Source organism: Nocardia speluncae NBRC 108251 (genome assembly GCF_001613245.1).
Lineage (GTDB): Bacteria > Actinomycetota > Actinomycetes > Mycobacteriales > Mycobacteriaceae > Nocardia > Nocardia speluncae.
The window spans coordinates 57,672-173,014 of record NZ_BDBZ01000012.1 but is presented as its reverse complement, the minus strand read 5'-3'; the positions used below and the strand labels follow the sequence as shown (position 1 = coordinate 173,014).

109 protein-coding genes (2 of these 109 cut by a window edge) are annotated in these 115,343 nt (G+C 67.5%); 46 read left to right on the top strand and 63 right to left on the bottom strand.

All coding sequences use genetic code 11. The features are described 5' to 3' along the window. The 7 genes from NS6_RS14040 to NS6_RS36225 all read right to left on the bottom strand — a co-directional run. On the bottom strand, positions 1-628 hold the 5' portion of the coding sequence (locus NS6_RS14040) for an enoyl-CoA hydratase (protein WP_068041520.1). It extends 149 nt beyond the left edge of the window; only the first 628 of its 777 coding nucleotides appear in the window; it begins with the start codon at positions 626-628; its stop codon lies beyond the left edge, outside the window. Positions 629-731: 103 nt separating this feature from the next. Then, positions 732-1,523 carry an ESX secretion-associated protein EspG gene (locus NS6_RS14035; protein ID WP_168443522.1) on the bottom strand — a complete coding sequence of 264 codons (792 nt, stop codon included), beginning with the start codon at positions 1,521-1,523 and terminating at the stop codon, positions 732-734. Beyond that, the gene (locus tag NS6_RS14030; protein ID WP_068041513.1) at positions 1,520-2,323 is read right to left on the bottom strand and encodes an ESX secretion-associated protein EspG; all 804 of its coding nucleotides are present in this window, start codon (positions 2,321-2,323) and stop codon (positions 1,520-1,522) included. Before NS6_RS14030 ends, NS6_RS14035 begins: the two co-directional genes overlap by 4 nt. Further along, entirely contained in the window at positions 2,320-4,809 is a 2,490-nt protein-coding gene (locus NS6_RS14025) for a hypothetical protein (RefSeq protein WP_068041511.1), read from the bottom strand. Before NS6_RS14025 ends, NS6_RS14030 begins: the two co-directional genes overlap by 4 nt. A gap of 91 nt (positions 4,810-4,900) precedes the next feature. Then, a complete protein-coding gene (locus NS6_RS14020; protein WP_084471035.1) occupies positions 4,901-5,380 on the bottom strand; it encodes a YbaB/EbfC family nucleoid-associated protein in 480 nt (159 codons plus the stop codon). Between the two features lie 135 nt (positions 5,381-5,515). Beyond that, positions 5,516-5,836 carry a hypothetical protein gene (locus NS6_RS14015; protein WP_068041508.1) on the bottom strand — a complete coding sequence of 107 codons (321 nt, stop codon included), beginning with the start codon at positions 5,834-5,836 and terminating at the stop codon, positions 5,516-5,518. Between the two features lie 28 nt (positions 5,837-5,864). Next, positions 5,865-9,920, bottom strand: coding sequence for a WXG100-like domain-containing protein (locus tag NS6_RS36225; RefSeq protein ID WP_068041505.1), 4,056 nt, complete (start codon positions 9,918-9,920; stop codon positions 5,865-5,867). A 372-nt stretch (positions 9,921-10,292) separates the two neighbouring features. Here NS6_RS36225 and NS6_RS14005 point away from each other — a divergent pair, with 372 nt between their 5' ends. Then, complete coding sequence (locus tag NS6_RS14005; protein ID WP_068041675.1) at positions 10,293-10,979, top strand: hypothetical protein; 687 nt, start codon at positions 10,293-10,295, stop codon at positions 10,977-10,979. 55 nt (positions 10,980-11,034) lie between these two features. On the opposite strand, the gene mmsB is transcribed toward NS6_RS14005, so the two are convergent. From mmsB to NS6_RS34715, 5 genes are all read right to left on the bottom strand, one after another. Continuing rightward, complete coding sequence (gene mmsB / locus NS6_RS14000; protein WP_068041502.1) at positions 11,035-11,931, bottom strand: 3-hydroxyisobutyrate dehydrogenase; 897 nt, start codon at positions 11,929-11,931, stop codon at positions 11,035-11,037. Further along, on the bottom strand, positions 11,931-13,016 hold the full coding sequence (locus NS6_RS13995; protein ID WP_068041498.1) for an enoyl-CoA hydratase/isomerase family protein: 1,086 nt from the start codon (positions 13,014-13,016) through the stop codon (positions 11,931-11,933). The genes mmsB and NS6_RS13995 overlap by 1 nt, the downstream gene beginning before the upstream one ends. After that, positions 13,013-14,164 (bottom strand): acyl-CoA dehydrogenase family protein, encoded by a 1,152-nt coding sequence (locus NS6_RS13990; protein ID WP_068041495.1) that lies wholly within the window; start codon positions 14,162-14,164, stop codon positions 13,013-13,015. Before NS6_RS13990 ends, NS6_RS13995 begins: the two co-directional genes overlap by 4 nt. 2 nt (positions 14,165-14,166) lie before the next feature. Beyond that, positions 14,167-15,666: a CoA-acylating methylmalonate-semialdehyde dehydrogenase gene (locus tag NS6_RS13985; RefSeq protein ID WP_068041492.1), complete on the bottom strand. Its 1,500-nt coding sequence runs from the start codon at positions 15,664-15,666 to the stop codon at positions 14,167-14,169. 230 nt (positions 15,667-15,896) lie between these two features. Beyond that, entirely contained in the window at positions 15,897-16,844 is a 948-nt protein-coding gene (locus NS6_RS34715) for a DUF2157 domain-containing protein (RefSeq protein WP_371859340.1), read from the bottom strand. A gap of 785 nt (positions 16,845-17,629) precedes the next feature. Here NS6_RS34715 and NS6_RS13975 point away from each other — a divergent pair. Beyond that, complete coding sequence (locus NS6_RS13975; RefSeq protein WP_068041487.1) at positions 17,630-18,694, top strand: amidohydrolase family protein; 1,065 nt, start codon at positions 17,630-17,632, stop codon at positions 18,692-18,694. A 94-nt stretch (positions 18,695-18,788) separates the two neighbouring features. Here the strand turns inward: NS6_RS13975 and NS6_RS13970 are convergent, their stop codons facing one another. Further along, positions 18,789-19,553, bottom strand: a complete 765-nt coding sequence (locus tag NS6_RS13970; protein WP_068041483.1) for an SWIM zinc finger family protein — start codon at positions 19,551-19,553, stop codon at positions 18,789-18,791. Continuing rightward, positions 19,553-22,357 (bottom strand): DEAD/DEAH box helicase, encoded by a 2,805-nt coding sequence (locus tag NS6_RS13965; RefSeq protein WP_068041480.1) that lies wholly within the window; start codon positions 22,355-22,357, stop codon positions 19,553-19,555. Before NS6_RS13965 ends, NS6_RS13970 begins: the two co-directional genes overlap by 1 nt. Positions 22,358-22,641: 284 nt before the next feature. Here NS6_RS13965 and NS6_RS13960 point away from each other — a divergent pair, with 284 nt between their 5' ends. Both NS6_RS13960 and NS6_RS13955 read left to right on the top strand, forming a co-directional pair. Further along, entirely contained in the window at positions 22,642-23,004 is a 363-nt protein-coding gene (locus NS6_RS13960; protein WP_068041478.1) for a hypothetical protein, read from the top strand. A 51-nt stretch (positions 23,005-23,055) separates the two neighbouring features. Next, positions 23,056-23,763: an HNH endonuclease family protein gene (locus NS6_RS13955; RefSeq protein ID WP_068041475.1), complete on the top strand. Its 708-nt coding sequence runs from the start codon at positions 23,056-23,058 to the stop codon at positions 23,761-23,763. Between the two features lie 10 nt (positions 23,764-23,773). Here NS6_RS13955 and NS6_RS13950 read toward each other — a convergent pair whose 3' ends face one another. The 4 genes from NS6_RS13950 to pdhA all read right to left on the bottom strand — a co-directional run bounded on the left by NS6_RS13950 (position 23,774) and on the right by pdhA (position 28,389). Continuing rightward, on the bottom strand, positions 23,774-24,589 hold the full coding sequence (locus tag NS6_RS13950) for a sulfurtransferase (RefSeq protein WP_068041472.1): 816 nt from the start codon (positions 24,587-24,589) through the stop codon (positions 23,774-23,776). A gap of 105 nt (positions 24,590-24,694) precedes the next feature. Then, entirely contained in the window at positions 24,695-26,251 is a 1,557-nt protein-coding gene (locus NS6_RS13945) for a dihydrolipoamide acetyltransferase family protein (RefSeq protein ID WP_068041673.1), read from the bottom strand. A 39-nt stretch (positions 26,252-26,290) separates the two neighbouring features. Beyond that, positions 26,291-27,265, bottom strand: a complete 975-nt coding sequence (locus NS6_RS13940) for an alpha-ketoacid dehydrogenase subunit beta (RefSeq protein WP_068041469.1) — start codon at positions 27,263-27,265, stop codon at positions 26,291-26,293. Further along, entirely contained in the window at positions 27,262-28,389 is a 1,128-nt protein-coding gene (pdhA, locus tag NS6_RS13935; RefSeq protein ID WP_068041466.1) for a pyruvate dehydrogenase (acetyl-transferring) E1 component subunit alpha, read from the bottom strand. Before pdhA ends, NS6_RS13940 begins: the two co-directional genes overlap by 4 nt. Before the next feature lie 144 nt (positions 28,390-28,533). Here pdhA and NS6_RS13930 point away from each other — a divergent pair, with 144 nt between their 5' ends. Together NS6_RS13930 and NS6_RS13925 are read left to right on the top strand one after the other, a co-directional pair. Next, a complete protein-coding gene (locus NS6_RS13930; protein WP_068041464.1) occupies positions 28,534-29,028 on the top strand; it encodes an Lrp/AsnC family transcriptional regulator in 495 nt (164 codons plus the stop codon). Positions 29,029-29,100: 72 nt separating this feature from the next. Beyond that, positions 29,101-29,940, top strand: a complete 840-nt coding sequence (locus tag NS6_RS13925) for an SDR family oxidoreductase (RefSeq protein WP_068041461.1) — start codon at positions 29,101-29,103, stop codon at positions 29,938-29,940. Between the two features lie 240 nt (positions 29,941-30,180). Here the strand turns inward: NS6_RS13925 and NS6_RS13920 are convergent, their stop codons facing one another. The 7 genes from NS6_RS13920 to NS6_RS13890 form a co-directional block, all read right to left on the bottom strand. Continuing rightward, positions 30,181-30,627: an acyl-CoA thioesterase gene (locus tag NS6_RS13920; protein ID WP_068041668.1), complete on the bottom strand. Its 447-nt coding sequence runs from the start codon at positions 30,625-30,627 to the stop codon at positions 30,181-30,183. 42 nt (positions 30,628-30,669) lie between these two features. Continuing rightward, complete coding sequence (locus NS6_RS13915) at positions 30,670-31,620, bottom strand: AraC family transcriptional regulator (RefSeq protein ID WP_068041457.1); 951 nt, start codon at positions 31,618-31,620, stop codon at positions 30,670-30,672. Positions 31,621-31,863: 243 nt separating this feature from the next. Further along, on the bottom strand, positions 31,864-33,003 hold the full coding sequence (locus NS6_RS13910; RefSeq protein ID WP_068041664.1) for a DUF5925 domain-containing protein: 1,140 nt from the start codon (positions 33,001-33,003) through the stop codon (positions 31,864-31,866). 163 nt (positions 33,004-33,166) lie between these two features. Then, entirely contained in the window at positions 33,167-33,616 is a 450-nt protein-coding gene (locus tag NS6_RS13905) for a nitroreductase family deazaflavin-dependent oxidoreductase (protein WP_068041454.1), read from the bottom strand. A gap of 89 nt (positions 33,617-33,705) precedes the next feature. Next, positions 33,706-35,124, bottom strand: a complete 1,419-nt coding sequence (locus NS6_RS13900; protein ID WP_068041451.1) for an NAD(P)(+) transhydrogenase (Re/Si-specific) subunit beta — start codon at positions 35,122-35,124, stop codon at positions 33,706-33,708. Positions 35,125-35,127: 3 nt separating this feature from the next. Beyond that, positions 35,128-35,448, bottom strand: a complete 321-nt coding sequence (locus NS6_RS13895) for an NAD(P) transhydrogenase subunit alpha part 2 (protein ID WP_033244390.1) — start codon at positions 35,446-35,448, stop codon at positions 35,128-35,130. Further along, complete coding sequence (locus NS6_RS13890; protein WP_068041448.1) at positions 35,448-36,581, bottom strand: Re/Si-specific NAD(P)(+) transhydrogenase subunit alpha; 1,134 nt, start codon at positions 36,579-36,581, stop codon at positions 35,448-35,450. The genes NS6_RS13895 and NS6_RS13890 overlap by 1 nt, the downstream gene beginning before the upstream one ends. Before the next feature lie 275 nt (positions 36,582-36,856). Between NS6_RS13890 and NS6_RS13885 the strand changes: the two genes are divergently transcribed. From NS6_RS13885 to NS6_RS13875, 3 genes are read left to right on the top strand one after another with little or no spacing between them, the layout of a single operon-like run. Then, entirely contained in the window at positions 36,857-37,315 is a 459-nt protein-coding gene (locus NS6_RS13885) for an HIT family protein (protein ID WP_068041445.1), read from the top strand. 50 nt (positions 37,316-37,365) lie between these two features. Further along, positions 37,366-38,202 (top strand): maleylpyruvate isomerase family mycothiol-dependent enzyme, encoded by an 837-nt coding sequence (locus NS6_RS13880; RefSeq protein ID WP_068041443.1) that lies wholly within the window; start codon positions 37,366-37,368, stop codon positions 38,200-38,202. Between the two features lies 1 nt (position 38,203). Continuing rightward, entirely contained in the window at positions 38,204-38,845 is a 642-nt protein-coding gene (locus NS6_RS13875; RefSeq protein ID WP_068041441.1) for a Type 1 glutamine amidotransferase-like domain-containing protein, read from the top strand. Between the two features lie 138 nt (positions 38,846-38,983). Here the strand turns inward: NS6_RS13875 and NS6_RS13870 are convergent, their stop codons facing one another. Continuing rightward, positions 38,984-39,457 (bottom strand): GtrA family protein, encoded by a 474-nt coding sequence (locus NS6_RS13870; RefSeq protein ID WP_068041438.1) that lies wholly within the window; start codon positions 39,455-39,457, stop codon positions 38,984-38,986. A 227-nt stretch (positions 39,458-39,684) separates the two neighbouring features. Between NS6_RS13870 and NS6_RS13865 the strand changes: the two genes are divergently transcribed. The 3 genes from NS6_RS13865 to NS6_RS13855 all read left to right on the top strand — a co-directional run bounded on the left by NS6_RS13865 (position 39,685) and on the right by NS6_RS13855 (position 42,718). After that, positions 39,685-40,713 (top strand): NAD(P)/FAD-dependent oxidoreductase, encoded by a 1,029-nt coding sequence (locus NS6_RS13865; RefSeq protein ID WP_084471044.1) that lies wholly within the window; start codon positions 39,685-39,687, stop codon positions 40,711-40,713. Between the two features lie 248 nt (positions 40,714-40,961). Continuing rightward, positions 40,962-42,320, top strand: coding sequence for an FAD-binding oxidoreductase (locus NS6_RS13860; protein ID WP_068041435.1), 1,359 nt, complete (start codon positions 40,962-40,964; stop codon positions 42,318-42,320). A 92-nt stretch (positions 42,321-42,412) separates the two neighbouring features. Then, positions 42,413-42,718, top strand: coding sequence for a GNAT family N-acetyltransferase (locus NS6_RS13855; protein WP_068041657.1), 306 nt, complete (start codon positions 42,413-42,415; stop codon positions 42,716-42,718). A 38-nt stretch (positions 42,719-42,756) separates the two neighbouring features. Here NS6_RS13855 and cutA read toward each other — a convergent pair whose 3' ends face one another. Continuing rightward, the gene (gene cutA / locus NS6_RS13850) at positions 42,757-43,080 is read right to left on the bottom strand and encodes a divalent-cation tolerance protein CutA (RefSeq protein WP_068041654.1); all 324 of its coding nucleotides are present in this window, start codon (positions 43,078-43,080) and stop codon (positions 42,757-42,759) included. Between the two features lie 640 nt (positions 43,081-43,720). After that, positions 43,721-44,539, bottom strand: a complete 819-nt coding sequence (locus tag NS6_RS13845) for a sigma factor-like helix-turn-helix DNA-binding protein (protein ID WP_068041432.1) — start codon at positions 44,537-44,539, stop codon at positions 43,721-43,723. A gap of 190 nt (positions 44,540-44,729) precedes the next feature. On the opposite strand from NS6_RS13845, the gene NS6_RS34705 reads away from it, so the two are divergent. Next, the gene (locus NS6_RS34705; protein WP_157112751.1) at positions 44,730-44,996 is read left to right on the top strand and encodes a hypothetical protein; all 267 of its coding nucleotides are present in this window, start codon (positions 44,730-44,732) and stop codon (positions 44,994-44,996) included. A gap of 492 nt (positions 44,997-45,488) precedes the next feature. Here the strand turns inward: NS6_RS34705 and NS6_RS13835 are convergent, their stop codons facing one another. Beyond that, the gene (locus NS6_RS13835) at positions 45,489-45,890 is read right to left on the bottom strand and encodes a VOC family protein (RefSeq protein WP_068041426.1); all 402 of its coding nucleotides are present in this window, start codon (positions 45,888-45,890) and stop codon (positions 45,489-45,491) included. 89 nt (positions 45,891-45,979) lie between these two features. Here NS6_RS13835 and NS6_RS13830 point away from each other — a divergent pair, with 89 nt between their 5' ends. Next, a complete protein-coding gene (locus tag NS6_RS13830) occupies positions 45,980-46,570 on the top strand; it encodes a TetR/AcrR family transcriptional regulator (protein ID WP_068041422.1) in 591 nt (196 codons plus the stop codon). Positions 46,571-46,743: 173 nt separating this feature from the next. On the opposite strand, the gene NS6_RS13825 is transcribed toward NS6_RS13830, so the two are convergent. The 4 genes from NS6_RS13825 to NS6_RS13810 all read right to left on the bottom strand — a co-directional run bounded on the left by NS6_RS13825 (position 46,744) and on the right by NS6_RS13810 (position 49,915). Continuing rightward, positions 46,744-47,133: an Imm7 family immunity protein gene (locus NS6_RS13825; RefSeq protein WP_068041651.1), complete on the bottom strand. Its 390-nt coding sequence runs from the start codon at positions 47,131-47,133 to the stop codon at positions 46,744-46,746. Positions 47,134-47,389: 256 nt separating this feature from the next. Continuing rightward, positions 47,390-48,550: an acyl-CoA dehydrogenase gene (locus NS6_RS13820; protein ID WP_068041419.1), complete on the bottom strand. Its 1,161-nt coding sequence runs from the start codon at positions 48,548-48,550 to the stop codon at positions 47,390-47,392. Positions 48,551-48,664: 114 nt separating this feature from the next. Then, positions 48,665-49,369, bottom strand: a complete 705-nt coding sequence (locus NS6_RS13815) for a TetR family transcriptional regulator (RefSeq protein ID WP_068041417.1) — start codon at positions 49,367-49,369, stop codon at positions 48,665-48,667. A 120-nt stretch (positions 49,370-49,489) separates the two neighbouring features. Beyond that, a complete protein-coding gene (locus NS6_RS13810; protein ID WP_068041414.1) occupies positions 49,490-49,915 on the bottom strand; it encodes a MerR family transcriptional regulator in 426 nt (141 codons plus the stop codon). Between the two features lie 48 nt (positions 49,916-49,963). Between NS6_RS13810 and NS6_RS13805 the strand changes: the two genes are divergently transcribed. Then, positions 49,964-50,845, top strand: coding sequence for an SDR family oxidoreductase (locus NS6_RS13805; RefSeq protein ID WP_068041412.1), 882 nt, complete (start codon positions 49,964-49,966; stop codon positions 50,843-50,845). A gap of 139 nt (positions 50,846-50,984) precedes the next feature. Here NS6_RS13805 and purE read toward each other — a convergent pair whose 3' ends face one another. Next, positions 50,985-51,512 carry a 5-(carboxyamino)imidazole ribonucleotide mutase gene (gene purE / locus NS6_RS13800; protein WP_245669326.1) on the bottom strand — a complete coding sequence of 176 codons (528 nt, stop codon included), beginning with the start codon at positions 51,510-51,512 and terminating at the stop codon, positions 50,985-50,987. Next, positions 51,505-52,677: a 5-(carboxyamino)imidazole ribonucleotide synthase gene (locus NS6_RS13795; RefSeq protein WP_084471031.1), complete on the bottom strand. Its 1,173-nt coding sequence runs from the start codon at positions 52,675-52,677 to the stop codon at positions 51,505-51,507. Before NS6_RS13795 ends, purE begins: the two co-directional genes overlap by 8 nt. Before the next feature lie 87 nt (positions 52,678-52,764). Between NS6_RS13795 and NS6_RS13790 the strand changes: the two genes are divergently transcribed. Continuing rightward, positions 52,765-53,316, top strand: a complete 552-nt coding sequence (locus tag NS6_RS13790) for a GtrA family protein (RefSeq protein WP_068041406.1) — start codon at positions 52,765-52,767, stop codon at positions 53,314-53,316. Between the two features lie 63 nt (positions 53,317-53,379). Here NS6_RS13790 and NS6_RS13785 read toward each other — a convergent pair whose 3' ends face one another. The 5 genes from NS6_RS13785 to NS6_RS13765 all read right to left on the bottom strand — a co-directional run bounded on the left by NS6_RS13785 (position 53,380) and on the right by NS6_RS13765 (position 57,098). Then, positions 53,380-54,690: a sensor histidine kinase gene (locus NS6_RS13785; protein ID WP_068041403.1), complete on the bottom strand. Its 1,311-nt coding sequence runs from the start codon at positions 54,688-54,690 to the stop codon at positions 53,380-53,382. Position 54,691: 1 nt separating this feature from the next. Beyond that, complete coding sequence (locus tag NS6_RS13780) at positions 54,692-55,369, bottom strand: response regulator transcription factor (RefSeq protein WP_068041400.1); 678 nt, start codon at positions 55,367-55,369, stop codon at positions 54,692-54,694. A gap of 40 nt (positions 55,370-55,409) precedes the next feature. Continuing rightward, on the bottom strand, positions 55,410-55,922 hold the full coding sequence (locus NS6_RS13775) for a PH domain-containing protein (RefSeq protein WP_068041398.1): 513 nt from the start codon (positions 55,920-55,922) through the stop codon (positions 55,410-55,412). Between the two features lie 66 nt (positions 55,923-55,988). After that, a complete protein-coding gene (locus NS6_RS13770; protein ID WP_245669325.1) occupies positions 55,989-56,786 on the bottom strand; it encodes a biotin--[acetyl-CoA-carboxylase] ligase in 798 nt (265 codons plus the stop codon). 129 nt (positions 56,787-56,915) lie between these two features. Continuing rightward, positions 56,916-57,098 (bottom strand): hypothetical protein, encoded by a 183-nt coding sequence (locus tag NS6_RS13765; RefSeq protein ID WP_068041392.1) that lies wholly within the window; start codon positions 57,096-57,098, stop codon positions 56,916-56,918. Between the two features lie 351 nt (positions 57,099-57,449). Between NS6_RS13765 and NS6_RS13760 the strand changes: the two genes are divergently transcribed. From NS6_RS13760 to NS6_RS13750, 3 genes are all read left to right on the top strand, one after another. Further along, on the top strand, positions 57,450-59,090 hold the full coding sequence (locus NS6_RS13760; RefSeq protein ID WP_068041389.1) for an acyl-CoA carboxylase subunit beta: 1,641 nt from the start codon (positions 57,450-57,452) through the stop codon (positions 59,088-59,090). 111 nt (positions 59,091-59,201) lie between these two features. Beyond that, a complete protein-coding gene (locus tag NS6_RS13755; RefSeq protein ID WP_068041386.1) occupies positions 59,202-59,528 on the top strand; it encodes an acyl-CoA carboxylase subunit epsilon in 327 nt (108 codons plus the stop codon). A 25-nt stretch (positions 59,529-59,553) separates the two neighbouring features. Further along, positions 59,554-60,201, top strand: coding sequence for a Maf family protein (locus tag NS6_RS13750; RefSeq protein WP_068041645.1), 648 nt, complete (start codon positions 59,554-59,556; stop codon positions 60,199-60,201). Here NS6_RS13750 and NS6_RS35840 read toward each other — a convergent pair. Then, positions 60,127-61,095 carry a helix-turn-helix transcriptional regulator gene (locus NS6_RS35840; RefSeq protein WP_245669324.1) on the bottom strand — a complete coding sequence of 323 codons (969 nt, stop codon included), beginning with the start codon at positions 61,093-61,095 and terminating at the stop codon, positions 60,127-60,129. The genes NS6_RS13750 and NS6_RS35840 overlap by 75 nt on opposite strands. A 168-nt stretch (positions 61,096-61,263) precedes the next feature. Here NS6_RS35840 and NS6_RS13740 point away from each other — a divergent pair, with 168 nt between their 5' ends. From NS6_RS13740 to NS6_RS13730, 3 genes are all read left to right on the top strand, one after another. Beyond that, on the top strand, positions 61,264-62,124 hold the full coding sequence (locus NS6_RS13740; protein WP_068041384.1) for a sulfurtransferase: 861 nt from the start codon (positions 61,264-61,266) through the stop codon (positions 62,122-62,124). 415 nt (positions 62,125-62,539) lie between these two features. Further along, positions 62,540-64,327 carry an acetyl/propionyl/methylcrotonyl-CoA carboxylase subunit alpha gene (locus tag NS6_RS13735; RefSeq protein ID WP_068041641.1) on the top strand — a complete coding sequence of 596 codons (1,788 nt, stop codon included), beginning with the start codon at positions 62,540-62,542 and terminating at the stop codon, positions 64,325-64,327. Positions 64,328-64,472: 145 nt separating this feature from the next. Next, complete coding sequence (locus tag NS6_RS13730) at positions 64,473-65,417, top strand: patatin-like phospholipase family protein (protein ID WP_068041638.1); 945 nt, start codon at positions 64,473-64,475, stop codon at positions 65,415-65,417. Between the two features lie 70 nt (positions 65,418-65,487). Here NS6_RS13730 and amaB read toward each other — a convergent pair whose 3' ends face one another. Then, a complete protein-coding gene (gene amaB, locus NS6_RS13725; protein WP_084471030.1) occupies positions 65,488-67,023 on the bottom strand; it encodes an L-piperidine-6-carboxylate dehydrogenase in 1,536 nt (511 codons plus the stop codon). A gap of 113 nt (positions 67,024-67,136) precedes the next feature. Between amaB and NS6_RS13720 the strand changes: the two genes are divergently transcribed. Both NS6_RS13720 and lat read left to right on the top strand, forming a co-directional pair. Beyond that, positions 67,137-67,589: an Lrp/AsnC family transcriptional regulator gene (locus tag NS6_RS13720; RefSeq protein ID WP_033244363.1), complete on the top strand. Its 453-nt coding sequence runs from the start codon at positions 67,137-67,139 to the stop codon at positions 67,587-67,589. Positions 67,590-67,675: 86 nt separating this feature from the next. Next, positions 67,676-69,028, top strand: a complete 1,353-nt coding sequence (gene lat, locus NS6_RS13715; protein ID WP_068041381.1) for an L-lysine 6-transaminase — start codon at positions 67,676-67,678, stop codon at positions 69,026-69,028. 45 nt (positions 69,029-69,073) lie between these two features. Here the strand turns inward: lat and NS6_RS13710 are convergent, their stop codons facing one another. Continuing rightward, positions 69,074-69,433 (bottom strand): hypothetical protein, encoded by a 360-nt coding sequence (locus tag NS6_RS13710; protein WP_068041371.1) that lies wholly within the window; start codon positions 69,431-69,433, stop codon positions 69,074-69,076. A gap of 526 nt (positions 69,434-69,959) precedes the next feature. On the opposite strand from NS6_RS13710, the gene NS6_RS13705 reads away from it, so the two are divergent. The 5 genes from NS6_RS13705 (at position 69,960) to NS6_RS13685 (ending at position 78,461) form a co-directional block, all read left to right on the top strand. Continuing rightward, entirely contained in the window at positions 69,960-71,780 is a 1,821-nt protein-coding gene (locus tag NS6_RS13705) for a serine/threonine-protein kinase (protein ID WP_068041368.1), read from the top strand. 486 nt (positions 71,781-72,266) lie between these two features. Beyond that, entirely contained in the window at positions 72,267-72,506 is a 240-nt protein-coding gene (gene vapB, locus NS6_RS13700) for a type II toxin-antitoxin system VapB family antitoxin (RefSeq protein WP_068041365.1), read from the top strand. Between the two features lie 52 nt (positions 72,507-72,558). Next, complete coding sequence (locus NS6_RS13695; protein ID WP_157112749.1) at positions 72,559-77,307, top strand: ATP-dependent helicase; 4,749 nt, start codon at positions 72,559-72,561, stop codon at positions 77,305-77,307. A 66-nt stretch (positions 77,308-77,373) separates the two neighbouring features. Beyond that, positions 77,374-78,153 carry a DNA-formamidopyrimidine glycosylase family protein gene (locus tag NS6_RS13690; protein ID WP_068041361.1) on the top strand — a complete coding sequence of 260 codons (780 nt, stop codon included), beginning with the start codon at positions 77,374-77,376 and terminating at the stop codon, positions 78,151-78,153. 113 nt (positions 78,154-78,266) lie between these two features. After that, entirely contained in the window at positions 78,267-78,461 is a 195-nt protein-coding gene (locus NS6_RS13685; protein WP_068041357.1) for a hypothetical protein, read from the top strand. Between the two features lie 55 nt (positions 78,462-78,516). On the opposite strand, the gene NS6_RS13680 is transcribed toward NS6_RS13685, so the two are convergent. Then, the gene (locus NS6_RS13680; protein ID WP_068041351.1) at positions 78,517-80,250 is read right to left on the bottom strand and encodes a glycerol-3-phosphate dehydrogenase/oxidase; all 1,734 of its coding nucleotides are present in this window, start codon (positions 80,248-80,250) and stop codon (positions 78,517-78,519) included. 138 nt (positions 80,251-80,388) lie between these two features. Here NS6_RS13680 and glpK point away from each other — a divergent pair, with 138 nt between their 5' ends. Continuing rightward, positions 80,389-81,885, top strand: a complete 1,497-nt coding sequence (glpK, locus tag NS6_RS13675) for a glycerol kinase GlpK (protein WP_068041341.1) — start codon at positions 80,389-80,391, stop codon at positions 81,883-81,885. Here glpK and NS6_RS13670 read toward each other — a convergent pair. The 4 genes from NS6_RS13670 to NS6_RS13655 all read right to left on the bottom strand — a co-directional run bounded on the left by NS6_RS13670 (position 81,867) and on the right by NS6_RS13655 (position 87,279). Next, on the bottom strand, positions 81,867-83,081 hold the full coding sequence (locus tag NS6_RS13670) for an aminotransferase-like domain-containing protein (RefSeq protein ID WP_068041339.1): 1,215 nt from the start codon (positions 83,079-83,081) through the stop codon (positions 81,867-81,869). The two genes, glpK and NS6_RS13670, sit on opposite strands and share 19 nt — an antisense overlap. Before the next feature lie 81 nt (positions 83,082-83,162). Further along, complete coding sequence (locus NS6_RS13665) at positions 83,163-84,284, bottom strand: DUF8176 domain-containing protein (RefSeq protein ID WP_068041337.1); 1,122 nt, start codon at positions 84,282-84,284, stop codon at positions 83,163-83,165. Between the two features lie 73 nt (positions 84,285-84,357). Next, positions 84,358-85,389, bottom strand: a complete 1,032-nt coding sequence (locus tag NS6_RS13660; protein ID WP_245669322.1) for a hypothetical protein — start codon at positions 85,387-85,389, stop codon at positions 84,358-84,360. A 486-nt stretch (positions 85,390-85,875) separates the two neighbouring features. After that, positions 85,876-87,279 carry an NAD(P)H-quinone dehydrogenase gene (locus tag NS6_RS13655; RefSeq protein WP_068041335.1) on the bottom strand — a complete coding sequence of 468 codons (1,404 nt, stop codon included), beginning with the start codon at positions 87,277-87,279 and terminating at the stop codon, positions 85,876-85,878. A 211-nt stretch (positions 87,280-87,490) separates the two neighbouring features. Here NS6_RS13655 and NS6_RS13650 point away from each other — a divergent pair, with 211 nt between their 5' ends. Continuing rightward, positions 87,491-87,970: a gamma-glutamylcyclotransferase family protein gene (locus tag NS6_RS13650; protein WP_068041332.1), complete on the top strand. Its 480-nt coding sequence runs from the start codon at positions 87,491-87,493 to the stop codon at positions 87,968-87,970. A gap of 118 nt (positions 87,971-88,088) precedes the next feature. Here NS6_RS13650 and NS6_RS13645 read toward each other — a convergent pair whose 3' ends face one another. Both NS6_RS13645 and NS6_RS13640 read right to left on the bottom strand, forming a co-directional pair. Further along, the gene (locus NS6_RS13645; protein WP_174552595.1) at positions 88,089-89,246 is read right to left on the bottom strand and encodes a M20 family metallopeptidase; all 1,158 of its coding nucleotides are present in this window, start codon (positions 89,244-89,246) and stop codon (positions 88,089-88,091) included. Positions 89,247-89,519: 273 nt separating this feature from the next. Beyond that, on the bottom strand, positions 89,520-90,224 hold the full coding sequence (locus NS6_RS13640; RefSeq protein ID WP_068041328.1) for an enoyl-CoA hydratase-related protein: 705 nt from the start codon (positions 90,222-90,224) through the stop codon (positions 89,520-89,522). 108 nt (positions 90,225-90,332) lie between these two features. Here NS6_RS13640 and NS6_RS13635 point away from each other — a divergent pair, with 108 nt between their 5' ends. Next, on the top strand, positions 90,333-91,112 hold the full coding sequence (locus NS6_RS13635; protein WP_068041630.1) for a purine-nucleoside phosphorylase: 780 nt from the start codon (positions 90,333-90,335) through the stop codon (positions 91,110-91,112). Continuing rightward, positions 91,112-92,611 (top strand): phospho-sugar mutase, encoded by a 1,500-nt coding sequence (locus NS6_RS13630; protein ID WP_068041326.1) that lies wholly within the window; start codon positions 91,112-91,114, stop codon positions 92,609-92,611. The genes NS6_RS13635 and NS6_RS13630 overlap by 1 nt, the downstream gene beginning before the upstream one ends. Before the next feature lie 6 nt (positions 92,612-92,617). Here NS6_RS13630 and upp read toward each other — a convergent pair whose 3' ends face one another. Then, positions 92,618-93,241, bottom strand: a complete 624-nt coding sequence (gene upp / locus NS6_RS13625) for a uracil phosphoribosyltransferase (protein ID WP_068041323.1) — start codon at positions 93,239-93,241, stop codon at positions 92,618-92,620. A gap of 151 nt (positions 93,242-93,392) precedes the next feature. Between upp and NS6_RS13620 the strand changes: the two genes are divergently transcribed. The 7 genes from NS6_RS13620 (at position 93,393) to NS6_RS13590 (ending at position 98,207) form a co-directional block, all read left to right on the top strand. Next, positions 93,393-93,707: a DUF2563 family protein gene (locus NS6_RS13620; protein ID WP_068041626.1), complete on the top strand. Its 315-nt coding sequence runs from the start codon at positions 93,393-93,395 to the stop codon at positions 93,705-93,707. 3 nt (positions 93,708-93,710) lie between these two features. Further along, positions 93,711-94,805 carry a C40 family peptidase gene (locus tag NS6_RS13615; RefSeq protein WP_068041321.1) on the top strand — a complete coding sequence of 365 codons (1,095 nt, stop codon included), beginning with the start codon at positions 93,711-93,713 and terminating at the stop codon, positions 94,803-94,805. A 56-nt stretch (positions 94,806-94,861) separates the two neighbouring features. After that, complete coding sequence (locus NS6_RS13610; RefSeq protein ID WP_068041315.1) at positions 94,862-95,212, top strand: hypothetical protein; 351 nt, start codon at positions 94,862-94,864, stop codon at positions 95,210-95,212. Positions 95,213-95,282: 70 nt separating this feature from the next. After that, entirely contained in the window at positions 95,283-95,621 is a 339-nt protein-coding gene (locus NS6_RS13605) for a YbaB/EbfC family nucleoid-associated protein (RefSeq protein ID WP_068041311.1), read from the top strand. Between the two features lie 174 nt (positions 95,622-95,795). Further along, positions 95,796-97,055: a SatS C-terminal domain-containing protein gene (locus NS6_RS13600; RefSeq protein WP_068041310.1), complete on the top strand. Its 1,260-nt coding sequence runs from the start codon at positions 95,796-95,798 to the stop codon at positions 97,053-97,055. 199 nt (positions 97,056-97,254) lie between these two features. After that, the gene (locus NS6_RS13595; RefSeq protein WP_068041623.1) at positions 97,255-97,452 is read left to right on the top strand and encodes a type II toxin-antitoxin system VapB family antitoxin; all 198 of its coding nucleotides are present in this window, start codon (positions 97,255-97,257) and stop codon (positions 97,450-97,452) included. Positions 97,453-97,523: 71 nt separating this feature from the next. Beyond that, entirely contained in the window at positions 97,524-98,207 is a 684-nt protein-coding gene (locus NS6_RS13590) for a JAB domain-containing protein (RefSeq protein WP_084471029.1), read from the top strand. Between the two features lie 245 nt (positions 98,208-98,452). Here the strand turns inward: NS6_RS13590 and NS6_RS13585 are convergent, their stop codons facing one another. The 8 genes from NS6_RS13585 to NS6_RS13550 all read right to left on the bottom strand — a co-directional run bounded on the left by NS6_RS13585 (position 98,453) and on the right by NS6_RS13550 (position 105,449). Further along, positions 98,453-99,361 carry a metal ABC transporter permease gene (locus NS6_RS13585; protein ID WP_068041613.1) on the bottom strand — a complete coding sequence of 303 codons (909 nt, stop codon included), beginning with the start codon at positions 99,359-99,361 and terminating at the stop codon, positions 98,453-98,455. Positions 99,362-99,366: 5 nt separating this feature from the next. Beyond that, positions 99,367-100,101: a metal ABC transporter ATP-binding protein gene (locus tag NS6_RS13580; protein WP_068041309.1), complete on the bottom strand. Its 735-nt coding sequence runs from the start codon at positions 100,099-100,101 to the stop codon at positions 99,367-99,369. Then, entirely contained in the window at positions 100,098-101,015 is a 918-nt protein-coding gene (locus NS6_RS13575; protein WP_168443523.1) for a metal ABC transporter substrate-binding protein, read from the bottom strand. Before NS6_RS13575 ends, NS6_RS13580 begins: the two co-directional genes overlap by 4 nt. Positions 101,016-101,149: 134 nt before the next feature. Further along, positions 101,150-101,923 (bottom strand): succinate dehydrogenase iron-sulfur subunit, encoded by a 774-nt coding sequence (locus NS6_RS13570; RefSeq protein ID WP_068041305.1) that lies wholly within the window; start codon positions 101,921-101,923, stop codon positions 101,150-101,152. After that, a complete protein-coding gene (gene sdhA, locus NS6_RS13565) occupies positions 101,923-103,722 on the bottom strand; it encodes a succinate dehydrogenase flavoprotein subunit (protein ID WP_068041304.1) in 1,800 nt (599 codons plus the stop codon). Before sdhA ends, NS6_RS13570 begins: the two co-directional genes overlap by 1 nt. A 16-nt stretch (positions 103,723-103,738) precedes the next feature. Further along, the gene (locus NS6_RS13560) at positions 103,739-104,170 is read right to left on the bottom strand and encodes a succinate dehydrogenase hydrophobic membrane anchor subunit (RefSeq protein ID WP_068041292.1); all 432 of its coding nucleotides are present in this window, start codon (positions 104,168-104,170) and stop codon (positions 103,739-103,741) included. Between the two features lie 3 nt (positions 104,171-104,173). Then, positions 104,174-104,572 carry a succinate dehydrogenase, cytochrome b556 subunit gene (gene sdhC / locus NS6_RS13555; protein WP_084471028.1) on the bottom strand — a complete coding sequence of 133 codons (399 nt, stop codon included), beginning with the start codon at positions 104,570-104,572 and terminating at the stop codon, positions 104,174-104,176. Positions 104,573-105,188: 616 nt separating this feature from the next. After that, positions 105,189-105,449, bottom strand: a complete 261-nt coding sequence (locus NS6_RS13550; protein WP_068041284.1) for a GreA/GreB family elongation factor — start codon at positions 105,447-105,449, stop codon at positions 105,189-105,191. A 146-nt stretch (positions 105,450-105,595) separates the two neighbouring features. Here NS6_RS13550 and NS6_RS13545 point away from each other — a divergent pair, with 146 nt between their 5' ends. The 5 genes from NS6_RS13545 (at position 105,596) to NS6_RS13525 (ending at position 111,213) form a co-directional block, all read left to right on the top strand. Continuing rightward, complete coding sequence (locus tag NS6_RS13545; RefSeq protein ID WP_068041280.1) at positions 105,596-105,991, top strand: cytidine deaminase; 396 nt, start codon at positions 105,596-105,598, stop codon at positions 105,989-105,991. Between the two features lie 55 nt (positions 105,992-106,046). Then, complete coding sequence (locus NS6_RS13540; RefSeq protein ID WP_068041276.1) at positions 106,047-107,048, top strand: LLM class flavin-dependent oxidoreductase; 1,002 nt, start codon at positions 106,047-106,049, stop codon at positions 107,046-107,048. A 131-nt stretch (positions 107,049-107,179) separates the two neighbouring features. Continuing rightward, positions 107,180-108,478, top strand: a complete 1,299-nt coding sequence (locus NS6_RS13535) for a thymidine phosphorylase (RefSeq protein ID WP_068041273.1) — start codon at positions 107,180-107,182, stop codon at positions 108,476-108,478. A 223-nt stretch (positions 108,479-108,701) separates the two neighbouring features. Next, the gene (locus NS6_RS13530) at positions 108,702-109,799 is read left to right on the top strand and encodes an adenosine deaminase (RefSeq protein ID WP_068041270.1); all 1,098 of its coding nucleotides are present in this window, start codon (positions 108,702-108,704) and stop codon (positions 109,797-109,799) included. A 112-nt stretch (positions 109,800-109,911) separates the two neighbouring features. Continuing rightward, positions 109,912-111,213 (top strand): D-alanyl-D-alanine carboxypeptidase family protein, encoded by a 1,302-nt coding sequence (locus tag NS6_RS13525; protein WP_084471027.1) that lies wholly within the window; start codon positions 109,912-109,914, stop codon positions 111,211-111,213. A gap of 78 nt (positions 111,214-111,291) precedes the next feature. Here the strand turns inward: NS6_RS13525 and yhjD are convergent, their stop codons facing one another. The 3 genes from yhjD to NS6_RS13510 are packed head-to-tail and all read right to left on the bottom strand — an operon-like array spanning position 111,292 to position 114,440. Further along, a complete protein-coding gene (yhjD, locus tag NS6_RS13520) occupies positions 111,292-112,335 on the bottom strand; it encodes an inner membrane protein YhjD (protein ID WP_174552593.1) in 1,044 nt (347 codons plus the stop codon). A gap of 44 nt (positions 112,336-112,379) precedes the next feature. Next, on the bottom strand, positions 112,380-113,414 hold the full coding sequence (gene trpS / locus NS6_RS13515; RefSeq protein ID WP_068041268.1) for a tryptophan--tRNA ligase: 1,035 nt from the start codon (positions 113,412-113,414) through the stop codon (positions 112,380-112,382). 21 nt (positions 113,415-113,435) lie between these two features. Then, on the bottom strand, positions 113,436-114,440 hold the full coding sequence (locus tag NS6_RS13510) for an oxygenase MpaB family protein (RefSeq protein WP_245669319.1): 1,005 nt from the start codon (positions 114,438-114,440) through the stop codon (positions 113,436-113,438). An 84-nt stretch (positions 114,441-114,524) separates the two neighbouring features. Here NS6_RS13510 and NS6_RS13505 point away from each other — a divergent pair, with 84 nt between their 5' ends. Further along, complete coding sequence (locus NS6_RS13505; protein ID WP_068041265.1) at positions 114,525-115,166, top strand: TetR/AcrR family transcriptional regulator; 642 nt, start codon at positions 114,525-114,527, stop codon at positions 115,164-115,166. A 122-nt stretch (positions 115,167-115,288) separates the two neighbouring features. Here NS6_RS13505 and NS6_RS13500 read toward each other — a convergent pair whose 3' ends face one another. Then, on the bottom strand, positions 115,289-115,343 hold the final stretch of the coding sequence (locus NS6_RS13500; RefSeq protein WP_068041260.1) for a barstar family protein. Its footprint extends 431 nt past the window's final position; 55 of the gene's 486 nt are visible here — the last part of the coding sequence; the start codon falls outside the window, past its right edge; the stop codon is at positions 115,289-115,291.

The following is a 115,343-nucleotide window of genomic DNA, read 5'->3' as shown; positions in this document are numbered from 1 at the left end:
CCTTGGCGATCATCGCCACCGGCAGCGACATCGAAGCGATGGTGGAAGCGACCTCGAGCGCGGTATCGAGCAGTTCCGCGGCGGGCACGATCCGCGAGACCAAGCCCGCGCGTTCGGCCTCTTCGACATCCATATTGCGCCCGGTGAGCACCAGGTCCATGGCCTTGGCCTTACCGATCGCGCGGGTGAGCCGCTGCGAACCACCGATACCCGGGATTACGCCCAGCTTGATCTCCGGCTGCCCGAACTTGGCGGTATCGGCGGCGATCAGAAGATCGCAGATCATGGCCAGTTCACAGCCGCCGCCCAGCGCGTATCCACCTACGGCGGCGATGGTCGGCTTGCGGAATTGGGCCAGCCGCTCCCACCGGGCGAAGTAGTCGTCCAGGAACATGTCCATATAGGACTTGGGCTGCATCTCCTTGATATCCGCGCCGGCGGCGAAGGCGCGGTCCGATCCGGTGATCACCACCGCACCGATCTCGTCGTCGCGTTCGAGTTCGTCGAGGGCCGCGACCACATCGTCGAGGACCTGCGCGTTCAGTGCGTTCAGCGCCTTGGGCCGGTTCAGCGTGATGAGGCCGACCTTGTCCTTACGCTCCAGCAGAATCGTCTCGAAGTCGGTCACAGCACATCCTCTTCGTCGAAACGGTTACGAATATCGGTGACGATACCGTTCGGGTCCGCTCGGTCGCGGTGGCAGTCCCGGCCCGGCACGTCCCGGCTGTCGGTCATTCGCCGCTGTCCAGCCGGTGCACGATGTCGCCGATCCAGCCGTCGATCCAGCCGGTCAACTGCCGGTAATCCAGTCCGGTGACGGTCGGCTGCGCCCCTTCCGAGCGGATCAGGTACCGCCCGTCGCCCGGCAGGTCCCGCCAGAGCGCGGAGGTCTGAGCGATACCCGGCAGCCGGAAATGTAGCCGGCTCTGCAGCACCCGCAGGTACCCGGTGCCGGTCGCAGGAGTATCGAAGAACGCCCTGCTGTCCGCCACAGTGGTACCGATGCCCGGCTCCGAGCCGGGCCCCAGTGTGAACCCGGGCCGGGTGCCCGCGCCGGCGGCCGGTAACAGCCCGGCCACAGCGGCGGCCAATTCCGCGACAGGACATTCGATGACGTCGAATCCTCTACTGTGCTCGGTGGTTTCACCGATGCGCTGCCGGAGCACGTACCCCCGCGAGCTCTGCCGGACCGCGTGCACATAGGTGCACGCGTGCGGCACGTGCGGGGCGCGTTCGTCCCAGCCGCGGGCCACCACGATCACGTCCGGTCGCGCGATCGCGCCGGCCATCTCCGCGAACGCGGGGTCCGCGCGGGCCTCCAGTGCCCGGCGCGCATGTTCCCGGGCGGCGGCGTAGGCGTCCGCCGAGCGGATCCGGCTCGTGAACGTGAACGGTTTGGGGAGCTTCCCGCGGCGGAAATCATCGCAGAGGACCTTGAATTCGATATCGGTGAACAGCCAGCGGCGCGCGGCCACCGGTGCCCGGGCGAAGATATCGTGCGGACAGCTCGGCGTGCCTGTCACTCGTGCTCCCGGTTCCATTCCAACCGCGACATCACGAATGCGACCTGCTCGCCGACCCACTTCACCATCTCGCCGGTACCCGAGCCCGCGGCCACCGGCGCCGGGTGATCCATGGGGACCACATAGCGGCCGTCGGCCGGCAGGTCACGCCACAACACGCCCATATCGATCCGGCCGCGCGGACCGAATTTCGAGCGCCCCTGATACACCCGGACATATCCGCTGCGGGTGGCCGGGGTGTCGAAGAAGGCCCTGGCTCGATAGGTGTCGTCGTCCTCGGGGTCGTTGTTGTCCGACACCATCGAACCGCTCGGCACACAACCGGTCGCTCCCGCGCACTCCGACGAACTCTGTGGGACCGGGATATCCGGCAACCGACCGGATTCCGCAAAAGGCAGGCCGGCGAGCACCGCATCGCCCAGGGAATCGGGATGGCACGTGATGGCGTCGAATCCCCCACTGTGCGCCAGCGTCTCCCCGGGCCGTTGCGAGATCAGGTAGCCGCGGGCGCCGCGGCGCACCGCGAGCAGGCGGGTCCGGTCGGCCGGATTCTCGAAATCGCCGTCGGTCCAGGCCTGTGCGACCACGTAGACATCCGGCTTGTCCAGCGCTTTGCCGAGTTCGTCCAGGTCCGCATCGGCCACCAGCAACCGACCGCGGATATCCGACTTCGCCATCTCGTAGTCGTCCTCCGGCCGGATCCGGCTGGTGAATGTGAAGGGACGGGGAAGGCGCGGTTGGCCGTGCTTCTCACACAGCACCTTGAATTCCAGGTCGGTCAGCTCCCAGCTGCGGTTCACGGCTCGATCACCGGTTTCACCCGATCGGGGACATCCCAAGCCTCATCCAGGTTCTCCCGGCCCTGTAGATATTTCGCCGGCTTGTAATCGTTGTTCTGACCGCCGGCACTACCGGCGCCCGCCCCGGGCGCTCCGCCCATCGGTGCACCGCCCATCGGATGCGACGAACCCGCCGGTGACTGGTAGCCGCCGGCGGTGTCCATCCCCGGCCCCGCCAGTGCCGCCCGCGGGAACAGTTGCGAGCTCTGCGGCTCCGGGTAGGGCGCCGGCGGCGGCGTGACGGAACCCGCCGGCACGCCGGCACCCGCGCCACCACCGCCCAGCGCACCGGCCAACTGATCCAGTTGCGCGCGCGCCGGATCCAGCATGCCCTGCACATGCTGTTGCAGCTGAGCCGGATCGAGCATGCGAGCGAGCTCTTCCATCCCGGGAAGTCCATTGCCGAACTGGGTGAATGCCTGGATGCCCTGGGTGAGCAGAGTGGACAGGATACCCAGCGGGTCCTGGCCGGCGGCGCTGGATCCGCCGGTGCCGGTGCTCGAATCACCGGAGTCGCGGCTGCTGCCCGCACCGCCCTCACCCGTCACCGATTCGAGCAAGTCACCGGCCGAAGAATCCTTGCCGAACAGCGTTTTCGCCGAACCGTACGGCGAATTCTCGTCGTACAGCGACGACAGCGGCGTGTTCTTCAGCTCTTCCGGCATTTCGCCGAGCGGTATACCGGTGAGTTCGGACAGGGCATCGGCCAGACTCGGGTCGCCCGAACCGTCCGACGCCGTGATCTTGCGATTTTTCAGCGATTCCGGCAGCTGGGACTCCGGAATGCCGGTGAGTTTGCTGAGAATATCGGCGGCGGTGGGGTTCTTCGGCATCTTGCCGCCCCCGGACGACCCGTAACCACTCTGCCCGGGACCGAGGCTGCTGCCGTTACCACCGAGACCTGATCCTGAAGAATCGCCCATGAAATCCTCGGCCGAGGGAATTTCGGGTATCGAGGGAATCTGCGATCCGGTGCCCCCGTCGCCGCGAGAACCGCCCCCACCGGATTTCCCGGAGGCCCCCGTCGGGCTCGAGGGGCCTGCGGGCAAATTGGGGATCGACGACGGACCCGAACCGGAACCGCCCGGCCCCGGCCCAGCACGTGATCCCCCCAGCCCGGACGAACCGGCCCCACCGGAACCGGATCCCACACCACCACCGGCCGGACCGCCGGAACCGGAGCTGCCGCCCGGCCCGCTATCGGACCCCGCTCCGGCGCCGGCCCCCGAGCCGCTTTCGTCCTGCGCGTTCTGCGCGTCTTCGTAACCTTGCTCGTAGCCGTCGTCGTACCCGTCCTGGTAGTCGCTGCCGGTATCGCTGCCGTCGCCGCTCCCACCGCCCGATTCGGTCTGGGTGTCCGTACCGGAACCATCGCCACTACCGGACCCGGTGTCCGTGCCCGAACCGGAACCATCGCCACTACCGGACCCAGTATCCGTGCCCGAACCCGAATCTCCGCCCTTGCCGCTGCCTGCGTCCTTGGTGACCGGGCCGTCCAGCAGCGGCATACTCTCCGCCGTGTTCTTCATACCCGTGAGGTAGGTCTTCTCGAGGGCGTCACGATAGTTGTCGGTGAGGTCATCGCACCCGGATTTCGAGTCCATATCCGGCGGCATGACCTGCTTGGTGTAGTGCAGCCAGTTCGCCGTGTACTCGAGCAGTTTGCCGACCTGGAGGATCGAGGTGAACAGCGGGCCCATGTTCTCCTGATACGACGTGACCGCATCGGCCGCGCCCTGGGCACCCGACCCGACCCAGGACCGATTCAGCGCCGCAATATCATCGACGAACACGGACAGTTTCGTATCGAGGTCGTTGCCGAAGGACTTCCAGGTAGCCGAGGCGTCCATCACCGGCTGGGCCTGAATGGCCTGCCCGAGGTCGTACATCTCCTTGAAGGTCACCGAGTCCTTGGCTTCGACCGTCACCACGGAACCCGGATCCTTGTTCGGGAAATCCTTTATCGTGGAGGGAAATTCGGTGGTATCGATATCATCCCAGATACGCCCCCACGAAGGGGAGCCGTCTCCCAGATCGGTTCCGTCGGTACTGGGCTTGTAGGACTGGGGCTCATCCGGAAAAGTCAGCTCGCCGAGGCTCTTGAAGGTATCCGAGGAATCCGTTTCCGCGTTCTCGAACGCCTTACCGGCGGCGACGAACAGATCACCTATCTCCCGCACGATCTCGGCATGCTCGTTGAGGACGGTACTGAGCCGAGTCGCCTTCTTACTGAACACCGTGGCCAGCTCACGACCGGAGTTGAGGGTGCCGAACGGGGCCAGATCGTTGATACCCACCTGCCCGACCGCATCCGCCATCCCCAGCAGATCGTCGTAGAGATCGGTGGCGGCCTTCGCGCTTTTCAACGCATCGCCCGGTACGAACTGCAGTGTCCCGCCGGTCACCTGATTCGTGAGACCTGTGATGAGTCCCGGATCGAGGGGCATAGAGTTCACCTTTGTCTATCGGAAGTGCAGCCTCGCCCGTACCCGCTGTGCATCGCGCGGCGCCCCGGGCCCCGTCCTCGCGCGGGAAACATCAGTCCCGGTCCGCAACCACCGACCGGGGGCCCGAGGCATCCGCTTCATCCGGCCGGTTTCCCGGCCAGTCGGGTGAATCCGGCGCGACCGTCGGGGTCGCGGGCGGTTGTGGAATCAGGCCACCGAGATCCGGCGCCCCCTCGACCATCTCGGACAGTTTCGGCATCGCGTTGCGGTGCGCCAGCAGCGGGTCCATCAGCTCACGCGCCTTCTGCTGCACCTGGGCCGCCGCATCCTGCACGGCCTCGGTGAGTGCCGCGGCGATCTCGTCCATGGTCAAGTCCAGGACGTCGTCGGCGAACTTGGTGTCGATGAGCACACCGTCGGCATTCACCGTCACCTCGATCCGCTTCTCCTCGGCGAGAACCGTGGCGGTGAGCAGCGAACGCTTCCTCTGAACTTCGGCGATACCACGCATCTGATGGCTCAGGCCGGACAGCATCGTCGCCATATCCTCTTGCAGGCGTTCGTTCACCACGGCGCTACCTCAGTCCCTTCCGGTCCGGGAGGCGACACTCCACATCGGAGTGCATCCCTGCGGATTACACCGCACCACGTTGAATTCCCGGTGGCGTGCACGCGAATTCGGCGCGCTTCCCGAGCTTGCAGGTACTCAGAACTGGCTGTCCATCTCGTTCAGCTGATCGACCGCATCGCGCTGTCCGGCGGCGAAAGCACCGAACGTGCCACCGATCCCGTCGACACCGTCCAGCAGGTTCGGCTTCGACGTGCCGTAGCCGTCGTTGTCCTTACCGTTGATGAACTTCTCGCCCATCGAATCGTCACCCCACGGCTGGTTGGTCGAGTCGTTCTCGATCCCGCCCAGCCGGTCACGGAGCCGTTTCCCGACGCCCAGCACCGAATCCGACAGGTCCTGGGTCAGATCCGCGGCATGGGCCAATGCCACCGGATCCACCTCTACGCGATCCGCCATGATCTCCTCCTCGCCGGCTCGCGCCGGATCATTTCAACGTGAACGGCACATCGACCGGGGAACTCCCCGGGTCCGCGCCGCCGAACACTTCTCCGGGTGCGATCACTGTGCCGTCCGGCACCACCGCTGCGGACAGGATCACCGCCCCCTCACCCACCACCACGCCTTCGCCGACCCGGGCGCCCGGATGCACCGTCGAACCGTGTTCGAGCACGGACCGGGCACCGATGACGGCGTCGTTCTCCACCGAGGCGCCCGAATGAACGACGGCGCCGGCACCGATCCGGACACCGGCACCCACGACCGCACCGGCCTCCACCTGCGCGCCGGGCCCGATCGTCGCCCCGGGGTCGACCTTCGCCTCCGGGTGGACAACCGGCGGCTCCGGTGGGTCGCCGGGCGGCTGCTCGCCCGGATCCACACCCGGCGGTACCGCATTTCCGGGCAGCCAGCCGTCGCCCGCGACATCCGGTGCCCGGAACTCGGGGATCGGATAGGGCACCTTCATCGGCCAGCGCTGCGGTCGCGGTTTACCGCGCACATCCTTGCCCTCACCGATGAAATGGTGGTCCCGATTCTCGTTGAACCAGGCCCGGGCGGCCTGGTAGTGCTCCACCGAATCTCGCTGTAATCCCAGTACCTGCCACATCTCCGGTGGCCGGGTGCGGTCGCCGGCTCCCCGCTGATCGGCCGGGACGCTGTTCCACTGCTGCTGGAGCGTGTGATCGATCTGCTGCTGCAAATTTTCCATCGCGGTCTGCCGCTGCTCCCGCTCCCATTGCCGCTCCTGTTCATAGCGCAGGTGCGCCGGCGGCATCCGGTCACGCTGGTCCTGCCGTATCCCATCCAGCTCACCCTGTAACCGATCCGCTTGCGCCTGTATCTCCGGGCGCTCCCCGGCCGGGGCATGGTCCGCAGTTTCCCGCAGCAGGCCGAGCTGCGATTGCAGCCACTGTTCCCGCTGCCGCTGTTGCCGCAACCGCTCGGTGTGCTCCTGCTGCTGTTCCAGGCCTTCCCGCCGGCGATTCAGCTCTTCGCGCTCCCGATCCAGATGCGCCTGTGCCTCTTCCCGGCCCGGCGCTGTCGTGTGCTGATCACGCAGGGATTGCAGCAAGTCCACCTGCTGTTCCTGTCGCTGCACCTGCTGTCGCGCAATGTTTTCCAGACCCTCCTGCCGCTGTAATTCTCGTTCCCCCGGCGAGTGCCGATCCTGGTGCTGGTGCAACGACTGCAACTCCTCCAGCTGTCGCCGGCGCTGGGCCTGCGCCTGCAACTCTGCTTCGTGCTGCTGCATTCGCACCACCTGTTCACGCAGCCACCGCTGGTGTGCGATCTGCTCGTCCCGATCGCCTCGCTGCAACCGGTGGGGTTGGGCAACCGGCTCCGGTTCGGGACGCGGTGAGGGAGCCCGAGTACCGTCCTGCGCGCCTACCGGATCCGGTGGTGGGGGCGCCGGGCGATCCGGCGGCGGCGGACCCTGCCCGATCTGCGGCACCGGCGGACGCCGCAACGGCGAACGCTCGGGAACCGGCGGCGCAGGCCGATCCGGCGGCGCAGGCGGACCCTGCACGATCTGTTGACCCGGTGGCGGACGCAACGGCGAACGCTCCGGAACCGGCGGCACATTCGGCGGCGGGGACGGAGCGGGCCCGTCCGGCGGAGGCGGACCCTGCACGGCCTGTTGACCCGGTGGCGGACGCAACGGCGAACGCTCCGGAACCGGCGGCACATTCGGCGGCGGGGACGGAGCGGGCCCGTCCGGCGGCGGAAGCCCAGGGGGCGCCGGCGGAGGTGAACCCTGCCCGTACTCCGGCCCCGGCGGCGGGCGCAAGGTGGAACGCTCCGGGACCGGCGGCGCTTCCTGCCCCACCGGCGGACGGCCCAGCGGTTGTGGCGGTGTTTGTTGCCGCGCGGCCGCAATCGACTCGTCGCTCGTTGTCAGGAGCCCGAGCGGCCCTGCCCCACCCCGCTGCACGGGCTGGGAGGAATTCGGCAGCAGTTGCTGGTGCGACTGATGCGGGGCAGATGACGAAGTGCCGGCCGCCTGTTGCGAAACCCCCGGCGGCGCCGTGAGCTGCTGGCCCGGCAGATTCTGCTGTGATACGGGGGCGGGTTGGGCGGGCACATTGCTGTTCACCCCGAGCCCGTGAGCCCCCGGTACGACACTGGTGGACGAATCGTTTCCGTCCTCACTCAAAGGCGATACCGGGCGCTCGATGAAGCTGCCCGCATCCGAGTCCGCCAACGGTGACACCGGACGCTCGATAGAACTCCCCACGTCGGAATCGGGCCACCGGAACACCGGGGCCTCGCGGTTACCGCCCGAATCCCAGGATCTTTCTACCGCAGGCCCGACAGAGTTCCCCCTCTCGGTATCCCATGCCCGACCGGTCGGATCAGGGTAGACCTCGCCGAACCCGTCGTGCCGCGTCGTGGCGGGCCCGAACCCTGCGTCGAACATCGGTGACCGGTTCGTGTCGCCCGTGAAGCCGGCTCCGAAGTTGTTTCCCCCGGAATTCGATGTTTCACCCGCAGATTGGAACCAGGCGCTCTGCGGCATGGTGTTCGACCAGCCCGGCGCCGAGTGTTGATATCCAGAGCCCGAAGCGGCCGCACCGAAATTCTGGCCGATCTCACCACCGTTCTGGACACCGCTCCCGCCTCGACCACCGGTGCCGATCGTCTCGTCACCGGTGGTCGTGGAGCCGGTGGCGACCGCCGCGGTGTTGCCGGTCCCCATGTTGTCGACAATCGCGGCTGTCTCGTTGCCGGCGACCGTCGTGTCGGTGTTCGGCGCTGCCTCAGTGTTCGGCGCTGCCTCGGTATTGGGCGCGGCCACGGTATTGGGCGCAGTCGTGGTGTTGACATTGGACGCAGTCGTGATGTCGGCATTGGGCGCAATATCGGTGTTGGGCGCTGCGGTGATGTTGGTATCGGGTGTGTTACCTCTGGTTGTGTTCCCGGAACTGTTGTCGGAGCCACCCGCGAACAACCCCGCCTCCGACCTCGGGAAGAGCCAAGCATTGCCACGCAGCCAGGAGTCTTTCCGGAAAGCCGACATATTGGTGAAGCCGTCGGTCGTTTTCGGCACATAACTGTTGAACGCCGAAGCGCCGCGGGCCCCACCCACCAGCGCACCTTGCGCAAAGTTCCCGACCCACCCCGGCCCGTTGCTGAACGCCGAGAAATCACCTCCGGCGGCCAACGCGGTGGCCAGGTTGCCGAAAACCGCGCCGAACCCATCGGCCATGGCACCGATGAACATGCCGTTGGCCGTCCGCCCGGCGACGTTGTTGAGTTGTTTGCCCGCCACCTTCTCGATGCCTTCGCCCAGGTAGCGGCCGAATTCCCGAGCCGGGACGGCTCCGGCGGCACCGCCGAGGGCCGAGAGGCCGAACTCCTGCCCGTTGAACGAGCGTCGTTTGCCGTCGGCGATCTGTCCGGCTTGGATACTGCCGTTGATCGCCATCGGGACGATGGCGCCCTCCGCGGCCCGCGCGCCGTACACTCCCCAGCCTTTCGCAGTGGGCCAGCCGGGGTTACCTTTCGCCAGCTCTTTCCAGAAGTGGCGTTTCGTGTTCGGTGCTCCCGCCCGCCGGGCGATGTTCTGGATGGTCTTCTGGACGAAATCCTGGATGATCTTGAGGTAGGACCGGGTCGAGGCGATCGCCGCGGCCTCGACCGCGGGGGCCGTCGGCGGAAACAACCAGGCCCAGGCGATTTCGAGGGCAAGCCAGCAGAGAGTGACAATGATGGTGAGCTTCATCGCCTGCAACTCGGTGCCCATATCGAAGGCCGAACCGTATTGGGCTTGCATCGAGATGGCCAGCTGCTCCAGCGATTGGTCACCGCTGCGCAGCATGTCGTAGCGCGCACCCATCTCGGTGCGGGCGTCTCCCTCGGGATATGCCTCCGTGGTGGCCTGCTCGGCGGCGTCGATTTTTGCGAGCAGATCGAGGAGCTCCTCGCTCGCCTCCTGCCATGCCGCGGCGACTTCCCAGGCCTTGTCCTCGTCCCCGTCCGGCCACTGTGCACCCGCGATCCAGCCGAGCCAGCGGAGCTCCGGAGGAAGGTACAAACTCATAGCGGCGCAGCTCCGACGGCTCGGGATCACGGACCGGGGTCGGGTGGGACCGGATAGATTCTGGCGTGCTTCATTGAATTCCCGGTGGCGCCCAGGCAAATTCGGCCCGAACCGCGGCCTCGATCATGCGGTACTCCAGTGAACTGGTAGACCTGGCAGCTGAATTCGATCGGTCCACGACGCAACCGGCCGGCCATGCGAGGGCTCGGTCGGATACTCCTCGTCGGAACGGTTACGAATATCGGTGACGATACCGCGGTCACTCATAGGCCTCGGCCTTGTCACCATCGGGCTGTTCACCCGCGGCAATCCCGCCGAACCGGCGGTACGGTTGGTCCGATCACGATGGTGTCGGAAGGTGGAAAATTGGATATGGATCCCTCACGCTGCATTGTTCTGGTGCCGGTCTTCGACCACATCGAGCGCGCCTGCGAAAAAGCGCTGCAGCAGCTGGAACGGCGCGGCTATCGTGTGCGGCGCTCCTTCGGCGCCGCCGCGATCGACCAGGCACGCAGCCAGCTGGCCACCGAGGCGCTGACCGAGGGGTTCGACGAGTTGATGTGGATCGATGCGGATACCGGGTTCGAACCGGACGCAGTGGAACGGTTGCGCGCTCATAATCTGCCCTTGGTGGGTGGCGTATGCGTCAAGAAAAATGCCCGCGCGCTGGCCTGTGATGTCTTGCCCGGCACCGAGCGATTCGTACTCGGCGAGGGGGGCGGTCTCACCGAAGTCCGCTATGTCGGAACAGGTTTCCTGCACACCAGGCGCGAAGTGTACGAAAAGATCACCGCGCACGAGGATTTGCCGCTGTGCAATGTCCGTTTCGGCACACCCGTCGTCCCATTTTTTCTTCCGATGCTGCTACCGGAAGACGACGGTAACCATTGGTACCTCGGTGAGGACTACGCCTTCATCGAACGCGCGCGGCGCAGCGGATTCCAGGTGCTCGTCGATACCAGCTTCCGCCTGGAACATATCGGCTCCTATGGCTACACCTGGGAGGATGCCGGGAACGACAAGGACCGCTACGGGAGTTACATCTTCAAGTTCCAGTAGACGCCGATGGTGCCCGTCCCCAGGCCGGCGGACGGGCTCGCCGTATCCGCTTCTGTTACGTCGCCCACCCAGAGCTGCGCTTGCGCACCTCGGTGACGATCGCCGAGAAATCCCGGCCGTCCGAGGTTTCGTTGAACTCACGGTAGATCTCCGCAGCCAGTTCACCGATACGGCCCTCCACACCGTTGGCGCGCAACGCATCCACGGCCAGGCCGAGATCCTTGTTCATCAGTGCGGTCGCGAACCCTGGTCGGTAGTCGTTGTTCGCCGGGCTGGTCGGCACCGGCCCCGGCACCGGGCAGTAGGTGGTGAGCGCCCAGCTCTGTCCCGATGCCGTGGACACCACATCGAAGAACGACTGGTGGCTGAGCCCCAGCTTCTCCCCCAGCACCAGCGCCTCGGACAGTCCGATCATGGAAATCCCGAGCAGCATGTTGTTGCAGATCTTTGCGGCCTGCCCGACGCCTGCGCCGCCGCAGTGCACGACCTTGGCGCCCATCACCTCCAGCATCGGCAGCGCTTCGGCGAAATCGGTGTCCGCCCCGCCGACCATGAAGGTGAGCGTGCCGGCGGCCGCACCTGAAACACCGCCGGAGACCGGCGCATCCAGTGCCCGGTGCCCGGCCGCGGTCGCCGCCTCCGCGGCCGCTTTGGCATCGGCGACATCGATGGTCGAGCAGTCCACGAACAAGGTGTCCGGTCGCGCCACCGGCAGCAGTTCGGCGTACACGTCGCGCACCAGTTTGCCGTTGGTGAGCATCGTAATCACGATATCGCGGCCGGTGGCGGCGGCGACGCCGGTCTCCACCAGGGCCACACCGTCTTTACCGGCCTGTTCCTGCGCCGCGGCAGACGGGTCGTACGCGTGCACTTCGTATCCGGCCTTCACCAGGTTCGCCGCCATGGGTCCACCCATATGGCCGAGGCCGAGGAAACCGATCGTCTTGCTCATTACATTTCCTCCGGAGTCGTCAGACCCAGTTCCCGTTCGCCCAGTTCGGCGAAGTACGTGTCCACCCGGGCGGTGGTGACATCGGTCAGGGTTGCGGGCGACCATTGCGGGTTGCGGTCTTTGTCGACCACCTGCGCGCGAATCCCCTCGACCAGATCGTGCGAGGCCAGCGAGGCGATCGAAACGCGGTACTCCTCGTTCAGTACCGTCTCCAGGTTCGTGGCGGTGCGGGCGGATCGCAGCGACCGCAAGGTGACCTGCAGCGCGACCGGTGATTTTCCGAGTATCGCCGTGGCGGCCGCATTCGCCTCGGTATCGGCGTGTTCCTGCAGATGGGCGACGATCTCGGCGACCGTCTCCGCGCCGTAGCAGGAGTCGATCCAGTCGCGCTGCGCGAACAGCGCCGATTCCGGTGCCGCAGCGGCGTATTTGGCGATTGCGATATCGGCGGTTTCGGTCTGCAGGGTGGTGAGCAGCGCCGGAATCTGTTCGGCAGGAACGTAGTAGTCCGCGAAACCGGTGGCGATCGCATCACCCGCCTTCATCCGCGCCGTGGTGAGCGCGATATGAGTGCCCAGTTCGCCCGGCGCCCGCGACAGCAGATAGGTACCGCCGACATCGGGAATGAACCCGATCCCGACCTCCGGCATTCCGATCGTCGACTTCTCGGTGACGATCCGGTGACTGCCGTGCGCGGACAACCCGACCCCACCGCCCATCACGATCCCGTCCATCACCGCGACATACGGTTTCGGGTAGCGGCCGATGAGCGCGTTGAGAATGTACTCGTCGCGCCAGAACTTCCCGGTGGCCGAATCCGCCGCCGACCCCACGTGCCCGGCCGCCTGCTGTTCCTTGGCATCGTGATGGATGGCGACGATATCGCCACCCGCGCACAGCCCCCGTTCACCGGCGCCGGTGAGGGCGACGGTGCGCACCGAATCGTCGGTGGCCCAGGCCCGTAGCTGTTCGGTGATGGTGCGCGTCATGGCATGGTTCAGCGCATTGATGGCCTTGGGCCGGTTCAGGGTGATGAGTCCCAGGCCGGCACGCTGTTCGACCAGGACTTCGGGTTCGTCGCTCATTCAGTTCCTTCCGCGGACGCCGTCATGGACCGGGCCACGACCAGGCGCATGATCTCGTTGGTGCCCTCCAGGATCTGGTGCACCCGCAGGTCCCGGACGATTTTCTCCAGACCGTATTCGGCCAGGTAACCGTAACCGCCGTGCAGTTGCAGCGCGGCGTTGGCGACCTCGAACCCGGAGTCGGTGGCGAATCGTTTGGCCATGGCACACAGTTCGACCTTGTCCGGCGCATCCGCGTCCAGGGCCGCCGCGGCCCGCCACAGCAGGGACCGGGCAGCTTCCAATTTGGTCCGCATATCGGCCAGTTCGAACTGCAGTGCCTGATTGTTCAGCAGCGGTGCACCGAACGCGGTGCGCTGGGCCAGGTAGGGCACGGTTTTGTCGAGCGCGACCTGCGCCCCGCCCATCGAGCACGCCGCAATATTCAGCCGGCCGCCGTTGAGCCCGTTCATGGCGATCCGGAAACCGTCGCCCTCGGCGCCGAGCCGGTTGGCCGCCGGGACCCGAGCGTCGGTCAGGATCACCTGCCGGGTGGGCTGGGCGTTCCAGCCCATCTTCTTCTCGTTCGGGCCGACCTCCAGGCCGGGGGTATCGGCCGGGATCACGAGGGTCGAGATACCGCGCGCACCGGTGTCCTGGGTACGGACCATCATCACGTACACGTCGTTGCTGCCCGCACCCGAGATGAACTGTTTGGTGCCGTTGACGATGTAGTCGTCGCCGTCGCGCACCGCGCGGGTGGTGATGGCCGCGGCATCCGAACCCGCCCCCGGTTCGGTGAGCGCATAGCTGGCCAGCAGATCCATCGCGGTGAGTCCGGGCAGCCAGCGGCGGCGCTGCTCGTCGTCACCGTAGGCGTCGATCATCCAGGCCGCCATGTTGTGGATGGAGATGTAGGCGGCCACGGCCGGGCAGCCGGTGGCGAGTTCTTCGAAGATCCGTACCGCGTCCAGCCGGCGCAGCCCGGACCCGCCGAACTCCTCGCGCACATAGATTCCGCCCAGCCCGACCGCGCCCGATTTCCGCAGGACGTCCACCGGGAAATGCTTTTCCTGGTCCCATTCCACGGCATGCGGGGCGAGGTATTCGTCGGCGAACTCCCGGGCGGTATCGCGGATGGCGCGCTCGTCGGCGTCGAGAGTGAACATGTTCATTCCATCGTCGGGATAACGAAGCTGTTGCTCTCCTTGAGCCCGGCCGGCCAGCGCTGCGTCACCGTCTTGGTCTTGGTATAGAAACGGATGGAATCGGGGCCGTGCTGGTTCAGATCGCCGAAACCGGAGCGCTTCCAGCCACCGAATGTGTAGTAGGCGATCGGCACGGGGATCGGGACATTGATGCCCACCATGCCCACCTGCACCTTGGCCGCGAAGTCGCGGGCGGTATCGCCGTCGCGGGTGAAGATGGCGACGCCGTTGCCGTATTCGTGGTCGTTGGCCAGCGCCAGGGCTTCCGCGTAGTCGCCCGCGCGCACCACCGTGAGTACCGGGCCGAAGATCTCGTCGGTATAGATCGACATCTCCTTACCGACCCGGTCGAACAGGGTCGCGCCGACGAAGTATCCGTTCTCGGCGCCCTCTACGGTGAGCCCGCGGCCGTCGACCACCAGTTCGGCACCCTCGTCGATACCCTGCTGGATGTACTTCTTCACCCGGTCCACGCCGTCGAGACCCACCAGCGGCCCGTAATCGGCGCCGGGATCGTCGGACTTGCCGATATTGAGTTTGTGCACCCGCTCGGTGAGCTTCTCGACCAGCCGGTTCGCGGTTTCCTCGCCCACGGGGACGGCCACCGAGATCGCCATGCAGCGCTCACCGGCCGAACCGTAACCCGCACCGATCAACTGGTCGGCGACATCGTCGAGGTCGGCGTCCGGCATGACGACGGCGTGGTTCTTCGCGCCGCCGAAGCATTGGGCGCGTTTGCCGTTGGCGGTGGCGGTTTCGTAGATGTACTGCGCGATCGGGGTGGAGCCGACGAAGCCGACGGCCTTGATCCGGGGGTCGTGCAGGATGGTGTCGACAGCTTCCTTGTCGCCGTTGACCACGTTGAACACCCCCGGAGGCAGACCGGCCTCGAGGAACAGTTCGGCAAGCCGCAGCGGGACCGAGGGGTCGCGTTCGGAGGGTTTGAGCACGAAGGCGTTACCGCAGGCCAGCGCCGGCCCGGCCTTCCACAGCGGAATCATCGCCGGGAAGTTGAACGGAGTGATCCCGGCGACCACACCCAGCGGCTGGCGCATCGAGTACACATCGATCCCGGTGCCCGCGCTCTCGGTGTATTCCCCCTTGAGCAGATGCGGGATACCGACCGCGAATTCGATGACCTCGAGCCCGCGCTGGATATCGCCCTTCGCGTCGGGGATGGTCTTGCCGTGTTCACTGGACAGCAGCGCGGCGAGGGAATCCATCTCGTCGTTGACCAGGGTCAGGAATTTCATCAGGATCCGGGCCCGGCGCTGCGGGTTCATCGCGGCCCAGGCCGGCTGCGCGGCTTCGGCATTCGCGATGGCCTGCTCGACCTCGGATTTGCTCGCCAGCGGCACCCGGGCCTGCACCTCGCCGAGGTTGGGATCGTAGACATCGCCGAACCGGCCGGACGCGCCGGAGACCTGCTGCCCGCCGATGAAATGTGTGAGTTCTCGAACCATGCGATTCCTGCCTCGTGTCGGGGTGGCGGGCGCGGCGCTGCGGCCGTCCGTCACACGAAGATCATTCTTGCGGGCGTCCAATAGTTGGACATCCAAGCAAAACGATACACCCGGCCCCGCCGACAAACCAGACTTCCCCGCAAGATATCCACCAACTGCGCAAACACCCCGCTCCGCCATCCGATCGGTGTGGTTGCGCACAGCCTATCCGCGGCCCGCACCCGGTGGAACTACCTCTCGACGGACTTCTTCGCCGACCTGGTCAAGAGATAACTACCGATCCCCAGCACCACCGCGCCGACCACCAGAATCGCCCCGGACGCCCCCGCAGATTCCCCCGTCCAGTCCACGACCGCCTCCACCGCCGCCAACGTCAGCGCGGCCGCACCGCCGAGACTCAGCACCCAGGAGCGATCGGAGGCATAGATCGCGAAACACACCACCGCAACCACCGCCGTGAGCACATACGCCGGCCACATCCGATCGACCGGGTCAACAGCCTGAGCCCCGGCCACCGCCAGCACCACCCCGGCCGCATAACCGGCCCAGCGCTCGAGAACGGCACCGAACCGGGTCGCGCCGAGCCAGCCGAAACCGAGGACGAGCAACCCCGGACCGGTCAGGTCGCCGACTCCGAGAACTTCGTCCAGCAGCCCCGACACCGCAGCCGCGCTGAAACCCGCACACAGCAGCAACCCGAGCAACGAGGGCAACGCGGCGTACCCCGCGATCGCGGCCACCAGCCCCGCCACAGCGGCGTATACCCAGGTGAGATCGGTGGTGTCGTTCCCATCGTCCAAAATCGCCGCGGCCGCAGCCGCGATACTCACCGCCGCCAGCGCGAAGAACACCGCCGCCAGCCGCGTACGAGCGGTATGGCCGGCAGGCGCGGACCGGCTCCACGCGGGCCGGAAAAGCGCCGACCACCCGCCCGCGGTGGCCACACCGGCCACCGTCAAACCCACCGCCACCAGGACGAACAGAACGAAACGGCCGAGCTTCGCCATATCGTCCCAAGATTCGGCGAGGACCAGAACGAGACCGCTCAGCAGCAACCCGGCCCCGGCGTATGCCGCGATCTCGGCGAGCAACCGCGCCGGTGTGGGCCGCGGCTCCGGCTTCGCCAGCGCCGTCACCACCGCACCCAACTGGGTCTCGTCCAGCACACCCCGGCGCACCAGATCAACCAGGGACTGCGGGACCGGCGCAGATACCGGCACCGCGGACGTCGCCGCGCGGGCATCCGCGGTTCGGTCATCGCTGCCGTTATCGTCGGCTGTCGTTCCGCTGTCCGTTCCGGACTTCGATCGACCACGACCGGAATCGGTGCCACCACCGGTTACGGTCGGCGGATTCTTGCGCCGAGCGCCGACCAGAGACCGGAGACGACCGAAACCGGAGGTGCGCACGCCGCCGCGCGACTCGTTACCACCGCCGAGGGCGAGTTCCGCCCCACCGGGCTCGGCGAGAGCCTTGTCGTCGGTGGATCTGCCCGATGAATCATCATCGCGAGTCTCGATCCGGCGCGATTCTCCGCGGGTTCCCGACTCATCGCCGGCGGAGGCAGCCGGTCGCTCGCCGACGCCGGATCCAAGCCCGGACCTGCCTACGGCGGGCCCGGTAGATGAGGAGCCGTGCCCGGTTCCGGCCGGCGATCTGCCGCCGTGGGGCCCGGCCTCGAATTCCGCATCCGAGCGACCGGTGCGAGGGGTGCCGCCGGCACGTTTGCCCGGTGCCCCCGGATCATGCGCGATCGGCGGCTCCGGGACAGCAGGGCGCGACTCACCCTGGGAACGCTGCTGCGACGCTTCCGGCGCCGAATCCTGTTCGGCCACAGCACCCAGTATGCCGCCCCGGACCCCGAGTTTCGCGGCGCGAGATCAAACCCGCCCACCGGCGCTGGTCACGCGCTACGCTCGGGCCCGCGAACCGACGACCATCGCAGGAAGGTGCCGGCAGCGCTATGGACATCGGCGATATCCGGATCATCGACGCACATATCCACCAGTGGGACCCGTTCGGCAATCCGCGCGAGTTCAGTCGTACGGCCAAGCTGCTGCGCACCCTTCCGCTGCCCCTCGGGCTCGCCGTGCGGCTGGCGCCGCGGCGGGACCGGGAGTTCATCGGAGAACCGTCGGCGTATCTGGGCCCGTATCTACCTGCCGACTACCGCGCCGACGCGGGGGCGCTACCCGTCGAATCAGTGGTGCATATCGAGGTCGAGTGGGCCGGGCCGAAGGCCGAGGAAACCCGCTGGGTCACCGCCTTGCCGTTCGGTGTGGACACCCCGGCACTCGCCGCGGTCAGCGGTGGCGGCTCCCCGGCCGACCCGGGTTTCACCGAACTCCTCGAAGCGCACCTGTCGGCGTCGCCGCTGGTGCACGGTATACGCAGTATGGTCGCGCACCATCCGGATACCGGAATCCGAAGTTTCGCCGGCGGGCCGAACGCGCTGCGCAGCCGGGCGTTCCTCGACGGTTTCGCCGCCCTCGTCGAACGCGATCTGGCCTTCGATGCCTGGGTGTACTCGCATCAGATCCCCGAGGTGACCGCCCTCGCCCAGCGCTACCCGGAAGCGACGATCATCCTCAATCACCTGGGCACGCCCGCCGGAATCTTCGGCCCGGTCGGTAAACACACCGGCCGAGATGCCGAAGCGCGCGCCGTAATACTCGAACGCTGGCGCACCGATATCGCCGACCTGGCCGAATCCCCCAATGTGGTGGCGAAGGTCAGCGGCCTGATGATGCCGATTCTCGGGCATCCCGTACCGCGCGCCGGCAACCCTACGCCGGTACCCGAACTCATCGACCGGATCGGCCCGCTGCTGCGGCACGCCGCCGGCACCTTCGGGGCCGACCGCCTCATCTGGGGATCCAACTTCCCCGTAGACCGGCCGATCACCTCGATCACCCACAGTGCGGAAGCGGTCGCGACCGTCCTGGCCGAACACCTGGGTGATTCCGCACCACTGGAGAAGGTGTTCCGCGCGAACGCACAGCGAATCTACCGGCTGGACCGAGCGTGATGCCCGGCGCGCGCAATACGCATCGTCCGTAGTCGATCGGGCTGCGCGATGATCGTGACCGGCGTGGGCCCGCCCATCGGATACCGGCGCGGCACTACCTCTCGGTCATCGACGAGTACATCGTGACCAGGGCCCGATTCGCTGCGGCGGCGGTGGTTTCGTCGGCGCAGAGCATGCGCAGCGCGCGCCGCAGCAGCGCCGGATCCAGCTCGTCCAGCGCGGGCTCGCCGCGTGGTAGGGGTAGCTCGGGTAGTTCGAGTGCGTTGCCGTAGGGGTCGATGGTTTCGTCCATCTGGTCGGTGGCCGTTTCGACTCCGCCGATCAACCGCTCGATACTCAACCCGCGCACGGCGAGCAGATCGCGGGGATGTTCGTCCAGCCGTTCGGCCAGCAGGCAGACGACCGCGATCGCATGCTTGCACGGCCAGCCCGGATCCGGGCAGCTACAGCCGAAATCGATATCGGCGGCGGTTTCCGGTACCAGGTGCGGGGCGAGTTCGCGGGGCAGATCCCCGGACACGATCCGTGCCAGCATCCCCGGCGCGGACCGGATCACCTCCACCACCAGTTCCACTTCCTCCGGCCGCAGGCGACGGATCTCGCAGGTAGTGGTGAACGGACGCGGTTGACTGCCCTGTACCTCGGCGGTGACGAGCCCCGGTTCGATGCGATAACTCACCACCTGCCCCGCCCGCGCGTAGGTGCGCCCACGGGCGAGCCGGCCGGGGTCGGCAAGCCGTTCCATCACCTCGAGCAGCGCCTTGCCCCAGAAGTTGCGGGCAAACCCGCCACGGCGGTTACGGGTCGACGCCCCGCCGGATACCGGCCGGCGTTTACCGTATTCGGCGAAATCGGCCACTACTCCCCCACCGCCTCGGCACCCAGGCGGAACAAATGGGCCAGATCGTCGTCGCCGAGTTCGGTGATCCAGTTCTCCCCCACCCCGACAGCGAGATCGGCGAGATCGCGTTTACCGGTGATCATTTCGTCGATCCGCTCCTCGATCGTGTCGACGCAGACCAGTTTCCGCACCTGAACCGCGCGCTGCTGCCCGATCCGGAAGGCGCGATCGGTGGCCTGGTTCTCGACGGCGGGATTCCACCAGCGGTCCAGATGCACCACATGATTCGCGGCGGTCAGGTTCAGGCCCGTACCCCCGGCTTTGAGCGAGAGCAGCATGAGCGGCGGCCCGTCGGCCCGCTGGAATGCCTCCACCATGCCGTCACGGCGTTTCTTGGCGACCCCGCCGTGCAGGAACGGAACCGGGCCGCCGAAACGTTCGGTGAGATACGGGACGACGAGTTCGCCGAATTCCCGGAACTGGGTGAACAGCAGCGCTTTCTCCCCCTCGGCGAGGACCGCGTCGAGCACATCCTCGACGAGCGCGAGCTTCCCGGAACGGTGCGCACCCCGGCGCAGTACGGCGGAGGAATCGCCGAGGAAGTGGGCGGGGTGGTTGCACACCTGCTTCAACTTGGTGAGGGCACCGAGTACGGCCCCTTTCCGGGCCATTCCCTTGGCATCGCGCAGTTTTTCGAGCATATCCTCGACAACGGCCTGATACAGCGCCGCCTGTTCGACGGTGAGATTGGCCCGCACGGTCATCTCGAATTTCTCCGGGAGATCATCGATCACGGCCGGGTCGGTTTTCACCCGGCGCAACAGGAACGGCGAGGTGACGGCGCGCAGCCGGGTGACGGCGTTCTGATCGTTCTCCCGTTCGATCGGGACGGCGAAACGGGCACGGAAGGTCTGCGGGCTGCCCAACAGTTTCGGCACCGCGAAATCGAAGAGGGAACGTAGCTCCTCCAGCCGGTTCTCCACCGGAGTGCCGGTGAGCGCAAGCCGATGCCGGGCCGGTAACGCCCGCGCTGCCCGCGCCTGCCTGGTAGCGGCGTTCTTGATGTGCTGCGCCTCGTCGAGAACCACCCGCTCCCATTGCGGACGGGACAGGTCGGCGATATCGCGGGCGAGCAGCGCGTAGGTGGTGATCACCAGATCGGCGCCGGCCACGGCCGAATCCACATTGCTGCCCTGCGCCCGGCCGGGCCCGTGATGCACCAGAACCCGGAGATCCGGAGCGAACCGGGCGGCTTCCCGCTGCCAGTTACCCACCACCGACATCGGGCACACCAGCACCGTCGGCCGCGGGATGGTGTCACCTTCGCGTTCGTGCAGCAGCAGCGCGAGCACCTGGATCGTTTTCCCGAGACCCATATCGTCGGCGAGGATCGCCCCGCAGTTCAGCCGATTCATCGTGGCCAGCCACGCCAGACCCCGTTCCTGGTACGGGCGTAGCTGCGCCTTCAGCCGGGCCGGCGCGGCCACCGGTTCCTGCGCGCGGCCGGAGTCGAAAAGTGCTGCCGGCCAGCCCTGGGCGGTGACCTCGGTGAGCGGTACCCGCCCGACCTGGTTCGCGGCGATCTCCCCGATCAGATCGGCGAGGGTGATCTCGTTGTCGCCGGTGTGCAAGGCGACGAATTTCGCGGCAGCGGCGAGGGCACCGTGGTCGGCCTGCACCCATTCCCCGCGTAACCGCACCAGATCCGATTGCACCGTGATCAACTGCCGCATCTCGGGCTCGGACAGCACGCAATCGCCGAGTGCCAGCTCCCAGCGGTAGGACACCAGCCCGTCCAGGCCGACCGTGCTCTCGGCGGCCGGCACCGCGGCACCGCTGACCCGCAGCCGCAGGGTGGGTTCGGTGATATTCCAGGCCCGGGGCAGCAGCAGCGAGATCCCGGCGGCAGACAGCGCCTGTGCACCGTGCGCGACCAGGTCGGCAACCACTTCCGTCGGCAACAGCAGGTCGAGGCTGTGCGTATCGGCCGGGACATCGCGCAGCCGTGGGTAGGCGCGCTGCGCTTTCCCCAGCCATTCCAGGCCGGTCCGTACCTCGTCCGCGATTCCCGGCACCGGGATCGGCCGCGGTGCCGCGCCGTCGGCGCGCAGGCAGACCTCCAGCCGCCACAACGCGCAATCCCCGGGCACCTCGGCGAATTCGCCGTCCGGTTCGCGCAGCCGCAACACCAGCTCCGGTTCGTCGGACGACCGCGTCTCCCGCCACTTCCGCAATACCTCGGCCACCTGGTGGCTGCCCGTCTCCACCGGACCGTCCACGGCCAGCGCGTGGGCCAGCGGGTGTTCGTGGGCATTCGCGGCCAGTAGTTCGCGCACCATCGGATCGGTCAGTTCGGTGACCATATCGGCGAGCACATCGGCCGGTTCCCCTGCGACGCGCAGGGCCGGGGGTGCCAGTGCCGCGAGTTCGGCGAGCCAGGCGCGCTGACCGGCACCACCGACCAGCCGCCAGCGGGCCCACCACTGGCCATCCTCACGCCGCAAATCCGGCACCACCGCGCCCGCCCGTATCCAGCGTTCCAAGCCGAGTACGAGATGCGCGAGGAACCGCAGGTCACCGGCCGCGGCCGCGGGTGGCAACCGCTGCCGCAATGCGGCGGCCGCGGCGGCGGGTGCCAGCGCGTGGGCCCGGACCGTTTCCCGCCGGGCACCGGCCTCGTCCACGAGGAGCACCTCGGCGCGGTGCCGGAACCTCGACTCCGCCAGTACCGAGCCGAGCAGGCCCCCGACCGGCTCGCTCTCCTCACCCGGGGCACGCCACAGTAGTAGCCCGGCTCCGGGCGACCACAGTCCGTGCAGCATCGTCCCATCAAATCAGCCGGGTCCGACACGCGGTGCACCGTACCCACCTGCTTCCGCCCGGCACCCGCTCCGGCGCGCCGGGCCATTTCTGGATTTATCGACCACGACGGCACATACTGGGAAATATCCGCTGGTCACCGTCGTTATCCGCCATCCACGCCAGCCGGGCGGAGCCCGCACCGGACGAGCTGTCCGGCATCGGCATGCAGTAGGCGGCCCACACCGGCCCAGGAACAGCGGTCCACAGCACACAGCGGCGCTATCGAACAGCGGAGGGCAGCAGTATGACAATTCTGCTCCAGGTTCTCGAGCAGAGCTACACGCCGACCACGCCCTGGGAACGACGGAAATTCACCTTCGTGGATGCCGGCAATATCGTCGGTATGCGGTTGGACGGCCAATGCGGTGTCTGGCTGGATCTGTCCCGGCCCGGCGAATCGCAGCGGCTCGCCCGCACCGAACGTCCCGAGGATGCCATCACCTTCCTGCTCACAGCTTTCGCCAAGATCGCCGAATGTCTCGACAGCGGCGGTTCCTGGGTGATCGGCCACGACGGGGTACGTATCGCATCCTTGGTCGCTACGCGTTTCCCACCGCGGAGCAGCGGGGTCGACAACGACGAACTGCTGGCCCGAGCCTGGCTGTGATCCACCGGGCGCCGGAAACTGTCGGCACGCTCGGGTATACCGGTAACCGTGATGACACGGGGGAAGATTCACACGGTTTCCGCACTGCTCACCGCCTGCTTGTTCGGCCTGCTCACCGCCTGCGCGGTCCCGCCCGGCCTGCGGCCCGCACCCGGTAGTCCCGGGCGCGCGCAGCTCGAACAGCTACTCGCCACGGTCCGGGTGGTATCCGAACGCCCGCGCACCGGCGGCTACGAGCGTGATTGCGGGGCCGGGCAGGGGTGCGTTTTCGGGCCGGCCTGGTCCGACGATCACGACGGTCCGGGCGGTCACGACGGCTGCGATACCCGTAACAATGTGCTGGCCCGTCAGCTGGTGGAAATCGCCTACCGGCCGGGCACCGCGGGCTGCGTCGTCCAGTCCGGCATCCTCGCGGACCCGTACACCGGAAACCGGATGGTGTTCAGCAAAGAGAACGCCCGGCAACTACCCGTGGACCATATCTATCCGCTGGCCGCCGCCTGGGATATGGGAGCCGCCGCGTGGTCACCCGCGCAGCGCATCCGCTTCGCGAATGATATCGACTACAACTTGCAGGTCACCGATCGCGCGACCAATACCGACAAGAGCGACAGCACACCCGCCGAATGGTTACCGCCGTCGCGTCCGGGGCACTGTTACTACGCGGGCAGATATCTCACTGTCGCTGTGCGCTATCAGCTCCCGGTCACCGGCGGGGACCACGCCGTATTGCGCGATATCACGGGACGGTGCGGCTGAAATGGCTCGATCAGGTCCCCGTTGCCACGGGGCGTTTCGAATCGTGCGCCCACTGCGACCACGAACCCGGATACAAGGCCGCCTCCACGCCCACAACCGCGAGTGCCGCGATCGCATGCGCGGCGGTGATTCCCGAACCGCAGTACACCGCGACCGGTTCGCCACCGAGATCGCGGTACCGCCGGCGCAGCAGCTCCGGCGGCAGAAAGCAGCCGTCCTCGTCGAGGTTCTCGCTGGTCGGGGCGCTGACCGCGCCGGGAATATGCCCGGCTCGGGGGTCCACCGGTTCTTGTTCGCCGCGATACCGTTCGGCGGCCCGGGCATCGATCAGCACGCCCTCCCAGCGGGCGGCGGCATCGGCATCGATCACCGGCAGCCGGCCGGGATCGAGTTCGATATCGCCGAGTCCGGGGTCCGGTTCCACCCCGGTCGCCAAGTCACCGCCACTACGCAGCCAGGCGGGCAGCCCGCCGTCGAGGATGCGCACATCGGTGATCCCGGCCCAGCGCAGCAACCACCACGCCCGCGCGGCCGACATACCGCCGAGCGCGTCGTAGACCACGACCGGGTCCCCCGCACACAGGCCCCAGCTGCGAGCGCATTTCTGGAGCTGCTCGGGGTCCGGCAGCGGATGCCGGCCCTGGGCCGGTGTGGGTAATGCGGCGAGTTCGGTGTCGAGGTCGACGAACACCGCGCCCGGGATATGGCCGTTCTGGTACTGCTGTGGCCCCTCCGGGTCACCCAGTTGCCAGCGAACATCCAGCAGGCGCAGGTTTTCTTCCGTTGATTCCCGCAGTTCTTCAGCCGAGATCAGTACCGCGTTCACCGCAGCTCCTCGTCCAAGAGTCTGGAACAGATTTTGCCACCGTACGCGCGCGTGGCCTGCTACGTCCATGCGGCCACCGGACAATTCACCTACTTGCGGGCCTGCTCAGATCCGGGCGAGCAGGGTCAGCGGATCTTCCAGCGCGCCCGCCACCGCCGCCAGGAACCGGGCGGCGAGTTCTCCGTCGATCATGCGGTGGTCGAAACTCAGCGTCAGCGTGACCACCGACCGCACGGCCAGCTCACCGCGGAAGACCCACGGTCGCATGTTCACCGCACCGACACACAGAATCGCCGCCTCACCCGGATTGACCAGCGGTGTTCCCGATTCGACCCCGAACACGCCGACATTGGAGATGGTGAACGTCCCGCCCCGCAGGTCGGAAAGACCTGCCCGGCCGTCGCGGGCGGTCTGTGCCAGCCAGCCGATCTCCCGACACAGTTCCCGCAGGCTCAGCGTCTGCGCGTCTTTGATGTTGGGCACGAGTAGTCCGCGCTCGCTGGCCACGGCGATACCCAGGTTGACGAAATACCTGGTGACGATCTCCGAATTCGCCTCGTCCCAGAACGTGTTGATCCCGGGATACTCGGTGAGCGCGGCGAGCACGGATTTCGCGACCAAGGCGAGCGGTGTGGGGGTAAGCCCCTCGAATGTCTTGGTGGCGCGCAGATGATCCAGCAGTTCCAGCGATGCCGTGATATCGACCGTACTGGAGGTGGACGCCTGCGGGATCGTGCGGGCACTGGCCACCATGGCGGCCGCGGTGCGCTTGCGTACCCCGGAAATCGGCGTGCGCTCCTCCCGAACCGATCCGTCGGCCCGCTGCTCGATACGCGCGACCTCCTCGGCGGTGTGCTCGCGCGGTGCGGGTTCCGATACCGGCACCGCACCGCGAACGTCCGCGACGGTAACCGCGCCTTCCGGCCCGGAGCCGGCCACGTACCAGAGGTCGATTCCCAGCTCCCGCGCCAGTTTTCGCGCACCGGGAGTGGCGGCTGCCCGACCCGCGCCGAGCCCCGATGCCAGGTCGCCCCCACCGGGTGCTGCACCCGGCGGTGCCGCCGTGCCGCGCCCCCCACCTGCCACATCGAACCGCGTACCCCGTCCGATTCCGGCCGGCGAACGCCCGCCCGCGTCTGCCTGGGTATCGGCAAGACTCTGCTCGTGCTCGGCCCCGGTTCGTTCCGGAAGCGCCGCGGCCGTCCCACCGGCCCCGGCACCCGCATCCGCGCCGATGACACCCCCCTCGTAATCGATCCCGGCAGCCTCCGTCTCCGCGGGCGGGGCGGACGCCGTGGCACGCCGGCGGCGCCGGCGAGACGGCGGATTCTCCGTCTCCGGGCCGTAGCCGACGAGCACCGACGTACGACGACCGTTCCCGTCCGGCGCGGGCGTGCTGGTACGGATCCGCAGCAGCGGCGCCCCGACCTCGATCGTCGTACCCGGTTCGGCGAGCAGTTCCACCACAGTGCCCGCGAACGGCGAGGGCAGCGCGACCACCGCCTTCGCGGTTTCCACTTCGGCGATGGTCTGATTCAGTTCCACCTCGTCGCCCACCGCGACGGTCCAGTGCTGCAGTTCGGCGTCGGTGAGTCCCTCGCCGAGGTCGGGCAGGCGGAACTCCAGGATCTCGCCGGGGTCGGCATGTGCGGCATCGTCCACGGTGGGCACCTCCGGCTGGGCGTCAGGGTGGCGGGGCACTCAGGCGGCAAGCGTGCTGTCGACCGCCGCCAAGATGCGGTCCGGATCGGGCAGGTGATGCTTTTCGAGCTTAGCCGGAGGGTAGGGAATATCGAATCCGCCGACCCGCCGGACCGGCGCTTCGAGGCGATAGAAGCAGCGTTCGGTGATCCGGGCCGCGATCTCCGCGCCGATTCCGCCGGTGACCGGCGCTTCGTGCACCACGATCAACCGACCTGTCCGGTCCACCGATTCGGCGATGGTATCGATATCCAGCGGTGCGAGGCTGCGCAGATCGATCACTTCGAGCGAAAGACCCTCTTCGGTAGCGATTTTCGCCGCGGATACCGCGGTGGCGACCGTGCCCCCGTACGCCACGAGGGTGGCGTCCGAACCCGGTACGCATACTCGCGCCCGGTCCAGCGGCAGCGAATCCGTTGCCGCCGGGTCCAGTTCGGCCTTGTCCCAATAGCGGCGCTTGGGTTCGAAGAAGATCACCGGATCGTCCAGCGCGATCGCCTGGCGGATCATCGTATAGGCGTCCGCCGGGTTGCTCGGCGACACCACCCGCAGACCCGCGGTATGCGCGAAGTACGCCTCCGGCGACTCGGAATGATGTTCCACGGAACCGATCCCGCCGCCGAACGGAATCCGGATCGTGAGCGGAGCGCTCACCATTCCCCGCGTCCGGTAATGGATTTTGGCGACCTGCGAGACGATCTGATCGAACGCCGGATAGACGAAACCGTCGAACTGGATCTCGCACACCGGCCGGTAGCCACGCAGCGCCATCCCGAACGCCGTGCCCACGATGCCGGATTCGGCCAGCGGCGTATCGATCACGCGGCGGTCGCCGAAATCCTTCTGGAGCGTATCGGTCACCCGGAACACACCACCCAACCGGCCGATGTCCTCACCCATCAGCACCACCTTGGGGTCGTCCTCCAGAGCGGTGCGCAACCCGGCGTTGAGCGCCGCGGCGAATGTGGTGATCATGAGCGGACTCCTTCCTCGCGCAGGGTGGGCGCGACGTTCTCGCCGGAGGCCGGGTCGTCGGCCAGATATTCGGCGTAGTCGCGGCGCTGAGCCGCGACGAGAGGATGCGGGGTCGCGTAGACGTGGTCGAACAGTTCCAGCGGGTCGGGATCGGGCATGGTGAGCGTGGCCGACCGGATCCGGTGCGCCACCTCGCCCGCGCGTTCGTCCACCCGCCGCTGCGCCGCCGGATCGAACAGCCCTTCGCGTTCGAGCAGCCGCCGCATCCGCAGGATCGGGTCGCGGCGGGCCCATTCCCCGGTTTCCGCGGCGGTGCGGTAGCGGGTCGGGTCGTCGGCGGTGGTGTGCGGGCCCATCCGGTAGGTGATGGCCTCGATGAAGAAGGGCCCGCCGCCGGTGCGGGCGCGGGCAGCTGCCTGCCGGGTGACGGCCAGGACGGCCAGCACATCGTTGCCGTCCACCCGGCTCGCCGGGATCCCGTGCCCCACCGCTCGCTGCGCGATCGGGGTCGCGCTCTGTAGATGCACGGGTTCGCTGATCGCCCAGTGGTTGTTCTGGCAGAAGAACACGACCGGGGCGCTCCAGGTGGAGGCGAAGGTCAGGGCCTCGGCGATATCGCCCTGGCTGGTGGCGCCGTCACCGAAATAGGCGAGAGTGGCGATCTCCGCTCCGTCGAGATGGGCGGCGTAGGCGTAACCGGTCGCGTGCAGGCCCTGCGCACCCACCACGATCGCCGGGTTGGTCATATTGATCTCCGCCGGATCCCACGACGAATGCGCGACCCCGCGCCACATCGGGGTGATGGCCCCCGGGTCCACTCCGCGGCAGTAGGCGACCGCCGCCTCGCGGTAACTGCTGAAAACGTAGTCGTCGGGCTGCAGCGCATGTGCCGAACCGACCTGCGCGGCTTCCTGCCCCTCCCCCGGGGCCCACAGACCCAGCTGCCCCTGCCGGGCGAGGGCGACGGCCTCGGTATCGATCCGCCGGCTCACCACCAGGTCTTCGTAGAGCTGCCACAGTTCGTCCGGCCCGATATCGGCGATCAAAGCCTGATACTCGGGATTGTGTACCCGAGCGCCGTCGGGCTGGATCAATTGCACCGGATACTCGGTTGTGCCGGACATCGGCCTCGCCTCCTCACGCGGGTCACGCGCTGATGTGGCCTACAACACACAGCATCCACGCTTAGGCGAACTGCGCAAGTCTCGATCCGGAAACTGAGCATTTCGCACGGTTTTCGGAGGTCCAGGGCTGTCATACTGCGCTATATGACCAGCCAGGAAAGCACCGACCAGGTATTGGACGCCACAGACGCGCGGCTCTTGCTCGAACTCACCACCAGCCCCCGCGCCACCGGCGTGGAACTGGCCGCCCGGCTCGGACTTTCCCGCAATACGGTGCAGGCTCGGCTCGCACGCTGGGAAGCCGCCGGGGTCCTGCGCAGTTTCGAACTCCGAGTGCAACCGCGCGCATTGGGGTACCGGCTCTCCGCATTCGTTGCGGTAGTCGTGGACCAGCATCGTCTCGACGCCGTGGTCGACGAACTGGCCGAGGTACCGGAAGTGACGGAGGCGTGTGGAATGACCGGCCCCACCGATCTCACGGTCCGCGTGGTTGCCCGCGATGCCGACGACCTCTACCGGATCGCCGGGCAGATACTGAAGATCCCCGGCGTGGTCCGCACGAATATGACCCTGGTGATGCAGGAGCTGGTGGGCCCGCGCACCGCGCCCCTGCTGCGCCGCCTGGCCGAGGGCGCCTGAACCACAACGACCTACCATTCCTATTTAGCGACATATCTAGGCTTGTGTCGCAGCAAGAGATAGGGTGCCGACATGGAGCACTCAGGCACAGTAACGGACGCCTTCACCGGCCGGACCGCCATCGTCACCGGCGGTGGATCCGGTATCGGCGCGGCACTGGCCCGAGGGCTGGCCGGCCACGGCGCGAAGGTCGTCGTCGCCGACCTCGACCCCGCCACCGCGGCGAAGGTCGCGGACGATATCGGAGACGCCGCTATCTCCGCCGGCGGGGACGCCGCCGACCCCGAGGTGATCGCGCAACTGATCGCGGCCACGGAATCCGCCTTCGGCCCCGTCGACTTCTATTTCGCGAACGCCGGTATCGGCGGCGGCGCGGGCCTGGACAGCACCGACGCGCAATGGTCGGCCGCCCTCGAGGTCAACACCCTCGCCCATATCCGCGCCGCCCGCCTCCTCGTCCCCGGCTGGCTGGAACGCGGCAGCGGCTACTTCGTCAGCACCGCCTCCGCCGCCGGCCTGCTCACTCAACTGGGCTCCGCACCGTACTCGGTCTCCAAACACGCCGCGGTCGGCTTCGCGGAATGGTTGTCGATCACTTACGGCGACAAGGGAATCGGCGTCAGCTGCCTCTGCCCGATGGGAGTGGACACGGCACTTCTCCGGGAGGGGATGATCCCGGAGAACAACGCCGAAGCGGGCCGGTTGGCGATCACCGCCGTGAAATCAGCGGGAGCCGTACTCAGCCCCGAAGAGGTCGCCGACACAGTCCTGGCCGGGGTCGCGGCCGGCGATTTCCTGATCCTCCCGCACCCGGAAGTCCTGCAGATGTACCGGAACAAGGGCGCGGACTACGACCGCTGGATCCGCGGTATGCGCCGCTTCCAAGCCGCCCTGGTAAACCCCGGCAGTTGATATCTGCCCCCGATATCCACCGATGCCGATCAGGCCGAGCTACCGAACCAACGAAGCGGAACGGCCCCGCGGAGCACTTCGACGGAGCGAATGACCGCGCAACAATCACTGAACACCACCGGCGGCAATATCATGGAAAGCCCGGCGTGAGCAGCGATTCGACCCCGAGCAACGCCCACGATCAAGTGCACGTAGCGGGGTACGTGGCCGGTCGGCGCGATCTGTGGTCTGCGGCGCGCGCTAGGTTCCCGGGTCCTCGGTGACCAGTGTCCGGGCAGCGCTACGGATGACCTCGGGGATCTCGACCGGTTTACGTGTTTCCTCGTCCACATAGACATGGACGAAGGTGCCGGTGGCAGCGAGTTCCAGGTCCTGTCCGGCTTCCCGGAAGATCGCCAGGTCGTAGGTGATGCTGGAGCGGCCGAGGCGGGCGATTCGCAGACCGACCTGCAGCGTGTCCGGAAAGCTGAGCGAGGCGTGGAACCGGCAGGACGTCTCCGCGACGATCCCGATCGCGGGCAGTTCACGGATATCGGTGCCGGTCGCGTCGATCAGCCACGCATTTACGGCGGTATCGAAGTACGCGTAGTAGGTCACGTTGTTCACGTGCCCGTAGTGGTCGTTATCGGCCCATCGGGTGGGCACCGGCCAGAGCACCGGATACTGCGTCGTCACCCGGCCGACCATACCGGGCCGGTCGGCAGACACGGCCGCTACGCCGGATCCGGATCAACTGGCCGAGGAGACCGCAGGCGCGCCGCCGGTCCGGTGTTCCCGCGGGCTGACTCCGAAGTGCCGTTTGAATGCGGTACTCAAGGCGAACGCACTGCCGTACCCGACTCGGCGGGCGATGGCCTCGACCGTGTCCTCGGTGCCTTGTAGCAGGTCGGCAGCCAGGTCGAGACGCCATTCGGTGAGGAATGCCATGGGTGGTTCCCCGACCAGTTCGGTGAACCGGCGGGCCAGCGCTGCCCGCGATGCCCCGGCTTCCTGGGCCAGCGCGGCCACGGTCCACGGATGGGCGGGGTTGTGCTGGAGTAGCCGCAGGGCCTTTCCGACCAGCGGGTCGCCGTAGGCGTGGTACCACGGTGGCGCCTCGGCGCCGGAGAACCAGGTGCGCAGGGTCGAGATGAGCAGCAGGTCCAGCAGGCGGTCCAGCACCACGCCTTGGGCGGGTAGATCCTTGATGGTTTCGTCGGTGAGCAGGTCGAGCAGCCGGTCGTCGGAACGGCCGCGGGGCAGCACCAGCATCGGCGGCAGTGCGCGCAACAGCCGCCGGCTCACCGCGCCCACATATTCGTAGGATCCGGTGACCAGCACCGTTTCCCCGTCCGGATCGTTGCCCCATTGCCGTACTCCGAGACTCATCGTCTCGCAGAGCACTTCACCGTCCAGAGTCGTGGTGACCTGCCCCGGGTTGATCAGGATCTGCGGTTCGGTCGCGGGATCGTCGGCGACGGTGTAGGGCCGCGGCCCCCGGAGCACCGCGACGTCACCGGACGCGATCCGCCGCGGCTCGCCGTCGGCGGTGAGCACCCACGCCCATCCTCGGACCACGGCAACGAGCGTCAGCGGCGATTCGTCCCGGATCCGCAGCGACCACGGCGGGCGCAGCATCGAACGCAGCACGAACGCTCCCCGGGCCCGCGGGCCTTCGAGCAGCGCCGCCAATGCATCCATCCATCAACGATAACCGCGGCGCGTTCCGCACCGATCAGGATGGGGAAGCAGGTGCCCGAGCAGTAGTTCGATCAGCAGGCGTACGGATCGCCCGCGGCGATCGGATCACCGCCACCGCGGACACCAAAGCCGAGCCGTAGGTTACCGCCGCCGCAGTCCACCCGTACCCGGGCACCGCGAGGGCAAGCACGAATGGCTGGATATGGATGGCCGAGGCCGTTCATCACTTCCGGTCGGCAGTTGCTACAGATACATTCCGCCCTCGGCGTACTCGGTACGTACCGCGATGCTTTCGGCGCGGTCCCGGAGTGCGACGAGTTCGGCGAGTGTGGCGCCGGTGGCCGGAATATCGGCGGGGGTATCGCCCAGCCAGGTCCGCGCTTCGGTGGCAGTCAGTTTGCCGATTTCCACCTGCGCCAGACACCGACCGGGCCGGGTCACGGCCGGATGTAACCGGGACAGGTCCTCGTTGGTGCTGATGGCGACCAGTACGTCACGGCCCTGGCCCAGCATTCCGTCGGTGAGATTGAGGAGCCGGGACAGACCCTGTCCCGAGGAGGATTTGGCTTCGGCGTGGATCAGCTCGTCGCAGTCCTCCAGGATCAGCAGCCGCCAGCGGTCCGATTCGTCGTCCTCGCCTTCGGCACCCATCGCGGCCCGCATCAGGTAGCCGGGTTTGGCGAACAGCATCTCCGGGTCGAGTACGCAGTCGGCCTGGCACCACGGGGACCAGGCTCGGGCGAGCGAACGCAGGGCCGTGGTCTTACCGGTACCGGGCGGGCCGTGCAGGAGCAGCAACCGGCCCCGGATATCAGCCGGGCGCATCGCCATCAACCGGTCCAGCGCACCCGCGACCGGCGCGCCGTAATTGCCCCGGATCTCCGGCCATTCGGGGGTGGTGACGGCCAGGGCTCGCCGGGTCGCGCCGCGGTCGCCCTGATGCCAGAAGCCCATTTTCACCGCGGTCAGGTCGGTGGGGGTGGGCTGTTCGGCATCGTGGACCGATTCCGTGACGATTCGTTCGGCCAGCTCGTCGCTCACCGCGACCACTTCCAGCGTGGCCGATTTATCGGCCCACCGGTCGGCACGCAGGGTCCAGCCCTCGCCGAGCACCAGAATCGACTGCGAATCGGCTTCCACGACCGAACGTGAGATCTGCGAACCCGGCGGCCGCAGCAGGGCGTCCGGACGCACTCGATCCAGCTGTTTCTTGCGGTAGTACGGCTGCACGCCCCGGCCGAAGAGGCTGAGGGTGAGCATGTCGAGCAGGTCCCGCGGGGTGGAATAGGAATCGAGGACGGCCGACCAGGGCAGTGCGTCGGCGGGGTCTGCGGTGGCGGGATCGAATTCGATCAGGCGAAGTGGTTCGTTGCGTTCGGACATCGCCGACCATGATCTGCCTGCATGGACCGCACCGTCCACCCATTTTCCCACGTCCACGAACTGACCGCCGGGACTGCCGCCGATGATCGCCGTAGCGAAGCGCTCTCGGCGAGCCGGGATCACACCGTGCCCCGGCCGACAGGACGGAACACGGGGCCGGGGCTCAGGACCTGATGGACAACTCGACCATCGGCACCGTATCGATCCCCCGGCCGGTGGCCTGCTCGATGATGCCGCTCAGCTTCCGGTAGGCCTTCGGATGGCGGATCCGATAATCCGCCAGCACCACCGCCGTCTCCTGACGCTCCAGTGGCCGGGCCACCGCGGGGGCCCGGTAGCGGGTGCCGATGCTCACCCGGCAGCGTGGGTCGGCCAGCAGATTCTGGTACCACTGCGAAGTCTCGCCGAAGCCCGAAGCGATGATCACGGTATCGGTGCCGGGACGGTCCACTGTTTCCAGTGCGACATACCGCGCTTTCCCGGAGGCACGGCCCGTATGCTCCAGCAGGAGTAGCCGGCCCCCGAAGAGAAAGCCGAGGCGGGCGCGGAACGCCCAGATCGGGGCTCGTACGAACCACCGGGTACGCAGAAGTTTTACGCCGAGATCCGCCATTCGTCGACGTTAACAGCACACGGCCCCGGCACACGGTCGGCAGTGTGGCCGAACGCGCACCGGGGCCGCCGGCACGGACTCCCGCGCGTTTACAGGGCCTTGAGTTCCTCGGTGACCGCGCCCACCGATTTCTTCGCGTCACCGAAGAGCATGGCGGTGTGGTCGGCGTAGAAGAGCGGATTGTCGATTCCGGCGAACCCGCTGTTCATCGAACGCTTCAGCACGATCACCGATTTCGCCTGGTCGACGTTGAGGATCGGCATTCCGTAGATCGGGCTGGCCGAATCCTCGCGAGCGGCGGGGTTGGTGACATCGTTGGCGCCGATCACCAGGGCGACATCGGTGCGGCCGAATTCGCCGTTGATATCGTCCATTTCCTTCATGGCGTCGTAGGACACCTCGGCCTCGGCGAGCAGCACGTTCATATGCCCGGGCATCCGGCCGGCCACCGGATGGATGGCGTATTTGACCTCCACCCCCTTGGCTTCGAGCAGGCCCGCCATCTCCTTCACCGCGTGCTGCGCCTGGGCGACGGCCATCCCGTAGCCGGGGACCACGATCACCTGGTTGGCGTACGCCATCTGGATCGCGGCGTCGGCAGCGGAGGTCGCCTTGGCCTGCTTCTGCTCACCGTTACCGGCAGCGGCAACCGTACCGCCGCCACCGAATCCACCGGCGACGATCGCCGGGATGGAGCGGTTCATGGCCTTGGCCATGAGGTTGGTGAGGATGGTGCCGGACGCGCCGACGATCATGCCGGCCACGATCATGGCGGTGTTGTTCAGCGCGAGACCGGCCGCCGCGGCCGACAACCCGGTGAGAGCGTTCAGCAGCGAGATGACCACCGGCATATCGGCGCCGCCGATGGGCAGCACGACCATGAGACCCAGCACGCCCGCCGCCAGCAGCAGCCCGACCATCCACCACTGCGTAACGCCACCGTCGGAGGCACCGAGACCGATCACTACCGCCGCGGCGATCGCGGCCACCAGCAGCAGCAGGTTCACCGGCTGCTGCAGTTTGCCCAGGCCGATCGGTTTACCGGGCAGGATCTCCTGGAGTTTCCCGAACGCGATGAGCGACCCCCAGAACGAGATGGAGCCGATAATCGCGGCGAACAGCGAACCGACGATGATGTGCACCGTCGGTTCCTCACCGTGATGGAAGGTGGAGAACCCGGTGGTATCGATGAATTCGGCCCACGCGATCAGCGCGACCGTACCGCCACCGACACCGTTGAAGGCCGCCACCAGCTGCGGCATGGCGGTCATCTTGGTGCGCAGGGCGGGCGGCACACCCAGGCCCACACCGACCGCCAGACCGGCGACGATGAGGATCCAGTTGCTCGTATCGCGGACGGCGATGAGCGTGGCGACCACCGCGAGGGCCATACCGGCCGCGGCGATCCAGTTACCCCGGACCGCGGTCTTCGGGCCGGTGAGCCCCATCAGGCCGTAGATGAAGAGGGCGAAGGACAGGATGTAGAGGATATCGACCAGATTGTCCATGGATCACTGACCTGCCTTCTCGGCACCCGCGCCGGGCTTCTTACCTTTGAACATGCCCAGCATCCGGTCGGTCACCACGAAACCGCCGATCACGTTCAGGGTTCCGAACACCAGGGCTACGAAGAGGATGATCTGCACCCCGATCGAGGGGTCCTCCATCCGGCCCAGGGTGACCAGCGCACCCAGTACGACGATGCCGTGGATAGCGTTGGTTCCCGACATCAGCGGGGTGTGCAGGGTATTGGGGACCTTGGAGATCACCGCGAAACCCACGAACCCGGAGAGCACCAGAATGGCGATATTCGCCAGCAGCTCGCTGTACATCATTCGGCTTTCGTTGTCGGTTCGGCGTCACGGGTGACGCAGGAATCGGCCAGCACCTGATCGGAGAAGTCCGGTTTCAGTTCGCCGTCGGCGAGCATCAGTTCCAGCAGTGCCGAAATATTCTTCGAATACAGCTCACTGGCGTGCTCGGGCATGGTGGCGGGCAGGTTCAGCGGCGAACTGATCGTCACGTCGTGCTTGACCACGGTTTCGCCGGGTTCGGTGAGTTCGCAGTTGCCGCCGGTTTCGCCGGCCAGGTCCACGATCACGCTGCCGGGTTTCATCCCGGCGACGGCGGCGGCGGTCACCAGTCGCGGCGCGGGACGGCCCGGCACCAGCGCGGTCGTGATCACCACATCGAAACCCTTGATCGCGTCTTCGAGGGCCTGCTGCTGTTTCGCCTTCTCCTCGTCGCTCAGTTCGCGGGCGTATCCGCCCTCACCGGCGGCGTCGATACCGAGATCGAGCCACTGCGCACCGACCGACCGGACCTGATCGGCGACCTCGGGTCGCACGTCGTAGCCGGTGGTCCGCCCGCCGAGCCGTTTGGCCGTGGCCAGCGCCTGCAACCCGGCGACGCCGACACCGAGCACCAGCACGGTCGCCGGTTTCACGGTTCCGGCGGCGGTGGTCAGCATGGGGAAGAAACGGGTCGATTCCGAGGCCGCCAGCAGTACTGCCTTGTATCCGGCGACATTGGCCTGCGAGGACAGTGCGTCCATGACCTGCGCCCGCGAGATCCGCGGGATCGCCTCGACGGCGAACGCCTGCACCTGCTGCTTCTTCAGTGCGTCGATCTGGTTGTCGGCATTGCGCGGCGCCAGGAATCCGATGAGCGTCCGGCCTGCGGCCAGTTTCGCGACCTCGGCATCGGTGGGCGGCGCGACCTTCACGACCACATCGGCCGACCAGGCATCGCCGATGGTGGCACCGGCCTCGGTGTAGGCGGTATCGGGAATGAGCGCGCCCTGTCCGGCTCCGGCTTCGACCACGACCTCCACTCCCTGTTTCACCAGGGCCGGAATGATCTTCGGCACCAGGGCGACCCGCCGCTCGCCCGCGGCGGTTTCGCGAACGACACCGACACGCGCCCCGCGCGGCGACGAATCGCTCACGGTCTGCGTTGTCTCCACTTGTCTGTTTCCCTCTCCTACTGTCTCCGGCCGCCGATTACGGCGCCGGGCGGGGTGTTCGTGAACACCCCGCCCGAAATCCTCGCCACCGTACATCGACGGAAGTGAGATTAGCTGAGATGCCCGTCACATCCATGCCGCAGGGCCCAGTACCTTCGCATCGGTAAATGCTGATCAAAACGGTCAATGACCGAACCGTTCCAGCGGGTCTGAAAAGTTTGCTAATTCCACCCGGCCGCCGGTCCCGGCCGGGCCGTACGTCGTAGAGTCGCCCTGTGAGCGAATGTGTTTTCTGCCTGATCGTGGCGGGTGCCGCACCGGCCCATCGGGTCTACGAGGACGACACCGTCTGCGCGTTCCTCGATATCCGGCCGATCACCCGCGGGCACACTCTGGTGATTCCCAAGAGCCACGCCACCGATCTGTCCGAACTCGACGCGGAAGCCGGCGCCGGACTGTTCCGGGCCGGGCATCGGATCGCGCGGGCGGTACAGGGTCCGGCATTCGCTGCCGACGGCGCGAACCTACTGATCAACGACGGCAAGGCGGCATTCCAGACGGTCGGCCATGTGCATTTGCACGTACTCCCCCGCACACACGGGGACAAGTTCCGGTTCGTGTCCGGTCTCGTACTGCGCCGCTCGCGCGAGCCGGAGCGGGTCGCGGCCGCGCTCCGGGCCGGTTTGGCCGCCCTCGACACCGCGGCCACCGAAACCGATTCCGATTCCGGCTGATCCGGATTCCGCACCGAACTGCCCACGCCCAGTCCACGGAAGGCACCCCCATGCCCGATCTCCCCGACCGCCCCGAACTCGTCCGGCTGCTGTCCGGCCAGTTCGACGCCCTGGCCGACCTGGTCGGCGGGCTCGACGAGGACCGGTGGCGGACGCCGTCCCCCCTGCCCGGCTGGACGGTTTTCGATGTCATCGGCCATATCATCGGCACCGAATCGCTACTGCTCGGCGATAAGCCACCGGCCCGCACGGCGCAAGCACCCGAGATCGACGTCAAGACATTGCCGCACGTCCGCAACGATATCGGGGCGCTGAACGAGATCTGGTTGCAGCGGTTGCGGCCACGGTCCGGCGCGGAACTGCTGCGGATGTACCACGAGGTGATCGATCGCCGCCGGAAAGCGTTGTCCGCGATGGACGATCAGGCGTGGCTGGCGCCCTCGCAGTCCCCGGTCGGTGAGGTGCCCTACGCGCGGTTCATGCGGGTTCGGTTGTTCGACTGCTGGATGCACGAACTCGATATCGCCGACGCGCTGGGCGAACAGGTCGAGGAGGGCGGCGCGCGCGGCGAGGTGGCGTTCACGGAGTTCGCGCAGTCGCTGCCTCGGGTACTCGCGAAACGCGGTGGAGCACCGGCTGGTTCACTGATCACCCTCCGGCTGACCGGGCCCCTCGCCCGGACACTTCATATCGAGGTCGGCGACCGGGCCGCGTATGTGTCCACCCCCGATCGGGAGGCCACGGTGACGCTGGAACTGGATTCGGGTCTGCTGGTGCGGCTCGGCGGGGGGCGCGTCGACCCCGACACCGCACTGGACCGCATCGACTTCCGGGGCGATACCGAACTGGGCCGGCAGCTGACCCGGAACCTGGCGTTCACCATCTGAGATGCGACTCTTCCTGGCCAGTTACCGTTTCGGCGAACACTACGACGTGTTCGCCGAACTCGCCGGCACCCCGGGGCCGATCGCGGTGATCGCCAATGCCTGCGATTCCTGGCCCGGCGCACGCGCGGCGGCGGTGACCAGCGAACTGGTACCACTGCGAAACCGGGGCTTCGCCCCGCACGAGGTGGATCTGCGCGAATACATCGGTCGCCCGGCCGAATTGCGCCGGACCCTGTCCCGGTTCCCGGTACTGTGGGTGCGCGGCGGTAACACCTTCGTGCTCCGTGCCCAGTTCGCCCGCAGCGGCGCGGACACTGTGATCCCGGAACTGCTCGCCGCGGATTCGTTGCTGTACGCGGGTTACAGCGCGGGCGCCTGTCTGCTCGGGCCGCACCTGCACGGACTGGAAACCTCCGACGATCCGAGGGAAGTGGCGCCGACCTGCGGTATCGAGCCGATCTGGGAGGGGCTCGGATTGATCGACCGGCCGATCGTCGCGCACCTCGACTCCCCCACCGACCCCGAGGAGACAGGCAAGGGGCTCGCTGCCCGTTTCCGCGCCGACGGCACCCCGCACTGGGCGCTCACCGATGCCGATGTCGTCGTCCGCATCGGCAACGAAATACGCTGCTACACAGTCTGACCAGTCCCGATGGGTCGCCCTGATCCGCCCGGCCCGCCGAGTACGCGACAGTGCCGACCACCCACAACACAGGTTTCCGCCGCGGACGAAACGCGAACCTCCCCAATTCGGTATCCCGCCAGGTGGCTACCCCCGGGATCAGCTGCGTCGAAACACAATCCAGCGCATGGCGGAGTACATGTACACGGCTTCGCACGCACCCGCCAGCAGTCGCGAGAGGTGGTACTGCACACCCAGCGCCGCGAGACCGGCCCCCACTCCCAGGATGAACGCCAGGTAGTTGATCACCACTACGACGGTGTAGATCACCGCTTGCCGCCGGGCCGGTGCGTGGGACCGGAAGTTCAGGGTGCGATTGAGGTAGAACGCCAACGCGAAAGCGCAGACGTAGCCCACCGTCACCGACAACCAGCCCGGGAGGCCGAGTCCGCTGCGCATACCGGTCAGGATCAGCAGATCGACGCCGAAGGTGAAGCTGTTGATCAACGCGAAGCCGAGGAAGGTCGGCGGGATGATCCGGTCCAGCCCCCAGGGCAGCCGCGCAACCACCGCCGCACACCACCGGGCGAACCGGCTCGCCCCCGTTTCCGCTTTCGTCGCCGGCCCCTGCACGCGGCCAGCGTCGCAGGGGCAGGTGACGGGGAGGTGAGCGTGTGGCAAACCACGGGCTCAGATCGTGCCGGAGGCTCCGCCGAACACTCGGCCGCGCCGAGACCCGCGACACTCTCCCCCGGACCGAGTCGAGTTCTCGATGGCATTCGACCCTGACTCAACTCTTGTCATTTTGGCAAATTTACTTGCCGATATGGTCGACGTTCTGGATAGTCGGTGCGCAGGAGGTGGTCGAGGTGACCGAGCAACTGGCGAACGATTCGCTGAACAACGACTACGACGTGGTGGTGGCCGGTGGCGGCGCGGCCGGACTGAACGGAGCATTGATGCTGGCGCGCTCCCGGCGCACAGTAGCGGTGATCGACTCGGGCGCGCCCCGCAACGCCCCTGCCGACGGAGTCCACGGATTACTGGCCCGCGACGGGATGCCGCCCGCGGAACTGCTGGCGCGCGGCCGGGCGGAAGTACGCAGCTACGGCGGGCATGTGGTGTCCGGGGAGATCATCCGGGCCACACGAACAGAACACGGCTTCACGATCGGCCTCGCCGACGGACGCAGCGTCCGGGCCCGGCGACTGCTGGTCACCACGGGTCTGACCGACGAACTCCCGGACATCGCCGGACTCCGCGAACGCTGGGGCCGTGATGTCGTGCACTGCCCGTACTGCCACGGCTGGGAGGTCCGCGACCGCGCGATCGGCCTGCTGGCCACCGGTCCGATGGCGATGCACCAGGTCCAATTGTTCCGCCAGCTCAGCGGCGATGTCGTCTTCTTCACCCACGATGGCCCCGAGCCCACTGCCGAAGACACCGAACGGCTGGCGGCACGGGGTATCCGCGTGGTGACCGGCAAAGTCATCGCCGTCGAGACAGCCGGCGACGGAATCACCGGACTGCGCCTCGCCGACGGAACGGTCGTCGCCCGGGATGTGGTCGCCGTCGGAACACGGATGGTCGCGCGCGCCGGTTTCCTGAACGATCTGGGTCTGCCCGCGATCGAGCACCCCACCGGGGCCGGCCGCTACATTCCGGCCGACCCGACCGGCCGTACCGAGGTGCCCGGAGTATGGGCAGCAGGCAATGTCACCGATATTTCCGCACAGGTCGGCGCCGCCGCCGCAGCAGGCGCAATGGCCGGGGCTCAGATCAACGCGGACCTGGTCGAGGAGGAGATTCGCACGGCAGTGGCCGCCCGCACTCAGGGTGTCGACGAGCCTGCGGACGCCCGGCTCGCGGACAGCGGTTCCGGCCACTGAATCCGGTGCCCGGCCGGCCCTGCAAAACGGTGACGGTGGTCGCGGGTTACACCATCGAGCGGATGCTCGGGCGAGGTGCTGTGGGCGTAGCGCACCTCGCCCGGCGACCTCGGCCCACTCCGGACGACCGTGGCACCCGGCCGCCGACTGCGGCCGAGAATCGCCGGTGCGGATACGGGATGCCGACTGCCTCGTCCGGTCGCGGCGAAGGCTGCCGCGGCCCCCGTTGGGGCGCTACCGTTGGCAGCGTGGACCTGCGCGCATTGACCGACCGGCTGCCGGCCGGTGCCGTGATCACCGACCCCGATATCGTCGCCGGGTACCGGCAGGACCGGGCCCTGGACCCGAGCGCCGGTACACCGGTCGCCGTGGTCCGGGCGACCGGGACCGCGGATGTGCGCGAAACCCTGCGCTGGGCCGATGAGCATCGGGTTCCGGTGGTGCCACGCGGCGCCGGCTCGGGTCTGTCGGGTGGGGCGACCGCGCTCGACGGCGGGATCGTGCTGAGCACGGAGCGAATGCGCGATATCCGGATCGACCCGGTCACCCGGACCGCCGTGGTCCAGCCCGGACTCCTCAACGCCGAAGTGAAACGGGCGGCGGCGGAGCACGAGCTGTGGTATCCGCCGGACCCTTCCTCATTCGAAATCTGTTCCATCGGCGGTAACGCCGCCACCAACGCGGGCGGACTGTGCTGCGTGAAATACGGTGTGACCACCGACTACATCCTCGGCATGGAAGTAGTGCTGGCCGACGGGGCCGTGGTGCGGCTGGGCGGGCCACGGTTGAAGGATTCGGCCGGACTGTCGCTGACCAAAATGTTCGTCGGCAGTGAGGGCACCCTGGGCGTGATCACCGAACTCACCTTGCGCCTGCTGCCCGCCCAACCCGCGCAATGCACCGTTGTCGCCTCGTTCGCGACGCTCACCGCCGCCACCGAGGCCATTCTCGCCATCACCGGCGCCCTGCGGCCCGCCATGCTGGAATTCATGGATTCCGTCGCGATCAATGCGGTGGAGGACGAGATGCGGATGGGATTGGATCGCGGTGCCGCGGCGCTGCTGGTCGCCCGGTCCGATGCTCCCGGCGAGCATGCCGCTCAGGAGGCCCGGGTGATGCTGGACGCGTGCCGGGCCGCGGGCGCAACCGAGGTTTTCGATACCGCCGACGCCGAAGAGGGCGAGGCTTTCACCGCGGCCCGCCGTTTCGCTATCCCGGCGGTCGAGCGGATCGGCCGGCTGCTGCTCGAGGATGTCGGGGTACCGCTACCCCGGCTCGGTGATCTGGTCACCGGTGTCGCCGCGATCGCCCAGCGCAACGACGTCACGGTCTCGGTGATCGCGCACGCGGGTGACGGCAACACCCACCCGCTGATCGTCCATAATCCTGACGACCCCGACGAAACCGAGCGTGCCCACCGCGCGTTCGGCGAGATCATGGACCTGGCCATCACCCTCGGTGGCACCATCACCGGTGAGCACGGAGTCGGGCGTTTGAAGAAAGCCTGGCTACCCGATCAACTCGGCCCCGATGTGATGGCGCTGACGCGCCGGATCAAGGATGCACTCGACCCGCACGGCATCCTCAACCCGGGCGCTGTCCTCTGAGAAACGCCCGGATGGCGCAGCGACCGCCCGGCGCACGCGGCCGGGCCGCCGCGGTCCGGAACAACGCGGTGCGGGCGGCCGTTCCAACAAAGGTGAGCACCGAACTCCGACACAATGCGGCAGATACCCGTTTCGAGATCTATCTCGACGGCTCCCTGGCCGGCTATGCCGACTACGCGGAAACCGAGAGCCCGAAGGTCCGCAATTTCCACCACACGATCACCTTCCCGGAGTTCCGGGGCCACGGGGTGGCCGCGCAGGTGGTGAAGTACGCGCTCGACGAGAGCCGGTCGGCAGGCCGGTCGGTCACCGCCACCTGCTGGTACGTGGACGAATACATCGGAAAACACCCGGAGTACGCCGATCTCGTCCACCGCGCAGGCGGCACCGGCCGATAGATCCGCTCCGGCACGGCCGGGTGCGCGGCGACAGCTGATCAGCTGGTCTCGGTCAGTATCCATTCCCCATACGCGGGGTTCACGCCGCTCACCGCCACCGCAATGACCTGCGGCACCTCGTCGGGGTGCTCGGAATTGGCGCGTTCGATGATCGCGTCGACATGCGATGCCCGGGTGTGCAGCACCACCACGGCTTCCGACGCATCCTCCACCTCCCCTTCCCACCGGTAGATGGACCGGACCTCCGGGTGGATGTTCCCGCACGCCGCCAACCGGTCGGTTACCAGCTGCCGGGTGAACTCCGCCAGCCATTCTTCGTCGGGTCCGCTGATGGTGACGTCCACAAGATCGCTATCGCTCACGATGTCCATGATCCACCAGCGCAGCGGGTCCCGCGCGGCCAGCCCACCGTTGACTGCGGCATTCCGCCGGCGCCGGCACCCCGAATCCGTTACCAGCGAAAACAGCCTGGCACCAGCGATTTACGGGCCGTTCGAGCGTTGATGTACTGTGAGCCCACCTCATTCCGAGGGGCGGAGGACCAGGTCCTCACTCCGCGCCCAGGAAGGAGGTGGTGGGGATGGCGAAACATCGCCGGAAAAAGTGTGAGGCCCCGGTCGACTACGGCATCTGCTTCGGTATAGCTGCCGTGATCGCCGGGGCGCTCGTACTGGTCCGCTGGTGGCGGGCCTGATAATAACCCGCCTGGTGGGGCGCCGTAGGCGCGGCGTCCCACCGCCAACATCACTCACGTGACTGCCCCAGAATACACGGCTCACCGCGCATTCTCCCGTGACGCGATTCCTGACGTATCCGCAGCCGCGATAGTGGACCGAATCCATCGCCGGATCAGCGTGCGCCGTCCCGGCCGGATGCACCAGTTACTCCGCGCCACGCGGGCGCAGTACGGGCGCGACGACCGGTCCCGTTCCCGGCCGACGATCGGCCACCGCGACCACACGAGCAGCATCAGAGACCAGGCGAGCCGCGAAGCGCTTTCGATCAATCTCTGGTTGTGAACGGCCCCGCGACCGCGCGACTGTCGGTGATCGCCCGATCGGCATCGATATCACTTTCGACGATCGCACTGACCGATCGCACCGCCGGTTCGTAGAGCGCGGACACCTCGCTGTCCAGCCAATGCGCAACCCCGTGCGATCCGGCGCTGGTCACGCCCGCGATCTGGACGATGACGCGACCGTCCTCCTCGTGGCGGCCGAGGAAGCCGATATCGACTCCCGACCCTCCCGCTGCCGGGGAGCTGTACCGGCGCCCGGTGGCCTTGTCGACGAGACACCATTCACCGTCGGCCTTTTCGAGACTCAACGCCTCGTCGGCGGCGAGTAGTTCCTGCGCCACCGGAGCAGATCCGGGGTCGCAGATCACCACTGTGTCCCCGGCCGGCACCTCCTCGGCATCAGGGGCGATCTCGTATCGCGACGAGGCGAGAGACAAGCGGGCCAGGAGTTTTTCGACGAGTTGCCGGGCAGCTCGGTCGCTCGCGTCGAAGTCGGTGGCGCCCGTCTCGGTATCTCGCCGGGGAATCCCGACCGCTACCGGCCCGACTCCGAAGAAGGCCCGTTCGGCCGGTGGCGCACCCGATTTGATCTGACTGATCCGCCCCTTTGTGATCCCGAGCAGTTCCGCGATCTCGGTGTAGCTCAACCCTTTTCGATGGGCCTCTTCGATCGCTTCTTTGCGCAGGCGCGCCAGTTCGGCGGCTCGCTGCTGGTAGAGCGTGATCAGTTCGGTCGCCCGCCGCCCGCGCCGTATCGGATCGGGCTCGGAACGGACTTGCTCGAACTCGCTTGTGCCACCCACGCCCTGAGTCTAGAGATACCGACTTGACCGCATCAGCCGGTCGACGTAACATCTCGGTTTACCCCCCATAAACGTTCCGCGATCCACCCTGATCCATCGGTTTAGTAAGCATAAACCACGGCATGATCGCCCGTACACCGATGCGCGGTATGCGGGTTCCGGCGAATCCATGAACATACGAGGTCACCCGATGAACCATGATCGTCCCCGCTTGCCCTCGAGAGCCCCGGCCAACCGCGCCATCGCGGCGACACTGCGACTGTGGCGCTTCGGTGAATGCACCGACCCGGCGACCCTGGCCCGCATCGCGGCCGGGTTACGCGCACTGCCCGGCCATCCGCAACGCACGGATTCCGGCAAGAGCACCGGGAACCACGCAATAGGCAGCAGCACAGGTCGTTTACCCGAACCACCCGCCAACCCCCAGCACCCACCGACCGCACAGGACAACCGATGACACAATTGGATGCCCCAGCCTGCCACTGCGAGAACGAACCATGGATTCACCGCGCAATGCTGCGCACGACAGCCACTCCCGGCCGCTTCCGGTGCCCGGAAACACTGCACTGCCTGCACGGCACCACTGTCGAAAACGGGCGGATCGCCGACCACTGGAGGAGCGTGCCCGGTGAATGCCCCTGGGCCGGCACGAAAGTCACCGAGTACCACCGGTGCGCCTGCGGACGGGGTCCGTGGATCAAGCTCCGCCACCTTCGCCTCTTCACCCGCAAAAACCTGACCGGGCCGGTCATTTCCCTCGTCTGCCCGGGCCTGTGCCCCGGACCCCACATTCCTGTCCACGATCACCACATCTGCGACCACGCGCGTGACAATCACACCCGCTGCCCGTGGTCGGGCACCAGAATCGCCCCGGTGGGCATCGCCCCACCACTGTTCGTCTCAGATCCGCTCTCCGGCTGAACCGTTCGAGTGCGTACGAAACGGACGACTACGCATACTCACCGGCGGGCGGTATCTCGGTGATGACATCCACAAGGACCCCATCGGGCGCGGCCAGAATGAAATGCCGTTGACCGAAATCCTCCGAACAGATGTCGAGTTCGGGCGACAGCCCACCCTGCACCACGAGCCGCTCCCACTCGGCATCGACATCGTCGACCTCGAAGTTCAGCAGTAGCCCCTGAACCGGCTTGCGGTACCCCGCGGGGACGGTCGTATGCGTCGGGTCGAGCAGGGCCAGTTCGTAAGAACGCTCACCTGCTATGCGTCGCAGGCTGACATACCAGTCCGCTTCGAAAACGATCTCGAAGCCGAACCAGCGGGTGTAGAAATCGCGTGCCGCCGCAATCCGGGTCGTGCCGAGTACGGGATAGAAGCTGTTGAGTGTCATTTTTCCTCCGCGCCTGGTTCAGTTCACATACCATCAGTATGTGAACTAAACTAGGTCGCATACCGTCGGTATGTCAATGAAAGGCCGTGATGGCAGGTTCACTTCGAATCCAGCAGCGCGAGGAAACACGCCGCACCCTGCTCCGCGAGAGCAGGCGGCTCTTCGCCGACAACGGCTACGCCGGCGTGAGCATTACCGATATCGTCACCGCGGCCGGTGTCACCAAAGGCGCCCTCTACCATCAGTTCGCCGGCAAACCGGAGGTGTTCCGCGCGGTCCTCGAAAACGTTCAGTCCGAGGTCGCCGAGCGGGTCGCCGCGGCGGCAGATGCCCAACCCGGCCCGTGGGATCAGCTCGTCGCCGGATGCGAAGCCTTCCTCACCGCCGGCGCCACCCCGGAGATCCAGCGGATCATGCTGATCGACGGCCCCGCCGTCCTGGGCTGGCAGGAGTGGCGCGCGATGGACGAAGCCACTTCCGCCCGCCACCTCGCCGACGCATTGACATCGCTGATCACCGAGGGCATCATCGCGCCGCAGCCGGTCCAGCCGCTGACGCATCTACTGTCCGGAGCCATGAACGAGGCAGCCCTCTGGCTCGCCTCCGGCACCGAGCCCGGTGCCCTCACCGATACCCTCACCGCACTTCGCCGCATCCTGGACGCGCTCCGGATCCGGTAGCCCGTCAGTGCATCGAGCGCTGCTCCGCGGCAAAAGTAACATCAGCACGGCGAGTGATCCACCGGCCCGGTCGCCCGCCGCGTGAGAGCCGCCGGTCAGCAGGGCTACGCGGCCGCAGGTCCGCGCAGGAGCCTCGAGTCACTGTGTATCCGCCGTGAGTACGTCGATCCGAGCTACAGGTAGGGATCCTCGAGTGTCGGTATGACCGGGGAGAGCAGGGGCTCGATGTGCTCTGTCACCGTGCCGCGCACCAGTCGATATACGCGAAAGTCTGTGGCGAACATGTCTTCGTCGTCGTGAACGTGGAGCAGGCCGTACGAGCCCGGCGCAAGTCCACCGATCCTGCGAAAAAGCTCGATCACCTTGATGCCCCAGGCTCCTGCGTGATTGGGTTTCCCTCCCATGTGAAGGAAGTACTCCCCGTTCATCGCCTGAAGATCCATGAGCGCATACCCGGACACTTCGGCCACTACGGCCCGGATTTCATCCAGGCGAAGCGGAGGCTCGTCCTCAACAGCCGCCGCTGTCGAACGCAATGAGATCCAGCCGTGGTACTCGAACACCACGAGATCGTATCGGCCGCTCGGGCCGAGACTTCACGGATTCCGGTTCCGGGTACTGCTGCGGCGTAACCACAGCAGGTCAAGACGGTTCGCCCGTCCGCTCGCCGCATCACCTCGGGTCGAGGTCCTCGATCCACTCTGCTGTGCGACCGCATCGACGGCGAGCCGGTGACAGCGGATCTGCTCGTCACTGACGGCCCGGCGGCGGCCTGAGCGTGAATCCCAAGCCGCCGACCGTGCATCGGAATTCCGGGAATTACCCCTTGAGCAGGGCGCGGGACATGACCACCCGCTGGATCTGGTTGGTACCCTCGTAGATCTGGGTGATCTTGGCGTCACGCATCATCCGCTCCACCGGGAAATCGGTGGTGTAACCGGCGCCGCCGAACAGCTGGACCGCGTTGGTGGTGACTTCCATCGCCACATCCGAGGCGAAGCATTTGGCGGCCGCCGAGATGAAGCCCAGGTTCTTCTCACCACGTTCGGCGCGGGCGGCGGAGGTGTAGACCATCAACCGCGCGGCTTCGATCTTCATTGCCATATCGGCAAGCATGAACTGCGTGTTCTGGAAGTCGGCGATCGCTGTGCCGAACTGTTTGCGGTCCTTGGTGTACGCCAGAGCCGCGTCCAGGGCGCCCTGCGCCAGGCCGACGGCCTGCGCGCCGATGGTGGGGCGGGTGTGGTCGAGGGTTTGCAGGGCGGTTTTGAAACCGGTGCCGGGTGCGCCGACGATGCGGTCACCGGGGATCCGGCAGTTCTCGAAGTACAGTTCGGCAGTGGGGGAACCCTTGATACCGAGTTTGTGTTCGAGGGGGCCGACCACGAAACCCTCGTCGTCGGCGTGCACCAGGAACGCCGAGATACCGCTGGCACCCTTGTCCGGGTCGGTCACGGCCATCACCGTGTACCAGGACGACTTGCCGCCATTGGTGATCCAGCATTTGGACCCGTTGAGGATCCAGTCGTCACCCTCCTGCCGGGCGCGGGTGCGCATTCCGGCGGCATCCGAACCGGCTTCCCGCTCGGACAATGCGTAGGAGGCCATCTCGCCGTTGACGATATCCGGCAGCACCTTCTGCTTGAGCTCCTCGGAACCGTTCAGGATCATGCCCATGGTGCCGAGCTTGTTCACGGCCGGGATCAGCGAGGACGAGCCGCAGACCCGGGCGACTTCCTCGATGACGATGCAGGTCGCGACGGAATCGGCGCCTTGGCCGCCGTAGGCCTCCGGGACGTGAACAGCGTTGAAGCCCGCGGCATTGAGTGCCGCCAGCGCCTCGTCGGGGAAGCGCGCATGCTCGTCGACGTCCTTGGCGTGCGGTGCGATCTCCTTCTCACACAGGGCGCGGATGGCAGACCGCAGCTCGTCGTGGAAATCCTCCAGCTTGAACAGATCGAAATCCGGGTTTCCCGCCATTGGGTTCACTCCTGTTTGCCGGTGCGGTGCCACTCGTCGGCACTCGGTGTCAGATCCCTTGCCACTATACCGCCTGCAAATCGCTACTTGCCGAGCAAGCCATGGCACCCAGTGTCAATCACTGGCGGTTTCCGCCGGACGACCGAGGCGTTGCTGCAACAGTTCGGCAATGTGCCGGGCCGGCAGATCACGCCGGAACACCGCGAGCACCAATTCCTCCTCGCCGGCCGGGCGCTGTTCACCCCGGGGAATCGTACTCAACTCGGCCCGCAGATCCGCGGGTCCGGCGGCCGACTCCCCGCGGACCATCCGGCGCAGCAGATAGTTGTGGGTAGCGGTCACGGCGGCCGTGAACTGCACACGCGCCAGATCCGAGGAATCGGGCAGCCGCTCCCGCAGATAGTCGGTGAACAGCCGCTCGTAACGGAACACCGTCACGATCTCGCGGTCACGCAGCGCCGGTACCCGGCGCACCACGTGGTAGCGGCGCTCGGCGATATCGCGCCAGCGGGTGAACCGCTCGAAAACCTGCACCGTCGCCTCACATACCGCCTCCCACGGATCGCCCTGGGCCTGCTGCAGGAATTCCTGCGCCGCGCCCAGCTGGGCTTCGTGATCGGCGAAGATCACGTCCTCCTTGGACCGGAACTGGCGGAAGAAGGTACGCCGCGAGATGCCGGCCGCTTCGGCGATCTCGTCGACCGAGGTCGCCTCGTAACCCTGGTCCGCGAACAGGCGTAGCGCCTCGTCGACCACGCCGAGCCGGAAACGTACCAACTCGCCCCCGCCGGACCGGCGGACGGTTTCCTCGTTTTCCATACGCCAACCGTATAGAGCGCTGCCCCGGGGCCGTGGAGTTGCCGATCTCCGAACGCCGGGCCTCGCCCGCCCCAGCGGCTGCCGGGGCTGTCACGTACTAGCTGTTGCGGGGCATGACGTTCATGACGGTGGCGCGGCCACTGTCGGGGCTGTCGATCCCAGCGGGAGTGCGGCCCCAGCGCCGCGGACGAAGGTCGCGCAGTCCGGACAGTCGTCCAGGTATCGATGCCGACACTCAACGGTGTGTTGAAGGAAGGTGATTGCCTGCTGTCTGTGGACGACTTCATTTTCGAGCGCTGCGATCTTCGCCTTCACGACGGCTTGTGCCGCCGACTTTGTCGGTGCCATCGCGGCAGCGACCTCGGGCAATGAGAGCCCGACGCGTCGCAGTTTCAGCACGGTATGTGCCTGTTCCAGCGTGCTGTCGTCATAGATGCGGTAGCCGTTGCCAGCGCGACGCACGGTGAGGGCACCAACGTTTTCCCAGTGCCGCAGCACGTGAGCCTCAACGCCGAGCTCTGCGGCGACTTCGCCGATGGTCTTCATCACACACGCCTTGCCTTCATGTCGACCTGAACCCATAGCGTCACGATCATGCCTGACACCACCAACCCCACGAGCTCCCCGTACCGTCCATCGATACTGGTCACCGGTGCGACTGGCAACCTCGGCCGAGAGATTGTCGACCGTCTCCAAGCGCACGGCGCGCGCGTACGCTGCCTTGTGCGCGATCAGGCCGATGCGCGCCCAGGAGTCGAATCGGTGGTCGGCGACCTCAGGGAGGCCGGTGCCGTGCGCGACGCGCTCGTGGACATCGACGCGGTATTTCTGATCTGGCCACTGCTCGATTCCGCCCCTGCCCACGACCTGATCACAGAACTCACCACGGCGGCGCCGCGTGTCGTCTACCTGTCCTCGACAGCCATAGACGACGGAGCCGCTCGTCAGAGTGATCCCATCGTTCAAGTGCACGCGGATATGGAAGCCCTGCTCCACGATGCCGGTCTGCGACCCGTGGTGCTGCGTAGCGACACGCTGGCCTCCAACGCGCGTGGCTGGGTGCAACAGCTGCGGGCGGGCGATGTCGTCTCAGGCCCGGAGACGGCACGCACAGCCGTCGTCGACGAGCGTGATGTCGCTGATGCTGCCGTAACCGTATTGCTCGCACCCGACGATCACCTGAACCACGGCCCACACGTGTTGACCGGACCCGAGCTACTCAGCCGCGCCGACCAGATCGCTCACCTCGGTGCCGCACTCCGACGCGATCTGCGATTCCAGGCGCTTCCCGCTGACCTCGCGCGATCACGGATGCTCGCCGACGGTCGTCCCGAGCCACTGGTGGAGGCGCTTATCGCCGCCTCGGTGTGGCGGCCGGAGTCCAATCGCGTCACCGATCATGTTGAGCGCCTCGCCGGCCGTCCGGCCGGCACCTTCGCGAGGTGGGCCATCGACCACGCGGCCGAGTTCAACTGACGAGAACAGGCGAAGGCCACAGGCCGAGGAGTCTGCCGCCAGCCTCACGCTTCCGGGCAGGTGTCACCAACGTCCAGCCCTCGTACAACTAGCGGCGCCCCAGCGACACCACTCCGGGAGCCCGGCAGCGCGGCCGATCTCAGCCCAGCAAACGCGTGCGCAGCGCCTCATCCTTCTCCAGGACCATGGCCTCGAGACCGGCCTGGAACTGTTCCATCCGTTCCCGCAGCGCGGGATCGGCGGCGCCGAGAACGCGCGCGGCGAGCAGACCCGCGTTGCGGGCACCCCCGATGGACACGGTGGCCACCGGAACCCCGGCGGGCATCTGGACGATCGACAGCAGCGAATCCATACCGTCGAGATATTTCAGCGGCACGGGGACACCGATCACCGGGAGCGGAGTCGCCGAGGCGACCATGCCGGGCAGGTGGGCGGCGCCGCCGGCACCCGCGATGAGGACCTTCAGGCCACGGCCCGCGGCGTCGCGCGCGTAGTCGAGCATGCGCTGCGGAGTGCGGTGCGCGGACACCACGCCGACCTCGAACCGGATCCCGAACTCCGCCAGCGCCTCGGCCGCGGCCTCCATGGTGGGCCAGTCCGAATCACTACCCATGATCAGCCCGACCGCGGGAGAACCCGGGGTACTGCCTGCCACCACGTCACTCATGCGGATCCCATCCATCGGTCCATACCGCGTGCGACATCCAGTGCGCCGCCCGCTCGGCTCGTTCCCGCACCGCGGCTACCTCGTCGCCCAGCACGTTCACATGCCCGATCTTGCGATCCGGGCGTTCACCCTTGCCGTACAGGTGCACCTTTGCGTCCGGCATCCGCGCGAACAGATGGTGCAACCGCTCATCCATCGACATCTCCGGCGCCTCGGGCGCACCGAGAATATTCGCCATCACGGTCACCGGGGCCAGTGGGCCGGTGTCACCGAGCGGATAGTCCAGTACGGCGCGCAGATGCTGTTCGAACTGCCCGGTGCGGGCGCCGTCCATCCCCCAGTGCCCGGAGTTGTGCGGGCGCATGGCCAGTTCGTTGATCAGAATCTCGCCGGATTCGGTCTCGAACAGTTCGACCGCCATCGCCCCGACCACACCGAGATCACGGGCCAGCCGCAATGCGAGTTCTTCGGCCTCGGCGGCCAGTTCCTCGGACAGGTCCGGGGCCGGTGCGATCACCACGGCGCATTGTCCGTGCCGCTGCACTGTTTCCACCACGGGCCAGGTGGCCGCCTGACCGTAGGGCGAGCGGGCCACCATCGCCGACAGTTCCCGCTTCAGCGCGACCCGGACCTCCGCCATCAAGGCCACTCCGGCACCGAGCTGCTCGGTGACGATCTTCGCCGCCGCGCCGGCGTCGGCGGGCATCCACACGCCCCGCCCGTCGTATCCGCCGCGGACCGCCTTGAGCACAATGGGCCACCCGTGTTCGTCGCCGAAGCGGATCGCACCGGCCTCGGTCTCGACCACGGTGAACGGCGGGACCGGCAGGCCACGCGCGGACAGTTCGGTGCGCATGGCCAGTTTGTCCTGGGCGTAGCGCAGTGCCTGCGGCGGCGGCCGCACGGCGACCCCCTCGGCTACCAGCGCCTCGAGGTGTTCGGTGGGTACGTGTTCGTGGTCGAAGGTCAGTGCGTGCGAACCGGTGGCGGCGCGGCGCAGGGCGTCCAGATCGGTATGGCTACCCAGTACGACATCGGGGCTGACCTGGGCGGCCGGATCGTCGGGCCGCTCGGCGAGTACCCGAAGCCGCTGCCCCAACGCGATGGCCGCCTGATGCGTCATCCGCGCCAGCTGGCCACCGCCGACCATGGTGACGGTCGGCATCGCCGCGGGATCGAATCTACGAGCATTCACGTCGGTAAATACTGTCACGTCCTGCGCGAACAGTGTCTAGCGGTATGCTCTGGCCTTGTGTCAATCGTCGACGACGTGGTCCGCGTCCTTCCGCAGCCCCTGCAGGATATTGCGTTCCGGAATCGTGAGCTGATCAAGTTCGCGATCGTCGGTGCCACCACGTTCGTCATCGACAGCGGGATCTTCTATGCCCTGAAGTGGACCGTTCTGGAGGAGAAGCCGGTTACGGCCAAGATCATCGCCGGGGTTATCGCGGTGATCGCCTCCTACATCCTCAACCGCGAATGGTCGTTCAAAAACCGTGGCGGCCGGGAACGCCATCACGAGGCGTTGCTGTTCTTCGCGGTCAGCGGCGTCGGCGTCGTGCTCAGCATGCTCCCGCTCTACATCTCCCGCTACGCCTTCCAGCTGCACCAGCCCACGGTCAGCTTCATGGTGGAGAACATCGCCGATTTCGTCAGCGCCTACATCATCGGCAACCTGTTGCAGATGGCATTCCGGTTCTGGGCGATGCGGCGCTGGGTCTTCCCGGACGAAGTCGATCAGATGCTGGAAGATCTCGAGGAATACGTGGAAGAGGAGCACCACCGGCGACCACTCGGCCGCTGACCTCTCGGCTCCGCCTGGGCACCGCCCGGTCTGCGGCGCTCGCCCGGGTATCCGCGAGTGCCCTCAGCGGGGTTCACCGACCCGCCGGCCGTCTGTCCGCGCCGCCAGCGGTTTACCGAGAAACACCGCGAACAGCGCGGGTCGGCGCCGCTGTAACTCCAGCCGACCCCCATCGGCCTCGATCAAGGCCCGCGCCAGCGCCAGCCCCACACCTGTGGACCCGGCCCCGGAGAAACCGCGATCGAAGATATGCGGCGCCAGTTCGTCGCTGACTCCGTCCCCCTCGTCGGCCACCTGGACACACACCAGCGGATCGCGATCCCGGCCCGGCCGGACGGTGTGCACCGAGACGGTGCAGGTCCCGCCGCCGTGCATCAACGCATTGTCGACCAACACTGTCACCGCCTCCCGCAACCGCGAACCGGTGATCGGGGCGCGTAGCGATTCGTCGCCGGTCAGCGACAGCGTGCGGCCGGCTTCCTGGAATGGATGGGTCCACTCGGCGGCGATACCGCGTAATTCGTCCATCACCGGAACCGGGTCGCGATCGGTGGCGTCCTCGTACCGGGACGCTCGGACCAGATCGTCGATGGCCTCGGTCAGCCGGTCGACCTGCGCCATGGCTTCCTCGGCCTCGTGCACCACCGCCGGATCGGAATGCGTGGACAGTTCGTCGAGACGCAGCCGCACCGCGGTGAGCCGGCTGCGCAATTGATGCGACACATCGGCCACCAGCGCATGCTCGCGCTGCAACCGGCCGGCGATCTCGACGGTGGCCGAATCCAGCACATCGGAGACCCGGTCCAGTTCCGCGATACCGTGCCGGCGCGGGTCCGCACGGAAATCGCCCATGGTGAGCCTGGCGGCCCGGGCGGCCACATCGCGGATCGGGTCGGCGACGCGCCGCGCGGTGACAATAGCGACGGTGATCGCCGCACCGAGGGACAGCGCCACGGCCAGCCCCACGCCGGCCACTGCCTGCCGCTGCCGGGCCTTCATCGGCGTGGCGGGAACTTCGAGGCGTAAGGACCCGTCGGTGGCCATCGACAGCGATTCCACCAGCGGGTCGTCGACGGCGACCGCACCGATCTCTACCTTCGCGGCGTTGTCCTCCGGCGACGGATACACGATCGTCAGACGGCCGCCCTCCGGGACGAGTGGCGCGACGGTGCGCAGGTCCAGGCCGCCGCGCACCACACCGGTGCCGCGTTCCTGCCCGATGACCTCGGTGGAGATCTGTTCCAGCCGGCCGCGCAGATCGTTGCGGGTGATGTCCTCGACCCACAGCCAGGCGGTGTAGGTGAGTGGAATCCCGAGTACCACGGTGGTCAGCATCAGCACGGTCAGCATCGACCGCTGGATCCGGCGCCGCACGTCAGTCGGTGTTCAACCGGAAGCCGACACCGCGCACGGTGACGATCCGCCGTTCCGCCATCGGGCCCTCGTCCCCGATCTTGCGCCGCAACCAGGACATATGCATATCCAATGTTTTGGAGCCCCGCAGCTCGGCGTCCCCCCACACCTCACGCAGGATCGTTTCGCGCGACACCACCTGGCCGGCCCGGTCGATCAGCACCTTGAGCAGCTCGTACTCCTTGTTCGCCAACCCGACTTCCACTCCGTTGACCAGCACCCGCCGAGCCGCCGGTTCCAGCCGGATCCCGCCGACCTCCACCGTGTCGTCCCCGATCCCGCTGCGCCGTAACAGGGCCCGCACCCGGGCGAGTAGTTCGGCAAGGCGGAACGGTTTACCGACGTAATCGTCAGCACCGGCGTCGAGGCCGACCACGAAATCGACCTCGTCGGTGCGGGCGGTGAGCATCAGCACCGCCATTTCGGCGCCGCGGGCGCGGACCTGCCGGCACACCTCGAGACCGTCCATTCCCGGGAGTCCGAGATCGAGAATCAGTAGGTCATGGTGTCCTTCCAGCGCCCGGTCCAGCACTGCGGGACCGAAACTCTCCACGGTCACCGAATATCCTTCGCGGCCCAGCGCCCGCGACAATGGCGCGGCGATCGCCTCGTCGTCTTCGCCCAGCAATACGGCGGTCATGCGAACAAGGTTACGGTCCGCCGATCTCGGGACCGCGCTCTCAGTAGCCGCCGTGCCGCGGGGTGGCCTCGAAAACCTGGTGGTACAGCAGTGCGTGCACCTGTTCCACATTCGGAATATCGGAATACTCCAGCGGTTCCTCCGACGACGAACCGATGATCAGCTCGCCGGTCCGGAACATCCGGTCCACCAAGCCGTGCCGGAACTGGACACTGGAAATACGGGTCATCGGAATATCGAGACCGCTGTGAGTGAGCACGCCTTCGCGCACCAGTACGCGGCGGTCGGTGACGATGAAATGCGTCGACCGCCAGTCCAGGATCGGCCCCACACTCCGCCAGACCAGCACCGCCAGCCAGATCGCGAGGATCAGCAACAGCAACACCGAGCGCGTCGTCGACTCGGTAGTACGCGACACCAGACCACCCAGGAAACCGGCCAGCGCGGTAACGACGATGAGCGTGGTGACGGGCCACAACAGCATCTTCCAATGGGGGTGGGTGTGCAGGATCAGCTCCTCGTCGGGCGCCAGCGCATCCTCCGGATATCCCATGACCGCACATTACCGCCGAAATCCCGGGTCGCTTCGGGCGACGCGGGTTTTCGGGGCACTCGGTGTTCAACTCGGGCGCAGGTGGGTGATATCTCCGGCGGAGACCGCTTCCTCGCCGATCAGCAAACGGCCCGAAGTGTCGATATCGCGGGCGATTCCGGTGAGCAGCCCGCCGCCCGGAAGTTCCGCGCGCACAGGGGTGCCGAGCGTCGCGCAGCGTTCCCGATAGGCGTCGGCGAGATCGCCGGTATCCCAGTCTGCGTCGCGCCAGGCAGAGTAGCGCTTCGCGAATTCCGTCAGCAGTGCCAGGACCAGGCCGGTGCGGTCCGGATCGGGCACATCGCACAGGGTGAGTGAGGTCGCGTGCGGAACGGGCAGTTCGTCGGCACCGAGACTCACATTGAGCCCGACGCCCATCACCACGGCCGATCGCGGACCCCCGGCAGCGGCCTCGGTGAGGATGCCCGCAATCTTGCGCCCTTCGATCAGGACATCATTGGGCCATTTCAACGCCGCCGGCACACCGGTCGCCGACCGCAGCGCGTCGACCACCGCAGTGCCGGTGAGCAGCGGTAGCCAGCCGAGCAATTCGGGATCGAGCCCGTCGGTCCGGACGAGCAGCGAGAGCGAGATCTGCGCGCGGGGCGGGCTGGTCCAGGGCCGGGCGAGCCGGCCGCGCCCCTGCTCCTGGGCCTCTGCGACCAACACCACCCGATCGACATCCGGGTCCTCGGCCCGCGCGAGTAGATCGGCGTTGGTGGAGCCGGTCGATTCGACCACCTCTATCCCGGTGAAGAACTTCAGTTCCGGGGTTTCGGTGAGCGCGTGCCGCAAACGTTCGATATCCAACGGAGGCCTGTCCACCAGGGGCAGGGTACTTCGTCTACCTACGCACCGACGCGGGCGGGCTGGAGGCCCATCCCGGCCTCCAGGTAGGTGAACCGGAGACAGGCGCCGCCCGCTGGGTGTGCTGGAGTACGTGGGGCGAGGGAGTTATCCGGCGAGGTCGAAGCCTCCGGCCGGTGCCGGGCGCCGAATCGCTTCGGGTTCGGCTTCTTCGGGTTCGGGTTCGGTCTCGGGGGACTGTTCGGTGATCGTCGGTTCCGGCTCGGTCACCCGCCGCGTGAACGCCACGGCTTCGGGGTACTGTCCGGTGCGAGTTGTCCAGTGCCACATAGCAGGTCCACCTCCCCTCTTGGCTCGAAAATCGGCCTGTTACAAGGATATTGCCTCGGGTAGGTACAGCGAAAGCGATTTAACAGCCCGTCCGCGGGTCTGTGCGCCGGCGAGAAGACCGGCGTCGACGCCACCCCCGTTCCCACTGAGCCCGGTCGGCGCCCCGACTCGCGTGAGCGGCGGCCCGGACGCGGCGATCGCATGGTGTCGTCACCACGGTTCGCGGTGATTTGCGGTACACATAACGACCAGCGGCAACCGACCCACCTGGGGTTTTCGGCACCGCGCTCTACTCGTGAGTAGCGAGATGTGGGTTAACAGGGCCCTAAGGCTCTGGTTACACTCCGAGCCATGACGAGTGTCCAGCAGCAGCCCACGCCGGATTCGGCAGGTGCGCCCGATATCCACACCACCGCCGGCAAACTGGCTGACCTGCGGAATCGGCTGGATGAGGCCCAGCATCCCATGGGTGAGGCCGCGGTCGACAAGGTCCACGCCAAGGGGAAGTTGACCGCCCGGGAACGCATTCTCGCCCTGGTCGACGAAGGTTCCTTCGTCGAACTCGATGCCCTGGCCCGGCACCGCAGCGTCAATTTCGGCCTCGACAAGCAGCGCCCGCTCGGCGACGGCGTAGTGACCGGTTACGGCGCCATCGACGGCCGCGAAGTATGCCTCTTCAGCCAGGACTCCACGGTGTTCGGCGGCAGCCTCGGCGAGGTGTACGGCGAGAAGATCGTCAAGGTCATGGACCTGGCGATCAAAACGGGCCGCCCGCTGATCGGTATCAACGACGGTGCCGGCGCCCGGATCCAGGAGGGCGTCGTCTCGCTCGGCCTCTACGGCGAGATCTTCCACCGCAACATCCAGGCCTCCGGTGTGATCCCGCAGATCTCGCTGATCTTGGGCGCCGCTGCCGGCGGGCACGTGTACTCCCCCGCGCTCACCGACTTCGTCGTCATGGTCGATCAGACCAGCCAGATGTTCATCACCGGACCGGACGTCATCAAGACCGTCACCGGTGAAGAGGTCACCATGGAGGAGCTGGGCGGCGCCCACACTCATATGGCCAAGTCGGGGACGGCGCACTATGTGGCCTCCGGCGAACAGGACGCCCTCGATTACGTCAAGGATCTGCTGTCCTACCTGCCCAGCAACAACCGCGCCGAGGCGCCGCGTTTCCCGGCATCGGACCCGATCACCGGCGCGATCGAGGATTCGCTCACCGAAGAGGATCTCGAACTCGACACCCTGATCCCGGATTCACCGAACCAGCCCTATGACATGCACGAGGTCATCCGCCGGCTGCTCGACGACGACGAATTCCTGGAGATCCAGGCCGAACGGGCCATGAATATCATCGTGGGCTTCGGCCGGGTCGACGGCCGCAGCGTGGGCATCGTCGCCAACCAGCCCACCCAGTTCGCCGGTTGCCTCGATATCGATGCCTCGGAGAAGGCCGCACGCTTCGTACGCACCTGCGACGCGTTCAACGTCCCGATCATCACCCTGGTGGACGTGCCCGGCTTCCTGCCCGGCACCGACCAGGAATACAACGGCATCATCCGGCGCGGCGCCAAGCTGCTCTACGCCTACGGTGAGGCCACTGTGGGCAAAATCACGATCATCACCCGTAAGGCCTACGGCGGCGCCTACGACGTCATGGGCTCCAAACATATGGGTGCCGATGTGAACCTGGCCTGGCCCACCGCCCAGATCGCGGTGATGGGCGCCTCGGGCGCGGTCGGATTCGTCTATCGCAAGCGGCTCGCCGAGGCTGCCAAAGAAGGCGCTGACGTGGACAAACTGCGGCTGGAACTACAGAACGAGTACGAGGACACGTTGGTCAACCCCTACGTTGCCGCCGAACGCGGTTACGTGGACGCCGTGATCCCGCCGTCGCATACGCGCGGCCAGATCGTGTCCGCACTGCGGCTGCTCGAGCGCAAGATGGTGACCCTTCCGCCGAAGAAACACGGCAACATCCCGCTGTGATCCAGCGATACGCTCAATGAGCCGCACACTGATCTCGGAAACACGATCGGTGGAAGGTGATCGGGCCGAACTACGCGCGCCCGATCGAGGCAAGAGAGAGGATCTGGCACTGTGACGATTGTGGCAGAAGAAGAAGTATTGGCCGCAGCCGAACTGGACCTCGCCACCAGGGATCTGGCGGTCGATACCGCAAGCGTTGCCGATGCGAGCCCTGCCGCCGAGACCGATGGCCGGCAGCCGTTCCTGGTCATCGACAAGGGTGCGCCCAGCGACGCAGATATCGCCGCACTGGTCTGCCTGTTCACTGCCGCCGCCGCGGCTGCGGGGCCCGCCGACAACGGGCCACAAGATCTGTGGGGCCGACCGACCCAACTGCACCGCGGTAGCTCGCCGTTCTCGCCGTACTCCTACCCGCAGCTGTCGAATCTGCGTTTCTGATATCGAACACAGGAGAATGCCGGACGTGACCCGCCTGGTGCTCGCTTCCGCGTCCCCGGCCCGCCGGTCGGTACTCCGTGCCGCCGGTCTCGAACCGATCGTCCGGGTGTCGGACGTGGACGAGGATGCGGTAGCGGCCGCGCTACCCGCCGATACCGGTCCCCGCGACATCGTGGTGGAGCTGGCCCGGGCCAAGGCCCACTCGGTCGCCGCCGCGCTCGCCGTGGACGGCAACGGGACGACTGAGGATCTCGTCGTCGTCGGTTGCGATTCGATGCTGCTGATCGACGGCGAACTCCAAGGAAAACCACATACGGCGGAGGTGGCCCAGGCTCGCTGGCAGGCCATGGCCGGAAACAATGCCGATCTGCTGACCGGGCACTGCGTGCTCCGGCTCCGTTCCGGTGTGGTGGCCGCGGAGGCCCTCGATTGCAGTGCGACCACCGTGCACTTCGGGAAACCGGACCCGGCCGAACTGGACGCCTATATCGCCACCGGCGAACCATTGCAGGTGGCAGGCGCGTTCACGCTGGACGGCCTGGGCGGCTGGTTCGTCGACCGGATCGACGGCGATCCGTCCAGCGTGGTCGGTATCGGGCTACCACTGCTGCGCCGACTGTTGCAGGAAGTGGGCGTCGGTATCGACCGGTTGTGGGCCGACGGCCGGCCCTGAACCCGCCGCAGAACGAAACACTCGCCCGCCCTGCTGTCGCGCGGCGGGCGTGAGCGGACCGGACGAGGTCGGTAGGACGCCGGTGCCCGGCCCCGCCGAAGCCGGTGGAAGCTGACTCGCCGGCCGTACCGCCTGTCCCGCCATTCGTGATACCCGCGCGGCTTGTCCGGCGGCCGCGTCGATCAGGCCCGGTTCGGCCGGCGGCCGCGGCGACGCGGAAACCTGGTTCTGTCCCGGGGCGGTGGCAGGCTCCGACGGCCCGGCCCGCCGCAATCGCACTTCGCAGATCTCGTCGGCCACGAACGGGACGAGTTCGGCATCCACCGTGCCCGGTGCACCGGATCCCTCCAGCAGCTCCGCGAGCAGGCCGCGGTGCACCCCGCACACCACCTCGGTGTGGGTCCGCGCCAGATCGCGCAACGGGCAGGCCGTCAGCCGGACCACCGCGGTGTCCCCGGCGTCGCGGCCGGCGCTGTCTCGTTCCGGGGCGAAACCCAATTCCGACATGAGCGAGACGGTCCGGTCCTTTGCGTCCTGCACCGATTCGATCGGCTCGTCGGGCGTCTCGAGTTTGCCGCCCCAGGCCCGGCCCGCGGCCAGCCCGGCTGCCGCCTGCCGGTCGGGATCGGGGCCGAGCTGATCGGCGAGCGCTTGGGCCAGGTCCTGATACCCGATGCTGCGCTGGACCGCGCGATAGCCGATGCGCGGGCGGCCACGCCCGCGTGGCGGCTGCTGGAACTGCCGGACCAGCGACTCGCGGGTGAGAATGTCCAGGTGGAAACGCACCGTGGTGACATGCTGACCGGTGATCTGTGCCAGCTGCTGTGCGTCGAGGGGTTCGCTCGCGCTGCGGAGGATCGCGAGCAGGCGCCGCCGCGGCCAAGAATCAGACATAGCTCACCCCTCCTTCGGGGAGACTTTACCGAAGCCGTATGCGACTAATTCGCCCATTGCACCGACTTTGTGCTCTGCAACAAGTTCACGTCAAGTCACACTTACTATCCACAGTGCGGCTCGAACCTGTCGTCAGCACTGCCCATCTCCTGTGAAGGATCCTCGAACGTGCCCGTCGCCCCGGACCCATATCCCGCCTTCGGCTCGTATGCTTGCCCACACCGTTTGGTAACCACACAATGGTTGTCGGCAAACCTCGGCACCCCCGGTCTCAAGATCATCGAATGTAATGCCGATGTCCTCCTCTACGGCATCGGCCATGTTCCGGGCGCAGACAAGCTCGACTGGCGCAGCGATCTCGACGACCCCGTAACCCGTGACTATATCGACGGTGAGCGATTCACCGAACTCATGTGCTCCCAGGGCATCGAACACGACGACACCATCGTGCTGTACGGCAATGACGGTAACTCGCATGCCGCGCACGCACTGTGGGTTTTCACCATGTTCGGTCACGCCGATGTCCGGCTGCTCGACGGCGGCCGCGACGCCTGGATCGCCGAGGGTCGCGATACTGTCTTCGAAACCCCCGAGCCCGCCCGCAGCCACTATCCGCGGGTCCATCGCGACGACAAGACCGTGCGTGCGTTCCGGGAGGACGTTCTCGAGCAGCTCGGCACCGCCCTCGTCGACGTCCGGTCCCCACAGGAATACGCCGGCTTCTCCGGCGACACAGCCCCGGGCGGCGCGCTGCGCGGCGGGCATATCCCGACCGCCGTCAATATTCCCTGGACCAGCGCCCTGGGTCCCGACGGCCGGTTCCGGCCGCGAGCCGAACTCGACGCGATCTACGGCCACCTCACCGACGCCGACCCCCTCACCGCCTACAGCAGTGTCGGCGAACGCTCCAGCCACACCTGGTTCGTCCTGAAATACCTTCTCGGCTGTGATCCGGTCCGCAACTACGACGGCTCCTGGACCGAATGGGGCAACTCCGTCCGCATGCCCATCGCCACCGGAGGTGTGTAGTCGGTTCCGACTCGACCGGCGGCGCCACCACGCCGACCGTATCCGGCAGCCTCGACCACCCCCGGAAATCCGGCGCAACCAGCGGCGGAGCCGCGTTCAGCGAGGCCCTGAAAAGGGGTCGGCCCGCCCCTGCTGTCAGTGCTCGATGCGATGCGCAGGAGGCGCGCTACAGACACTGTGATCTATCCCCCTACTACTCAGTAGGGCTATCCGGTTTCCGGCATTGTTGGCAGACTGCCTACACTCGCCCCGAGACATACATGTCGACCGGGCGCGGAGCCCGCGTAGCGGATCCGAACCCACGGAAGCGGAGCCCACGAAGCGATCCGGCCCTTTTACGGAACGGCGGACCCCGATCCGCGGGAGCGGAGCCGAGGCGCGGCCCATGACCACAGAGATTGCAACAGGAGGCTCAGTGCCCAGCCATGCCAGCGCGCGGATCACGAAGGTACTCGTAGCTAACCGAGGCGAGATTGCCGTCCGCGTTATCCGGGCGGCCAAGGACGCCGGTCTCGGCAGTGTCGCGGTTTACGCAGAACCCGATGCCGACGCACCCTTCGTCAAGCTCGCCGACGAAGCGTTCGCCCTGGGCGGGCAGACCTCGGCCGAGTCGTATCTGGTCTTCGACAAGATCCTCGGCGCCGCGGCCAAGTCCGGCGCAGATGCCATCCACCCCGGCTACGGCTTTCTCTCCGAGAACGCTGAGTTCGCCCAGGCCGTCCTGGACGCCGGGCTGATCTGGATCGGCCCCTCTCCGCAGTCCATCCGCGACCTCGGCGACAAGGTCACCGCCCGGCATATCGCCGAGCGCGCGAACGCCCCGATGGCGGCGGGCACCAAGGATCCGGTCAAGGATGCGACCGAGGTCGTGGAGTTCGCGAAGAAGTACGGCGTTCCGGTCGCGATCAAGGCGGCGTTCGGTGGTGGCGGTCGCGGGATGAAGGTCGCGCACACCATCGAGGAGATCCCCGAACTGTTCGAATCGGCCACCCGCGAGGCCGTGGCCGCCTTCGGTCGCGGGGAATGCTTCGTGGAGCAGTACCTGGACAAGGCCCGCCACGTCGAGGCGCAGGTCCTGGCCGATCAGCACGGCAATGTGATCGTCGCCGGCACCCGCGACTGCTCGCTGCAGCGCCGCTTCCAGAAACTGGTCGAAGAGGCCCCTGCCCCGTTCCTGACCGACGAGGTGCGCGCCGAAATCCACTCGTCCGCCAAACGGATCTGCAAAGAGGCCGGCTACTACGGCGCCGGCACCGTGGAGTACCTGGTGCAGGGCGAGACCGTGTCCTTCCTCGAGGTCAACACCCGCCTGCAGGTGGAGCACCCGGTCACCGAGGAGACCTCCGGATTGGACCTGGTCCGCCAGCAGTTCCGGATCGCCAACGGGGAAAAGCTGGAACTCACCGAGGATCCGACCCCGCGTGGGCACTCCTTCGAGTTCCGGATCAACGGTGAAGACGCCGGCCGCGGCTTCCTGCCGGCCCCCGGCCCCGTCACCGCGTACTCCGAGCCGACCGGCCCGGGCGTGCGCGTGGACTCCGGTGTGGTGGCCGGCAGCGTGATCGGCGGCCAGTTCGACTCGATGCTGGCCAAGCTCATCGTCACCGGCGAGAACCGCACCCAGGCGCTGGAGCGGGCGCGGCGCGCGCTGGCCGAGTTCCACGTCGAAGGCCTGGCCACGGTGATCCCGTTCCACCGGGCGATCGTGGAGGATCCCGCTTTCGTCGGCAACGGCGAATCGTTCGACGTCTACACCAAGTGGATCGAGACCGAGTGGAAGAACACCGTCGAGCCGTTCACCGGCGGAGCCCCCGCCGACGAGGACGACGAACCGCGACAGAAGGTCGTGGTCGAGGTCGGCGGCCGGCGGGTCGAGGTATCACTGCCGGGTCAGTTCTCGATCGGTTCGGGTGCCGCTGCGGCAGCGGGCGCCGTACGCAAGAAGCCGAAGCCGCGTAAGCGGGGCGGCGCGGGCGGCGGTGCCGCTTCCGGTGACGCGGTCACCGCGCCGATGCAGGGCACCGTCGTCAAGGTCGCCGTCGAGGAAGGTCAGTCGGTGGAGGCCGGCGATCTGATCGCGGTGCTCGAGGCCATGAAGATGGAGAACCCGGTGAACGCGCACAAGGCAGGCGTGGTCACCGGCCTGGCTGTGGCCGCCGGCGCCGCGATCACCCAGGGCACGGTGCTCGCCGAGATCAAGTAGGGCCGGATCCGGTCGTGCACCCCACGGGCTCACCGTGAACGGGTGACCGACCGTACGCCGACAGCTGGGCCAATACTGGATGCACAGTGTCGCGGAGCGGATGCGTGATCGAGGTCGCGCACCCGCTCCGGCGTATGGTGACCTGGTGAGCGCAGCGCTACCGACGGTCGCGGAGGTGATCCGCGACCGTTTCGCATCCGGCAGCCGATCCGACGGCCATCGACTGGTGCTCGTCGTCGAGGGCGGCGGCAGCCGCGGCGTGTACTCCAGCGGGATGGTGCACGCCCTGGAGGATCTCGGGCTCGCCCGGATATTCGATGCTGTCTACGGCACCTCGGCGGGCGCCATCAATGCGGCCTGGCTGCTGTGCGGGCGTGCGGGCCGCGGCGTGAATGCCTGGACCGACGCCGCGATCATGCGCCGGGCGATCGATCCGGCACGGATGCTGCGCGGCCGGCCCGCCTTCGATCTGAATTACCTGGTGCACAAGGTCTACGACGGGCTGCATCCGATGGATTTCCCGGCGATCCTGGCGAACGAGACCACTTTCCATCCCATCGCCACCGATATCCGGACCGGCCTGCCGGTGGATCTGCACCCCTACATCGTGGACAAGACGACCTTGAAGACCGCGCTGCGGGCGTCCTCGGGTCTGCCGCTGCTGGCCGGCCCCCCGGTCGCGCTGGGCGGACGCCGATACTTCGACGGCGGGCTCGCGGAAACGGTTCCGGTGCGCAGCGCCCTGAAGGCCGGGGCCACCCACGCGTTGATTCTGCGGACCCGGCGCGCCGGCGAACACCGCCCGCCCCCGCCACGGCTGCACGACCTCGTCGGCGGCACCTATATGCGGTTCACCGCGCCCGGCGCCTACCGGGCCTGGAAACAACGTCCCGGCCAGCAGGCGCTCGAAGACGGGTTCATCGCAGGAATGGGCGCCGCGGCGTATCAGATCCACCCACCCGCCGGGTCGCCGGATATCAGCAGTGTCGAAACCGACCCGGGCGTGCTGTCCCGCGGGATGGATATCGGGCGGCGCGCCGTCGCCGACTTCTTCGCCGCGCTGAGCCCGGTCACCGCCGAGCCGAGCTGACGGCCACGTATCCGGCCGGCGTGACCGGACCCACGGCCGCTGTCGGTCCGCGGTCCGTGGGGCACACGGGTCAGTCGAAGCGGATCCCCTGGGCCAGCGGTAGGTCGCTGGAGTAGTTGATCGTGTTGGTGGCCCGGCGCATGTACGCCTTCCACGCGTCCGAACCGGATTCGCGACCGCCACCGGTGTGCTTCTCGCCGCCGAAGGCACCGCCGATCTCCGCGCCGGAGGTGCCGATATTGACGTTCGCGATACCGCAATCCGACCCGTCCGCGGCCAGGAATCGTTCGGACTCGCGCTGATCGGTGGTGAATATCGCCGACGACAATCCCTGCGGCACACCGTTGTGTAGCGCCAGGGCGGTGTCGAAATCGTCGTAGGTGAGCACGTACAGGATCGGTGCGAAGGTTTCCTCACGGACGATCTCGGTCTGGTCCGGCATCCGGACGATTGCCGGATGAGCGTAGCGGGCCGCGGATCCGGCCCCGTCGACCGTGACCTCGTGCCCGCCGCAGATCAGTTCGCCGCCGTCGCGGCGGGCCAGGTCTATAGCGTCGCGCATCCGCTCCCACGCCTCGGGCCCACTGAGCGGGCCGACTTGGACACCGGGCTCCAGCGGATTACCGACGCGCAATTGCCGATAGGCGCCCGCCAGCCGGTTCAGGAGTTCGTCCGCGATACCGGCGTGCACGATCAGCCGGCGCAAGCTCGTACAGCGCTGGCCGGCGGTGCCGACCGCCGCGAAAACGATGGCGCGCACCGCCAGGTCCAGATCGGCCGAAGGGGTGACAACGGCGGCGTTGTTACCGCCCAACTCCAGCAGGCAGCGGCCGAATCGGGCGGCCACCCGCGGCCCCACTCGACGGCCCATCGCGACCGAGCCCGTAGCGCTGATCAGCGCCACCCGTTCGTCGTCGACCAGTTGTGCCCCGGCCGCACCGGTGCCGAGTACGAGCTGATGGATGCGCGGGTCGGCCGCCGCGGCACGGGCAGCCCGGCGCAGCAGGGCATGGCAGGCCAATGCCGTCAGCGGCGTCCGGTCCGAGGGTTTCCACACCACGGTGTCGCCGCAGACCAGGGCGACCGCGGTATTCCATGCCCAGACCGCGACGGGAAAGTTGAACGCCGAGATCACCCCGACGACGCCCAGCGGGTGCCAGGTCTCCATGAGCCGGTGCCCGGGCCGTTCCGAGGCCATCGTGTAGCCGTAGAGCTGCCGGGACAACCCCACCGCGAATTCGCAGATATCGATCATCTCCTGGACCTCGCCCCGCGCCTCGGCCGGGATCTTCCCAACCTCGAGAGTGACCAGTTCGGCTAGTTCGTCCTGGTGCCGCCGCAGTAGAACGGCCAGTTCCCGGACCACCGCCGCGCGTTGCGGCGCCGGAACGGTCCGCCAGGAGCGGAATGCCGCGGCGGCCTCCTCGATCGCGGAATCGATCTCGGCGGGGCCGGCGGGGCGCAGCCCGACCAGCACTTCACCGGTGATCGGGCTGTGCACCGCCATCTCACCGGTGGGTGGAGATTCGATGCCCAGAGCGTTCAGCAGGGCGGGCACCCGGTGGGCAAGCCGGACAGTTCGGGTCTCGCTATCGATCTCGGTCATCGCGAACTCCTCGGGTTCGGCCGGACGAAATACGCTGTGCGAATGGCACGGCCGGAGAATGAACGTTCACAACTCCAGTTCCGGCGGTGTGTCCGCTACGTTAGCCTTCGCTGATGGCGGAAACACCGGCAAAACCGACCCTGGATGAGATCGATCGCCTGCTGATCCGGGAACTGATGGCCGACGGCCGGGCAACACTGTCCAATCTGGCCGAGAAGGCGAGCCTTTCGGTATCCGCCGTGCAGTCGCGAGTACGCAGACTCGAGGCGCGCGGTGTGATCCGGGGCTACACGGCCGATGTGGATCCCGAGGCGCTGGGGCAGTTGCTGTCGGCATTCGTCGCGATCACCCCTCTCGATCCGTCTCAGCCCGATGACGCGCCCGCACTGCTGCAGCATGTGCCGGGTATCGAGGCCTGCCATTCGGTGGCGGGTGAGGAGAGTTACGTACTGTTGGTCCGGGTGGCCTCCCCGCGGCATCTGGAGCAGTTGTTGCAGCAAATCCGGGCGACGGCCAATGTCCGCACCCGAAGCACGATCATCCTGCAGACCTTCTACGAGAAGTAGTTGATAACGTAACAAATCCTTCTTGTTATGGTTCTGTCAGGAAAATTTCCCGGCATATCGATTCGGGCTCCCGTACCGTCGGGATTGTGACCATCGAACTGGAACGATCCGGCTCCGGCGGTGACACCGACCGCATCCCCGCAACCCGCGTTCACGAGACGCTGTCGGCGCATATGCTCGCCGACGGATTCGATCTGGTACTGGACCTACCCGCCTCCTACGGTCGTCACCTGGTGGACGCCCGCGACGGCACCGACTACCTGGATATGTTCGGGTTCTTCGCCTCCAGCACGCTCGGGATGAACCATCCAGCACTCGCCGGCGACGCCGCCTTCCGGCACGAGCTGACCACGGCCGCAGTGAACAAACCGAGCAACTCCGATATCTACACCGTCGAGATGGCCCGGTTCGTGGACACCTTCGCCCGGGTACTCGGCGACCCCCGGCTACCCCATCTGTTCTTCATCGACGGTGGCGCGCTCGCGGTGGAGAACGCGCTCAAAACCGCGTTCGACTGGAAGAGCCGGCACAACGAACTACACGGCCGCACAGCACTACCCGACCGCGAATCCGGTGTTCTGCACCTGACCGGCGCGTTCCACGGTCGCAGCGGGTACACGCTGTCGGTCACCAATACCGACCCGGTGAAGACCGAACGTTTCCCGGCCTTCGACTGGCCTCGGATCGAAACCCCGTGGCTCGGCGGAACCGGCGATATCGACCGCGCCGAACAGCGTGCACTGGAACAGGCCGCGCGTGCCTTCGCGGACCGCCCGAACGGAATCGCCTGTTTCCTGGCCGAACCGATCCAGGGCGAAGGCGGCGACCGGCATATGCGGCCCCAGTTCCTGCAGGCGATGCAGCGGCTGTGCCACGCCAACGATGCGCTGTTCATCCTCGACGAGGTGCAGACCGGAGCCGGCGCGACCGGAACAGCCTGGGCCTACCAGCAATTGGGTCTACAACCCGATGTGGTCGCATTCGGGAAGAAAACCCAGGTGTGCGGCATCATGGCGGGCGGCCGGGTGGACGAGGTGAGCGATAACGTTTTCACCGTCCCGTCCCGGCTCAACTCCACCTGGGGCGGCAACCTGGCCGATATGGTCCGGGCCCGGCGGATACTCGAAGTCGTCGAACGCGACGGGCTGATCGAACGCGCCGCGTCACTCGGTGAACACCTCCAGGTCCTACTGCGTGCACTCACTCAGCAGCATCCGACCGCCACCGACCCCCGCGGCCGGGGCCTGATATGCGCCATAACCCTGCCGGATACCGGTTTCCGCGACGCAGTGCTCACCACACTGCGCGAACGCGAGCACGTCCTGATGGCCGGAACCGGGTCGCGTGGAATCCGATTCCGGCCGCCGCTGACCGTGGAACCCGCGGAGTTGGAGGCAGCGGTCGCCGCCCTGGACCGGGTGCTGCGGGATCGGTCGTGAGCGGTCGAAACGGCTGATACCGGTGCGGTAGGCAGATCTCGGTGATCAGCCGACCGGGCCGCCGACCGGCTCGGGTCGTAACCCGAGGGCGCCCGTCACGAACCGGCGCACCGCACCCAGCCCGGCCTCCAGAGCGGCACCGTATCCGGGCCTCGACCAGCCGGATATACGCGCGTTCCCGCCGGATTCCGGCGCAACCACGATCTCCGCGACCAGTTCCGCCGTCACGGGATCGCACACCGCCCAGGAAAAATGCGATTCGTCGACCCATTGGGCGCCCCGCCGGGCCACGTATTCCGGGTCCGTTATCCCGCCCTCCAGCAGCGCGGGCCGATCATCGACTCGTTCATCGGCCCGTAGTGCACGCAGATACCACGCCCCCGCATTGATCTCGATCGGCTCCATCCGCTCACCCTGGCACAGGGAAGGCATCGTCGCCGAGGCTCCTCGGCAAAGCTCCGGAACAAGACACCCCACATTCCGGCCGATGCCGCCCCCGTCAGAGCGCAGCCATCCCGGCCTACCTCATATCGGCGCAGCCGCGGCAAGGGCATGAGAAGCGCGACCATCCAGCGGCACGCCGGTAATCGGGCGGCCTGCCCCCGGCGGCCGCCCGATGTTCGTACCGACATGGACGGCAGACCCGCAACTACATGACCGGAACCACCTTCCCCTCGCGTAAGCGCTCGAGCCACCGGCACCGCGCGGCGCGGGGCTTTCGCCGCTGAGGCCGGGTTCCTGCCGCAGCCCCGGAGGGACCGTCCCTCGCCGGCAGCAGAGCGCACGCGGCACCTGCCCATTCGGTGCCGCCGGTCACGCTGCGCCGGGCGGCGCGTCGCCATTAGGGTCGGAGTACAGTCCGTGCGCCGCACGGCGCCGGAGCACCGCACCCGCCGGGACCCGCGGCGCGACGGTGACAGGAAGGATCGGCATGGTTGGGCAGCGACTGGGCCCCTACCGGCTCGAGCGGCTGCTCGGGCAGGGCGGTATGGGCCAGGTGTGGCTGGCGCATACCGATCCCGCGGGCGGGCAGCCGGGACGGACGATCGCGCTGAAATTGCTGCCCGCCGAACTCGCGGCGGACCCGACCTACCGGAGCCGGTTCGAGCGGGAGGCCGAGCTCGCCGCCCGCCTGCACGACCGGCATCTCGTATCGATCCACGCGCACGGTGAGCTGGACGGCCGGCTGTTCATCGAGATGGAGTACGTCGAGGGCGAGGACCTGTCGCGGATCCTGCGGCGGGGGCCGTTGCCGCCGGAACGGGCCGTCGAAATCGTCGCGCAGACAGCGGCGGCGCTGGACGCCGCGCACCGGGCCGGTTTGGTGCACCGGGATGTGAAACCGTCCAATATCGTCGTCCGGCGCGACGGCTTGGTGTATCTGATCGATTTCGGTATCGCACACGGTGCCGGCAGTACGGCGCTGACGGCGTCGGGTCTCGCGGTGGGCACCTGGGCATATATGGCGCCGGAACGGTTCACCGGCAACACCGACGCCCGTGCCGACATCTATTCGCTGGGCTGTGTGCTGTTCGAATGCCTCGCCGGTATCCGTCCGTTCGGCGATACCGACCCGGCGCGGCAGATGCACGACCATCTCACCACCGCCCCGCCCAGTGTGCGGGCGCTGGTACCGGGTATCCCCGCTCGGCTGGACGCGGTGATCGCCCGTGCACTGGCCAAGGAACCCGGTGACCGTTTCGGGTCGGCCGGTGAGTTCGCGCGGGCCGCGGCGGCGGCGCTGAGCCTCCCGAGCCGGGCGGCCACACCTGCGCCCATGGAACACCCCGGCGTCCATCGCTACGAGCTCGACGCGGGACCGGCGGGTACCCGCCGCTACGAATCACCGGACCGGCCCGCTACTCGCCGATACGAGACCTCGGCGCCCGCCGGCACAGCCGCCGGGCATCCGAGCACTCGCCCCTACGATCCCGGCGCGGAGCCGGCGGGCACGCGCCGGTACGAGGCAGCGCCACCACCCCCGGGGACCCGTCCCTACACCGGTCTCGCCGCGGCCGGTATCGCGCACGGGACGGCCGGTCCCGGCCATCCACCGACCCGGGCATACACCCGGCTGGAAACAGGCCACGCCCCCGGTGCCGCGCCGCGCGGCGGCGATATGGCGCATGCGGGAGTCCGGCCGGTCGCACCGGCCCGCCCGGCACCCCGCTCCCCTGCGCCGCCCGCCCGGGGCACGCCCCGGTCCCGTCCGGCTGCTCGGCCCCGGCGCCGGAAAAGCCGCTTGCGCAAGCTGGTGCTGTGGCTGATCGTGCTGGTGGTTGTACCGCTACTCCTGATCGGCGGATGTATGGCGGCATTGGTGAAGGGCGCGGGATCTATCGAATTCTTCTCCGGCGACGACCGGACCACGGCGCCGGCGGGTACCGAAGTCCGCGACGGTAGCTTCGAGTTCGTTGTACGGAATGTGGAGACCGATGTACCCACGGTCGGTTTCGACCGCGCCCAGGGCATGTTCGTGGTGGTGAGTTTCACCGTTCGTAATATCGCGCCGGAGCCGAAGACCTACACCCCGCTGGGTCAGGAGCTGCACGATACGGCCGGCGCCGAGTTCGGCCCGGATGTGACGGCCACCGCGCAGCGCGCCGCCACCGCCGCTGCCCCCCGGACGCTGCAACCGGGGGAATCGCTGGGTACACATCTGGTGTACGAGGTGCCCGCCGGATCGGTGCCGGCGACCATGACGTTCCGGGATTTCCCGTTCTCGCTCGGCACCTCGGTGGCGCTGGGCTGACGCTGTCGGAGGGGCGGAGTCGGCAAGCCGGCCGCGGACCCGTTCCAGCGGTCCGGTACCGATCCATTGCGCTGCTCCCGGAATCCGGGGTCGGTATGGCACGACGAGGGCACGAATATGCCGAGTTCCGCGCCGCGCCACGCGCCGGCGTCAAGATCGCGTAATCTGGACAGTGGCGCGGCATCCAGGCCGAGTAGTAGGGCAGTCTCTCTGGCTTCGCCGCTCCGGGCCCACCAGCACCTGTGCGCCCGCCGGTGGTTCGAACTCCCGGCCCTCCGGTGCCGCCCGTCCCGCCGGGGTGAGCGGTTGCCGGCCGGGAAACGGCCCGCCTTCGGCGCCGCGGTGACACCGTGGGAGATCAACTCGAGTTTGCGAACACCAGGCACCGTCGCAGCATAGAAACACCGAACTGTCACCGGTCGCCGGCTCGAATCCAGTGCCGGCTCCCGGTCCGTCGTGCCCCCGCGAGCAGGAGGTGATCGAGGAATGACAGATATTCTGATCCGTGCCGTGCCCGGCGCAATAATCGACGAGATAGACCGGCAAGCTCGTGCGCTCGGGATATCGCGAACAGCGTTCCTCCGGCGCCGGCTCGACCGGGAATTCCGCCCGGTCGGTGGGGTGAGCACCGCAGATCTGGTTCGCCTGGCCGAACTGATCCGCGATTCCGGAACACCCGATATCACCGACGAGGAACCCGAACTGGTCGACGGCAGCCTGCCCTGAAAACCGGGGCGGCCACCGGCGGCTGTCGGTGGCCGGGTGCAGACTGGAATCCATGACCGAGTTCTCCGCCGCCACCCAGCAGTGGTTCGACGGTGCGTTCCCCGCGCCGACGGACGCTCAGCTGGGTGCGTGGCGGGCGATCGCGGCCGGTGAGCACACCCTGGTGATCGCGCCCACCGGGTCCGGGAAAACCCTCTCGGCGTTCCTCTGGGCCATCGACGAGCTCGCCCGGGCCGACCCGCCGGTGGCCGGAACCTCCGTGCTCTACATCTCCCCGTTGAAGGCATTGGCGGTGGATGTCGAACGTAATCTGCGGGCGCCACTGGTGGGTGTGCGCCAGACCGCGCGGCGGCTCGGGCTCCCGGCACCGGAGATCAGCGTCGGCGTCCGGTCCGGGGATACGCCGGCGCAGGAGCGGCGGCGGTTACAGCGCACACCCCCGAACATCCTGATCACTACCCCGGAATCGCTGTTCCTGATGCTCACTTCGGCGGCCCGGGAGACGCTGCGCGGGGTCCGGACGGTGATCGTGGACGAGGTGCACGCGATCGCCGGGTCCAAACGCGGGTCGCATCTGGCGCTCTCGCTGGCCCGGCTCGATACGCTCACCGACCGGCCCGCCCAACGGATCGGGTTGTCCGCGACGGTGCGCCCGCCCGCGGAAGTAGGCAAGTTCCTGGTGGGGCAGGCACCCATCACCATCGTTTCGCCGCCCGCACCGAAGACATTCGATCTGTCGGTGCGGGTACCGGTCGCGGATATGACCGAACCGGGCGATTCCGGGCAGCCCGGTTCGCTGTGGCCGCATGTGGACGAATCGATCGTCGAACTCGTTCTCACCCATCGGTCGTCGATCGTGTTCGCGAACTCCCGGCGCCTGGCCGAACGGCTCACCGCCCGGTTGAACGAAACCTACGCGGAGCAGCTCGGAGAGGGGCCCGATACCGTCCATGCCCCGCCCGCCCAGCTGGGCCCTTCCACCGAGGTCACCCACGGCGCCGCACCGCTGCTCGCCCGGGCGCACCACGGGTCGGTGAGCAAGGAGCAGCGGGCCCTGATCGAGGACGATCTGAAGAGTGGGCGGTTGCGCTGTGTGGTGGCCACCAGCAGCCTCGAACTCGGAATCGATATGGGAGCCGTGGACCTGGTGGTGCAGGTCGAGGCACCGCCCTCGGTGGCCAGCGGGTTGCAGCGGATCGGCCGCGCCGGGCATCAGGTGGGCGAGATCTCGCGCGGGGTGCTGTTCCCGAAACACCGCACCGATGTGGTGCACTGCGCGGTGGCGGCGCAGCGGATGCTGGCGGGGCAGATCGAAGAATTGAAGATACCGGCGCATCCGCTGGATATCCTCGCACAGCAGACGGTGGCGGCCTGCGCCCTGGAACCACTGGACGTCGACACCTGGTTCGGTACCGTGCGCGGCACCGGAAGCTATGCGGCACTGCCGCGATCGTCCTACGAAGCCGTGCTGGACCTGCTGGCCGGGCGCTACCCCTCCGACGAGTTCGCCGAATTGCGCCCGCGGCTGGTCTGGGATCGCGACGCCGGCACCCTGACCGGCCGTCCCGGCGCCCAGCGCCTGGCGGTGACCTCCGGCGGCGCCATCCCCGACCGCGGAATGTTCGCGGTGTACATGGTGGGCGAGAAGGCCTCCCGGGTGGGCGAACTCGACGAGGAGATGGTCTACGAATCGCGTGTCGGCGATGTGTTCGCGCTCGGCGCCACCAGCTGGCGGATCGAGGACATCACCTACGACCGCGTCCTGGTCACCCCTGCCTTCGGTCATCCCGGGCGGTTACCGTTCTGGCACGGTGATTCGCTGGGCCGTCCGGCCGAACTGGGTGCCGCGCTGGGTGAATTCGTCCGCAAATCCGGTTCGGATACCGCGTCCGGGGATTTCACCGCGCGCACGACCGCCGCGGGGCTCGACGAGAATGCCGTCGCCAATCTGCGTGCGCTGCTGGACGATCAGCGCACTGCCACCGGCCGGCTCCCCACCGATCGCACCTTGGTGGTGGAACGTTTCCGCGACGAACTCGGCGACTGGCGGCTGATTCTGCACTCGCCCTACGGTATGCCGGTGCACGCGGCGTGGGCGCTGGCCATCGGCGCCCGGCTACGCGAACGGTTCGGAGTGGACGCGTCACCCAATGCCTCCGACGACGGTATCGTCGTGCGGCTGCCCGATACCACCGACGACCCCCCGGGCGCGGAGCTGTTCGTCTTCGAACCGGACGAGATCGACGAGATCGTGACCGAGCAGGTGGGCGGTTCGGCCCTGTTCGCCTCCCGGTTCCGCGAATGCTCCGCCCGGGCGTTGCTACTGCCCCGCCGGGATCCCGGTAAGCGGGCACCGCTGTGGCAGCAGCGGCAGCGGTCGGCCCAATTACTCGATGTCGCACGAAAATTCCCGGACTTTCCGATCCTGCTGGAGACGGTGCGGGAATGCCTGCGCGATGTCTACGATCTACCCGCGCTGCGGGATCTGCTGGGCCGGGTGGCGCGGCGGCAGATCCGGCTGGTCGAAGTGGAGACCGCCACACCGTCACCGTTCGCCAACGCACTGCTGTTCGACTACATCGGCCAGTTCATGTACGACGGCGACAGCCCACTCGCCGAACGCCGCGCGGCGGCACTGTCCCTGGATTCGAGCCTGCTGGCCGAACTACTCGGCCGGGTGGAACTGCGCGAACTGCTCGACAGCGAGATCATCGGGCACACCGAGCAGGAACTGCAGCGGCTCACCCCCGAACGCAAGGCGCGCGATGCGGAGGGTCTTGCAGACCTGCTGCGCCTACTCGGGCCACTCACGGCGGACGAGGCCGGGCAGCGCTGCCGGGAAGACCCGGCGGATTGGTTCACCGAACTCGCCGATGCCCGGCGTGCGCTGGAGGTGACCTATGCGGGCCGGGTCTGGTGGGCCGCGATCGAGGACGCCGCGCGCCTGCGCGACGCACTGGGTGTTCCGCTACCGATCGGCACCCCGGCGGCCTTCATCGAGCCGGTGCCCGATCCACTGGGCGATCTGGTGGCCCGCTTCGCGCGCACCCACGGCCCCTTCGGCACGGAAGCGGTCGCGCGGCGGTTCGGACTGGGGTCCGCGGTGGCCGCCTCGGCACTGCATCAGCTGGTGGCCGAGAAACGGGTGGTGGAAGGCGAATTCACACCCGAGACGGCGGGGTCGGAATGGTGTGACACCCAGGTCCTGCGCCGGCTGCGCCGCCGCAGCCTGGCCGCCGCCCGCCACGAGATCGAACCGGTCTCCACCGCCGCCCTGGCGCGATTCCTGCCCGACTGGCAGCACATCGGCAGCGGGGAATTGCGCGGTATCGACGGGGTGGCCGCGGTGGTCGATCAGCTCGCCGGGGTGCCGGTACCGGCTTCGGCGTGGGAGTCGCTGGTACTACCCGCCCGCGTTCGCGACTACACCCCTGGGATGCTCGACGAACTCATGGCCACCGGTGAGGTCCGATGGTCCGGGCACGGGGTGATCAACGCCAAGGACGGGTGGATCGCCCTGCACCCGTCCGATCAAGCTCCGCTGACCTTGCCGCCCCCGGACGAACCGGAACTCGACGAACTCCATCTCGCCCTGCTCACAGCGCTGGGCGCCGAGCCCGCCGCGTGGTCGGTGTCGCCCACCGGTCCGGCCGCGGGACAAGCTACGGCAGCGGGAAAGCAACTGTGGTCGCCGGCGGGATCTGCCGCGGAACGCGATACGGCGGGCGGGCGGCTCGAGCCGTCATCGCCGACGGCGGGCTCCGCCGCGGGGCGCGATCCGGCCGACGGTCAGGTCGAACCGTCGTCGGCAGGATCTGCCGCGGGGCGGGGCCCGGCCGGTGCGCGGGTCGAACCGGATCGGGGCGGGCCCCTCATGGCTCTGCGTGGTGGTGGAGGCGCCTATTTCTTCCGTCAACTCGCCGACGCGACCGGCGTCCTCGACGACACCCGGGTCGCGTCGGCGCTGTGGGACCTGGTGTGGGCCGGGCTGATCTCCGGCGATACCTTCGCCCCCGTTCGCGCCCGTCTCTCCGGAGCCACCCGCACGCCGGCCGCCCACCGCACCCCGCGCCGCGCCCCACGCGGACGCGCCTACCTGCCCCGGCCCGCCATGCCGACCCGTTCGGGTCCCCCCACGGTGGCCGGCCGATGGTCGATGCTGCCCGAACGCGCCCTCGACAACACGGTCCGCGCCCACGCCACCGCCGATCTGCTGCTGGAACGCTACGGCGTGGTGACCAAGGGCGCGGTGCAGAACGAGGGGATGCCCGGCGGGTTCGCGCTCGCCTACCGGGTCCTGAGCGAATTCGAGGACCGCGGCCGCTGCCGGCGCGGCTACTTCGTGGACTCCCTCGGAGGCGCGCAGTTCTCGACGACCGATGTTGTGGACCGATTGCGTTCTTTCGAGGGCGACAGGCGCCCGGCCGGCCCGGCGCTGGTACTCGCGGCCTGCGATCCGGCCAACCCGTACGGTGCCGCTCTCGGCTGGCCCAAGACGGCCGGTGGGGCCGGCCACCGTCCGGGTCGCAAAGCGGGGGCACTGGTCGTACTGGTCGACGGCGAACTCGTGTTGTACCTGGAGCGCGGCGGCCGGACCCTGCTCACCTGCACCGAGGACCCGGCGGCCCGCCACGCGGCGGCCACCGCGCTGGCCGGGCTCGTGCGTTCGGGGCAGGTGGATTCCCTGGTCATCGACCGGGTCGACGGCGAATCGGTGCACGGCAACACCTTCGCCGGCTTCCTCACCGAAGCCGGTTTCAGCGATACCCCGCGCGGCCTACGCCTGCGCGGACGACGGTGAGCGGTGCGGGCCGTGCGGCCCCCGGTCCGGCCGGCGAGCGTGCGTACGGGGCAACGGAGGACATCGATGCCGGAAGGTGACGTGGTGTTCCTCGCCGCCGAACGGCTGCGCGCGGCGCTGGTGGGCGAAACGCTCACGCGCAGCGATTTCCGGGTCCCCCGCTACGCCACCGTCGATCTGCGCGGTCAGGTGGTGGGCAGTGTCGCCAGCTACGGGAAGCACCTGTTCGTCCGCACCGAGACGGTCAGCATCCACACCCACCTGAAAATGGAGGGCAGCTGGCGGGTATTCCACTGCGGCCAGCGCTGGACCAAACCCAGGGTCACCGCCCGGCTCGTGCTGGGCACGGCAGAGGTGGAGGCGGTGGGATTCGATCTGGGTCTGGTGGAGGTGCTGCGGCGCGCCGACGAGCACACCGTGATCGATCATCTCGGACCCGACCTGCTGGGCCCCGGCTGGGATCCGGCCGTTGCCGCCGACCTGCTGGCCCGGCAACCGGAGCTCCCGATCGGGTCGGCGCTACTGGATCAGCGCAACCTCGCCGGAATCGGCAATATCTACCGCAGCGAGGTCTGCTACCTGCGCAAGGTGCATCCGGCGCGGCCCGTGGCCGAGGTCGGTGATCTGCTCGCGCTCGTCAACGAAGCGCATCGCGTCCTGTATCGGGCCGCCCATCAGCCGCCGTGGCGGCCGCTGGTCTACGGGCGTGCGCGCCGCTCCTGCCAGCGCTGCGGGGCCACTATCCGGGTCGATCTCCTGGGTGAATCGGCGCCACGCGGTGATCAGGTGAGCCGCCGAGAGCGCGGGATCTACTACTGTCCAAAATGCCAGGTCATACCGGAATGAGCACGTAATCTGTCGCATTTCGGCCGTTGCCACTTCTGTGACGGCCGCCATGGGCGTGGTAATGATCGGCACCTTCGCGACGACACACGGGTACCGCACCGGAAGCAGGTCCCATGTACACCCGAGCCCTCCACCTGGCCGCCTTCGCAGGTAAATTGTTGTCGGCGATATTGGCTATCGTGGCGACCGCGGTGTTCTGTTATTTCCTGCTCCACCCGGCTCCCACCCCCTCGGGCACCACACCCGTGCCCCTCGGCCCCGCCATCACCAGCCCCGCGCCCGCAGGCAGTCCGCCCGCGGCCCACTGACCCTGGCGTATATGACGCGCTGGTCGTGTTCCGTGCGTCTGCGGCTGTCCCGGCCTCAGCGTTCGATCGGCACCGGTTCCAGGATCTCCGGGCGGGGCTCCGGCGCGGCCACCCGCAACGCGTCGGCGGAGGCGTCGTCGGGCTGGGTCTGCGAGCAAATTTCGGCGTCCACCCGAGCTTGGTAGGTCCGGACCTCCCGGCTGGTTTCGGCCTCGTCCCAGCCGAGCACACCGGCCATCAGACCCGCCACTTCTTCGGCGCAGTCGGCGCCGCGATGCGGGTACTCGATGGAGATGCGGGTACGGCGGGCGAGGACATCGTCGAGGTGCAGTGCGCCTTCCGCGGCGGCCGCGTACACGGCTTCTACCTTCAGGTACGACGGCGCGGCCTCGATGGGCTGCCGCAATTCCGGGCGGTCCGCCGCGAGCGCCATGACCTCGTCGATCAGCGAGCCGTAGCGGTCCAGTAGATGCTTCACCCGGTAGGGGTGCAGACCGTACTCGTCGGCCAGTTGGACCGTCTGATTGACCAGCGCGAAATACCCGTCGGCGCCGAGCAGCGGAACTTTCTCGGTGATCGAGGGCGATACCCGGGCGGGGATGTCCTGCGCGGCCTCGTCCACCGCGTCGTAGGCCATCACCCGGTAGGTGGTGTACTTCCCGCCGGCGATCGCGACCAGCCCCGGGGCGATGCGGGCGACCGCATGCTCGCGCGACAGTTTCGACGTATCGTCGTTCTCCCCGGCCAGCAGCGGCCGCAGACCGGCGTACACACCGTCGATATCGTCATGGGTCAGCGGGGTGACCAGCACCTGGTTCACCCGGTCGAGCAGGTAGTCGATATCGGCCTTGGTGGCGGCCGGATGGGCCAGGTCCAGATTCCAATCGGTATCGGTGGTGCCGACGATCCAGTGCGCGCCCCACGGAATGACGAACAGTACCGAAGTGGCGGTGCGCAGGATGATCGCGGCATCGCTGACGATCCGGTCTCGCGGGACCACGATGTGCACGCCTTTCGACGCCCGCACATGGAACCGGCCACGCTGCAGCGACAGCGCCTGCACCTCGTCGGTCCACACCCCGGCCGCATTGATCACCACATGGCCACGGACCTCCGCGCTGCGCCCGTCCTCGCTGTCGCGTACCCGGACCCCGACCACCCGGTCCGCCTCGCGCAGGAACCCGACAACCTGGGTCGAGGTGCGGATCACCGCGCCGTAGTGGGCCGCGGTCCGGGCCACCGTCATGGTGTGCCGGGCATCGTCGACCACGGTGTCGTAGTAGCCGATCCCGCCGATCAGCGAATTGCGGCGTAACCCCGGAGCCAGCCGCAGGGCGCCGTGGCGGGACAGATGGCGCTGACCGGGAACCGATTTCGCGCCGCCCATGGTGTCGTAGAGGAACAACCCCGCGGCCACATACGGGCGTTCCCAGCCCCGGCGCGTGAGCGGGTACAGGAAGCGCAGCGGTTTCACCAGATGCGGCGCGAGCCGCGACATGGATAGTTCACGCTCTTTCAGTGCCTCGCGCACCAGCCCGAATTCCAGCTGTTCCAGATAGCGCAGACCGCCGTGGAACATTTTCGACGAGCGGCTGGAGGTGCCCGACGCCAGATCCCGCGCCTCGACCAGCGCAACGCGCAGCCCGCGGGTCGCGGCGTCCAGCGCTATACCGGCCCCGACGACACCGCCACCCACCACGACCACATCGAAATGGTCCTTGCCCAGCCGGTCCCAGGCCGCGCGCCGCTGGTCAGGTCCTAGAAATTGTGATCCCGGCTGAATGGTCATGGGTTTCGACTCCTGGAGCGTTCGACGAGGTCGGCTGTGGTTCCGTGAGTTCGCCCTACAGCCTATGCGCAGATCGGCGACTATCGGGCGCAGCGAGACACCCGTCACCGACATGCCCGGTTGCGCTAGCCTCCTACCATGCGCTATGTGGCCGCCATCGACCAGGGCACGACCTCGAGCAGATGCATTCTCTTCGACCGTTCGGGCCAGGTCGCGGGTCTGGCCCAGCGGGAACACGATCAGCTCTTCCCGAAACCGGGCTGGGTGGAGCACGATCCGGAAACACTGTGGCGCAATACCGAATTCGTGCTCGGTGCGGCGCTTGACGAAGCCGAGGTCCGGGCGGCCGATATCGCGGCAGTCGGTGTCACCAATCAGCGCGAGACCACGGTGGTGTGGGAACGCGATACGGGCCGGCCGATCCACAACGCCATCGTCTGGCAGGACACCCGCACCGACCGGCTGTGCACCGAACTCGCCGGTGATCAGGGCGCCGACCGCTACGCCGACCGCACCGGACTACCGCTGTCGACCTATTTCTCCGGTCCGAAGGTGCGCTGGATCCTGGACACGGTTCCCGGCGCCAGGCAGCGGGCCGAGGCCGGGGAGCTGTGTTTCGGGACCGTGGACAGCTGGGTGCTGTGGAAGCTGACCGGCCGGCACATCACCGATGTCACCAACGCCTCACGAACGCTGTTGATGGATCTGCGGAGCTTGCAGTGGGACCGCGAGATCTGCGCGGAGATCGGCGTGCCGACGGCGATGCTGCCGGAGATTCGCAGTTCCTCGGAGGTCTACGCGGAGATCACATCCGGGCCGCTGACCGGGATACCGGTCGCAGGCATCCTCGGCGACCAGCAGGCCGCGACGTTCGGGCAGGCGTGCCTGTCGCCCGGCGAGGCCAAGAACACCTACGGCACCGGGAACTTCATGCTGCTGAACACCGGGACCACACCGGTGTTCAGCGAACACGGCTTGCTCACCACCGTCTGCTACCGGCTCGGTGAGCAGCCGCCGGTGTACGCGCTGGAGGGGTCGATCGCCGTCACCGGTGCACTCGTGCAGTGGTTCCGCGACAACCTCGGCATCATCGACGCCGCGCCGGAGATCGAGGATCTGGCCCGCACCGTGGACGATAACGGCGGCGCCTATATCGTGCCCGCTTTCTCCGGGCTGTTCGCCCCGCGGTGGCGGCCCGATGCCCGCGGGGTCATCGCCGGCCTCACCAGGTTCGTCACCAAGGCGCATCTGGCGCGGGCGATCCTCGAATCGACCGCGTTCCAGACCCGTGAGGTGATGGATGCGATGCGTGCGGACGCCGAAGCCAACGAACTGAACCTGGAAGCGGTCGCGCTCAAGGTCGACGGCGGGATGGTCGCCAACGATCTGCTCATGCAGTTCCAGGCCGATATCCTCGACCTTCCGGTGGTTCGCCCGCTGGTCAACGAGACCACTGCCCTGGGTGCCGCGTACGCCGCAGGCCTGGCGGTCGGCTACTGGTCGGGCACCGACGATATCCGCGCCAATTGGACCGCCGAAACCACGTGGAACCCGGCCATGCCGGCCGCCGAACGCGAGTCCCGGCTGCACGACTGGAACAAGGCCGTGGAACGCACCTACAACTGGGCGGACTGACCGGCCGCCACCGGTGCCTGCGCCACCGCCCGTGCCAGCCTGGTCACGGCCTCGCCGAGTACCTCGGGGGCGGCAGTGGTGAAACACATCCGCATGGCATGCGAGTACGGGGTGGCGACCGCGAACGCCTGCCCGGGTACGAAGGCGACACCTGTATCGAGTGCACGGGGCAGCAGTTCGGTGGTATCGGTGCCGTCGGTGAACTCCGCCCACACGAACATTCCGCCGGAAGCGGAACTGCAGCGCAGACGATCACCGAACTCATCGGTCACGGCGTCCACCAGCGCGGTGGCGCGGGCGGCATAGACCCGGCGCACCGTATCGATATGGCCGCCGAGCCACTCGGTATCGGCCAGTAGTTCGGTGGCGATCTGCTGGGTCAATGCGGAACCGCACAGGTCGGCGCCCTGTTTCAGCAGTTCGACCGCCCGGCAGACCCGCTTCGGGGCAACCATCCATCCCACCCGCAGGGTGGGGGCCAGGATCTTGGAGGCGGAGGACAGCCGGATCACCGCCGGCGAATACGTCGCGACCGGTTCCGGTGTGGGCCGGTCGAACCACAACTCGCCGTACGGATCGTCCTCGATCACCCAGAACCGGTGTTTCTCGGCCGCGGCGGCCAGCGCCCGCCGCCGGCGGGGGCTCATGGTGACACCGCCCGGATTGTGGAAGTTGCTCACCGTATGCACGACCGCGGGCCGCCGGCCGGCCGCGATCAGTTCTTCGAGCAGGTCGACCCGCATCCCCTCGCTGTCCAGTGGCACCGCCACGACCTGGGCTCCGGCGGCCCGGAACACCTGGAGCGCGCCGATATAGGCCGGATCCTCGACCACGACCAGCGCGCCGGGGTCGAGCAGCACCTCCGCGAGTAGCGATAACGCCTGTTGGGAGCCGTGGGTGACGAACACTTCCCCGACTCCGACCGGGCGGCCCAGCCGGGCGGACTCGCGTCCGGCGAGTACATCGCGCAGCGGTCCCCAGCCCGGCGACTCGGTGTACTGGAGGACGGCGGGACTGTGCAGCGCAGATTCCGCGGCGGCCGCGATCCGCGGGCCGGGCATGAGCGCGGCATCGGGCAAACCACCAGCGAGGCTGATGACATCCGGCGCGGCGGTGAGCTTCAGCAGGTCACGGATGGCGGAACTGGTCAGACCTGCCAGCTTTCCGGCCAGTGGCGCGGTCTCTTCATCGGGCATGGGAGCCTCCGGGTATCGCCTGTCGATACCCAATCATCCCATGAAAACCAGAATATGAAACTGTGATCTCAACTTATGGGATCAGCGGCGGTCCTCGATAACCCACAACAGGGTCTTACCGTCGCGCTCCACCGTGGTGACCGTCTGCTTGTACACCGTCGTCGCCCCGTTCGGCCGGCGCTCGGTGAGATCCACGTCGAAAGTATTCGCCGTCCGCTCGGTGATCCGCACGCAATGCTGCGTACCGGCCGGGATCTGCTCGTCGATCGCCCCCTGGATGGTCTCGGCAGCGGAAATGGCCGGAGAATCCGGCGCCACGAACTCGCGGGCACCGGTTCCGCTGCGCTGGGTGTAGAAAGCGTGCTGGAATCCGAGTACCGCATCCGGACCGCTCGTCGTATCGCCCGCACCGTTACCCACCGTGACCGCGCCGTCCTGCGTCGCCGGGCAACCCAACCCCTCGATCGCCTCCGCAGTGGGCCCGGTGCCTCCTTCGCCGCCACCCCGGACCACGACGATTGCCACGCCGACCGCGATGAACGCCACGATCACCGCCGCCACCGCGACAATCGTGCCGACAGGCAGACCGCGACGCGGCTTCTCGGCCAGCGCGCTCGACACCGACTGCGGCGTGAGTTTCTGCGCGATCGGATCACTGTCCCAGGACAGGCCGCCCGAGCGCGGCAGCACCGGCCCGTCGCCCCGATCGCTCGGTTCGGTGCCGGGCCAGCGCAGATCTGCGGCGCTGTGCCGGACTGTCGCCTGTTCCGGCTCGGCCGTCCGGTCGGCACCCGGCCGACGCTGCGCCGGATCTGTGGGCACAGAATGGCGCACCGTCGTGTCGTCGGTACTCCCCGGCCGCGGACGTGTCACCGGCACGGAATCACCGGTCGCCGGATAAGCCGGCGTGGAACTGTCCGGCGCACGATACTGCGGCGGCGGCGCAGGTACCGCAGGCGGCTCCGGTACCGCACCCGAGGCGCCGTCGGCCGGTCGCCAAGCCAGCTCCGGATTGTCCGCGCCCGCCGGTTGCCAGCCCTGCACCGGTAGATCACCGGTCGGCGGCCCGAACTCCGATACCGGCGGGCCGAACTCCGATACCGGCGGCCCGAAATCACCTGTGGGCGGGCCGAAATCACCTGTGGGCGGACCGAAATCCGCCGGGTCGGATTCGCGTCCTCTATCTTCGCCCGCGCCGGTCACAGCCCATCCCTTTCGAGACACGCGGGTGGGGCGGCCGTACTCGACCGCCCCACCCGGCAAGATTCAACTCGTATCAGTACTGGAGCGAACCACCCCACTGGGTGTTGACACCAGCGACGTTGATCGACTGCTCCGGGTAGTTACCCGGCGGCAGCAGCGGCGGGGGTGGCGGAATCTCGGCCGCGGCCTTCAGTGCATCCGCACCGCCCGGCTGCATGGCGATCCAATGCTCGACAGCCGCCTTGGCATTATTCACCGGGGTGGTGTCGATCGTGTGATCGAGCCGATTGTCCGGCAGCCCGTTCCCACCGGTGAAGGTGGAAACATTGATGGTGTTCTCATCGACGAACTCCACCGAGATGCCGGCTTCGCCGGTGCCCGTGGGGGTACTGAAACCGGCCGTACCGACATACCCCGATTGGTTCGTGAAGTGATGCGTATTGGCGAAATGCCCGGGCGCGAGCGCACCACCATCGAGGGCGGCGCCGACCTCCATATGCGGGCCCTGCATCTCGACCACCGGCGCCACCGGAGCCGATTGCAGGCGCGGGGCCTCCCACTCGGGGGCCTGCGGCTGGACCAGGGTTTCGGTGCCCGGATCCGCGGCCTGTGCGTCGCCCCCGGTCCCGGCCGGCCGATCACCCGGCTGCCCCGGCACCGGAGGCTGCTCGCCCTCGGGCTTGTCCGGCGCGATCGCCGGCTGTACCGGCTCGTCCTGCCCCGGAACGGGCAGCGGAGCCACACGCGGCGCGGTCACACCCGGCTGAGTGGGCCCTGTAAGGGCCTGCTCGCCTTCCTCACCCGGCTTCGGCGTCGTCACACCGGGCTGACTCGGAGTGGGGGTACTACCCGACTGCTCCTCGTTCCCGTCCTGATCCTGTTCGCCGTTGTTCTGCACACCCGGCTGGCTAGGCGTGGTCTCCGGACCCTGCTGCTCCGGCGTGGCACCCGGCTGAGCGGGCGCCGGAGTCGTCGGCGTGGTCGGCTGATCCCCCGGAACGGCCCCCGCCGGCGATGCGAAGATGGCCATGGCCGCTGCGGTCGCAAGCGGCAGCGAAGTGCTCGCCACCGCCCGGGTCGCCCGGCTCGGCTTACGATGTTTCACTATTCGCCCAATCCCTTTCCCGGATGCGGCGGCACCTGTGCACCGCAACCAGTTCTGCCTCATCTGAGACACGACTCCAGCGGTGGCCCCGATGGGCCGTTCGCTGTCCGAGTCCGAAAGGACGAACCCCCCGGCACCAAACCTCGCGACCGCCCGCCGATCGCAATCTCTGCCTCGGCAGTCAACCACACCCGAGCCCGTCCGGCAATCTGTGCTGCATCTTTTGGCGGCGCCTGCGGCGCCGCGGGTTTCGGCCCTCTCGGCCGAAACCTTTCAGGGCCTCGCTGAACTCGGCACCACCGTCGGTTACGTCGGCTCTGCAGGGGCCGGGCCTGACGCATCTCGCTGAACTCGGTGCCGTCGCCGGCACTTCGGGTTCAGGCCCGCAGACGGGCCGCGGCGCCGCCGGAAGCGTCCACCGGCGCGCACGAGGCTGTGGATCCTCGCTGAATACGACGGCGACGGGGCGGCGCGGCCAGGGACAGGTCAGCCCAGATCGTCGTGGCGCATGAGCTGGCGGGCCGCTTCCATGACCGAACCGGTGAGCGAGGGATAGACCGAGAACGTCTGTGCCAGATCGTTGACCGTGAGATTGTTCTGCACCGCGAGCGCGATCGGCAAGATCAACTCCGAGGCGATGGGCGCGACCACGACTCCGCCGATCACCACACCCGTCGCCGGGCGGCAGAAGATCTTCACGAAGCCGCGGCGCAATCCCGACATCTTGGCGCGTGGATTGGTGTTCAGCGGCAGCATCACCGTCCGGGCAGGTACCTCCCCGTTGTCGATGGCGGTCTGGCTCACCCCGACAGTCGCGATCTCGGGGCGGGTGAAAACCGCCGAGGCCACCGTTTTGAGGCGGATGGGGACCACACCCTCACCGAGCGCGTGGTACATCGCGATCCGGCCCTGCATGGCGGCCACCGAGGCCAGCGGCAACAGACCGGTGCAGTCACCGGCCGCATAGATTCCCGGGACCGGGGTGCGCGAGACCCGGTCGACCCGCAGGTATCCGCCGTGGTCGAGTTCGACACCGAGCTCCTCCAGGCCGAGACCGGTGGTGTTCGGGGTCGAACCGACAGTCATGAGGGCGTGCGAACCGGTGACGGTGCGACCGTCGGAAAGGGTTACCAGCACACCGTCGGCCGTGCGCTCCACCTTGTCGGCGCGGGCATGCTTGACCAGTTCCACACCGCGCTCGGCAAAAGCGTCCTCGAGAACCAATGCGGCATCGGCATCTTCGCCCGGCAGCACCCGGTCCCGGCTGGATACCAGGATTACTCGGACACCCATTTCGGTGTACGCGGAGACGAATTCCGCGCCGGTGACACCCGAACCGACCACCACCAGGGTTTCCGGCAGTTCGGCCAGATCATAGAGCTGGCGCCAGTTCAGGATCCGCTCTCCATCGGGCTCGGCCCCGGCGAGCACTCGCGGCGAGGCACCGGTCGCGATCAGCACCACCTCGGCCTCCACGGTCTCGGTGGCGGCATCCGGACAGGTCACCGCGACTTGGTGGGTCGCCCGGCCCGACCCCGGGCCCGCCAGCCGGCCCCAACCGGGCAGCACCCGGACGCCCGCGGCCTGCAATTTGGACCGGATATCCGACGACTGCGCCAGCGCCAGCGCCTTCACGCGTTCGTTGACCTCCGGCAACCGCACCTCGGCCTGGCTCGGATCCAGCGTTATCCCCAGGTTGCGGGCCCGCCGCAGGTCGGTGCGGATACCGGTCGACGCGATGAACGTCTTGGACGGGACACAGTCCCAGAGCACACACGCCCCACCGATACCGTCGGAATCGATCAGTACGACCTGCGCGCCGTGCTGGGCCGCGACCAGCGCCGCCTCATAGCCTGCGGGTCCGCCACCGATGATTGCAATGCGGGTCATAACTACCCCTGTCCTGATCACCCGCGCCCGGCGCGCGGCAGCGTCGCGGCCCTCACTCGCCGAGATAAGCCTAGTCGGTGCTGTTCAGCGGATCCCATCGACAGTCCAGGCGCGGCCGGAGGCGCCCGTAACCGCACCAGAAGCAGATCCCGCAGCACCGATTACGACGCCCAGTCCCCGGACCGGGCCGGAACACAACTAAGCTGCCGGTGTGCCGATCTACGCTGCCTACGGGTCCAATATGGATTCGACCCAGATGCTCGAGCGCTGTCCGCACTCCCCCATGTCCGGGACGGGCTGGCTGGAAGGCTGGCGCCTCACCTTCAGCGGGGACGACATCGGCTGGGAAGGCCCGCTGGCCACCGTCGTCGAAGAGCCGGGCTCCCGGGTCTTCGTGGTGCTCTACGACGTCTCGCCGGAAGACGAACAGCGACTGGACCGGTGGGAGGGGTCGGATTTCGGGATCCACCGCAAGATCCGCCTCCGCGTCACCCCCAGCACCGGCAGCGGTGCCGACCCCATCCTGGCCTGGCTGTACGTTCTCGACGCCTACGAGGGCGGACTCCCCTCGGCCCGCTATATCGGCGTGATGGCCGATGCCGCCGAAAAGGCGGGTGCCCCAGCGGACTACGTACACGCCTTGCGCACCCGCAACAGCCGCAACGTCGGACCGGGTAACAACTTCAGCTGAGCTGTGTCTTTTGCGGCGCTTGATGGGGCGTCCGGCCGGATACGAACGGAGGGCACTGCTGCCGCAGGATCCCGCGGCGGCGGGTCCGCGGGATGCTGTGCCGGCAAGTCTGCGCAGCTCAGATTGCGAGTTCCCGGCCGGCTTGGAGAACCAGGTTGGTGAAGGTGCGGACGCCGATTTCGAGGGCGCGTTCGTCGATATCGAAGGTGGACTGGTGCAGGTCCAGTTGGGGACCCGTTCCGGACCAGACGCCGAGCCGGGCCATCGCTCCGGGGACTTCTTCCAGGTACCAGGAGAAATCCTCGCCGCCGCCGGACTGCGGGGTATCGGCGAGAGCATCCGGGCCGATCCCGCGGACCGCGTCGCTGAGCATCCGGACCGACTGTTCGTCGTTCACGACCGGAGGGACGCCGCGCCGGTAGTCGAGCTGGTATCGCACGCCGGTCGGTGCGAGGAGACCGTCGACGATCTCCCGCACCAACGGCTCCAGCAGCGACCAGGTGGCGTGATCACCGGTGCGGACGGTGCCGGTGAGCATCCCCGTCTGCGGTATGGCGTTGGGCGCTTTGCCGGCGCTCACCGCCCCCCAGACCATGACCGTGCTGGTCCGCGGGTCGATCCGGCGGCTGAGCAGGCCTGGAAGGCCGGTGATAACGGTGCCGATGGCGTAGACGAGGTCGCTGGTCAGGTGGGGCCGGGAGGTGTGCCCGCCGGGCGAGTCCAGGACCAGTTCCACGGTGTCGGCCGCGGAGGTTATCGCACCGACCCGAATACCCACCCGACCCACTTCGAGCCGGGGGTCGCAGTGCAGAGCGAAGATGCGGTCCACTCCGGTCACGGCGCCTTCGGCGACCATATCCAGGGCGCCGCCGGGCATCACTTCCTCGGCATGCTGGAAGATCAGCCGGACCCCGACCGGCAGGTCCGCGTCGGCCAGGGCCAGCGCGGTGCCGAGCAGGATGGCCGTGTGCGCGTCGTGGCCGCAGGCATGGGAAACGCCGGGAACCGTGGAGGCGAACTCCCGGCCGGTGAACTCCTGGAGCGGCAGCGCGTCCACATCGGCGCGCAGGGCGATCCTGGGGGCATTCGCCGGGCCGATATCGCAGATCAGGCCCGTACCGCTGGGCAGCACCCGGAACGAGAGACCGGCCTTGGTCAGCCAGGTACCGACGAATTCGGTGGTGGCGAACTCGGTGCGGGAAAGCTCCGGGTTCGCGTGCAGATGCCGTCGCCACTGCACGAGATCGACCGTGTGCTCGGCCAGCCACGCCGTCACCGCGTCCTGTCCGTCGCGCACCGAACGGCCGGATGTGCTCACCGAATATCCTCCTGTCGTAGAACGAGCAGCTGCGAACCAGTTCTCCGCGTGCCGGGATCGGCTCGTCACGCATATCGCCCGCGACCTGCGTCGCGGTACAGGCGGCGGTTCCACTCGTCCCCCCGGGGAACGGCCGTCACCTCCAGTTTCCCACCACGGCCGGATCCGCGCCCGGCGACGTCCCGGGTATTACTGCCGCAACAGTGACAACGAAACACGGATACCCGGATGCTAACTCTTGGCGAACTCCAGGTTGTCCGGGGTGGTCGGGACAGCCAGGGCAGCCAACGTCGGGGCGTGCAGGCAACGTTTGATCACCGGAAGGCTGCCGTTCCGGTTGGCCGCCAGTGCAGTGGCCCGGGTGACCGCGCTATCGCGCAGGTCTACGGCATCAGCGGTCTCGTCGACGATGCCGGCGGCGAATGCCTCCGGACCGCTGTACCGGTAGCCCGTGGTCATCGCGGTGAGCGCGACCTGATTGGTCAGCCGGCCCGTTACCAGCGCGTTCATCCCGATCGTGAACGGCATCCCGAGATGCACCTCGGGCAGGCACCAGAACCCGCGATCGACGCGCATGATCCGGAAATCGTGCGCGCTCGCGAGCATGGCGCCGGCGCCGAACGCATGCCCGTTCACCGCGGCCAGGGTGGGTAGCGGGAAGGCCAGGACCCGGGCCAGCAGCTCGTGGACGCGATCGAGGTAACCGTGCATGCGGTCGAGGTTGGCGAACAGCCAGTCGGTGTCGAGGCCGTTGCTGAAGAACTTTCCGGTGGCCGTCGTGACCAGGGCGGCGGGCCCTGAACTCGCTTCCACCGTATCCAGCAGGGCGTGCGTCTCGTCGAGCCATTCGTGGCCGAAGCGGTTCTCGCTGTCGGTCTGGCCCTCGTTGCCCAGCGATAATACGTAAACGTTCCCCACGCGTTCCAGGTACGGCATATGTGCAGCGTATCCACCGGAGCGCCGGGCCTCTACAGCGGTCGCCGGTGGGCACCGGATCCGGCAGGACACCGGTCCGCGGCGCCCGGAGGCCATACACTGACCGGCATGCTTGCCGACGAGGCTGCCCAGGAAATCGCCGCCCGGACCTCCGTGGCCCGGCACCGGGTCGCAGTAGTGCTGGGTTCGGGGTGGCAGGACGCCGCCACCGAACTCGGCGTCCCGAACGCCGAAATCCCGATGCCGGAGTTACCGGGATTCGCCGCGCCCACCGCACAGGGGCATATCGGCCGGGTGCTGTCGGTGAAGGTCGGTGACACCGACGCCCTGGTGCTCATGGGCCGCCAGCACCTCTACGAGGGATACACCCCTGCCGAAGTGGTGCATCCGGTGCGTACCGCGGTGGCGGCGGGCGCCGAAACGGTGATCCTGACCAACGCCGCCGGCGGTATCGGGCCCGGCCTGCGTGTCGGGGAGGCGGTGCTGGTGCGCGACCACATCAACCTCACCGGCGCGACCGCCCTCGCCGGGCCCACATTCGTCGACATGGTGGATGCCTGGGACCCGGAACTGCGGCATCTCGCCCGCCGGATCGACCCGGATCTCACCGACGGCGTATACGCCGGGCTCACCGGACCGCAGTACGAGACGCCCGCGGAAATCCGCATGCTGGCCACCATCGGGGCGGACCTGGTGGGGATGTCCACAGTGCTCGAGGCCATCGCGGCGCGCGCACTGGGTGCTCGGTTGCTCGGGATCTCGCTGGTCACCAACCTGGCGGCCGGGGTCACCGGGGCGCCGCTGGCCCACGCCGAAGTGCTGGCCGAAGGACAGGCCGCCGCGCCCCGGCTCGGCAAACTGCTGCGTGCGCTGCTGGAGCAGTTGTAGTGCTCACGTTCGGTACCGCGGGGCTGCGGGGCCCGCTGGGTCCGGGCCCGGACCGGATGAACGAGACCACCGTCGCCCACGCGACCGCGGGTCTCGCGGCGTGGCTGCGAGACCGCTGCCTGGGTGGTGGACGAGTGGTGGTCGGCCGCGACGCCCGGCACGGGTCGGCGGAGTTCGCCGAGGTCACCGCCGAGGTGCTGGCCGGGGCCGGTTTCCCGGTGGTCCGGCTACCCGAACCGTGGCCTACCCCGGTGACCGCGTTCGCCGTCCGCGCGCTCGGCGCAGTGGCCGGTGTACAGATCACCGCTTCGCACAATCCGCCCGCCGACAACGGCTACAAGGTGTATGTCGATGGTGGCGCGCAACTGCTCGCCCCGGCCGATACCGAGATCGAGCAGCGGATCGCGGCGGTGACCGAGCCGATCCCGCGTACCCCGGTGGAAATCTCGGACAGCGACCTGTACTCCCGTTACCTCGCACGGGTCATCCAGCTGCCGCAGCTCATCGGTGGTCCGGGCGAACGCGCGGGGATCCGGATCGCGCTCACACCGCTGCACGGGGTGGGCGGCGCCACGGCTGTACAGGCGCTGACCGCCGCCGGGTTCACCGATCTCCATGCGGTGGCCGAACAGTTCACCCCCGACCCGGATTTCCCCACAGTCGCCTTCCCGAATCCCGAGGAACCCGGCGCCGCCGATCTGCTGTTGCGATTGGCCGAGCGGGTGGATGCCGACCTGGCCATCGCCCTCGACCCCGACGCGGACCGCTGCGCGCTCGGCCTGCCCACTCCCGAGGGCTGGCGCATGCTGCGCGGCGACGAGACCGGTGTACTGCTGGCCGGCGATGTGCTGCGAACGGCGCCGCCGGAGGCACTGGTGGCGACCACGATCGTCTCGTCGCGGATGCTCTCCCGGCTCGCCACCGAGCGCGGCGCCCGCTACGCCGAAACCCTCACCGGCTTCAAATGGCTGGCCAGGGCGGGTGAGGGCCTGGTGTATGCGTACGAGGAGGCGCTCGGTCACTGTGTGGACCCGGCGGCAGTGCGCGATAAGGACGGTATCTCCGCCGCGGTGCTGGCCGCCGACCTGGTGGCGCGGCTGCGCAGGCGGGGCCGCACTCTGCTCGACGAGCTCGACGATTACGCGCTGCGTTTCGGTGTGCACGCCGGCGATCAGGTTTCGCTGCGCCTGCCGGATCAGCGGGCCGCGGCGGCGGTGGTGAACACCTTGCGTACGACGCCACCACGGGAACTCGCCGGTACCGCGGTCGATTACACCGATATGGCGGAGTTGCGCGGTCGGATGCGCACGGACGCACTGTTGTTCACCGGTGACGGCCTGCGGCTGGTGGTTCGGCCCTCGGGTACCGAACCGAAGCTGAAATGCTATCTGGAGGTGGTGCAGCCGGTTTCCGGCCGGGACGATCTGCCTGCCGCGAGAGAATCTGCCCGGCAACGCCTTTCGGCCGCAGCCGCATACTGCCGGACGCTGGCCGGTTGATCGCGCTTACCGCGGGCCGTACTGCCGGTCCCCGGCGTCACCCAGGCCGGGCACGATGAACGCTTCGTCGTCGAGCCGGTCGTCGATCACCGCGGTCACCAGCCGGACGGGCAGTCCCGAACCGGCCAGCGCCGCGATCCCTTCCGGCGCCGAGACCACGCACACCGCGGTGATATCCGCGGCCCCGCGCCCGGCCAGCAATCGCAGCGTGTGCACCATGGAGCCGCCCGTCGCCAGCATCGGGTCCAGCACCATGACCGGTGTCGTGGACAGATCCTCGGGCAGCGATTCCAGATAGGGCACGGGCCGGTGCGTCCGTTCGTCACGGGCGACCCCGACGAACCCCACTTTCGATTGCGGGATCAGATTCGTGGCCGCCTCCACCATGCCGAGCCCGGCCCGCAGCACGGGCACCAGCAGCGGCGGGCGGGCCAGGCGCACACCGCGGGTCGCGGTGACCGGAGTGTCGATGTCGTAGTACTCGACCTGCGCATCGCGCAGCGCCTCGTACACCAGTAGTCCGGACAGGTCGCGCAGCGCGGCCCGGAAGGCCGAGCCGGGGGTGCGTTCGTCGCGGAGTGTGGTCAGCAGGCTCGCCACGAGCGGATGGTCCAGGGTGTGCGTACGCATGAGGGAACGATAAGGTCGAACCCGCGCGCGCCGCGGCCGCGCCGGGGATTTCCGGATTTCGATTTTCGATGGAACCGAGCGGGAAGCCGGTGCGTCGAATCCGGTAGATGACATACTCTGCCCGTTAACGAAGTCGATGGGGGAACCTCTGATGGTGAACATCTCAGCCGATGCCGAAGGCATCGCGGCCTACGGCACCACTACCGGGGTGATGGCCTCCGAACTCGTGGCGGCAGGGGCCGGTACCTCGGGCGCCGCGCCCGGGATCCTGGGGCCGATCTTCGGTCTGGTCGGCGGTGATTTCCTGGCCGCCTATGCCGCCGCACACGCCGGTCATACCGCGACGATCGGCCAATTGTCCGCCGTACTGGGCACGATGAGCGGAGCGGCGGGCGTGGCCGCCGTGAGTTACGCCGAGGCCGATACCAGCAATGCGGCCGCCCTGCGCGGTGCCGCCGGGGAGTGACCGGTGATCGATATCAGCGCACTGGCCAAACCGATCCTCGACCTGCTGGCCAGTTTCGGCACCGGCGTGCTCGGCACCGGTGGCCCGGGTGATTCGTTGCGGGCGGCGTCCACCGCGATCGATCAGGTGCATTCACTCGGCCGTACGGGCATCAATCTGATGAACACCGCCTGGGACGGTACCGGCGCCGACGCCGCGACCTCCAAGGCATTGCGGGTGCAGACCTCCGCCGCGAGTATCTCCGACCGCGGCAACGAGATGGCCACGGTGATGGGTCAGGCGGCGGCTCATGTCGAAACCGGCAACAAGGATCTCACCGTCATCGCCCAATCGTTCGTGAACAACGCCACCGCCATGGCCCCCACGCTGGGCACTCCGGCCGGGCTGACGGTGCTGGTCGGGTCCGCGATCGATCATCTGGGTCAGGCACTGGGGGTCGTGGGGCGGGTACAGAACGACCTGCAGACCCAGACGGCCTCCATGAACGAACTCGCCCCACCGCCGCCCACTCCGTCGGCCGCGAACACCGCACCGGTGACCGGCCAGGCGATCTCCACGGTGACCTCCGGCCTCAGCAACGTCGCCGGGGTGGCCGGCACGATGATGAGCACCGCGATGTCGAGCACCAGCGGCAGCACCACCACGACGAGTGCCGGAACACCGGGTAGGACGACCAGTTCCACCGGCACCGCGTCCGGTGAGGGCGTCAAGATCACCCTGCCCGACGGCAGTGTCGTGGAGGCGCCGAACGAAAAGGCCGCCACCGCGGTGAAATCCGCACTCGGCTGCGTCGGCACCCCCTATGTATGGGGCGGTAACACGCCGGGCGCCGGTCTGGATTGCAGCGGCCTGACGAAATACGCCTACGGCGAAGCCGGGATGGAGATCCCGCGCCTCGCCCACGAGCAGGCCAACGGCGCCACCCCCGTCTCCCCCGGCGATCTGATGCCCGGGGATCTGGCGGTCTGGGACGGCCATGTTGCCATGGTGGTCGGCAACGGTCAGCTCGTCGAAGCCGGCGATCCGGTACAAGTCGGTTCCATCCGCACCGAAAACAGCGGGATGGAGTTCTACGGGTTCTACCGGCCGACGGAATGAGTAGCCAGGCTGCCCCACGATGGGCGGATATCCGATCATGACGACTGGACAGAAGTATGAGTGAGCAGCAGGTTCCGGAGATACCGAACGTCACCGTGGCCGGGAGCAGGAATCGTTCCGGCACACTGTCGGTACGAGCCACCGACCAGGGTATGCCGGTGGAGATCAAATTCGAACGCAGCGAATACCGTTACGGTGCACAGGCACTCGCCGACGAGATCCTGCGGCTGACCAAACGTTCGACGATCGCGGCCAAGGCGAAACGCCGGGAACTACTGGCCGAGAACGGAATGCCGGCGGAGATTCTGGACCGGCTGGGGTTGCCGACCCGGCAGCAGGCGGTCGACGAACTGGATCGGATGGACGACGCCGACACCGGGCCGACGAGCTGGATGCGGCCGGTATGAGCCGCCGCGAATTGCCGGTTGCGCGGTATCACCACGGCGCGCCACCACGGGGATCCAGGAGGGATGGAGCATGAGCGCGGAAATGGACGCCCTGGTCGCGGGGGCCACTCAGAAACTGGAGGCGCTCGAAGCGGCGCTGTACGGGCTGAAACAGATCCGGGGCCGGTTCACCAGCGAAGACGGGCTGGTGAGCGCAGAGATCGACAGCGACGGGGCACTGGTGGGTTTGCAACTCACCGAGGGGGTCACCTCACTTCCACCCGCCGAAGCCGCACAGTTGATCCTCTCGGCCTGCCGTCAGGCCGCCGAAGATGCCGGTGGCCGACGCTCGGAGGTCGTTGCCGCGCTGAACGAATCGTTCGCGCCGGCGGATGCACAACCGGCCGGAGGATATCCCGGTAACGCCTGATCACGGCCGGTCGCGGGCGCGTTACGCGGGTGTCGCGGCGAGCACACAGTGCCATCGGAGACACCTCGGCGTATGCTCCGGTCGTGCACCGCACGGGGTTCGTCCATCGTCCGCTCCGGCTGTGGTCGGCCCAGGGGTGGGCTCGGCCCTGCTCTACCTATTAGGCTTCCGCGTATGGCTTCTGGAGACATCGTCCCGATCGAGCTCGGTCTGACCGACGGCGATCTCGTCACCCTCTGGGCACCGCGCTGGCGTGACGGGGATGACGAGTGGGAAGCGTTCCTAGGACACGAGGACACCCTGTACGGCTTCGAGTCCGTGGCCGAACTGGCGGCCTTCATCCGGACCGATTCCGATAACGATCTGGTCGACCATCCGGCTTGGAAGGTCGTCGCCGGCCTATCGGCGGCGGAACTGGAGCCCGAGGACAACTACTCGTTCGACCTGGTCGGAGTCCCGGAGCTGGCCGCCGGTGATCCGGATGTGGAGACCGTCGCCGAGCTCGAGGACACGCTCGCCATGGTCCGCAATATCGGCGAGGTCTGCGAGCTCGAGACGGTGACGAAGTTTTTCGCCACCCATCCCGCACTCGGCGCGCTGGCCGGCGGCACGGGTATGTTCGCGGGCCGCGAGGGCCTGGAAATCTGGGATCAGATCGGCGCCGCAGTGGCCAAGAGCTGGGACGATGTGCTGGATTCGATCGATTCGGTGGTGCGTGCCCCGGCTGTGGACGCCGAAGCGGTAGCCCTGGCCGAAGCGGAATTGCTGGCCGCCGAAGAGAACGAGGTCGACGCCGACGATGTCGCCGATACCGACGACGACAGTGATATCGAACCGGTCGACCTGAATGCCGACGACGACGAAGAGGAAGAAGAGGACGACGACCTCACGTTCTGGGAGGAAGTCGGGATCGACCCGGTCAAGATCGTCACCTCGGATTCGGAATACTTCACGTTGCGCTGCTACCTCGACGACGAGCCGATTTTCCTCGGGGCCAGGAAGTCGGTTTCCGTATTCGGTAGCGAACGCGCCCTTGCCCGCTACCTCGCCGACGACCACGAACACGATCTGGCCCGGGTGAGTACCTTCGCCGAAGTGCAGACCGCCGCGGTGGACGGGTCGCTGGAGGTCGAGGTCACCGAGGAGAACGTCTACGTTCTGCCCGGCCTGGCCGACGATCTGGCCGAGGGCCCCGAGGCGGTGGATACCGAGCAACTGGATCTGGTGCTGGAGTTGTTCACCGACGCCGCCGATTACGCCGAGGACGATGCGGTGGAACAGGCCCTGGCGAAATCGACTCCGCTCGGCTGGTATGTCTCCTATCTGCTGAACCCGGACCCGACCCGGATGGCACCCAATCCGCCGTTCGATTCCGAGGCCCGGGCGTGGCGTGAGCTGGAACGCAATTTCGAATCCCGGCTGACTCCGCGCTGAACCCGCCCGGTCGGCACACGGTTCGCGCAGCGGTAGGTCTCGATGTGGACACGCGACGGCTCATTCTGTCGATAAACCGGCACGGACTGGGCAAACTGTCTGGCCAGCGGTGTTTTGTCGTCGCGCAGCCCCGGCCGGCGCCTTTCCGGACGGGGACGGCCGCACCGCGGTAGCAGGGCAGATGTATGAAGGAGGACGCATGCCGACAGTGCGGATCGATCTGGATCAGGATCTGCTGGCGGCCGCCGGCGCAATCATGGGCACGGGGACCGACAAGGCCACGATTCACGAGGCGCTGCGCCGGATCGTGGTCCATGAACGACAGCTCCGGCATTTCGAGCGGCTGGCCGCGTCGGCGCTGAACCGATCACCGCAGCTCGCGATCGTCGACGGCTGACGGCACGTACAGCGCGTACCTGTCGGTACCCGTTGGCATGATCCGGGCATACGGAGTCCGGAGGGGGAATCATGTCGGTACCGATCAGCGATCTGCCCGTCACCCAGCGTCCACGCGAGCGGTTGTATGCACTGGGCCCACAGGCCCTGAGTGACGGCGAACTACTGGCGCTGCTGCTCGGTCAGGGCAGACGCGGTGCGAGCGCGGTGGAACTGGCATTCGGTCTACTCACCGAATTCGGCGGAGTCTCCGGTTTGTCCTCGGCGCGTCCCGAGGAGCTGGCCCGCCTCGCCGGTGTGGGCACCGCCAAGGCCGCCGCGATCATCGCCGCCTTCCAGCTCGCCGCGCGCGCCCGCGGCGGCCCGGCACCCGCGGCACCGGTGTTACGCGCCGAGGATGTTGCGCTGGCGGCCGCTCCCCTGTTCGCCGGGGCGCGGGTCGAGCGTCTGCTGGTGCTGGTCTGCGATACGCGCAATCGACTGCGGCGGTCGGTATTCGTAGCCGAGGGCGCGATCGACGAGGTGGCGGTGCCCGTACGCGAAATCCTCAATACCGTGCTCCGGAATGACGGTCGCGCGTTCGCCCTTGTCCACAACCACCCCTCCGGCGACCCCTCCCCCAGTCTCGACGACCGGCGAGCCAGTAGCGTGCTCGTCGCCGCGGCGCATACCGTCGGCCTACGCTTCCTGGACCATGTGGTGCTCGCCGGCGAGCAGTGGCGCCGCGCCGCGCCGCTCGAGGAGCCGGATATGTGACCCCTGCGGGGATGCCCGGCGGGGTCAGTTCATTCGCTCCGCAGATGTCCAAATCGATACTCGGCGCGGTAATCCCGCCCGGCCTATGTACTGCACGACCACCGGATCGGGAGCGTATGCGATATCGGCGACGTACCGAGCGGTCGACAACCGCAGCACCTGGCAGGGGCCGCACTACGCACGACCCGTCACGTGGGCCCGTCACGGCCCGCTGAAGGCCGGCTCCGGAGACGGGTCGCTTGTGTTCAACCAGGTCGGCCAGATGTGTCCTCGGCGACCGCCGGCGTACTGCTGTCGCGAGCACGGCGTCGCGCGACAACCAGGCGGGATCCGATGAGCCCCTGCCGGGGTGCGAACAGATAAACCAGGGTGAACACCGCACCTTGCGCGAGGACCATGGTCGCCCCGGGCGCGGTATCGGCGTAGTAGCTGACGTAGAGGCCGGTGAGGGCACAGATCGCCGAGATGGCCGGGGCCAGCACCAGCATCCGGCCGAAACGATCGGTGAGCAGGTAGGCGGTGGCGCCCGGGATGATCAGCATGGCCACTACCAGAACCACTCCGACGGCCTGCAGCGCCACAACCGCTGTCAGCGCGAGCAGGCCGAGCAGTGTGGCGCCGAGTACGCGCGGGTTCAGGCCGATCGCGTAGGCGTGGACGCGGTCGAAGGCGTACAAGGTGAAATCGCGTCGTTTGAGGACGAGAACCACGAAGACGAATGCGGCCAGTACGGCGATCTGCACCAACTCGTCCGGTCCGACACCGAGGATATTGCCGAAGATGATGTGGTTGAGGTCGGTATCGCTGGGTGTCACCGAGATCAGCACCAGGCCGAAGGCGAACAGGGTGGTGAACACGATGCCGATGGCGGCGTCTTCTTTCACCCGGCTGGTATCGCGGACCAGGCCGATCAGTGCCACGGCCAGGAACCCGAAGATCACCGCGCCGACGGCGAACGGGACTCCCGCGATATACGCGAGCACCACCCCGGGCAGCACGGCATGCGAAACCGCGTCCCCCATGAGGGACCAGCCGACGAGCACCAGCCAGCACGAGAGCAGGCCGCAGACGATCGCGGCCACCAAGCTCGTGATCAGGGCACGAACCATGAAGGCGTATCGGAGCGGTTCGAGCAGGAATTCGATCGGGTCCATCACATTCACCGCTGTCCCAGTACGTCGAGTCCGAAGGCCAGCGCGAGGTTTCCCGGCTGTAGCGCCTCATCGGTGCTGCCGTGTACCAGCACCCGGCGCATGAGCAGCGCCGCCTCGTCGGCGAGTCCGGGCAGGGCGTGCAGGTCGTGGGTGGAGATCAGGACTGTCGCACCGTCGGCGGCCAGTTCGCGCAGCAATCCCGTGATCGTCGCCTCGGAGCGTTTGTCCACACCCGCGAACGGTTCGTCGAGCAGGAGGATCCGGGCGCCTTGCGCGATGCCACGCGCCACGAAGGCACGTTTGCGCTGGCCGCCGGAGAGTTGCCCGATCTGCCGGGCCGCGAGATCGGTCAGTTCGACCCGCTCCAGGGCCTCGTCCACCGCGGCCCGGTCGGTGCGGCGCACCCGCCGGGTGAAACCCATCCGGCCGTAGCGTCCGGTGGTCACCACATCGCGTACCGACAGCGGGAACGACCAGTCCACCGCTTCGCTCTGCGGTACATAGCCGAGCAGTCCGCAGCGGCGTGCCACCGCCGGTTTCTCGCCACCGATACGAACGGTGCCGCGGTCCGGGACGACCATGCCCATCAACGTTTTGAACAGCGTGGATTTACCCGAGCCGTTCATCCCGATCAGCGCGCATATCCGGCCCGGGTTCACCGCCAGCCGGACCCCTTCGAGAGCCTGCACGTCGCCGTAGTAGACGGTGACGCCGTCGACGTCGATCGCGGGGGTTGTCATGACCGGCTCCCGGTGAGTGCGGCGGCGATGGTTTCGGCATCGTGGCGGATCAGGTCCAGATAGGTCGGCACCGGGCCGTCGGCCGCGGACAGTGAGTCCACATAGAGGACGCCGCCGAAATGCGCACCCGTGGCCTCGACGACCCGCCGCATCGGCGCGTCGGAGATGGTGGATTCGCAGAACACCGCGGGTACCCGATTATCGCGGACGTATTCGATCACCCGGGTGATCTGCTGCGGTGTGGCCTGCTGTTCGGCATTGACCGGCCATATATAGGCCTCCGACAGGCCCGCGTCGCGAGCCAGGTAGGAGAACGCGCCTTCGCAGGTCACCAGGGCCCGCTGCCGGCGCGGCAGATCGCGGAGTTCGGCGACGAGTTCGTCGTACACCTGCTGCAGCCGGAGTTTGTAGTTCTCACCGTTGGCCCGGAACACGGCACCGTGTTCGGGTGCGAGGCGGGTGAAGGCGGCCACCATATTGTCGACATAGGTCTGGACGTTGAGCGGTGACATCCAGGCGTGCGGGTTGGGTTTGCCCGCATAGGCATCGGAGGTGATGGGTACCGAGGCCACTCCGGCACTCACGGTGACGTGCTCGGCGTCGAGGTCGGCGACGAACTGGCCGAACCAGGCTTCCAGGTTCATCCCGTTGTCGAGGATGAGATCGGCTTTGGCGGCACGTTTGATATCGCCGGGGGTCGGATCGTAGCCGTGGATCTCTGAACCGGGTTTGGTGAGCGACTGTACTTCGAGGTGTTCGCCGGCGATATTGCCGGCGATATCGGCCAGCACGGTGAAGGTGGTGACCACCACCGGTTTCCCGTTGCGAGGCAGGTGGAATGTCTCGCAGGCGGTGAGCACGACCACTGTCGCGCAGAGCGCGAGCACAGCGGTGAGCCGGAAGATTACTCGCATGCCGAACCACCGCCTTCCAGTCGAATGGTAAGTTCGGGTACCCGAATTATCAAGTTCGTGTGACGAAACCCCATCGGCCGGGAAAACAGAACCGCCCCCGTGCCGGACACGAGGGCGGTTCTGACGACAACGGCTCAGCGCGCGAACAGCAGCGCGCGCTTGACTTCCTGAATCGCCTTGGTGACCTCGATACCGCGCGGGCAGGCATCGGTGCAGTTGAAGGTGGTGCGGCAGCGCCACACCCCGTCGACGTCGTTGAGGATGTCCAGACGCTCGCGGGCGCCCTCGTCCCGGCTGTCGAAGATGAAGCGGTGCGCGTTCACGATCGCGGCCGGGCCGAAGTAGCTACCGTCGTGCCAGTACACCGGGCACGAGGTGGTGCAGCAGGCACACAGGATGCATTTGGTGGTGTCGTCGAACCGGGCGCGATCGGCCTGGCTCTGGATCCGTTCGAAAGTCGGCTCGTTCCCGGAGGTCATCAGGTACGGCTTCACCGCCCGGAATGCGTCGAAGAACGGCTCCATATCGACGATCAGGTCCTTCTCCACCGGCAGGCCACGGATAGGCTCGACGGTGATGGTGACCGGACTACCGTTCTTCGGCAGCATATCCTTCATCAGGACCTTGCAGGCCAGCCGGTTCACACCGTTGATCCGCATCGCGTCCGACCCGCACACACCATGCGCGCAGGAACGCCGGAAGGTGAGTGTGCCGTCCAGGTAGGACTTGATGTAGATGAGGACGTTCAGGAAGCGGTCCGTCGACAGCGCGGGCACCTGGAACGACTCCCAGTGCTGGCCCTGCCCGTCCTCCGGGTTGAACCGCGCCACCTTCACGGTGATCATGGTCGACCCCTCGGGAACCGGCGCCGGGTTCGCGGCTGCGGGCTTCTCGGCTACAGCGGTCATCAGTATTTACGCTCCATCGGCTCGTAACGGGTCTGCACCACCGGCTTGAAGTCCAGCCGGATATCCGAGAGGAGATCCGAGCCTTCCTTGTAGGCCATCGTGTGCCGCATGAAGTTCACGTCGTCGCGGTCCGGATAGTCCTCGCGGGCGTGACCGCCACGCGATTCCTTGCGGTTGAGCGCGCCGACCACCGTGACTTCGGCCAGCTCCAGCAGGAAGCCCAGCTCCAGGGCCTCGAGCAGATCACTGTTGTAGCGTTTGCCCTTGTCCTGCACCGTAATCCGCGCGTAGCGCTCCTTGAGCGCATGGATATCGGTGAGGGCCTGCTTGAGCGTGTCCTCGGTGCGGAACACCGAGGCGTTGTTGTCCATCGACCGCTGCAATTCGGTGCGGATATCGGCGACCCGCTCGTTGCCGTGGTCGGACAGGATCAGCGAGAGCCAGTCCTGCACCATCTGCGCGGGCCCCTCCGGCATCTCGACGAATTCGGCGCGCTGCGCGTATTCGGCGGCGGCGATACCGGCGCGGCGGCCGAACACGTTGATATCGAGCAGCGAGTTGGTGCCGAGCCGGTTGGCGCCGTGCACGGAGACACAGGCGCATTCACCGGCGGCGTACAGGCCGGGGACGACATCGGTGTTGTTGCGCAGCACCTCCCCCTGGATGCGGGTGGGGATGCCGCCCATCACGTAGTGGCAGGTCGGGAAGACCGGCACCAGTTCCTTCACCGGGTCCACACCCAGGTAGGTGCGGGCGAACTCGGTGATATCGGGCAGTTTCTCCTCGAGGACGTCCTCGCCGAGGTGGGTCACGTCGATGTAGACGTAGTCCTTGTTCGGGCCGGCGCCGCGACCTTCGAGCACCTCCAGCACCATCGAACGCGCGACGATATCGCGCGGCGCGAGGTCCTTGATGGTGGGCGCGTAGCGTTCCATGAATCGCTCGCCGTCCACATTGCGCAGGATGCCGCCCTCACCGCGCACCGCCTCGGAGATCAGAATGCCGAGCCCGGCCAGACCCGTCGGATGGAACTGGTGGAATTCCATATCCTCGAGCGGCAGGCCCTTGCGGAACACGATCGCCATACCGTCGCCGGTGAGCGTATGCGCGTTCGAGGTGGTCTTGTACATCCGGCCGGAACCGCCGGTGGCGAAGACGATCGACTTGGCGTGGAACACGTGCAGTTCGCCGGTGGCCAGCTCGTAGGCGACCACACCGGTGGCGACCTGACCCCGCTCGGTATCTGTCATCACCAGGTCGAGCACATAGAACTCGTTGTAGAACTCCACGTCGTGCTTGACGCAGTTCTGGTACAGCGTCTGCAAGATCATGTGACCCGTGCGGTCGGCCGCGTAGCAGGCACGCCGCACCGGGGCCTTGCCGTGATCACGGGTGTGTCCGCCGAACCGGCGCTGGTCGATCTTGCCCTCGGGCGTGCGGTTGAACGGCAGACCCATCTTCTCCAGGTCCAGTACCGCGTCGATGGCTTCTTTGGCCATGATCTCCGCCGCGTCCTGGTCGACCAGGTAGTCGCCACCCTTGACCGTGTCGAAGGTGTGCCACTCCCAGTTGTCTTCTTCGACGTTCGCCAGGGCCGCGCACATACCGCCCTGGGCCGCACCGGTGTGGCTACGGGTGGGGTACAGCTTGGTCAGGACTGCGGTACGCGCCCGGGGGCCGGCCTCGATGGCCGCCCGCATACCCGCGCCACCGGCGCCGACGATCACGACGTCGTAGCGGTGCTCCTGAACAGGTCGAGACTCAACTGTTTCGCTGGTTCGTTCGCTGCTCTCACTCATGCGAGGGGGCCCGTTCCTAACTGATATTGGGGTCGAAGGTGAAGATGACGTAGGTGCCCACGCCCATGACCAGGATCATCGACAGCACCAGCAGCGTGTTCAGCCAGAACCGGGTCGAATCCTTGCGCGAGTAGTCCGCGATCACGGTGCGCAGTCCGTTACCGCCGTGGAGCTGCGCGAGCCACAGCATGGCCAGATCCCAGATCTGCCAGAACGGGCTCGCCCAGCGGCCGGCGACGAACGCGAAGTTCAACCGTTTCACGCCACCGTCGAGCAGCAACATGATCGCCATATGACCGAGGACCAGCACGATCAGCGCGACCCCGGAGAAACGCATGAACAGCCAGGCGTACTTCTCGAAGTTTCCGTTGGCGCGGGCCCGGGGTGAGCGGGGCAGATCCAGGCTCGCCGGACGATCGTAGGATTTACCGAGAACAGGTGCGGTCATGACTCAGTGCTCCGTCAACAGTAGGTAGAACATGCGGCCGATCGTGGGCACCATCAGCACCACCAGCAGGCCGAGGATGCCCCAGAGCATCTGCTTCTGGTAGCGCGGCCCCTGCGACCAGAAGTCCACCAGGATGACCCGCACACCGTTGAGCGCGTGGAACAGCACGCAGAAGACCAGGCCCATTTCCATGAGCGCGACGATCGGTGTCTTGTAGAGCTCGATCGCCTCGTCGTAGATTTCGGGACTGACCCGGACCAGCGCGGTGTCCAGGACGTGTACGAACAGGAAGAAGAAGACCGTGACACCGGTGATCCGGTGCAGGGCCCAGGACCACATACCGGGGTCGCCTCGGTACAGCGTTTTGCGCTTCGGCTGAGCCGGAGCTTCTATCGTGGCCATAGAGTCTCGGTGCCTCCAACATCGTTGATGGACCCGGTCACAGATCCCGGCACCGGTGCGGTGGAGCCGGGATTCGGTGACGCACCAGCCGGGGAGTGACAGGGCCCTATCCCGGGGCCGCGGTCGCTGGGCTCGCCGCCGCCGAACGTGTAACCGATCTGTTCTGGACTCTAATCCCCTCACATTGGGGGAACTAATTCGGCGTGCCGTGCGTTGCCGCGATATCAGGCAGGTTAGGGTTGCCTTTCTCGGGTCGCCACGAGGTTACGCGACGGGCCACCCACGCCCACACAACCTCACCCATCGAACATCCCGCGAGCCGGTATTCATCTGGTAATTCACTGCCCGGCAACAGCTTTCCCGAACAGCGATGATTCCACGCGAGCGGAGTCCGTTTTCCGCCGAAGACGAATACTCTCAATGCCGAGATTGCCATTGCACGCCGGATCAATGTGCAAAATGTCTCAGTGGAGCGGGCAAAGTTACTCGAGAGTAGCCGAAGGGTCGGGGGTCCGGCGAAAGGTCTCCGGAAATCGTGACACCGGCCCGCGGCGCCGGGCGTAACGCAAGACCCGCCCGGCGCCGCGGCAGAAACCGCTCGATTCCCGGCGAAAGCTCAGTCGCCTTCGCCGATCGCCTCCACCCGCAACCGCACCATTTCGTAGTTGAACTCCGTATCGACGATATCGCCGGTCACATGCCCGAGTAGCGCTTGACTGGCGGGCGCGCTCTCCGGGTACCTCCCCAGTGCGGGATCAGCGTCGTAGTCGGGCACGATCTGGTACTCCAGCTGCACCTCGACCCCGTCGAAGGCATTGAGCACGGACAACAACAATTTCGAATACACCATGACGATGAGGAACTTCGGAAGCGTCATTCGGCACCTTCCTGGCGACCACGAGGCCGGGCCGGACAGCCCGGCACCCTACATATCTCCGAAACGAACGCGGTGTTTCACATCAGCGGGAGCCGGCAGCGGGCGAAGATGTAGGGGAGGTGGACTGTTCGACCACAGGAGCACGGATGGATATCGACTGGGCACGGCTGCGGGCCGAGGCGTATGCGGCGATGGGCAGGGCCTACGCGCCCTACTCCCGCTTCCCGGTGGGAGCGGCCGGATGGGACGGAGAAGCAATCGCGATCGGCTGCAATGTGGAGAACGTGTCCTACGGGCTCGGGTTGTGTGCGGAGTGCGTCCTGGCCGGCAACCAGCGCACCCGTTCCGCAGCCCGGCTGATCGCGGTATCGGTCTGCGATTCGCGGGGTGAGATCCTGCTGCCCTGCGGCCGCTGCCGGCAGGTGCTGTACGAGTTCGGTGGGAAAGAACTACTGATCGACCACCCGGCCGGCCCGGTCCCCCTGGGGGCTTTGCTGAGCGATGCCTTCGGACCGGACGATCTCGCGGCCGGTCGCACCTGATCGGTGGATTCGACGGAACCGGAATCTCAGCGCGACCCCGGGGGTTGGTCCCGATATGACTGTTCCCCTCTCCGTGCTCGATCTGGCCGCCGTCGCCGCCGACGGATCACATCGGCAGGCGCTGGCCGATACGCTGACCGTCGCCCGAGAAGCCGAACGGCTGGGATTCCGCCGGTTCTGGGTGGCCGAGCACCACGGTATGCCGGGGATCGCGAGTTCCGCGCCGCCGGTGCTGATCGCGGCCGTGGCCGCGGCGACCGAGCGGATCCGGGTCGGCTCCGGTGGAGTGATGCTGCCCAATCATGCGGCGCTGGTCGTGGCAGAACAGTTCGGGACCCTGGTCGCGCTACACGGGGACCGGATCGATCTCGGCCTGGGCCGGGCAGCCGGAACGGATCCGCTGATCTCGGCGACCATCCGGCGCGGCGCGACCGCCGAAGCGGTGGAGGATTTCCCCAAGCAGGTCGTGGAATTGCTGGCCTATTTCGGCACCATCCCGCCGCTACAGGGCGGTCAGGGCGAACGGATCCGGGCGATTCCGGGCGAGGGCGACTCGCCCGAGATGTGGTTGCTGGGTTCCAGTGATTTCAGTGCCCGGCTGGCCGCCATGATGGGTCTGCCGTTCGCCTTCGCCCACCATTTCGCCGGCGGTCGCACCACTCCCCTGGTGTTCGAGCTGTACCGGCGCGAATTCCGTCCTTCGGAGGTGCTGAGCGAGCCGCGGTCGATGCTGGCGGTGGCGACGGTGGTCGCCGATACCGAAGCCGAGGCCCGCCGCCGGACCCTCCCACAGAGCCTGGTGCAGTTGCGAATGCGCACCGGTCAGCTACCGCAGCGCATCCCGACCTTGGAAGAGGCCGAGGCCCACCCGTGGTCGGATGCCGAGAACGTCTTCGTCGACGACCGCAACGCGGATCAGGCCATCGGCACCCGCGAACAAGTCCGGGACCGCCTCGACACGCTGGTGAAGGAGACCGGCGCGGACGAGATCATCGTGGCGCCCACCGGCCCGACGGTGCAGCACCGCCTCGAAACCTTGCGCGCCCTACAGGAATGAGAGCTGAAGCCCGATCCCGGCCGTAACCGAAGATCTCGCGGCGGAGGAGCGGCGCCTGCGAGAAGCGCGCGGCACCCGGTACGAGCGGCAGGTCGCCTGCTTTCCGGCCGGGGCGCTGCGAGACTGGGGACGTGACGGTACACGACGCAATATCGGTCATCCGGACGAAACGGGACGGCGGCGCGCTCTCCGACGAGCAGATCGACTGGGCGATCGACGCTTTCACCCGGGGCGCGATGGCCGACGAGCAGATGTCGGCGCTGGCGATGGCCATCGTGCTGCGCGGGATGAACCGCCGCGAAACCGCGAGATGGACCCGCGCAATGATCGGCTCGGGCCGCCGGCTGGATTTCACCGGCCTGCCCCGCCCCACCGTCGACAAACACTCCACCGGCGGGGTCGGCGACAAGGTCACGCTGCCCCTGGCCCCGCTGGTGGCGGCGTGCGGTGCGGCGGTTCCACAACTGTCGGGTCGCGGACTGGGCTATACCGGCGGGACCCTGGACAAGCTGGAATCCATCCCGGGCTGGCGTGCCGATATCGGCCCGGACCGGATGCGCGAAATCCTGTCCGACCCGGCCGCCGGCGCCGTGGTCTGCGCCGCCGGTGCCGATCTCGCACCGGCGGACAAACGCCTCTACGCGTTGCGCGACACCACGGGCACGGTCGAATCGATCCCGCTGATCGCGAGTTCGATCATGAGCAAGAAGATCGCCGAAGGCACCGCCGCCCTCGTACTCGATGTGAAGGTCGGCGCGGGCGCCTTCATGCCGACCCGGTCCGAAGCGCACACCCTTGCCACCACCATGGCCGAACTGGGCGCCGACGCCGGGGTGCGCACTGTCGCGTTACTGACTGCCATGGATACACCGCTCGGCCGCACCGCAGGTAATGCGCTCGAGGTCGCCGAGGCGGTGGAGGTGCTGGCCGGCGGTGGCCCAGCGGATGTGGTCGAACTGACGCTGGCGCTCGCCCGCGAAATGGTCGCGCTGGCCGGATTGGATACCGATCCGGCGCAGGCACTCGCCGACGGCCGCGCAATGGACCACTGGCGCACCATGATCCGTGCCCAGGGCGGCGACCCGGAAGCGCCGTTGCCGGTCGCGAAACACACCGAGACCCTGTCCGCACCCACATCCGGCACGGTGACGAGCCTGGACGCGCGCGCTGTCGGAGTCGCCGCTTGGCGGCTGGGCGCCGGACGAGCCCGGCAGGGGGATCCGGTCCAAGCGGCCGCCGGTATCCACCTGCACGCAACCGTCGGGGATCGGGTGACGGCCGGCTCGCCGCTGCTCACGCTGCACACCGATACTCCGGACGTATTACCCGCTGCGGTCGAAGCGCTGGCCGAGGCGATCACGATCAGCCCGCACACCCCGGAACGCAAGGGTCGCAACCCCCTGATCCTCGATCGGGTCGGCCTGGGCTGAGCGCCCCGGCCGGGGGACCCGCCGCCTTCGCCGACAACTCCTGCTCGGCTCGAGCCGACGATGTCTGCAGGTGCGATCTGCCCTGTTCGTTCTGCTACTCGCCTTACTCGAACGCAACGGGCGACCGACCACCCAGGGAACTCGACGTGAGCACCGGTCGACAAGGTGCGATCTTTCGGAGCGTACTGCTGCCCGGCCCGGAAATCGGCGATACCGTCGAAACATGACCGGACCCATGCCGCTGGACCTCGCTACCCTGCGCCAGGCGCCGAAGGCGCTACTGCACGATCACCTCGACGGAGGTCTGCGGCCCGCGACGGTCCTCGAACTCGCTCGCGACTGCAATTACGACCAGCTCCCCGCCGCCGACGCCGCGGGGTTGGCGCGGTGGTTCCGGGAGGCCGCCGACAGCGGTTCGCTGGAACGCTACCTGGAGACATTCACCCATACGGTCGCGGTGATGCAGACTCCCGAGGGCCTGCATCGGGTAGCCCGGGAATGCGTCGAGGACCTGGCGGACGACGGCGTGGTCTACGCGGAGGTCCGATTCGCGCCGGAACAGCATCTGGAGCAGGACCTGACCCTCGACGAGGTGGTCGAACACGCCCTGGCCGGGTTCGCCGCCGGGGAGGCGGCGGCCGCGGCGGCCGGGCAACCCATCGTGGTGCGCTGCCTACTGACCGCCATGCGGCATGCCGCCCGCTCGCGGGAAATCGCGGAACTGGCGGTGCGATTCCGCGACCGCGGCGTCTGCGGTTTCGATATCGCGGGCGCGGAAGCCGGTTATCCGCCCACCCGGCATCTGGACGCCTTCGAGTACATGCGGGTGAACAACGCCCACTTCACCATTCACGCGGGTGAGGCGTTCGGCCTACCGTCCATCCACGAAGCCCTGGCCTTCTGCGGTTGCGACCGGCTCGGGCACGGTGTGCGGATCGTCGACGATATCGAGGTTGCCGGCGACATCGCCGATGCCCGCCTGGGGCGGCTGGCCCAATACGTGCGCGATACCCGCGTGCCGCTCGAACTGTGCCCCTCGTCGAATGTGCAGACCGGGGCGGTGCCCTCGCTGGACAAACATCCGTTCGATCTGCTGGCCCGGCTGCGTTTCCGGGTCACCGTGAACACCGACAACCGGCTGATGAGCGATACCAGTATGAGCCGCGAGATGCTGAAACTGCACCAGACTTTCGGCTACGGCTGGACCGATCTGGAACGTTTCACCATCAATGCGATGAAATCGGCATTCATCCCGTTCCCGGAGCGACTGCGGATCATCGACGACATCATCAAACCCGGATACGCGGTCCTGCTGGGTTGAGCCTGACGTGCTCGGCCGGACCGGTGTCGTGACCGGGCACGTTCCGGTTCGGTGTGGGGCGAGTCCGTTGCCGATGTCTCGATGCCCGGAAAACCTTCTAGGCTCTTCCCCGATGTACACCACCGAGCTCCACCAGCGCACCGCCCGCCGTTTCGGCACGGTGCTCACCGCCGCAGTGCTCGCGGCCGGACCGTTGATCGTGGGCAGTCCCGCAACAGCGCAGCCGCCACCGCCCACCACCACCCCGTTCGCGACCCCGGCGACCGACAGCTGCCCGCAGAAGACGCAGCCGCCGCCGGCCATCGACTCCTCCGAGGTTCCCGAGCCCGGAGAGGCCCCACCCACCGCCCTGCCGATCCCCGACCCGCCGATCGGCGGGAAACGCCTCGGCGAATGCGGGGTCGTCCTGCCCGCGGATGCGCCGGCGGTGCCGGCGGATATATCCGCGACCGCGTGGATGGTCTCCGATCTGGATACCGGCGCGGTACTGGCCACCAAGGATCCGCACGGCCGGTACCGCCCGGCCAGCACCATCAAAGTGCTGCTGGCCACGGTCGCCCTGCGCACGCTCGACCTGGACAGAACCGTCACCGGAACCCAGGCCGATGCCGATGTGGAGGGCACGCGGGTCGGGATCGGTCCGGGCGGCCGCTACACCAACCGTCAGCTGCTGCACGGCCTGGTGATGGCGTCGGGAAACGATGCCGCGCATGCGGTTGCCGCCCAGCTCGGCGGCGACGAGGCCGCGGTCGCGAAGATGAACGATCTCGCGAAAGCTCTGCACGCCTACGACACTCGCGCCGCGACTCCATCCGGTCTGGACGGGCCCGGGATGAGCACATCGGCCTACGATCTGTCACTGCTGTTCCGCGAAGCCATGTCGATACCGCTTTTCGCGCAGATGATCGGCACCGAACAGCTCGATTTTCCCGGTTATCCCCCGAACCCCACGATTCCCGGCGATCAGGACCACCCGGGGTTCCCGATCGCGAACGACAACGGCCTGCTCTACAACTATCCCGGAGCGCTCGGCGGGAAGACGGGTTTCACCGACGATGCCCGGCAGACCTTTGTCGCGGCGGCCGAACGTGACGGACGCCGTCTCGTCGTCACGCTGCTACAGGCCGATGTGCTGCCGATCCGCCCATGGGAGCAGGCGGCCCGGCTGCTCGACTACGGTTTCGCGCTGGACCCCGCCGCGGAGGTAGGCGATATTCCCGGTGATGATGCCGAAACTGTTTCCGGTGCTCCGGGTTTGGCAGTTCCACCCGATAGTGGCGACGTCGCGTACTCGGCGCAACCCGCTGCGGACGAGGAATACGATGAGCTGTGGATGCTGCTCATGGTCGCCGGCCTGATCCTGGTCCCGATCCTGCTGGTCGGCACCTGGCACGTCCGGACCAGGCGGCGCTGATATCCCGGCCGGACCGAGCGGAACCGCTCGGTCCGCCGCGAAACCCCTTGTACTGAGTGTTATTTCGGAGAACCGCCGCTACTCCGCGGAGTTCCGTGCCCGGCCCCGGCGCAGCCTGGCGACTCCCAGTGTGGCGAGCGCACCCGCGCCGAACAGTGCCGCCGCCCCGGCCACGCCGGGGCGCCCTGCGGTCTGCACGCGTGGCCGGATCACCGCGGGTTCCGGCACCGGAACCGACGCCAACTGTTCGTTCTCCCGAGCTGTCGCCGCCCACGCGGTGGCGAACAGGATGATCCGGTACACCACATAGCTGAACACCATGATGCCGATCACCGAACCGAATGCCGCACCCGCCGGGCTGCTCAGCACCGACCGCATGTAGATCCCGGCGATATTCTTGAACACCTCGAATCCGAGCGCTGCCAGTACCGCAGCCTTCGCGGCGCTGCGTACGGTGACCGGCTCCCGCGGTAGCCGGGCGATGATCCAGGTGAACAGCGCCCATGAGGCGACCAGCGCGAGCAGCGTCGACAGCAGCCACAGCAGCCACCGCGACCCCGGCATCGCCTCGAGCCCCAAGAGTTCCAGCAGCTGCACGCCGAGCCGGCTCGACGCCACGGCCGACAATCCGAGCGAAAGCGCCAACGCCAGGAACAGCCCGAGCAACGCCAGCAGATCGGAGAGCTTGGTGTGGAACCAGTTCTGCTCGTCCGATTTCTGTTCCCACTGCTCGGTCAGCGCCTTGCGCAGGTTCGCCATCCAGCCCAGGCCCGAGTAGAGCCCGGTGAGCAGGCCGAGCACACCCACCGCACCGCGCGAACCCACCGCCTGATCGATCAGGTCGTTGAGCTGCCCGCCCATTTCGCCGGGGATGTTCTCGACGACCTTGTCCTGCAGTTCCCGCAGCAGCTCGTCGTTGCCGGCGAGCACGAAACCGGCGATGGCGAATGCGATCATCAACAGCGGAAACAGCGACAGCACGGTGAAATACGTGATCCCCGCCGCGTAATAGTCACCGCGCTGGTCCTGGTATCTGCCGAAGGCGCGGACCATATGGTCCAGCCAGGGCCGCTGCCCGACCATCCGGCCGACCGCGGATTTCACGTTGTCGATCACCTGCACTGTCTGCGCCCCTCACCGCCAACACGCACGGGCCGGGCGACCGATCAGCGGGCGAGGAACCCGACCCGGTCGTAGACCTGTGCGAGAGTGTTACCGGCGATCTCGCGCGCACGCTCGGCGCCGATGGCGAGGATGCGATCGAGTTCGCCCTGATCCGCCATGTACTCTTCCACTTTCGCCCGCAAAGGGGTGGCAAATCCGATCAGTGCGTCGGCGACATCGGCTTTCAGATCACCGTAACCGCGGCCCGCGTAGTCTTTCTCCAGGGTCACGATCGGGGTCTCGGTGAGCGCCGACAGGATCACCAGCAGGTTGCTGATACCCGGTTTTTTCTCCACGTCGTAGCGGATTTCGCGTTCGGTGTCGGTCACCGCGGAACGCACCTTCTTCGCCGAAACCGCGGTGTCGTCCAGGAGATTGATCAGACCGGCGTCCGAACTCGCCGATTTACTCATCTTGGCGGTGGGATCCTGCAGGTCGTAGATCTTGGCGGTGCCCTTGACGATATGAGGCTCCGGGACCACGAAGGTCTTCTTGAACCGGGTGTTGAACCGCTGCGCCAGGTTGCGGGTGAGCTCCAGATGCTGGCGCTGGTCCTCGCCCACCGGTACCTGATGCGGGCGGTACAACAGGATATCGGCAGCCATCAGTACCGGGTAGGTGAACAAGCCGACGGTGGTGTTGTCCGCTCCCTGTTTCACCGATTTGTCCTTGAACTGCGTCATCCGGCTCGCTTCGCCGAAGCCGGTGATACAGCTCAGCACCCAGGTCAGCTCCGCGTGCTCGGGCACCTGCGACTGCACGAACAGCGTGGAGCGCGCCGGGTCGATCCCCAGGGCGAGCAGTTGCGCCGCCGCGATCCGGGTGCGTTTGCGGAGTTCCTTCGGGTCCTGCGACACCGTGATGGCATGCATATCCGGGATGAAGTACAGCGCGTCGTAGTCGTCCTGCAGGGTGACCCAGTATTGCAGGGCGCCGAGATAGTTCCCGAGATGGAAGGAGGCGCTGGTCGGCTGGATACCCGAAAGCACTCGCTGTTTACGCTCCCCCGCGGCGGGGGTCTGGGCAGGACTGGACATGCCCCGATCTTTGCATGCCGCTCAGGCGGAATTTCGCTCTGCCCATGTGCGGGGATCGATACCGGGCATACTGCGCTTCCCGGCCCGTGCCAGCTCCTGCTCCTGCTTGGTGATCAGCCGGTACACCGGGGCACTCGGCCCGTTGAGTGCCGTCTTCACCGGACGCGGTACCAGCAACGACGGCACACTGTGGGCGTTGCGTACCGACTGCGCCAACCCCCGGTAGGCGAGCTCGTCGGTGCGTTTCCACTCGATCCCGTACATCTGCCGGATCCGCTCCGGCAGGCTGCCCTGCACCAGCAGGTAGTACGCGGAACTCACTTGCCGGGCCGGTAGCGGCTGCGGGTAGGGCACTACATGCCCGCACAGATAGTTGCCGACCTTGTGCGCCTCGCCGGTCAGGAACAGCTCGTCGGAGGCGAGGTAGCCGTCGAAGTATTCGCGGAACGCCCGGTAGTCGGCCGGCGCGGCCGCACGCGGCATCCCGAACAGCTCCCCCCACCGCACATAGTCCTGGTACAGACCCTCGCGTTCGCCGGCGGTGAGCCGCTTGACCAGCAGGTCGTACATGACCTCCGCGGATTCGAAGGTGAACGCCATGGTCATGAAGCTCAGATGCGGGTCGTAGGCGGAGTACGCCGTCCCCGCCGGATGATGCTGTCCCGCGTCCTCCGGTATCCGCCCCACCACCTTCTGGTGCTTCTTCCCGGTGAATTCCAGCGCCCGATCGGCCTCTTCTCGGGTCCCGAAGAACACCGCTTCGAACAGCTTCCCGGTGAGCGCCAGCCGGGTGTAGGGCGTATCCCGGTGCTCGGTGGATTCGGCTGTCCCCACATAGAGCAGCGGATGGACCGCCCCGATCACCAGCGCCCGCAGCCCGTAGGTCAGGCCCACCGCCCGCTTCCGCATAACCCGCCGGATCATCGAATCGTCGGCAAAGTACCCCGTATCCATGGCCATCTCAGCCTCCCGGTCCAGCTCACCGCTGAGCATTGCGACGCGCACCCGCGCATCTGGCAATAGCATCCACCAGTTCCGGACTTCTGGCAATACCTACCACCAAATTGCCCCGCCCACACTCGTCAGCCGCCCACCCGCCATCATTTAGGGATGGCAGCGCAGCGCACCTATGGCGGTTTATCCGCGGAGGAACGGCGGGCCCAGCGACGGTCCGCGCTCCTGGACGCGGCACTGGAGATCATCGGCACCCAGGGCCTGGACAAGCTGACCGTCTCGGGTATGTGCACGCAGGCGGGCCTGAACGAGCGCTACTACTACGAGAGTTTCGGCAGCCGCGACGACGTGCTCACCGCCCTGGTGGACGGTATCGCCGAAGAACTGGTCCTGGCCATCGTCGCCGCCGCGCACACCGCGACCGGCGATTCCCGAGACATTGCCCACGCCGCGATCACCGCCGGTATCCACCTGCTCACCGACGACCCACGCAAAACCGAGGTCACCATGGTCGCGGCCATGGCCACCCCACAGCTACGTGCCCGCACCACCGAAACCATCCGCGTGTTCGCCCGGCTGGTGGCCAGCGAAGGTGTCGAATTCTACGGCGTCACGGACCCCGCCCCGGACCCGGTGATCGATTTCCGCGCCACCTACCTGGTGGGCGGACTCGTCCAAACCCTCACCAGCTGGGTCCGCGGCGATCTCGCGATCGGCCGCGACACCCTGATCGACTACACCACCGACGTCTTCGTCCTCCTCGGTGAAGACTTCGCCCGCCGCAACGATCCGGACTGATCGGGAACGGTGCTCCTTGGCGTCGGACGAGGCCGGGCCCCACTCGATATCACCCTCGACACCGAAGCCCCTGAGTGAACTTCACCGGACCTGAGCACAGGTGGCGAGCACGCCCGCTGGGATCAGAAACGGATCGGGACGGCGCCTACCCCCTGTGGTTTTCCCTGCAGGATCACC

What these genes read in the sequence shown, in the direction of transcription:
- NS6_RS13580 (WP_068041309.1), bottom strand. Translation starts at nt 100,101, where the DNA reads ATGACAACCCCCGCGATCGACGTCGACGGCGTCACCGTCTACTACGGC.
- NS6_RS13510 (WP_245669319.1), bottom strand. Translation starts at nt 114,440, where the DNA reads ATGCTATTGCCAGATGCGCGGGTGCGCGTCGCAATGCTCAGCGGTGAG.
- NS6_RS13930 (WP_068041464.1), top strand. Translation starts at nt 28,534, where the DNA reads ATGACCAGCCAGGAAAGCACCGACCAGGTATTGGACGCCACAGACGCG.
- NS6_RS13830 (WP_068041422.1), top strand. Translation starts at nt 45,980, where the DNA reads ATGGCAGGTTCACTTCGAATCCAGCAGCGCGAGGAAACACGCCGCACC.
- NS6_RS13975 (WP_068041487.1), top strand. Translation starts at nt 17,630, where the DNA reads ATGGACATCGGCGATATCCGGATCATCGACGCACATATCCACCAGTGG.
- NS6_RS13505 (WP_068041265.1), top strand. Translation starts at nt 114,525, where the DNA reads ATGGCAGCGCAGCGCACCTATGGCGGTTTATCCGCGGAGGAACGGCGG.
- NS6_RS13635 (WP_068041630.1), top strand. Translation starts at nt 90,333, where the DNA reads ATGCTTGCCGACGAGGCTGCCCAGGAAATCGCCGCCCGGACCTCCGTG.
- vapB (WP_068041365.1), top strand. Translation starts at nt 72,267, where the DNA reads ATGACAGATATTCTGATCCGTGCCGTGCCCGGCGCAATAATCGACGAG.
- NS6_RS13530 (WP_068041270.1), top strand. Translation starts at nt 108,702, where the DNA reads ATGACCGGACCCATGCCGCTGGACCTCGCTACCCTGCGCCAGGCGCCG.
- NS6_RS13815 (WP_068041417.1), bottom strand. Translation starts at nt 49,369, where the DNA reads ATGGAAAACGAGGAAACCGTCCGCCGGTCCGGCGGGGGCGAGTTGGTA.
- NS6_RS14025 (WP_068041511.1), bottom strand. Translation starts at nt 4,809, where the DNA reads ATGCCCCTCGATCCGGGACTCATCACAGGTCTCACGAATCAGGTGACC.
- NS6_RS13965 (WP_068041480.1), bottom strand. Translation starts at nt 22,357, where the DNA reads ATGCTGCACGGACTGTGGTCGCCCGGAGCCGGGCTACTACTGTGGCGT.
- glpK (WP_068041341.1), top strand. Translation starts at nt 80,389, where the DNA reads ATGCGCTATGTGGCCGCCATCGACCAGGGCACGACCTCGAGCAGATGC.
- NS6_RS13685 (WP_068041357.1), top strand. Translation starts at nt 78,267, where the DNA reads ATGTACACCCGAGCCCTCCACCTGGCCGCCTTCGCAGGTAAATTGTTG.
- NS6_RS13955 (WP_068041475.1), top strand. Translation starts at nt 23,056, where the DNA reads ATGACACGGGGGAAGATTCACACGGTTTCCGCACTGCTCACCGCCTGC.
- purE (WP_245669326.1), bottom strand. Translation starts at nt 51,512, where the DNA reads ATGAGTGACGTGGTGGCAGGCAGTACCCCGGGTTCTCCCGCGGTCGGG.
- upp (WP_068041323.1), bottom strand. Translation starts at nt 93,241, where the DNA reads ATGCGTACGCACACCCTGGACCATCCGCTCGTGGCGAGCCTGCTGACC.
- NS6_RS13680 (WP_068041351.1), bottom strand. Translation starts at nt 80,250, where the DNA reads ATGACCATTCAGCCGGGATCACAATTTCTAGGACCTGACCAGCGGCGC.
- NS6_RS13545 (WP_068041280.1), top strand. Translation starts at nt 105,596, where the DNA reads ATGGATATCGACTGGGCACGGCTGCGGGCCGAGGCGTATGCGGCGATG.
- NS6_RS13835 (WP_068041426.1), bottom strand. Translation starts at nt 45,890, where the DNA reads ATGACACTCAACAGCTTCTATCCCGTACTCGGCACGACCCGGATTGCG.
- NS6_RS13695 (WP_157112749.1), top strand. Translation starts at nt 72,559, where the DNA reads ATGACCGAGTTCTCCGCCGCCACCCAGCAGTGGTTCGACGGTGCGTTC.
- NS6_RS13905 (WP_068041454.1), bottom strand. Translation starts at nt 33,616, where the DNA reads ATGGCGGATCTCGGCGTAAAACTTCTGCGTACCCGGTGGTTCGTACGA.
- NS6_RS13820 (WP_068041419.1), bottom strand. Translation starts at nt 48,550, where the DNA reads ATGGCGGGAAACCCGGATTTCGATCTGTTCAAGCTGGAGGATTTCCAC.
- NS6_RS13775 (WP_068041398.1), bottom strand. Translation starts at nt 55,922, where the DNA reads ATGGGATATCCGGAGGATGCGCTGGCGCCCGACGAGGAGCTGATCCTG.
- NS6_RS13620 (WP_068041626.1), top strand. Translation starts at nt 93,393, where the DNA reads ATGGTGAACATCTCAGCCGATGCCGAAGGCATCGCGGCCTACGGCACC.
- NS6_RS36225 (WP_068041505.1), bottom strand. Translation starts at nt 9,920, where the DNA reads ATGAGTTTGTACCTTCCTCCGGAGCTCCGCTGGCTCGGCTGGATCGCG.
- pdhA (WP_068041466.1), bottom strand. Translation starts at nt 28,389, where the DNA reads ATGTCCGGCACAACCGAGTATCCGGTGCAATTGATCCAGCCCGACGGC.
- mmsB (WP_068041502.1), bottom strand. Translation starts at nt 11,931, where the DNA reads ATGAGCAAGACGATCGGTTTCCTCGGCCTCGGCCATATGGGTGGACCC.
- NS6_RS13810 (WP_068041414.1), bottom strand. Translation starts at nt 49,915, where the DNA reads ATGAAGACCATCGGCGAAGTCGCCGCAGAGCTCGGCGTTGAGGCTCAC.
- NS6_RS13525 (WP_084471027.1), top strand. Translation starts at nt 109,912, where the DNA reads ATGTACACCACCGAGCTCCACCAGCGCACCGCCCGCCGTTTCGGCACG.
- NS6_RS14015 (WP_068041508.1), bottom strand. Translation starts at nt 5,836, where the DNA reads ATGGCGGATCGCGTAGAGGTGGATCCGGTGGCATTGGCCCATGCCGCG.
- NS6_RS13640 (WP_068041328.1), bottom strand. Translation starts at nt 90,224, where the DNA reads ATGCCGTACCTGGAACGCGTGGGGAACGTTTACGTATTATCGCTGGGC.
- NS6_RS13605 (WP_068041311.1), top strand. Translation starts at nt 95,283, where the DNA reads ATGAGCGCGGAAATGGACGCCCTGGTCGCGGGGGCCACTCAGAAACTG.
- NS6_RS13595 (WP_068041623.1), top strand. Translation starts at nt 97,255, where the DNA reads ATGCCGACAGTGCGGATCGATCTGGATCAGGATCTGCTGGCGGCCGCC.
- NS6_RS14005 (WP_068041675.1), top strand. Translation starts at nt 10,293, where the DNA reads ATGGATCCCTCACGCTGCATTGTTCTGGTGCCGGTCTTCGACCACATC.
- NS6_RS13805 (WP_068041412.1), top strand. Translation starts at nt 49,964, where the DNA reads ATGCCTGACACCACCAACCCCACGAGCTCCCCGTACCGTCCATCGATA.
- NS6_RS34705 (WP_157112751.1), top strand. Translation starts at nt 44,730, where the DNA reads ATGAACCATGATCGTCCCCGCTTGCCCTCGAGAGCCCCGGCCAACCGC.
- sdhA (WP_068041304.1), bottom strand. Translation starts at nt 103,722, where the DNA reads ATGAGTGAGAGCAGCGAACGAACCAGCGAAACAGTTGAGTCTCGACCT.
- NS6_RS35840 (WP_245669324.1), bottom strand. Translation starts at nt 61,095, where the DNA reads ATGTCTGATTCTTGGCCGCGGCGGCGCCTGCTCGCGATCCTCCGCAGC.
- NS6_RS13875 (WP_068041441.1), top strand. Translation starts at nt 38,204, where the DNA reads ATGCGACTCTTCCTGGCCAGTTACCGTTTCGGCGAACACTACGACGTG.
- NS6_RS13720 (WP_033244363.1), top strand. Translation starts at nt 67,137, where the DNA reads ATGGCGGAAACACCGGCAAAACCGACCCTGGATGAGATCGATCGCCTG.
- NS6_RS13550 (WP_068041284.1), bottom strand. Translation starts at nt 105,449, where the DNA reads ATGACGCTTCCGAAGTTCCTCATCGTCATGGTGTATTCGAAATTGTTG.
- NS6_RS13940 (WP_068041469.1), bottom strand. Translation starts at nt 27,265, where the DNA reads ATGATCACCACATTCGCCGCGGCGCTCAACGCCGGGTTGCGCACCGCT.
- NS6_RS13705 (WP_068041368.1), top strand. Translation starts at nt 69,960, where the DNA reads ATGGTTGGGCAGCGACTGGGCCCCTACCGGCTCGAGCGGCTGCTCGGG.
- NS6_RS13925 (WP_068041461.1), top strand. Translation starts at nt 29,101, where the DNA reads ATGGAGCACTCAGGCACAGTAACGGACGCCTTCACCGGCCGGACCGCC.
- NS6_RS13985 (WP_068041492.1), bottom strand. Translation starts at nt 15,666, where the DNA reads ATGGTTCGAGAACTCACACATTTCATCGGCGGGCAGCAGGTCTCCGGC.
- NS6_RS13990 (WP_068041495.1), bottom strand. Translation starts at nt 14,164, where the DNA reads ATGTTCACTCTCGACGCCGACGAGCGCGCCATCCGCGATACCGCCCGG.
- NS6_RS13765 (WP_068041392.1), bottom strand. Translation starts at nt 57,098, where the DNA reads ATGTGGCACTGGACAACTCGCACCGGACAGTACCCCGAAGCCGTGGCG.
- NS6_RS13690 (WP_068041361.1), top strand. Translation starts at nt 77,374, where the DNA reads ATGCCGGAAGGTGACGTGGTGTTCCTCGCCGCCGAACGGCTGCGCGCG.
- trpS (WP_068041268.1), bottom strand. Translation starts at nt 113,414, where the DNA reads ATGTCCAGTCCTGCCCAGACCCCCGCCGCGGGGGAGCGTAAACAGCGA.
- NS6_RS13710 (WP_068041371.1), bottom strand. Translation starts at nt 69,433, where the DNA reads ATGGAGCCGATCGAGATCAATGCGGGGGCGTGGTATCTGCGTGCACTA.
- NS6_RS13920 (WP_068041668.1), bottom strand. Translation starts at nt 30,627, where the DNA reads ATGGTCGGCCGGGTGACGACGCAGTATCCGGTGCTCTGGCCGGTGCCC.
- NS6_RS13585 (WP_068041613.1), bottom strand. Translation starts at nt 99,361, where the DNA reads ATGGACCCGATCGAATTCCTGCTCGAACCGCTCCGATACGCCTTCATG.
- NS6_RS13610 (WP_068041315.1), top strand. Translation starts at nt 94,862, where the DNA reads ATGAGTGAGCAGCAGGTTCCGGAGATACCGAACGTCACCGTGGCCGGG.
- NS6_RS13895 (WP_033244390.1), bottom strand. Translation starts at nt 35,448, where the DNA reads ATGTACAGCGAGCTGCTGGCGAATATCGCCATTCTGGTGCTCTCCGGG.
- NS6_RS13900 (WP_068041451.1), bottom strand. Translation starts at nt 35,124, where the DNA reads ATGGACAATCTGGTCGATATCCTCTACATCCTGTCCTTCGCCCTCTTC.
- NS6_RS13795 (WP_084471031.1), bottom strand. Translation starts at nt 52,677, where the DNA reads ATGCCGACCGTCACCATGGTCGGCGGTGGCCAGCTGGCGCGGATGACG.
- NS6_RS13655 (WP_068041335.1), bottom strand. Translation starts at nt 87,279, where the DNA reads ATGACCCGCATTGCAATCATCGGTGGCGGACCCGCAGGCTATGAGGCG.
- NS6_RS13600 (WP_068041310.1), top strand. Translation starts at nt 95,796, where the DNA reads ATGGCTTCTGGAGACATCGTCCCGATCGAGCTCGGTCTGACCGACGGC.
- amaB (WP_084471030.1), bottom strand. Translation starts at nt 67,023, where the DNA reads ATGACCGAGATCGATAGCGAGACCCGAACTGTCCGGCTTGCCCACCGG.
- NS6_RS13540 (WP_068041276.1), top strand. Translation starts at nt 106,047, where the DNA reads ATGACTGTTCCCCTCTCCGTGCTCGATCTGGCCGCCGTCGCCGCCGAC.
- NS6_RS13760 (WP_068041389.1), top strand. Translation starts at nt 57,450, where the DNA reads ATGACGAGTGTCCAGCAGCAGCCCACGCCGGATTCGGCAGGTGCGCCC.
- NS6_RS13915 (WP_068041457.1), bottom strand. Translation starts at nt 31,620, where the DNA reads ATGGATGCATTGGCGGCGCTGCTCGAAGGCCCGCGGGCCCGGGGAGCG.
- NS6_RS13780 (WP_068041400.1), bottom strand. Translation starts at nt 55,369, where the DNA reads ATGACCGCCGTATTGCTGGGCGAAGACGACGAGGCGATCGCCGCGCCA.
- NS6_RS13910 (WP_068041664.1), bottom strand. Translation starts at nt 33,003, where the DNA reads ATGTCCGAACGCAACGAACCACTTCGCCTGATCGAATTCGATCCCGCC.
- NS6_RS13560 (WP_068041292.1), bottom strand. Translation starts at nt 104,170, where the DNA reads ATGACCGCACCTGTTCTCGGTAAATCCTACGATCGTCCGGCGAGCCTG.
- NS6_RS13570 (WP_068041305.1), bottom strand. Translation starts at nt 101,923, where the DNA reads ATGACCGCTGTAGCCGAGAAGCCCGCAGCCGCGAACCCGGCGCCGGTT.
- sdhC (WP_084471028.1), bottom strand. Translation starts at nt 104,572, where the DNA reads ATGGCCACGATAGAAGCTCCGGCTCAGCCGAAGCGCAAAACGCTGTAC.
- NS6_RS13995 (WP_068041498.1), bottom strand. Translation starts at nt 13,016, where the DNA reads ATGAGCGACGAACCCGAAGTCCTGGTCGAACAGCGTGCCGGCCTGGGA.
- NS6_RS13670 (WP_068041339.1), bottom strand. Translation starts at nt 83,081, where the DNA reads ATGCCCGATGAAGAGACCGCGCCACTGGCCGGAAAGCTGGCAGGTCTG.
- NS6_RS13960 (WP_068041478.1), top strand. Translation starts at nt 22,642, where the DNA reads ATGACAATTCTGCTCCAGGTTCTCGAGCAGAGCTACACGCCGACCACG.
- NS6_RS13575 (WP_168443523.1), bottom strand. Translation starts at nt 101,015, where the DNA reads ATGCGAGTAATCTTCCGGCTCACCGCTGTGCTCGCGCTCTGCGCGACA.
- NS6_RS13880 (WP_068041443.1), top strand. Translation starts at nt 37,366, where the DNA reads ATGCCCGATCTCCCCGACCGCCCCGAACTCGTCCGGCTGCTGTCCGGC.
- NS6_RS13590 (WP_084471029.1), top strand. Translation starts at nt 97,524, where the DNA reads ATGTCGGTACCGATCAGCGATCTGCCCGTCACCCAGCGTCCACGCGAG.